Genomic DNA, 112674 nt, shown 5'->3' on the forward strand with positions numbered 1-112674 from the left:
CACGGCGTGCCGGGCATCTATCGCACACAGAAAGCGTGGGGCATGCATCGCACGCGCATGCAGACCTATCCGGCGCCGCACGAGGGCCTGGGCGTGGCGCAGTATGCGTGGAGCACCTCGCCGCTGCGCCGCTACGTCGATCTGGTCAATCAATGGCAGATCCTGGCGGTGGCCCAGCACGGCGTCACGGCCAAGCTGGTTGCGCCGTTCAAGCCCAAGGACGCCGACCTGCTGGCCGCCGTGGCCGACTTCGAAGGCACCTATGCGGCCTATGCGGACCACCAGTCCACCATGGAACGCTACTGGTGCCTGCGCTGGATCAAGCAGGAAAACCGCAACAAGCTCATGGCCACGGTGCTCAAGGACGGCGCGGTGCGTTTTGCGGAGATTCCGCTGGTGACGCGTGTGCCGGAACTGGCGCAAGCTTCGCGCGGGACGCAGGTGTTGCTGGAGCTGGGCGCCACCGACGAGATTTCGCTCGAAGTGTCGTGCCGGGTGCTCGAAATCTTTGCCGGTGAAGGCGAATTGCCGGAAGAAGAACTCGAAGGCGACGCCGGCGACGAGGAAATGGCCGAAGTTTCCGCCGAGGCGGCCGCCGAAGCCGCGGCCGAGGACGTGGCAGAGCAAGCCGCCGAAGACGGGGCCGAAGGAGCGCCGCAAGCGCCATCCGCGGACGCCGTGGCGCCGTCCGGCGACGACGCGCCGGCCGATGCGTCGGCAGCGCGCGACACCGGGCCGGGCACCGCGCCCTGAAGCTTCGCCCAGGCTTCGGTAAACGGGGCGGCTCACTTACAATCGAACCCTGTTCCGGCCATCCCTCGCCCGAGGGGGCCGGTTTTCGATCGAGTTTCCCCGCCGACTTCCCTGGCCCGTCCATTCCATCGTGAACGCCGTACTTTCTGCTCCGCGCCACCCCCGTGACTGGTGGCAATCCAGCAGTACGCTGGCCAAGGCTTTGGTCCTGTCCGTGGTCGTTCACGCGGTGCTGCTGATGGTGCGGATCGCCGCGCCTGAAGTGTTCGAGATCAAGCGGTCCGATCCGCAACTCGATGTGGTGCTGGTGAACTCGAAGTCGGCTGAAAAGCCGCGCAATCCCACGGTGCTGGCGCAAGCCAATCTCGACGGCGGCGGCGACCACGACGCCCAGCGCGCCACCACGCCGCTGCCCGCGCAGACCGAGTCCAAGGATGGCGACCTGATTAAGCTGACACAGCGTCGCCTCGAACAGCTCGAAGAAGAGCAGCGCCGCCTGATGACGCAGTCGCGCGAGGCCGCGCAGTCGGTGCGCAGCCAGCCGCTCAAGCCGGGCGAGCAGCGCGCCGACGCGCCCACGCGCGGCCAGGACGAGCGCACTTCCACCGACGAGATGGCGCGGCTCGAAGCCGAGATCGGCCGGAACCTCGAACACTACGCCAAGCGTCCCAAGCGAATGCAACTGACGGCGACCAGCGCACAGGGCGTCGATTACGCGCAGTACTACGATCGCCTGCGCCGCAAGATCGAAGCGCGCGGCACCAGCGATTTCCCGCAGAAGAATGGCAAGCCGATCTACGGCCAGTTGATCCTGGTGATCAACGTGAATCGCCTGGGCAAGCTCGGTTACAACCGCGACGGCTACAACATCGAGAGCATCGACGTGGCAAAGAGTTCGGGTGACCCGGCGCTGGATCGCCAGGCCGTTGCCATCGTCCGCGCCGCCGCACCATTCGGCGTGTTCACGCCGGAGATGCAGTCCCGGCAGGACATCCTCGAAGTCATTTCCACTTTCAAGTTCACCCGCAGCGGGCTCGACGTCCGCCTGCAAGGCCGCTGATGACCGCAGAACAGAATTCCACGCCCGACACCACCATCGATCGCTACGTGGTGGTGGGCAATCCCGTGTCGCACAGCCGCTCGCCGGCCATCCACGCGGCGTTTTCGCGCCAGACCGGCGAGGCTGTCCAGTACGAGCGCCTGGAAGCGCCGCTCGACGCGTTCGCCGATACCGTGCGCCGTTTTCTGGCCGAGGGCGGCCATGGCTTCAATGTGACCACGCCGTTCAAGCTGGAAGCCTACGATCTGGCCGATCGGCTGACGCCGCGCGCCGAAGCGGCGGGCGCGGTCAATACGATGTGGATCGAGGATGGCCTGATCCACGGCGACAACACCGACGGCATCGGCCTGGTGCGCGATATCCAGGACAACCTCGACGTGCTGCTCGAAGGTAGGCGCATCCTGTTGCTTGGCGCGGGCGGCGCGGCGATGGGCGCGATGCTGCCGTTGATCGAATGTCGCCCGGCGCGCATCGTTGTAGCCAACCGCACCGCGCAAAAGGCCAGCGACATGGTCGAGCAGTTTGTCGAGGCGGCGGACCAGTACAACGTCGAGCTGTGGGCGGGCGGACTGGACGCGCTCGGTGCGCTATCCGACGACGAAGGCTGCGACGTCATCATCAATGCATCGGCCAGCAGCCTGCAGGGCGAACTTCCCCCTGTGCCGGACCATCTGCTGGGCGAGGGCGTGCTGGCGTACGACATGATGTACGGCGCGAAACCCACCGTGTTCCTGGCCTACGCGGCGAAGTGCGGCGCAACGACGTCCGACGGCCTGGGCATGCTGGTCGAACAGGCCGCCGAGGCGTTCTACAACTGGCGGGGCGTGCGACCGAACACGACGCCGGTGCTGGCCGAGCTGCGCGCGGCGCTGCAGGCCGAAGCGGCGCGCTGAGCGGCAGACCGCCTTGGCCCGTCAGCGCTCAGCGGCCGCCCGGGTGCCGGCCAGATCCTCGGGTGCAGCCAATCCGCTGCGCTGGATCGGCTATTTCGGCGAATGCCTGATCGTTGGCGTGCTGGCGATGCAGGTCTATTTCTTCCTGCAGATTGCAGCCTGGCAGTATCTGAATCCGTCTTCCACCTCGTTCCTGCGCGCCGAGCGCTGGCGGCTGTGCGGCTTCAATTTCTGGAGCTGTACGGTCGACCACAAGTGGGTGAGCTACGACGAGATGTCGCGCAATATCAAGCGCGCGGTCATTGCCAGCGAGGATGCCGATTTCGTCAATCACCCCGGCTACGAACTCGACGCGATGCTCGATGCCTGGGAGCGCAACAAGCAGCGCGGGCGCATCGTGCGCGGCGGGTCGACCATCACTCAGCAACTGGCCAAGAACCTGTTTCTTGCCTCGGAGCAATACTACGTGCGCAAGGGCCAGGAACTGGCCATCACATGGATGCTGGAATTCTGGCTCGACAAGCAGCGGATCTTCGAGATCTACCTGAATTCGGTGGAATGGGGAGAAGGCGTGTTTGGCGTCGAAGCCGCCGCGCAGCACTATTTCCACACGTCGGCCTCAAAGCTCACCGTTGGGCAGGCCGCGCGGCTGGCGGCGGCGCTGCCGGCGCCGAAGTGCTTCGACAAGAAACAGTACTGCGCCAACGTCCACGTCAACTTCCGGGCCAAGGCGTCGATCATCGCGCGGCGGATGGGCGCGGCGACGTTGCCCGACTGATTGCGCTCGCCCTGCCTGGGCAATCCCGTGTCCCGCGGCATGCGCAACCGTCGCGACGGGTTTGCCGACGCGCGCCACTAGCTGAGCCAGCCCTTCCTCTTGAAATACACCAGCGGGATCGCCGCCGAGACGGCCATCAGCGCGATGGCCCACGGGTAGCCGATGGCCCAGTCCAGTTCCGGCATCAGCTTGAAGTTCATGCCGTAGATGCTGGCGATCAGCGTAGGCGGCATCAGCGCCACCGACACCACCGAGAACAGCTTGATGATCTTGTTCTGGTTGATGTTGATAAAGCCGACCGTGGCGTCCATCAGGAAGTTGATCTTGTCGAACAGGAACGCAGTGTGGTTCTCGATCGAATCGATATCGCGCAAGATCTGCCGGGCTTCGTCCTGCTGCTCGGCGGACAGTAACTGGCTGCGCATCAGGAATGACACCGCGCGGCGCGTGTCCATGACGTTGCGACGGATGCGCCCGTTCAAGTCTTCCTCGCGCGCGATGGTTTCCAGCACGTCGGCCGCGGCGGCATCGGTCACGTTTTCGGCCAGCACCCGGCGGCTCGCTTCTTCCAGACGCTCGTAGATTTCCTCGATCGAATCGGCCGAGTATTCGGCGTCGGTCGCGTACAGATCCATCAGCACGTCCTTGGCGTTGCGCACCGATCCCGGACGCATCCGCGCGCGCAGCCGCACCAGGCGGAACACCGGCAGGTCTTCGTCGTGAATCGAAAACAGGACGTCGCGCGTGAGCACGAACGCCACGCGCACGTTGCGCGAGGCCTCGTCTTCGGCCAGCAGAAAATCCGTGCGGATGTGGATGTTCTCGTCTTCGCCTTCAAAATAACGCGCCGACGCTTCGAGGTCGCCAAGGTCCTCCAGCTCGGGCAGTACCACGTTGTACGCTTCCTTGATCCACGCGAGCTCCTCGTCATCGGGGCTTACCACGTCGATCCAGATGGGCTTGTGCTGCAGCAGCTCGTTGCGCTCGTCGACCTGCTCCTGGGCAAGCCGACCTTTCTGCAGGACGAACAGATTGATCATCCCTTGGATTCCTTGTTACTGATTGCGCGTTGTCGATGCATCGGAGACAGGCGCAGGCAAGGCTCGCCAGCGATGCGACCATGAGGCGGCCGGCAAGCGTGATCGCGCTGCGTACGGACGGCGCAAGTGCGCATCCGTTGCAAGACGATGACGTTTGCCTGTTGCCGATATCTGGCTGGCAAGCCGGGAGAGGGAAGATCCGAAGCGCGACACGGAGGCCGGACGGCCGCCGCAAGGGGAAACGGAAAGACACTCACCCGCAGTTGTCTGCGGGCAAGCACGGCGACGTGCGGGGCGATGGCCCCACGCGGATCGACGTTACGCAGCCCGCAGTGACATGGCATCCGACGATGTCGCGAATCTTTCGCGGCAACTCGAACACCCGATGCTACTGCCCACGTAATTTCTCCGGGATTCTGATGGCCGCGAGTGTAATCCAACGCGGGGGGGCTTGTTAAGCGAAATCTCTGCGCCGCTGTTGCTCACAGGCGCCGGCGCAGCAGCGGCGCCAGCATGACCGACGACAGCGCCGCGAACATCAGCACGATGGCTGCGTAATCCTGCCAATGCGGCGTTTCGCCAAGCAGCCACATGCCCGAAAACACGCCCACAACGGGGATGAACATGATCGACAGGCTCGACACCACCGGCGGCAGGCTGCGCGCCAGCGCGAACCACACGAGATGGCAGTACGCGAACACCACCACGGCGTTATAGGCGATCGCGCCCCATTCGACAGCGGTGGGCATGCGCCAGCCGGTTTCGAACAGCAGCGTGCCGAGCGCCAGAAACGGCAGCGTGATGGCCAGCATCCAGAACGTCAGCGCGCCAATCGAAACGTCGACCTGCGTACGCTTCATCAGTTGTGTGCCGAAGCCCCAGCCCGCCGCCGCCACCAGCATCAGCAGGGTGCCCGCCGGGCTGCCCGTCAGCGCGGCGATCTCGCCCGACAGCAGCAGTACGGTGCCGGTCAGCGCGCAGGCGATGCCGATCCATGCCGACAGCGCGATGCGCTCGCGAAAGATGACAAGGCCCCAGACCACGGCCCAGATCGGCATCGTGTAGCCAAGGATGGCGGCGCGGCCCGATGACAGCATCTTGACCGCGCAGATGGCGAACAGATGCCAGATCACCATGTTCGGAATCGCCAGCTTCACCACCGTCGGCCAAGCCTCGCGCGGCACGTGCAGGGAGTCGCCGCGCAGCTTCAGCGCCAGGCCCAGCGCCACCAGCCCGCCGGCCATGCAGAGCAGCCGGAAGCCCATCGCGGGAAAATGCGCGACGCCGATTTTCATGATCGGCCAGTTCAGGCCCCAGGCGACGGTCAGGATGACAAGCAGGATGAGACCGCGGCGGTCGAGTGTCATGGGACGGGCGACGTGGATGTCGCTCTTTTAAGCGGAAGCTGCAAACAATATCACGCCAACAGGTAGAATTGCCGCCAACGCCATATGCTGTACTGCAGGAATGTGCCTTCGCAGTCAGCCAACCAGCCGGCGTGCGCCCGCGTTATGCTGTCCATACACTCGTCGACAGCCGGGCCTCCGGCTCCCATCCGATACCGAGCATCCCATGACCTTCACCGAGCAGCTGTCCGCCGCGTGGCAGCGTAACGATTCCCTGCTATGCGTCGGGCTCGATCCGGACCCGGCCAAGCTGCCGTTGTCCATGACCGGCACGGGCGGCGCGATTTTCTCGTTCTGCCGCGAAATCGTCGACGCCACGGCCGATCTGGTCTGCGCGTTCAAGCCGCAGATCGCCTATTTCCATTCGCAGCGCGCCGAGGATCAGCTAGAGCAGCTGATCGAATATATCCACGACGCCCATCCCGGGATTCCCGTGATCCTGGACGCCAAGCGCGGCGATATCGGTTCCACCGCCGAACACTACGCCATCGAGGCGTTCGACCGGTACAAGGCCGACGCCGTCACCGTCAGTCCGTACATGGGTTTCGATTCGATGTCGCCGTATCTGGCGCATCCGGGCAAGGGCGTGATCGTGTTGTGCCGCACCTCGAATCCGGGCGGCTCGGACGTCCAGTTCCTGCAGGTCGACGGCAAGCCGTTGTACCAGGTGGTGGCCGAAGCGGCGCGTGAGCGCTGGAATACCAATGGCCAGATGGGCCTGGTGGTCGGCGCGACTTTCCCCAACGAGATCGCCAAGGTGCGCCAGATCGTCGGCGATATGCCGCTGCTGATTCCTGGCATCGGTGCGCAGGGCGGCGACATCGAGGCCACCGTGCGGGCCGGGCGCACCGCCGACGGCACCGGCATGATGATCAATTCGTCGCGCGCGATCCTGTACGCGAGCCGCGAGAAGGATTTCGCCACTGCGGCGCGCAATGTGGCGCTGCAGACGCGCGAGACGATCAACCGCTATCGCCACGGCTGAGCGGCCTTCAGGCGCTGCGGGCAACGGTCCGCGAGGACGGCCTGGCCGAATGGCCGGGCGAGCCTGTGGTCCGCTGAAGCGGGCTAGGCTTACTCCTCGTTGCGGATCAGCTCGATCAGTCCGCGCATCGCGTGTTCGGCCGCCTGGCGGCGGATTTGCGCGCGGTCGCCCTTGAAGCGCTGGGTCTCGGTGCGGGTGGTGATGCGGTTGCTCCAGCCAAAGCAGACCGTGCCGACCGGTTTTTCCGGTGTGCCGCCATTCGGTCCGGCAATGCCGGTAATCGACAGCGCCACCTGCGCGCGGCTGTTCAGCAGCGCGCCTTCCGCCATGGCATGTGCCACTTCCTCGCTGACCGCGCCGTGATCGCGTATCAGCTTGGCCGGTACGCCGATCATGGTCGTCTTGGCTTCGTTCGAATAGGTGACGAAGCCGCGCTCGAACCATCCCGACGATCCGGACACATCGGTGATCGCCGCGGCAACCAGTCCGCCGGTACACGATTCCGCGGTGGCGAGCATGAGCGAGCGCTCCGCGAGCACGGTTCCGGCCTGGATGGCAAGCTGGTCAAGCAGGCGGCTGACGGACATGGCGGCGTTTTCCTGAGTCTTGGGTGCGTGTTGGGCGTTCGGTCCGCTGTGCGCTCAGATCGAGCGCCACAGCGCGAAGACGAGCAGCGTGTAGAACGCCGCAAAGATATCGTCGAACATCACGCCGAAGGCACCCGTGACGCCGGGCCCCTTGAGCGTGCGGTCGTAATAGCGGATCGGCGCGGGTTTGACGATATCGAAGAAGCGGAACCACAGGAAGGCGGCGAGCTGGCCCCAGAAGCCGGTCGGCATGACAAACACCAGCACCAGCCAGAAGGCGACGATCTCATCCCACACCATGCCGCCGTGGTCGTCCACACCCATGTCGCGCGCGGTACGGCGACAGGCCCAGATGCCGGCCACGAACGCCGCGGCAATGATCCACAGCCAGGTGGTTGGCTCGATCCACATCGAGATCACGATGAACGACAGCCATCCATACAGCGTGCCGACGGTGCCGGGACTGACGGGCGAAAGCCCGGAGCCGAAGCCCAGTGCGACGAGGCGTGCGGGATGCCCGAACATGAAACGGGCGGTTGGCCGTGTGACCTTGACGGTCTGGCCGGCTTCCAGCGTGACGGGATTGACGGGGTCGCGCGGTGCGGCCCCGGGAGGGTAGGCGGACATCAAGGACTTGGCTCTGTCTATGTAGTTATGTCTGGCGCGCAAAGTGCGGCTCTCCCTGTTGCGCGCATGGCGGCATCATGACACGGGTAGGGCGCCGCGTGTCACGTTGCCGCGAAATGGTCGAACGACGTGCCGGTGAAGGTGACCGGGCTGCCGCTGGCATCGACCAGCCGCAGTCCGGCTTCCGCCGTGATCGCGCCGACACGAGTCAGCGGCAGGTCCAGCTGCCGGCTGATGGCGGCGATCGCTTCGCGCGCGCCAGCCGGCGCGGTAAAACACAGCTCGTAATCGTCGCCGCCGGCCAGCACGCACTGGCGCTGAAGATCGAGCGGCTGCGCTGACAGCACCGCGGAACGGGGCAGGGAGTCCACATCGACGATGGCGCCGACCGACGAGCGTGCGAGGATGTGTCCCAGATCCCCCACCAGTCCGTCGGACACATCGAGCGCCGCATGGGCCACGCCGCGCAAGGCCAGTCCCAATGCCACGCGCGGCGTCGGGGAATCCATGCGCGGCCGGATCAGCGTGAAATCGGGCTCGGGCAGCAGCCATTCGCCGCGGCAGTCGCCAAGCGCCAGGCGCGCGTCGCCGAGCGTGCCCGACACCCACAGGTCGTCGCCGGGCCGGGCCGCGTCGCGACGCAAGGCCTGACGCGGCGGTACGTCGCCGAACACGGTGATCGACAGCGTCAACGGGCCTTTGGTGGTATCTCCGCCGATCAGCTCGCATCCGTGGTCGTCGGCCAGCGCCAGCAGACCGGCGGCAAACGGTTCGAGCCACGCCGGGTCGGCTTCCGGCAGCGCCAGCGCCAGCGTGAAGGCGCGCGGTTCGGCGCCCATCGCAGCCAGGTCCGACAGGTTGACCGCCAACGCCTTGTGCCCCAGCGCCCGTGGCGCAACGTCCGGGAAGAAATGTCGACCGCTCACCAGCATGTCGGTGCTGATGGCCAACTGGTGACCGGGACGCGCGTCGATCAGCGCGCAGTCGTCGCCCACGCCGAGGGCGGCCTTGCGGACCGGGCGCGTGAAAAATCGGCGAATCAGGTCGAATTCGGAAAGCGATGCGGGCGAGGGATCTGGCATTGGGCGTTGAGTAACCCGGGAGGCAAGCGCTGATGAAGGCCAGCGCGGATTCAGTGGACATACCGGCTGGTCAAGCCCATCGGCATGCGGCATATTGTACCGAAACGCAAAGGTGCCCCGCGCAAAACGCTTATTGTGAAATAGTATTTCACAATATAAAATGCGCAATTCCAAAGCGCCTACAAGCGGAGACAGCGGGTTCGTGGAGCCGGCCCGTACTCGTCGCAAAGCGTTATTCAGTGCGGCTCCACCGATCGGAAGATGCGCAGATGACAAGCCCTCAGCAGTCCCCGTCCCAAGACGATCTGAAACAACAGCAGCGTGAGGCGCTGCGCAAGGCCGCACTCGAATATCACGAGTTTCCGACCCCCGGCAAGATTTCCGTCACTCCCACCAAGCCGCTGTCCAACCAGCGCGATCTGGCGCTGGCCTATTCGCCGGGCGTGGCCGCCGCGTGCGAGGAAATCGTTGCCGACCAGGCCAATTCGTTCCGCTACACCGCGCGCGGCAACCTGGTTGGCGTGATCACCAACGGCACGGCCGTGCTGGGCCTGGGCGACATCGGCGCCGCGGCGTCCAAGCCGGTGATGGAAGGCAAGGCCGGCCTGTTCAAGAAATTTGCCGGTATCGACGTCTTCGACATCGAAATCGACGAGAAAGACCCGGAAAAGCTGGTCGAAATCATCGCGTCGCTGGAACCCACCTTCGGCGGCATCAACCTGGAAGACATCAAGGCGCCGGAATGCTTCTACGTGGAGCGCAAGCTGCGCGAGCGCATGAAGATCCCCGTCTTCCACGATGACCAGCACGGCACCGCGATCGTTGTCGGCGCCGCCGTGATCAATGGCCTGAAAGTGGTTGGCAAGGACATCTCCAAGGTCAAGCTGGTGGCCTCGGGCGCTGGCGCCGCCGCGCTGGCCTGCCTGGACCTGCTGGTCGACATGGGCCTGCCGATCGAAAACATCTGGGTGACCGACCTGGCCGGCGTGGTCTACGAGGGCCGTACCGAGCTGATGGACCCGGAAAAGGCGCGCTTCTCGCAAAAGACCGACAAGCGCAAGCTGGCCGAAGTCATCGACAACGCCGACATCTTCCTGGGCCTGTCCGCCGCCGGCGTGCTCAAGCCTGAGATGGTGCAGAAGATGGCCGACAAGCCGCTGGTGCTGGCGCTGGCCAATCCCAACCCGGAAATCATGCCGGAACTGGTCAAGGAAATCCGCCCGGATGCCGTGATGGCGACCGGTCGTACCGACTACCCGAACCAGGTCAACAACGTCCTCTGCTTCCCGTTCATTTTCCGTGGCGCACTCGATTGCGGCGCCACCACGATCACGCGTGAAATGGAAATCGCCGCCGCCAATGCGGTAGCGGAACTGGCGCGCCAGGAACAGAGCGATATCGTGGCGTCGGCCTACGGCATCCAGGACCTGTCTTTCGGACCGGAATACCTGATCCCGAAGCCGTTCGATCCGCGCCTGATCGTCAAGATCGCGCCGGCCGTGGCAGAGGCCGCCGCGAAGTCGGGCGTGGCTTCGCGTCCGATCGAGGACATGGACGCCTATCGCCTGCAACTGCAGCAGTTCGTCTACCACTCGGGCACGCTGATGAAGCCGATCTACGCGGCTGCGCGCAAGGTGGAGATGGAAAAGAAGCGCATCGTCTTCGCCGAAGGCGAGGAAGAGCGCGTGTTGCGCGCGGTACAGGTGATCGTCGACGAAAAGCTGGCCAACCCGATCCTGATCGGCCGTCCGGCTGTGCTCTCGCACCGCATCGAGCGCTTCGGCCTGCGCCTGCGCATGGGCGTCGATTTCACGGTGGTCAATCCCGAGCACGACGAGCGTTTCCGCGACTATTCGGATGCCTACTACCGCATGATGGCTCGCGAAGGCATCACGCAGCAGTACGCCAAGCTGGAAATGCGCCGCCGCACCACGCTGATCGGCGCGATGCTGCTCAAGAAGGGCGAGGCGGACGGCATGATCTGCGGTACGGTCAGCACCACCGCGGCGCATCTGCGCTACATCGACCAGGTGCTGGGCGGCACCAACAAGGTCTATGCGGCGATGAACGGCCTGGTGTTGCCAGGTCGCCAGATCTTCCTGGTCGATACGCACGTCAATGTCGATCCGACTGCCGATGAACTGGCCGAGATCACGATCATGGCCGCCGAGGAACTGAAGCGTTTCGGCATCGAGCCCAAGGTTGGCCTGCTGTCGCATTCGAACTTCGGCACGTCCGAGGCGCCGTCGGCGCGCAAGATGCGCGACACGCTGAAGATCCTGCGCGAGCGCGCGCCTGACCTCGAAGTCGACGGCGAAATGCATGGCGACAGCGCGCTCGATGAAAAGCTGCGCGATTCGCTGGTGCCCGATGGCGCGCTCAAGGGCGAAGCCAACCTGCTGGTGTGCCCGAACATCGACGCGGCCAATATCTCGTACAACCTGCTCAAGGTGGCGGCGGGCAACAACGTCGCGATCGGCCCGATCCTGCTCGGCGTGAAGGCGCCGGTGCACATTCTGACGCCGTCCGCGACGGTGCGCCGTATCGTCAACATGACCGCTTTGGTCGTGGTGGACGCCGCGGCCAAGTGTTGAGTGCAGGGATTCGGACGCCTCTTTAGGTTTTCCGGGACAAGTGCCGTAAAAGCCGGGTTCGCCCGGCTTTTTTCATACCCGCGTCAGCGTGGCGCATGCGAGGTTAGTATGCGCACACATATCAATAACATATTGAAACAATTGAGAAAATCGCGCTGGCAAAAGTGCGGGGATTGATTAATGGTGGACATGCGCGTAACCTTACGCCCTTGAATGCAGACGCTCGCATCCGCGGGAGTCTGAGCCCGCAGAGGGTTGCGAGCACAGTCGCCAACGGGCCGGAATGGCTTGCCAATTACTTCTTAGCCAGTCTTTTTCGATAACGTGGGTCCCCGGTATTTCCCGAGCCAGCCGCAGCGGCAGTCAATTTGGCAGTCCCTGAGCCTGGCGCGAAGCCTGGGCCATGTGTTCGCGGGCGCCGCATTGTCGCTGGCGCTGGCGATGACGCCGCAGGGCGCGATCGCGCGGCAGTCCGCTGCGCAATCGGATGTACAGGGGGTGGTGGGAACCATCGCCGCCCAGCAGTTGCCAAACGAGGCGCGGCAAACACTGGATCTGATCCAGTCCGGTGGGCCGTTCCCGTATGACAAGGATGGTTCGCGGTTTGGCAATTACGAGCGAAGCCTGCCGCAGCAGCCCCGCGGGTTTTACCGCGAATACACCGTCAAGAACAGCAAAAGCCGGAATCGGGGCGCCAAGCGTATTGTTTGCGGTGGTGATCAACGCGCCGCCAACGACTGCTATTACACGGAAGACCACTACAACAGTTTCAAACGGATAACCAAATGATGACTGACATTTTCGGATTGGGCGACGCCCTTGCCGCCCGCGAGGAGCGCGGCGCCGGAGATGGCTGGCAAAGGGCCCACCATCAGGCCCAGAACCTTTACGACAACGTGCTGATGATGCCACGCCAGGATCTGACGCAACGACTTCCGCCTGCTTGCGCGCCTGCCATGGCCACGTGGGCTGATGACGGCACCAACGAGGGAGCCATGAATCTGTTCAAGTCGGTGCGCCCTAATATTGTCCAGTCGATCCGCGCGTTCCGCGTGCCCGAACTGGCGCAGGCTGCCGCCGTGCTGAACCAGCATTTCCTGTATGCCAACTGCGCCGATTGCGCCAGCAAGGCGGAAATCCTGGAGCGCATCGCCACGGAATTCACGTTCCCGAAGCATTTCGGAAAGAATTTCGATGCGCTGTCCGACTGCCTGACCGACATGATTCACAAGGCCGGCCCGCAGCCCGGTTTCGTGATCGTGCTGGAAGGCTTGCCGATCGCGCAGAAGTTCGACAAGGAAGCGCGCGAGGTGCTGCTGGACGTGTTCCGCGATGCCGCGGAATTCTGGGCCGAGCGCAAGGTGCAGTTCCGCGTGTTCTACTCGTTCGCCTGACGGTTCGAGTCCAACCGCAAACAAAAGCCCGCTGGTTTTGCAGCGGGCTTTTTGCTTTCCGGGCCATTGGCGTTATGCCGCGGGGGGAAGATGCCCGTCAGGCGTGAGTCGGTCGATCAGCTCGGGCAGCCCCTCGCTCAAACTGGCGGCGACGTCGTCCGATGACATGCCAGTGGTTTCCGCCAGCGATTGCAGCGCGCCGGTGTTGCCGAGCGCGCTGGACAGATCGGTTGCGCTGATCGCTTGATTAGCGCCGGTGCCGATCCAGGAATCGACCTGCTGCCCCAGGCCAGCTTGCGCCAGCACGTCGCGCAGCGCGCCGATGCCGCCGGCCGCCGCGCCGACTGCCTGGGCCGAGCCAGCGGCTTCGCCGTGGCCACCCAGCAGGCCGCCCAGCAGCGAGCCAAGGTCGAGACCGCCCGGCGCGGGGGCGCTGCCGCCGCCCAGCATGCCACCGAGCATGCCGCCCAGTCCGCCGAGTCCTCCCAGACCGCCGAGCCCGCTTTCGCCGGCTTCGGTCGGGGCCACGCTGCCATCGGCGCCCTGGCTCTTGTGTCGCATGGCCAGCATCGCAAGCAGCCCAAGCGCCATCATCAGCTTCGGATTCATGCCGGTGGATTGGCCTTCGGATGGCTGGCCGCCCATCTGGCCCAGCACACCGCCCAGTACGCTATCGAGTAGTCCCATCACAGGCTCCTTTAAAATCCGCCAAGAATGGCGTTCAGCGTCGCCAGGCAAGCCAGCCCGGCGGTTTCGGTACGCAGGATGCGCGGCCCAAGTGACACGCCGATAAAGCCGGCCGAACGCGCGGCCTGTTCTTCGTCGGGCGAAAGCCCGCCCTCGGGCCCGATCAACAGTGTCACGCCCGCGTCGCGCCACGCGTCACCGTGCGTGCGCGCCAGATCTGGCAGCGACCCCGTCGCGCGCGGCGACAGCAGCAGCTTCGCGCCGGGCGAGGAAGCGGCACCAGCCAGCCACGCCTCAACCGTAGCCACCGGCGTGAGCGTCGGCAAGCGATTGCGACCGCATTGCTCGCACGCCGCCTGAATAAGCGCCTGCCAGTGCGCCTGGCGCTTCTCCGCGCGTTCGCCTGAGAGCCGTACCACAGATCGGCTCGCCTGCAACGGCTGGATTGCCAACACGCCCAGCTCGACGGCTTTCTCGATCAGCCAATCCATCTTGTCGCCGCCGGCAAGCCCCTGCGCCAACGTAACGCCTATCGGCGATTCCGCCTCGCGCGTGTCATGTGCGACGATGCGTGCGCTGGCGTGGCGTTTGCCGATATCGGCAAGCGTTGCTTCGAAACTGCCGCCAGCCCCGTTGAACAACGTGATCGCATCCCCTGGCGACAGACGCAGCACGTGGATGTGGCGAACAACGGCTTCCGGTAAATCGAGTACCGCATCGGCGGCCAACGCCGCATCGACAAAAAATCTTGGCATCAGGGGTTGTTTCCGGTTTCCGGTGACTGGGCAAGCGGCGAGCCAAAGCCCCAGCGGTAACCGTCGGGATCTTCGACCATGCAATACCGGTCGCCCCAGAACTGATCCGCGGGCGGCATCACGCTGAGTGCACCCGCGCCAATCGCCTGCGCGTAGATGGCGTCGACATCATTGCAGTACACGTAAAACGTTTGCGGAGCTTCCACGCCGAGCGAACGCGGCGTGCGGGCCGTGCTGCCCCAGGCGCCTTCGGGCGCGAACATGACAACGAGCTGGCCCTGGTAATGCATTTCCGCGTGGGTGGGCACGCCGTTTTCGTCGACAACGTGCCCGATCGTGAAGCCGAACGCGCGGGTATAAAAATCAATGGCTGAGCGACCGCTGGCGACCGTCAGGTAAGGCGTCAGCCAGGGCGTGTTGGGCGGTCTGGACATGATGGTCTCCCGGATGGACGGATGAGCCCGGCGTCCGTGACCGGGCGCGGGGCGTCCGTGCATGTTACGCGGGACGGCCAGCGCTGTCGAAGATCGCCTGAAGATGAAGCGGATGCGTGAACAGCGCGGCGTGACATTCGGGACGATAGGCGCGCAGCGCCGTGTCGAGCTTCCACTGATGCAGGCGCGCCGCGATGCGTGGCGCTGGGAAGGCGGCGATGTCGAGCGCGTCGCTGGCCAGCGCGATGGCCCATAGCGCGCCATACGCCGGCACGTAGGTGGTCAGCGGCGCCACATGCTGAAACGTCTGGCGCACGCGCGCGAGCAATCGTCGCACGGCATCGGGCCGATGCAGCGGCGGGCCCAGATGCAGCGAGATGGCGCCGCCCGGCGCCAGGCACCGACGCGCCGTTTGCAGCCCGTGCGGCGAAAACAGGCCGGCGGCAGGGCTGCCGTCGTCGGCGTCGGTCAGGTCGTAGACGATCAGGTCGAATTGCCTACCAGCCCGGGCGGATGCCTCCATCAGACCAAGCCCGTCGCCGATCACCAGATGCAGGCGCGGATCCAGCGGCTCGTCCAGCGCGCCCTGGTGAATGCCGCCGAGCCACTCGCGCGCCAGCCGGACGACTTCGCCGTCGAGCTCGGCCACCACGACTTCCCGCATGGTGGGAATACGCAGCAGCTCGAACGCCGACCCGCCGTCGCCACCGCCCACCACCAACGCCGAACGTGGCGTTCCGTGCACTGCCGCCATCGGCGCGGTCATCAGTTCATGTTGGATGTAGGCATCGGCCTCGGTGCTCATGATGCGGCCATCGAGCCGGAAAATTCGCCCAAAATGCGCGTTCTCGCCGATTTCCACCTGCTGGTGGCGCGTCCGGGACGCCGCCAGCACGCTCACTTCCCCAAGCGTGGTGCCTGCCCCCGGCGCCAGCCATTCCGTCCACGATTGACCACCCCTTCGGGAAGTGCCCGCGCGCCCGGAATTGCCGCCTGCTTCTGCTAAAATTGCGGTTTTCCCGCCGTCAGGTTCTCGCATGTCTGCCCTCGCCCATCCCGCCACAAGCCCTTACGCCAACCAACCCGTCAAGCTGATGGCCGATGCCATCCGCGTGCTTGCCATGGACGCTGTCCAGCAGGCCAATTCCGGCCACCCCGGTGCGCCGATGGGCATGGCGGACATCGCCGTGGCGCTGTGGGGCCGGCATCTGAAGCATAACCCGGTCAATCCCCAGTGGGCCGACCGCGATCGCTTCGTGCTGTCCAACGGCCACGGATCGATGCTTATTTACGCCTTGCTGCACCTGACCGGCTACGACCTGCCGATCGCGGAACTGAAGAATTTCCGACAGTTGCACAGCAAGACCGCCGGCCACCCCGAATATGGCATCACGCCGGGCGTGGAAACCACCACCGGTCCGCTGGGCCAGGGCATCACCAACGCCGTGGGCATGGCGCTGGCCGAGCGCTTGCTGGGCGAAGAGTTCAATCGCCCCGGCTTCGACATCGTCAATCACCACACGTACGTCTTCCTGGGCGACGGCTGCCTGATGGAAGGCATCAGCCACGAGGCGTGCTCGCTGGCTGGCACGCTCAAGCTCAACAAGCTGATTGCATTGTGGGACGACAACGGCATCTCGATCGACGGCGACGTGGTGCACTGGTTTGCCGACGATACCCCGAAGCGTTTCGAAGCCTACGGCTGGAACGTGATCCGCGGCGTGGACGGTCATGACGTGGTGGCCGTGGATAACGCCATCGCGCAGGCCAAGGCCAGCGACAAGCCGACGCTGATCTGCTGCCGCACCCTGATCGGCAAGGGCGCGCCGAACAAGGAAGGCGGTCACGACGTGCACGGCGCACCGCTGGGCGGCGCCGAAGTGCTGGCCACGCGCGAGGCGCTGGGCTGGGTGCACGCGCCGTTCGAACTGCCCGAGGCCGTGTATGAAGCCTGGAACGCGAAGGCAACCGGCCAGGCGCTGGAATCGGCCTGGAACGCGCTGTTCGACGCCTACGCACAGGTGCATCCGTACGAAGCCGGCGAATTCCAGCGCCGCATGCGCGGCGAACTGCCGGCCGCGTTCGACGAGACCGTGGACGCTTTCATCGCCAAGTGCGAAGAAAAAGCCGAGACCATCGCCACTCGCAAGGCCAGCCAGAACACGATCGAAGCGTTCGGCCCGGTGCTGCCGGAATTCCTCGGCGGTTCGGCCGACCTGACCGGCTCCAACCTGACCAACTGGTCCGGCAGCAAGGCCGTGCGCGCCGACGCCTGGGGCAACCACATCAACTACGGTGTGCGCGAATTCGGCATGAGCGCCATCTTGAACGGCATCACGCTGCATGGCGGCTACATTCCTTACGGCGGCACGTTCCTGACGTTCTCGGACTACAGCCGCAATGCGCTGCGCATGGCGGCGCTGATGAAGATCCGCTCGCTGTTCGTGTTCACGCACGATTCGATCGGCCTTGGCGAAGACGGTCCGACGCACCAGTCGATCGAGCATGTTGCCAGCCTGCGCCTGATCCCGAACATGGATGTCTGGCGTACCGCCGACACCACCGAGACCGCCGTGGCCTGGGCCGAGGCGATCCGCCGCGAGAACGGTCCGAGCTGCCTGATTTTCAGCCGCCAGAACCTGCCGTTCCAGAAACGCGACGACGCCACGCGCGCCAACATCGCGCGCGGCGGCTATGTGCTGCGCGACGCGAAGAATCCGCGCACCAAGCGTCCGGACGCCGTGATCGTCGCCACCGGTTCGGAAGTGGGCTTGGCGGTGGGTGCCGCCGATGCGCTGGCTGCCGAAGGCGTGCACGTGCGCGTGGTTTCCGTGCCGGCGACGACCGTGTTCGACAAGCAGGATGCCGCCTACAAGGCCAGCGTGCTGCCGGCCGGCGTGCCGCGCATTGCAGTGGAAGCTGGCGTGACGGATTTCTGGTGGAAGTATCAGGTGCAGGCCGTGGTCGGCATCGATACGTTTGGCGAATCGGCGCCGGCCGGCGTGCTGTTCAAGCACTTCGGCTTCACGGTCGAGAACGTGGCCGACACCGTGCGCGCAACGCTCGCCCAATAAATTCGCCCGCGCGGCAGGCCGGTGCGACGCGCCGGCTGCTGGCGCAGGCCACTGGCTTTATCGATTGCACTCTAGGAGATAGACATGACCATCAAGATCGGCATCAACGGTTTCGGCCGTATCGGGCGCATGGTGTTCCGCGCGGCCGCCGCAAACTTCAAGGACATTGAAGTCGTCGCCATCAATGACCTGCTGGAGCCGGACTATCTGGCGTACATGCTGAAGTACGACTCGGTGCACGGTCGCTTCGACGGCGAAGTGTCGGTCGATGGCAACACGCTGGTCGTCAACGGCAAGAAGATCCGCCTGACCGCCGTCAAGGACCCGGCCGAACTGAAGTGGGGCGAAGTTGGCGCGGACGTGGTCATCGAATCGACCGGTATTTTCCTGACCAAGGAAGGCGCACAGAAGCACATCGACGCGGGCGCCAAGAAGGTGATCATGTCGGCGCCGTCCAAGGACGATACCCCAATGTTCGTCTTTGGCGTGAACCACGACACGTACAAGGGCGAGGCGATCATCTCGAACGCCAGCTGCACGACCAACTGCCTGGCGCCGGTTGCGAAGGTGCTGAACGACAAGTGGGGCATCAAGCGCGGCCTGATGACCACCGTGCACGCCGCCACGGCCACGCAGAAGACCGTTGACGGCCCGTCGAACAAGGACTGGCGCGGTGGCCGCGGCATCCTGGAAAACATCATCCCGTCGTCGACCGGCGCAGCAAAGGCCGTGGGCGTGGTGATTCCGCAACTGAACAAGAAGCTGACCGGCATGTCGTTCCGCGTGCCGACCTCCGATGTGTCGGTGGTCGATCTGACTGTCGAGCTGGAAAATCCGGCCAAGTACGAGGAAATCTGCGCCGAGATGAAGGCGCAAAGCGAAGGCGCGTTGAAGGGCGTGCTGGGCTACACGGAAGACAAGGTCGTGGCCACCGATTTCCGCGGCGACGCACGCACCTCGATTTTCGACGCCGAAGCCGGTATCGCACTGGACGGCACGTTCATCAAGGTGGTGAGCTGGTACGACAACGAATGGGGTTACTCGAACAAGTGCCTGGAAATGGCACGTGTCGTTGCCAAGTAATTGGCATTTGCAGCCTCATGGAAACGCGCCTTCGGGCGCGTTTTTTATTGCCCGGTCGCTGCGCATCAGGGGCCGATCGGCTTTGCGTCGATGCTGGCGCCATCGACTAGGAAATGCCCGCCCGCCACGTGGTGGATGGTCCGCAGCGCATCGTGGCCTTCGAAGTGCCAGCGTCCTGCGCTGAATACCCGCGCATCGGCGTGGGCCGCCACCACCTCGCCAAGGAACAGGTCGTAGCCTTGCTGAATCGCCGGTTCCGGCAATATCCGGCACTCCAGCCACGCCGCGCAGCCTTCCAGCAACGGCGCGCCGATCACACTGCCGGCAAACGTCTGGAGGCCGTACGCGGCGAACTTGTCGATGCCTTGTTGCTCGGCGATCTCGCGGCCCGAACTCGAGCCAAGCGCCTGCGTGATGTCGACCTGGCTGACGGTGGGCACCTGCAGCGCAAATTCGCCGCTCGCTTCGAGTAACTGCCGCGTCCAGGTGGCCTTGTCCAGCACCACGGCGACCTTTGGCGGGGCAAAGTCCAACGGCATGGCCCAGGCGGCGGCCATGATGTTGCGTTGGCCGCCGTGTGCCGCGCTGACCAGAACGGTCGGGCCGTGATTGAGCAGGCGATAGGCCTTGGCGAGATCGACGGGGAGACGGTGGGAATTCATATTCGGAATCCGAAAAATCTGATGCAATCTGCGCAGGCTCAAGGCACGAACTAGCACATGTGGGCCAATATAACGGCACTCTCGAACGCCATCAGCTCGATTTTTGACATTATCTGTCTCAATGCTGTCAAAAATACGGCGGATATTGACAAGCGTAGTGCGAGAAGTGCCGAATTTGCTTTTCCCTGCCGTTTTTTTCTCTTACACTCGGAAGATATGTTGATATCTGATGTGCAGCCAGTGAAAGTGGTGGGGCCATCCAGAAGCGTGAGATATAACAACCGGGCCTGATCATGGTAAATGTGGATACCAAGCTGCTGGTGATTTTTACCGAGCTGCTGAGCAAGCGAAACGCCACTTATGTGGCGGAAAAAATGCACATGACGGCCCCCGCGGTGTCCCATTCGCTGGGCCGGCTGCGTGAGATCTTCGACGATCCGCTCTTCATCCGCGTGCCGCACGGCCTGACGCCCACGCCGCGCGCGCTGGAGCTCGGTCCGAAGATCCGCGACATGCTCGATCTCTGGTCGTCGATCAATGAAGGCGATGCCGACAACTTCGATCCCGCCATCGCGACCGGCACGTTGAGCATCGGCTTTGCCGCGGAGCTTGGCGATACGGTTTTCAACCGTTTTGTCCTGCGTATCAAGCAGTTGGCGCCCGATCTGCATATTCGCCTGATCGAATCGCACTCGTGGGAAAGCGACGTCGCGTCGATGCGCGCCAATGAACTCGATCTCGCCTTTTCGCCATTCCCCACGCGCCATCCCGAGATTGTCGAGGAAATGGTGACGTCGCTGAACCTGTGGGTTTGCGCGCGCAAGAATCTCCGGTATTGAGGAATGAATGGACGCTGGAGCAATATCTTGAATGCAGCCATATCTTCATGGCGCATTCGGGTGGTGCTGGCCGTCCGGCCGCGGCGCTGATTCCGCTGGACTATGCCTTGCAACAGCGCGGTCTCAAGCGCAACGCCACGCTGACGGTCCATTCATGGCGCGCGCAGGCAGAGCTGGCCGCGCAGACCGACATGATTTTCACAGTCAACGCGCTTACCAAGGACATGGCTTGCGAGACTTATGGGCTGAAGGCGTTTCCGCTACCCGCCGAGCTCAATACCACGCTGGGCCTCAATATGTTCTGGCACCGCAGCCGCAACACCCATCCGATGCTGGTTTGGGCGCGCGCGTTGTTTCGTCAGGTAGTCGGAGAATTCGTAGGACCGCCGCAAACCACGACGACGCGAAATCTGCGTGTGGTGGCCGAGCAGGATGTGCACGAGTGAGCGACAAAAATAAGCGACAAAATGGAATGAAAAAAAACCGGCGCGAGCCGGTTTTTTCATGTCCGCGTTCGCATGCGCCGCGCCGCTTAGCGCTTGGGCCGGTGGGGGCAGTTGTCCTTCGTGCAATTGCCATACAGCGACAAGGCGTGTTCCTGCAGCGCAAAGCCGCGTTCGCGCGCAATGCTCTGCTGGCGCTGCTCGATGTCCGCGTCGAAAAATTCCTCGACTCGGCCGCAATCCAGGCACACCAGATGGTCATGGTGCTTGCCTTCATTCAACTCGAAAATCGCCTTGCCCGATTCAAAGTTGTTGCGTGACAGGAGGCCGGCTTGTTCAAACTGAGTCAGCACACGATAAACCGTGGCCAGCCCGATATCCATATGCTCGTTGAGCAGAATGCGGTAAACGTCTTCCGCGCTCAGATGGCGTTGTTCGCTGGTTTGGAAAATCTCAAGGATCTTCAGGCGGGGGACAGTCGCCTTCAGGCCGATATTTTTGAGGTCCGCCGGACTCGGCATGGGCGTGACTCCCTAGAGTACAATGTCTGGATAGTTGAATCATAAGGGTTTTGGCGACAAAAGTCGCCCCGGTGCCATGGCGCCCGGACGCCGCCTGCGCGGTGGCGTACCCGTTGCGCCGTGGCCGTGCCGGAGCCACCGCTATCATGCGGTGCGCCGGTTCCGGCACAGATCATTCCCGTCTGGAAGCGAGATACATGCGTTCATTCCGTTCGTCCGCCATGCGCCCGGCGCTGGTGTCTTCCCTGCTGGCAGCCGCGCTGCTCGCTGGCGCCTGCTCGGCTTACGACAGCACGTCGCGCAAGGTGGCTTCCGCCATCACGCCGTACCGCATCAATATCGTTCAGGGCAACTTCGTGTCGCGGGAAGCGGTTTCCCAGCTGCGCGAAGGCATGACGCGCGACCAGGTTCGCTTCCTGCTGGGCACGCCGCTGCTGCAGGACGTGTTCCACGGCAATCGCTGGGACTATTACTTTTCGTTCCGCCGCGGCAGCACGCCAGTCGTGCAATCGCGCCACTTCACGGTGTTCTTCGACGCCGACAAGCTGGTCAAGTGGGAGGGCAGCGAGCTGCCGTCCGAATATGAGCTGATTGCCGAAATCGACGGCATGAAGGCTGCGCTGAAGAATCAGACGCCGGGCAAGATCACATCGCCCAGCGCCGCGCCTGCCGATTCGGCCCCGGCTCCGATGCCCACGCCGGCTGGCGCGTCCGCGCCTGAAGCCGCGCCGGCGACGCCCGCATCGCCGGATGCTGCGCCGGCACCGGCCGCTTCGCCCGCTCCGGCCGCCAGCGCCGTGCAGGACAAACCGGCCAGCTGAGCCGGCGCGCGGCTGGTCCCGGACCGCCACTTCAGCCCTTTCAACCCCTCCCGCTGCCCGCGCCGTTTGCGGGGCGCGGGCATCAGAATCGTCGCATCATGAAAATCGCCATTGCAGGCGCATCCGGCCGCATGGGCCGCATGCTCATCGAGACCGTGCTGGAAACCGACGGCGTCACGCTGGCTGGAGCACTGGAAGTGCCGGGCTCGCCCGCGCTGGGTCAGGACGCCGGCATGTTCCTCGGTCGCGATACGGGCGTGAGAATTTCCGCCGACATCGACGCAGTGCTGGGTAACAGCGACTGCCTGATCGATTTCACGCGCCCCGAGGGCACGCTTGCACATCTGGCCGTCGCGAAGCGCCTGGGCAAGAAGATCGTGGTTGGCACGACCGGCTTCGATGCGGCCGGCAAACAGTCGCTGGCCGACGCGGCCGAATCGATCGGCGTGGTGTTCGCCTCCAACTTCAGCGTTGGCGTGAATGCTACGTTCAAGCTGCTCGAAGTGGCGGCAAGGCTGCTTTCCACGGGCTACGACATCGAGATCATCGAGGCCCATCATCGTCATAAGGTCGACGCTCCGTCCGGCACCGCGCTGACGATGGGCGAAGTGATTGCCAAGTCGATCGGCCGCGATCTCGACAGCTGCGCCGTGTACGCGCGTGAGGGCCACACCGGTCCGCGCGATCCGAATTCGATCGGCTTTGCCACCATCCGCGGCGGCGATATCGTCGGCGATCACACGGTGATGTTCGCCGGCATCGGCGAACGTATCGAGATCAGCCACAAGTCGTCAAGCCGCCAGTCCTATGCCGATGGCGCCGTGCGCGCTGCCCGGTTCCTGGCCGACAAGCCCAGCGGCATGTTCGACATGCAGGATGTGCTGGGCCTGAAGTAAGTCCAACGGCTCGCCCAGGCGGGCCGTTTTTACCTTTGCAGGGCGCCGTGGCGGCCGGGTTTGGTGGTCGGCCACGGTTATAATCGCCTCTTTCGCAATCCAATCCCCCCCGGCCGCCCGACGCGCCAGTCGCCGCGCGCGGACCGTTGTCCAGACCGTCGTCCTGACCATGCAAGACAAATATCTTCCGTCCGCCGTAGAACAAGCCGCCCAGCAGCACTGGCAAGCCATCGACGCCTACAAGGTATCGGAGCACGCGGTCGGACCCGACGGCAAGGAAAAGCAGAAGTTCTACGCCTGCTCGATGCTGCCGTATCCGTCGGGCAAGCTCCACATGGGGCATGTGCGCAACTACACCATCAACGATGTGATGGCGCGCTACCTGCGCATGAACGGCCGCAATGTGCTGATGCCGATGGGCTGGGACGCGTTCGGCATGCCCGCCGAGAACGCCGCGCTCAACAACGGCGTGGCGCCTGCCGCGTGGACCTACGACAACATCGCTTACATGAAGAAGCAGATGCAGTCGATGGGTCTGGCGATCGACTGGTCGCGCGAAGTGGCCACCTGCAGCCCCGACTACTATCGCTGGAACCAGTGGCTGTTCCTGAAGATGCTCGAACGCGGCATCGCCTATCGCAAGACCGGCACCGTGAACTGGGATCCGGTGGACCAGACCGTGCTGGCCAACGAGCAGGTGATCGACGGCCGCGGCTGGCGCTCGGGCGCAGTCGTGGAAAAGCGCGAAATCCCGATGTACTACCTGCGCATCACCGATTACGCGCAGGAACTGCTGGGCGATCTGGACGACCTGGGCTGGCCGGAGCGCGTCAAGATCATGCAGCAGAACTGGATCGGGCGCAGCGAAGGCGTGCGCTTCGCCTTCCCGCACGACATCCGCGGCGCCGACGGCGCGCCGATCAACGACGGCAAGCTCTATGTCTTCACCACGCGCGCCGACACGATCATGGGCGTGACGTTCTGCGCGGTTGCTGCCGAGCATCCGCTGGCCACGCACGCTGCCGCCAACAATCCCGAACTGGCCGCATTCATCGAGGAATGCAAGCACGGCTCGGTCATGGAAGCCGATATGGCGACCATGGAAAAGAAGGGCATGCCCACCGGGCTGCAGGTTACGCATCCGCTGACCGGCGAACAGGTGGACGTGTGGGTCGGCAACTATGTGTTGATGACCTATGGCGACGGCGCCGTGATGGGCGTGCCCGCGCATGACGAGCGCGACTTCGCCTTCGCAAACAAGTACAAGCTGCCGATCAAGCAGGTCATCGACGTCAAGGGCCAGGCCTATTCCACCGACGCGTGGCAGGAATGGTATGGCGACAAGGAAGCGGGCCGGTGCATCCACAGCGGCAAATATGACGGCCTCGGCTACAAGGCCGCGGTCGACGCCATCGCCGCCGACCTGGCCGCCAAGGGCCTCGGCGAAAAAAAGGTGACGTGGCGCCTGCGCGACTGGGGCATTTCGCGTCAGCGCTACTGGGGCACGCCGATCCCGCTGATCCATTGCGACAGCTGCGGCGTGGTGCCGGTGCCGGAGAAGGACCTGCCCGTGGTGCTGCCCGAGGACCTCGTGCCGGACGGCACGGGCAATCCGCTCGCCAAGGATCCGCGTTTCCTGCATTGCACGTGCCCGTCGTGCGGCAAGCCCGCGCGCCGCGAGACCGACACGATGGATACGTTCATCGATTCGTGCTGGTACTACATGCGCTACACCTGCCCGGACGCCGACACGATGGTCGATGCGCGTAACGACTACTGGATGCCGATGGACCAGTACATCGGCGGTATCGAGCACGCGATTCTCCATTTGCTGTATGCGCGTTTCTGGACCAAGGTCATGCGCGACATGGGCCTGCTCAAGTTCGACGAGCCGTTCACGAACCTGCTCACGCAGGGCATGGTGCTGAACGAGACGTTCTACCGCGAGGACGCGGCGGGCAAGAAGACCTGGTACAACCCGGCCGACGTCGACCTGAAGACCGACGAGCGTGGCCGTCCCGTGGGCGCCACGCTGAAGGCCGACGGCCAGCCGGTGGTGATCGGCGGCGTGGAAAAGATGTCGAAGTCCAAGAACAACGGCATCGACCCGCAGGCGCTGATCGATCAGCACGGCGCCGATACGGCGCGCCTGTTCGTGATGTTCGCGGCCCCGCCCGAGCAGCAACTCGAGTGGAGTGGGTCGGGCGTGGAGGGCGCGTCGCGTTTCCTGCGCCGCGTGTGGAACTACGGCTATGCCAACGCGCAAGCGATCCGCGACGGTGCGGGCACTGCGCCGACCGCCGATGACGCCGCACTGCGCCGCGAGGTCCACAGCGTGCTCAAGCAGGCCAACTACGACTACGAGCGCATCCAGTACAACACCGTGGTATCGGCCACGATGAAAATGCTCAATGCGCTGGAAGATGCCAAGTCCGCGTCGCCGGCTGCCCGCCGCGAGGGCTTCAGCATCCTGCTGCGCGTGCTGTACCCGGTGGTGCCCCATATCGCGCATGGACTGTGGGCGGAACTGGGCTACGCCGACGAGTTCGGCGACATCCTCGACGCCGCATGGCCGCAGGTCGACGAAGCCGCGCTGGTGCGCAGCGAGATCGAACTGGTGCTGCAGGTCAACGGCAAGGTGCGCGGGAGCCTCACGGTGCCGGCCGATGCAGACCGCGCCGCGATCGAGGCCGCGGCAGCCGCCAACGAGATCGTCGCCAAGTTTGCCAACGGCGCGGCGCCCAAGAAGATCGTCGTGGTCCCGGGCCGCCTCGTCAACGTCGTGCTGTAAGGCACATAGTCAGGAACAGACATGGATCGACCGGACATGGGACGCCGCGGATTTCTCGCCATCGGCGTCGCAATGGCGGCGGCTGGCCTGCTGGCCGGCTGCGGCTTTCACATGCGCGGTAATGCCGATTTCGCGTTCAAGCGGCTTTACATCGGCTTGCCGTCGAATACCCTGATGGGCGCGGACTTGCGGCGCAATATCCGCAACGGGTCGGACACCCAGATCGTCGAAGACCCGAAGGAAGCCGACGCGATGCTCGACGTGCTGGCCGACACGCGCGCCAAGACGATCCTGTCGATCACCGCCGAGGGCGTGGTGCGCGAGTATCGGCTGACCCAGCGATTCAGCTTCCGCCTGCGCGATGCCACGGGCAAGGAGCTGATCGGGCCGTCCACGCTGGTGCTCACGCGCGACCTGACGTACAACGAAGCCAACACGCTGGCCAAGGACTACGAAGAACAACAGCTCTATCGCGACATGCAGCGCGACGTGGTGCAGCAACTGATGCGCCGGCTTGCGGCAGTCAAGACGATCTAGGCGGAGATCCGCCAGGACACGATGCAGCTGAAGCTCGACGGACTCGACGCCCATCTCCGGCAGGCCCAGACCAAGGGCCTGGCGCCGTTGTACGTGGTGCATGGCGACGAACACCTGCTGGTGCTCGAGGCGGTGGACCGCCTGCGGCGGGCCGCGCGCGAATCCGGCTTTACCGAGCGCGAGGTGCTGGTGGCCGAACGCGGTTTTCACTGGAGCCAGCTCACCGAGGCGCAGCAATCGATGTCGCTGTTCGGCGACCGCAAGATCGTCGAGTTGCGCGTGCCGACGGGCAAGCCCGGCAAGGACGGCGGCGAGGCGCTGCGGGCCGTCGCGGCCCAGCCGTCGCAGGATGTCGTGATGCTGGTCACGCTGCCGCGGCTCGATTTTGCGGCATCGAAATCCGCGTGGTTTCAGGCGCTGGAATCAGCCGGCGTGTCGATCAAGGTCGATGCGGTCGATCGCACGCGCTTGCCGGCATGGGTGGGCGACCGCCTTGCCCTGCAGCAGCAGCGCGTGGAACCGGGCGAAGCCGGCCGGCGCGCGCTGCAGTTCATCGCCGACAAGGTCGAAGGCAATCTGCTTGCCGCGCATCAGGAAATTCAGAAGCTCGGTTTGCTCTATCCGCCCGGCGTGCTGACGTTCGATCAAGTGCACGATGCGGTGCTCAACGTGGCCCGCTACGACGTGTTCAAGGTGTCCGAGGCGATGCTCGCGGCAGACGTTCCGCGCCTGGTGCGGATGCTGGAAGGATTGCGCGGCGAAGGCGAGGCCACCGTGCTGGTGCTGTGGGCGCTGACCGAGGAAATTCGCGTATTATCCAAGGTCCGGCAAGGGCTGGCGGCCGGCAAGCCGGCGGGCGTGCTGATGCGTGAACTGCGTGTCTGGGGCCCGCGCGAGCGCTTGGTGCCACAGGCGGCCCAGCGGCTGTCGATGCCGCAACTCGAAGCCGCCCTGGCGATGGCTGCGCGGCTCGACCGGCAAGTCAAGGGGCTGTCGGATCTGCCCGGCGCAGGCGGTCCGGGCGGCGGTTTGCCGGCAGAGCCCTGGGATGGCCTGCTGGAACTGGCGCTGATGGTCGCGCGGCCGGCCTGAGCACGGCACGGCGAGCGCCAGACCGGACGGAATCAGAATATCGCTGGCAGCCGCGCCGGCACATCGACATCGCGGCACCCACAGCAAACCGGGCATCGCCCGGGACATCATCATGACCGAGTTCGATCTCCACGCTTACATGCACCGCGTCGGCCAGCAGGCCCGCGCGGCGTCGCGCGCCATGGCGCGCGCCTCCACGGCCGACAAGAACCGCGCGTTGCTGACGATTGCCGCAGCCATCCGGCGCGATGCCGACCAGCTCAAGGCCGTCAACGCGCGCGATGTGGAGCGTGCCCGCGCCAATGGCCAGGACGCCGCGTTCATCGATCGCCTGACGCTGTCGGACAAGGCCATTGCGACGATGGCCGCCGGCCTCGAACAGATCGCCGCGCTGGCAGATCCGATCGGCGAAATCACCAACATGAAGTTCCGGCCCACCGGGATCCAGGTGGGGCAGATGCGCGTGCCGCTGGGCGTGATCGGCATCATTTACGAATCGCGTCCGAATGTGACCATCGATGCCGCAGCGTTGTGCCTGAAATCGGGCAACGCCACGATCCTGCGCGGCGGCTCCGAAGCGATCGAATCGAACACCGCGCTGGCAGCGCTGGTGGCCGAAGGGCTGTCCGCGGCCGGATTGCCGGCCGAAGCGGTGCAGGTGATCGAGACCACCGATCGCGCGGCAGTCGGTCGCCTCATCACCATGACCGAATACGTCGACGTGATCGTGCCGCGCGGCGGCAAAAGCCTGATCGCGCGCCTGATGGAAGAGGCGCGGGTGCCGATGATCAAGCATCTGGACGGCATCTGCCATGTCTATATCGACGACGATGCCGATGCCGAAAAGGCGGTGCGCATCTGCGACAACGCCAAGACCCAGCGCTACGCGCCGTGCAACACGATGGAAACGTTGCTGGTGTCGCGCAAGGTGGCGGCCGCGATCCTGCCGCCGTTGTGCCGTATCTACCAGGAAAAAGGCGTCGAGTTGCGTGTCTGCGCCGATACACGTACCACGCTTGAAGCCGCCGGATTCTCTGGCCTGGTCGACGCCACGGAAGAAGACTGGCGCCTGGAGTATCTGGCGCCCGTGCTGGCGATCCGCACCGTGGATGGCCTCGACGCCGCCATCGCGCACATCAACACCTATGGCTCGGCGCACACCGACTCGATCGTCACGGAAAACTACACGACCGGCATGCGCTTCCTGCGGGAAGTCGATTCGGCCAGCGTGATGATCAACGCATCGACGCGCTTTGCCGATGGCTTTGAGTACGGACTCGGCGCGGAGATCGGCATCTCGAATGACAAGCTGCACGCACGCGGTCCGGTCGGACTGGAAGGGCTGACGTCCCTGAAGTACGTCGTGTTCGGTCACGGCGAGATTCGCACCTGAAAGGACGGACAAGTCGATGCTTTGGGTCAAGGCCTTTCATATCCTGTTCGTCATCTCGTGGTTTGCGGGGCTGTTCTATTTGCCGCGCATCTTCGTCAATCTGGCGATGGAGACCGATCCGGCAAGCGTCAAACGCCTGCTGCTCATGGCGCGCAAGTTATTCCGCTTCATGACGATCCTCGCAGTGCCGGCACTGGTGTTTGGCCTGTGGCTGTTCCTGGGCTACGGCATCGGGCGCGGCGCCGGGCAGGGCTGGATGCACGCCAAGCTGGCGCTGGTACTGGTATTGATCGGCTATCACCATGGTTGCGGCGTGTTGCTGCGCAAGTTCGAGCGGGGCGTCAATACGCGCTCGCATACGTTCTATCGCTGGTTCAACGAGTTGCCGGTGCTGGTGTTGCTGGCCATCGTGATTTTGGTTGTCGTAAAGCCGTTCTAGGCTATTGGGTTTCCACTGTTTTTCGATGAGGTCGTGATGAGCAAGCAGGTCGAATATTTCCTGGCGCCACAGTCTCCGTTCGTCTACCTGGGCCATGCGCGTTTCGTGGCGATCGCCAACCGGCACAATGCGCAGGTGCTGCTCAAGCCGGCCGATCTGGGCAAGGTGTTTGCGGTCTCCGGCGGCTTGCCGCTGGCGCAGCGCCCGCCGCAGCGTCAGGCGTATCGGCTGATCGAGCTCGAGCGCTGGAGCAAGTTTCTCGATATCCCGATGAACCTGCATCCGACCTACTTCCCGGTCTCCGGCGACGCCGCGGCCCGGCTGATCATCGCCGCGCAGCTGGCGCATGGCACCGCCCGCGCGCTGGAATTGACCGGCGCAATCTCGCGCGCAATCTGGGCCGAGCAGCGCAATATTGCCGACGCGGCCACGCTGGCGCAGATCGCCGACGAGAACGATTTCGACGGCGCGGGACTGCTCAAGGCCAGCGAGGCGCAAGCGGTGCAGGCGGCCTATGCGCAGAATACGCAGGACGCGATTTCGGCCAATGTGTTCGGCGCGCCGTGGTTTATCCATGACGGTCAGCCCTACTGGGGCCAGGACCGGCTCGATTTTCTCGATCGCGCGCTCGCGGCGGGCTGATCGACGCGCCGGGCCAAATTTGTTCCGTCCGCCGTTGCGGACGTTTTTGTTTTCAGGAATCTCACGCCATGACCCAAGCCTTTTTTGCTCCTTGCCCGCGCGGCCTTGAATCGGCGCTGGCCGACGAGCTGCGCGAGATTGCGCAATATCCGGCCGTGGCGGCCACGGCGCCGTTCGAGGTGCATCGCGAGATGCCGGGCGGCGTGTCGTTCTCCGGCGAGATGGCTGCCGCGTATGCGGTGAACCTGCATTCGCGCATTGCCAGCCGCGTGCTGTTGCGCGTGGCGCAGCGTGGCTATCGGCACGAAGACGATATCTACACGCTGGCGCGCCAGCAGCGCTGGGAGCAGTGGTTCTCGCCGGACGAGACGCTGCGGGTCGATATCACGTCGCACAAGTCCGCGCTGCGCAGTCTCAATTTCACGGCATTGCGCGTGAAGGACGGCGTGTGCGATGCGATGCGCGAGCGGCTTGGCGCACGGCCCAGCGTGGACACGGTGAGCCCCGACGTCCGGATCTACGCGCACCTGAGCGAGACCGATTGCACGCTCTATCTGGATACTACGGGCGAACCCTTGTTCAAGCGCGGCTGGCGCATGGAAAAGGGCGAAGCACCGCTGAAGGAAAATCTCGCCGCCGGCATTCTGCGTCTGGCCGGCTGGACGCAAGGACAGACGGACCGTCCGTTTTTCGATCCGATGTGTGGCAGCGGCACGTTCCTGGTGGAAGCCGCGCAAGTGGCGCTCGGCATCGCGCCGGGCGTGGGGCGCACCTTCGCGTTCGAATGGCTCAAAGGCGCCGATACCCGGGCCTGGCAGGCATTGCGGTCCGATGCGCAGCGCGCGCGTGAAGAGGCGGCAGGCTGTGCTGCCACGCTGCAGATTGCGGGTTCCGATATTTCGACCGACATGCTGTCGATGGCGCATGCCAACTGGCAGCGCGCCGGCTTGCCCGGAGAGGTGCCGCTCAAGCAGGTCGATGCGCGCTTCGTGCAGCCGCCGTTTGCGCAAGCCGGTGTGCTGATCATGAATCCGCCTTACGGCGAGCGCATCGCGGTGCGCGGGGATCGCCGCAACGCGCTGCAGGACGCGCCGCGCGACGAAGCGGAGGAGGCGGCCGCAAACCAGTTCGCCACGGCCTTCGCCACGACCCTGAAGCAGAATTTTTCAGGCTGGCAGGCGTGGGTATTTACCGGCGATCTGTCGATGCCGAAACGTCTGCGTCTCAAGGAATCGCGCCGGACGCCGCTGTTCAACGGCAATATCGAATGCCGGCTGTTCCGTTTCGATATGGTGCGCGGCGCAAATCGCGAACCGCAGAAGAAGGACTGACTACGTTGCGCTGCATCCCTGCGATCTTCAGGCCGCTGCGGCCCGGGGATCGCGCAGGAACGTGCGCATCACGCTTCACGCGTGCCGGTTGCGCCCCGTCAGCGCGTCTGCATTGCGCGCGAACTCTGCAAGGAAGCTCTGCAGGCTGACCACCGGTTCCTGCAACATATGCCGCGGCAGGTCGAACAGCGCGTAGAAATATTCCTCGTTGCCCTCGCAGCGTTCCGCCGGCAGGCAGTATTGCTCCCAATCGACACAGGCCGGCGTGTACATGCCGTTGCCCGGCCAGAAGAACGGCACGATGCGGCCTTCGCGCAGGCCCTCGATCAGCGCGGCCGGCGCCTCATAGGCTTCGGCCGATTCCACCTGGCTCATCAGTCCCGCGCGCGTCTCGATCACCATCAGCGTGGCATGGCCCTGAGCCGTCAGCAGCAGCATGCCGACCGGATTCGGAAACAGGTAGTACTCGACGAAACCGTAGCGCGCGGCGGTCTGGCGCACGCGCTCGGCCATCGCCGGATCGGACAGGAACGAGTAGGAATGGCGTGTCAGCAGGTCGCGCAGCGTGCGCGAGATCGAGGCGAAGTATTGCTGCTGCAGCGCGTCGATTTCCTCGTTCAGGCGCGCCACCATGTTCGGGTCGTGCTTCTTGACGTAGCGATCGATCAGGCCGTGATTGAAACCTTGCACCGCGATGCTTTCGTCCGCCGTGCCGGTCAGCAGGATGGTCTTGCAGGGCAGGTCTTCCAGCGACTGGCAGAATTCCAGGCCGTCCATCTGCGGCATCGAGTAATCCACCACGATCACGCCCGGCTGCAGGAAGCGGTGCACGTCATGGATCTGGCGATGAATGCGGTCGACGTCGAGCTGCACGGTGCGGCGCTCGGAAAGAAAGGTCAGGTCGTCGTGCGTGACGCGCACCGGCAGGAAGGCGGGGTGGCGCGTGGCATAGGCTTCGCGGATCCAGCCCAGGGCCTCGCGCGGATCGGTGAAGCTGACCACGGCGCGCGATGCATCCATCTGGAACGCCAGGCTGTCGATAAACGATTTGCTATCGTCGACCAGCACCGTCAGGACGGGGTGATGGAAGACCGACAGGTTCCTGTCATGCGCAGTGAATGTCATGGTGCGATCAAATCTGGCGGCCGGCCGCAAAGGGAAAACAGTGGGGCAAGCCAGTATAGCGCCTGCGATTGGGCGTGCAACCGGACCACGCAAAAGGAAACGGCCAGCGTTGGTTGCTGGCCGCAGTAGTTCGATTTTATTGATGACAGGTCTGCGCGCTGCTTTATTCACACGCCGGACGAGCGGCCTGTCAGTATTAACGGCAGATTAGTCGACCGACTTGAACATGTCCTCCACCACCTTCTTGGCGTCGCCGAACACCATCATGGTCTTGTCCATGTAAAACAGCTCGTTGTCCAGGCCCGCGTAGCCGGCCGCCATCGAGCGCTTGTTCACGATGATGGTCTTGGCCTTGTACGCTTCCAGGATCGGCATGCCCGCAATCGGCGATTTCGGATCGGTCTTGGCCGCCGGGTTGACCACGTCGTTGGCGCCGAGCACCAGCACCACGTCGGCCTGGCCGAACTCACTGTTGATGTCCTCCATCTCGAAGACCTGGTCGTACGGCACCTCGGCCTCGGCCAGCAGCACGTTCATATGGCCCGGCATGCGCCCCGCCACGGGGTGGATCGCATACTTCACGGTCACGCCGTGCTCGGTCAGCTTTTCGGTCAATTCCTTGAGCGCATGCTGCGCCCGCGCGACCGCCAGGCCGTAGCCGGGCACGATGATCACGGTTTCCGCGTTGCTCATCAGGAATGCCGCGTCGTCGGCGGAGCCCGATTTCACATTGCGCTGCGCCTGCGCGCCTCCCGCGGCCGCCGCCGAAGTGTCGCCGCCAAAGCCGCCCAGGATCACGTTGAAGAACGAGCGGTTCATCGCGCGGCACATGATGTACGACAGAATCGCGCCCGACGAGCCGACCAGCGAGCCGGCGATGATGAGCATCGGATTGTTCAGCGAGAAGCCAATGCCCGCCGCCGCCCAGCCCGAGTACGAATTCAGCATCGACACCACCACCGGCATGTCCGCGCCGCCGATCGGGATGATGATCAGCACGCCCAGCACGAACGCGATGGCCAGCATGATCAGGAACGGGAGCCATGCCTGCGACATGAAGAAAATCACGCCGAAGCCGATCATCGCGACGGCCAGCAGCAGGTTCAGCCAGTGCTGCCCGGCGAACACCACCGGCGCACCCTGGAACAGGCGGAACTTGTAGCGGCCCGACAGCTTGCCGAACGCGATGACCGAACCTGAGAACGTGATCGCGCCCACGAAGCAGCCGATGAACAACTCGATACGGTTGCCCAGCGGAATCGCATGCGAGCCGGCCGGCGTGATGCCGAACGCTGCCGGCTCGGCCACCGCGGCCACCGCGATGAACACCGCCGCAAGACCGATCAGCGAGTGCATCGCCGCCACCAGTTCCGGCATCTTGGTCATTTCGACCTTGCGCGCCACATAGGCGCCGATGCCGCCGCCCACCACCAGTGCGCCGAAGATCAACGCCAGGCCGGTGCCGATCGACGATTGCGCCGCGCCTGCGGCGATGAATTCGTTCTTGAGCTTGACGATCAGCGCCAGCGTGGTCACTACGGCAATCGCCATGCCGATCATGCCGAAGGTGTTGCCCTTGCGCGCCGAGGCGGGGTGGGACAGGCCCTTGAGCGCCTGGATAAAGCAGATCGACGCCACCAGGTACAACAGCGTCACAAGGTTCATGCTGATGAGTTCCATCACGCCGCCTCCTTGCCTGCGCCCGATCCCGCCTTCGCTTTCGGTTCCTTTTTCTTGAACATCTCCAGCATGCGCTGGGTCACCAGAAAGCCGCCAAACACGTTCACGGCGGCCAGCGCCACGGCCAGCGTGCCCATGATGCGGCCCACGCCGCCTTCGGTCAGGCCGGCCGCCAGCATCGCGCCGACGATGATGATGGCCGAGATCGCATTGGTCACGGCCATTAGCGGGGTGTGCAGCGCCGGTGTGACCGTCCACACCACGTGGTAACCCACGTAGATCGCCAGCACAAAGATGATCAGGTTGATCACCGTGTGGTTCACCATCTCCATCGACTTCTCCTCCGTTGCTTTCGAATACGTGCTGCCGTGCGTCACGTCGATCGGGACTGCAAGGATCGCCACTGCAAGATCAAGGTGCGCCGACGCCGCGGCAGCGATGGCGGCGCGGACGGTCCGGTCCGCGCCAGCGTGTCATCGCGGAAATCAGGCGGCCTGCCTAACGACCTGGCCGTCCTTGCACATCAGGCAGGCGGCGACGATGTCGTCTTCGAGGTTGAGGGTGTAGCGGCCGTCCTTGTCGACGATCAGCTTGAGGAAGTCGAGCACGTTGCGCGCGTAGAGCGCCGACGCATCGGCCGCCACCATGCTGGCCAGGTTGGTATGGCCGATCAGGACGACGCCGTGGCGCTCCACGACTTCATCGGGCACGGTCAGCGGGCAGTTGCCGCCCTGCGCGGCTGCCAGATCGACGACCACGGAGCCCGGCTTCATCTGCTTGACCGTGTCTTCGGCCAGCAGAACCGGCGCCTTGCGGCCCGGGATCAGCGCGGTGGTGATCACGATGTCGGCCTGGGTGGCGCGCTGGTGGACGAGTTCGGCCTGGCGGCGCATCCAGTCCGCAGGCATCGGACGCGCGTAGCCGCCCACGCCCTGGGCGATCTCGCGTTCCTCGTCGGTCAGAAATGGCACATCGAGAAACTTGGCGCCGAGCGATTCGATCTGTTCCTTGACGGCGGGGCGCACGTCCGATGCCTCGATCACCGCGCCGAGGCGTTTCGCCGTGGCGATCGCCTGCAGCCCGGCCACGCCCGCGCCCAGGATCAGCACCCGCGCGGCCTTGACGGTCCCGGCCGCGGTCATCAGCATCGGCATGAAGCGCTGGTAGTGGTGCGCGGCCACCAGCACGGCCTTGTAGCCGGCGATGTTGGCCTGCGACGACAGCACGTCCATGCTCTGCGCGCGCGTCGTGCGCGGCGCGGCTTCCAGCGCAAATGCGGTGATCGCGGCGCTGGCCATGCGCGCGTTGTTCTCGACATCGAACGGATTGAGCATGCCGACCAATACGGCGCCAGGCTTGATCTGCGCGCGCTCGGCGTCGTCCGGTGCGCGCACCTTCAGCACCAGCTCCGCGCCCAGTGCGTCGGCGACGGACCCGATGCGAGCGCCGGCGGCTTCGAAGGCGGCGTCGGGAATGCTGGCGCGTACGCCTGCGCCCGACTGCACCGTGACCTGATGGCCCTGCGCGACGTATTTCTTGACGGTCTCAGGGGTGGCGGCGACACGCGTCTCACCTGCCCGCGTCTCGAGCGGGATGCCGATATGCATCGTCAATTTCTCCTGTCTGGCGTTTTTATGTATTGGTCGGGCCAACGTCCTCGCCCGTTGGTGCAGCGCGGAACGCAGCATCAATTTTTGCGCAGCTTACCCGAAACTTACGTCCGGTGGTGACTGGGTGGTCAGCGATTTGTGCTTTCGTCGAGACTCATTTTTTCGCGGAATGAAATGGCTCGTTTCATTCGGGCCCGATTGCCTCTAATTACGCTTTTACCAAATGACATCGACATCACAGTATTTCTTGACGCCGATTTGATGCGCGGATCGATATCGTGGCGCTTGCGTCGCTTTCGCGATGTTCATTCAAACGCCTTCACGCCTTCACGTTATCGCTCCCTCATGATTGCAACTCGACTGTTCACTTCCGCGCCCGCCGCGCTGGCCGCCTGCGTGCTGCTTGCAGCGCCGTTTTCCTCGGTATTGGCACAGGAAGTCCCGGCCCCAGCGCAGGACGCCGCCAATACCTCGCCGCATGCGTTCACCGCCAATGTGTCGCTGGTTTCGGATTATCGATATCGCGGTATCAGCCAGACTGACCGGCGCCCGGCCGTGCAGGGCGGCTTCGATTATGCGCACGCCAGCGGTTTTTATCTCGGAAACTGGAATTCCAGCATCAGCTGGCTCGGCGACGCCGACGCATCGGTGTCGGCGCCGGTCGAAATGGATTTCTACGGCGGCTTCCGGAATACGTTCAAGCTGGCGGAGCAGGACATAAATTACGACGTTGGCGTGCTCGAGTACTACTATCCGGGCGGCTATACCGCGACGCGTCCGTACACCACGGAAATTTACGCCGGTGTCGGCTGGGGGCCCGTGTTTCTCAAGTATTCACACGCCGTGACCAACCTGTTCGGTTTTGCCGACAGCAAGAACAGTTACTACATCGACCTCACGGCCAACGTTCCGCTCAACGTGTGGGATCTCACGCTCAATGCGCATGTGGGATACCAGGGCGTGCAGCATTTCAGCGATGCGTCGTACACGGACTGGAAAATCGGCTTGACCCGTGACCTCGGCCACGGCTTCGCGCTGGCCGTCGCGTATATCGGCAGCAATGCCGACAAGAGTGTCTACACCAATTCGCGCGGCCGCTATCTGGGCAAGGCGACGGCGTTTGCTTCGATTACCAAGACGTTCTGACGCTACGGGCTTTACGCGATCTTGATGCGCGTCCCGGCAATCGATGCACAAGCTTGACGCGCGCATCCCTAGCATAAAGCCATGTTCAACAGAAGGTCCGCGCAACGTGGACCACGCCTTATGCGACAGTCATCGAGTCTCGCCGTAGCGTTTGCTTCGATTCCGCGACGCCGCGCCCCTTCGCACGATCAGTGGATTCGCCTGCGGCTGGCGGTGTCGTCGGCGCAGGTGTTTGCGCTGCGCCAGACATTGCATCGCGCGATTGGCAGCATGGCGCGGATCTACGTCGTGCAGGTCGATCATCGCCACGGCGAAACCTCGCTGCATGTGGAGGTGGAACGTGCCGATCGCGATGCGGCAATGCACGCGATCATGACCGCGCTGCCGGCGGCGGAATTCGGCGCAGCGTCGGTGCTGGGAGACGATCATGGCGCGCAGTGAGGCGCCGCGCGGCGCGCTGGCCGAGGGTTTGTGGCTGCCGATGATCACGCCGCTGCAACATGATCGCGTGGCACTCGATACGGCCCAGCGTCTGGCCGCGCACTACGCCGCGGCTGGCGTCGACGGCCTGATCGTGCTTGGCACGACCGGCGAGGGCGGCCTGCTGACCGATGCCGAGCGTTCGATGCTGGCTGCCGCCGTGCTCGAAGCCGTCGATGGCGCGGTGCCGGTGATCGCAGGCGTCGGCGGCGTGGCCACGCATGCCGTGTGCGATCAGGTGCGCAAGCTCGATCGTCTGGCGCTGGCCGGATATCTCGTGCCGCCGCCGTACTATCTGCGCGTATCCGATGAAGGCATCGCCTGGCACATGCGCAGTGTGGCCGGCCAGACCGGCAAGCCGCTGATGCTCTACAACGTGCCCAAACGCACGGGCTGCACGATGTCGCCAGAGCTTGTCTGGCGGTTGGCGACGCATCCGCAGATCGTCGCCATCAAGGAGTGCGATGCGGCCGGATTGCGCACGCTGGCGATGCAGGACCGCATCGGTGCATTTTGCGGCGACGATGCGTCGATGCTCGAGCATCTGCTGCGCGGCGGTACGGGCATCGTGCCGGCCGCCGCGCATATACGCCCAGAGCTGTTTGTGCGGCTGCTGCAACTGGCGCGCACCGGGCGCGAAGAGGCCGCCCGCGCGCTGTTCCGGCAATTGTCGCCGTTGATCGGCCTGTTGTTCGCCGAACCCAATCCCGCGCCGGTCAAGGCGGCTCTGGCGCTGTGCGGTGTGGCCACCGCGGAAGTGCGTCGACCCTTGATGCCGGCATCGAAAACGCTGGCGGCACAGCTGGACGCAGCGATGGCGTTGCTGCCGCCAGCAACCGTCGCGCGGGCTGCGTGACGGGGTAGAACGATGCACGTTTCGACGGCAACCGGTAAAATGCCCGATTGCTTAAAAAATGTGCATCATGTCACGAGAATGGAATGCCAGCGTCACAGTTGCCGCCGTTATCGAACGCGGCGGCCGTTTCCTGATGGTGGAAGAGGAAACCCCGGACGGCTTGCGCCTGAATCAGCCCGCGGGCCATCTCGAGCCCGGTGAAAGCCTGATCCGCGCCGTGGTGCGCGAAACGCTGGAAGAAACCGCGCACACGTTCGAACCGCGCGCGCTGCTCGGTTGCTACATGAGCCGCGGCCGCTCGTCGCGCGACCAGGGCGATACCACCTATATCCGCTTCGCCTTCACGGGCGACCTCGGCGCGCTGGACGCAGGCCGCCAGCTCGATGCCGGCATCGTGCGCACCGTATGGATGACCGCTGAGGAACTGCGCGCGTGCACGGAGCGCCATCGCTCGCCGCTGCTGATGGCTTGCGTCGACGACTATCTGGCAGGCAAACGGTTTGCACTCGATATGCTGCACACCCATCCGACCGCCGTCGCCGACCCGATCGCCGCGGCCGCCGCCACCGCCTCGGGAGCCGCATCGTGAGCGGCAAGCGTGTGGTGGTGGGCATGTCGGGCGGCGTCGATTCGTCGGTGACTGCCTGGCTGCTCAAGCAGCAAGGGTATGAAGTGATCGGCCTGTTCATGAAGAACTGGGAAGACGATGACGACAGCGAATACTGCTCGACGCGGCAGGACTGGCTCGATGTCGCATCGGTGGCCGATGTGATCGGTGTGGATGTGGAGGCGGTCAATTTTGCCGCCGAATACAAGGACCGCGTGTTCGCTGATTTCCTGCGCGAATATTCGGCGGGCCGCACCCCGAATCCCGACGTGCTGTGCAATGCCGAAATCAAGTTCAAGGCGTTTCTGGACCACGCCATGTCGCTTGGCGCGGACACCATCGCCACCGGCCACTATGCGCGTGTGCGCCAGGCCGCGAACGGACGCTTCGAGCTGCTCAAGGCCTTCGACCACACCAAGGACCAGAGCTATTTCCTGCATCGGCTGAACCAGGCGCAACTGTCGCGCACGCTGTTTCCGCTCGGCGAAATTCCCAAATCGCGCGTGCGCGAAATCGCCGCGGAAATCGGCCTGCCCAATGCGAAGAAAAAGGACTCGACCGGCATTTGCTTTATCGGCGAAAGGCCTTTCCGCGATTTTCTCAATCGCTACCTGCCGACCAAGCCGGGCCCGATGAAGACCGACGACGGCAAGGTGGTGGGCGAGCACATCGGCCTGGCGTTCTACACGCTGGGCCAGCGCAAGGGCATCGGGCTGGGCGGCAGCCGTGATGGCACCGGCGACGCATGGTACGTGGCACGCAAGGACATGGCGACCAACACGCTGTATGTGGTGCAGGGTCACGATCATCCGTGGCTGCTGACGCCCGCGCTGCATGCCGAGGATTTGTCGTGGGTGGCGGGCGAGCCCCCGGCCGCCGGCGCTGCGATGGCGGCCAAGACGCGCTACCGTCAGAGCGATGCGGCATGCACCGTGGTGGCAGCCGATGCGAGCGCGCTGGACTTGTCGTTCGCCGAGGCGCAATGGGCGGTCACGCCGGGACAGTCGGCCGTGCTTTACGACGGCGATGTCTGCCTCGGCGGCGGAATCATCCAGTAATCCAGTAGTCCGGTAAGCAAAACGGCCGCATGCGCGGCCGTTGTCGTATGGATTGCCGAAGGCGGCATCAGGCTGCCGGTGGGGCGGTATCGATGAACGACTGGCGTTTCTCGATCTTTTCCTGGAAAGCCAGCAGATTCGGATACTGCGCGCGCCAGGCGATGTCCGGAAAGCGGAAATCGAGATACGCCAGCGCGCAGCCCACGGCCACATCGGCCAGCGTGTAGTGGATGCCGGTGCACCACGGCTTGTCGGCCAGGCCGGCCGACATGGCGGCCAGTGCCGCGTCGATCTTGCCGCGTTGGCGTGCCACCCAGCTTTCGCTGCGTTCCTGCGGCTGGCGTTGCGTGCCTTCCAGCCGCACCAGCAACGCGGCGTCCAGCAGGCCGTCGGCCAGCGCTTCCCAGCAGCGCACTTCCAGGCGCTCGCGGCCGCCTTGCGGAATCAGGCGGCTGACCGGCGACAGGGTGTCAGCGTATTCGGCAATCACGCGTGAATCGAATACCGCGCCGCCATCTTCCATGACGAGGCACGGCACCTTGCCGAGCGGATTGAACTGACCAATCGTCGTATCGGGCGACCAGACGTTCTCCTCGATCATCTGGTACTCGATCTTCTTTTCCGCCAGCACGATGCGCACCTTGCGCGCGTATGGACTGGACTGCGACGCGTACAGCTTCATGTTCTCCCCTTGATCGATAAGCGAGGCGGAGTATACCTGCGGCGCGATGCGACTGCGGGGCCAATGGAGCGTGGCGCGCCGATCGTTGTGGCTGCCGGATCTCAAGCCGCACAGCGCCATGGCCCGATGGTAAAATCCCGCGTTGCGCGTTTGGCGGCTGCGCTCCTTCGCTGGCCGTCCTGGCCCTTGCTTTGCAAGGACGAGCGGCGAAATCGCCGCTTATGGTCGCTTCCCATGGTTCCAGCGCCTCCTGCGCGAGCCCCCTGTACCCCCATTTCTCCCGGTTGCCAGCATGTCCACCTCATCCCTTTCGCCGCTCACCGCCCTGTCTCCCATCGATGGCCGTTATGCCGCAAAGGCCGATGCGCTGCGCGAATGGCTGTCCGAGGCGGCCTTCATGCGCAATCGCGTCAAGGTGGAGGTCAACTGGCTGATCGCGCTGGCGCAGGCCGGCCTGCCCAATGTGCCGAAGTTCTCGGCGCAGTCCGAGGCCGCACTGCAGGCGCTGGTGGACAACTTCACCGAGGCCGACGCCGCGCGCATCAAGGAAATCGAAGCTGTCACGAACCACGACGTGAAGGCCGTCGAATACTGGCTCAAGGAACAGGTCAAGGGTAACGCCGAGCTTGAGGCAGCGAGCGAGTTCATCCATTTCGCCTGCACCTCGGAAGACATCAACAACACGTCGCACGGCATGATGCTCAAGGGCGCCCGCGACGGCGTCATCGTACCGACGCTCAAGCGCGTGCAGGCCCGCCTGGTGGAACTGGCCAAGCTCAACGCCAACCAGCCGATGCTGTCGCGCACGCACGGCCAGCCCGCCAGCCCGACCACGCTGGGCAAGGAGCTCGCCAACGTGGCCGCGCGCCTGGCGCGCGCCATCGACCGTATCGAGCGCGTGGAGCTGCTCGGCAAGATGAACGGCGCCGTCGGCAACTACAACGCGCACCTGTCGGCCTATCCGTCGTTCGACTGGGAGTCGTTCTCGCGCCAGGTGATCGAGCAGCGCCTGGGCCTGACGTTCAACCCGTACACGATCCAGATCGAACCACACGACTACATGGCCGAGCTGTTCGACGCCGTGGCGCGCGCCAACACGATCCTGCTGGATCTGAACCGCGACGTGTGGGGCTACATCTCGCTGGGCTACTTCAAGCAGAAGACCAAGGCCGGCGAGATCGGCTCGTCGACGATGCCGCACAAGGTCAATCCGATCGATTTCGAGAATTCGGAAGGCAACGTGGGCCTGGCCAATGCCGTACTGCGCCATCTGTCGGAAAAGCTGCCCGTGTCGCGCTGGCAGCGCGATCTCACCGATTCGACGGTGCTGCGCAATATGGGCGTGGCATTCGGCTACAGCCTGCTGGCGTACGAGGCATGCCTGCGCGGCCTGGGCAAGCTGGAAACCAATCCGGAACGTCTGAACGAAGACCTGGACAACTGCTGGGAAGTGCTGGCCGAGCCGGTGCAGACCGTGATGCGTCGTTTTGGCGTTCCCAATCCGTACGAGCAGCTCAAGGAACTGACGCGCGGCAAGGGAATTTCGCGCGAGGCGTTGCAGACGTTCGTGCAGGGTCTGGCGATCCCCGACGACGCCAAGCAGCTGCTGCTGGACATGACGCCAGCTAGCTATATCGGCAAGGCCGTGGAACTGGCAAACCGCATCTGACACTCGCCGGGCGCGGGGTTTCCGCGCACCTCAGCGGGGCATGCTGAACAAGGGCTGACCTTCGGGTCGGCCTTTTTTGTTTGTGCCGCGCATCGACAGACCTTGCCGCCCTGCGACCAATCGCCGCTGCCGTTTTGCCCTGCGGCGCGCTAGGATCGTCGTCCGAGCGACGGGTGCGGCCTTCCGTCACATCAAACGATTTGAACAACTTAATGAAGTTCGTACTTTCTCTGGCCATGCGGACGCCATAATAATGCGAGAATTCGCTGCGACGGCGGGCACGTCCTGAGGCAGCAGACCGTCGGAACAGGTGGCATCAGCTGTTGACCATAACGAAAGCAACAATCGAAGGGATTGACTGACATGGGTTCCAATGGAGCGTGGCCGCGCGGCGAAGCGCGCTACACCGCAACGGCCATCGGCCTGCACTGGCTGATCGCATTTGGCATCTTTGCCGCCTTCGGTCTCGGTCTCTACATGACCGGCATTCCGGGGCTGACGCCTACCAAGCTGAAGCTGTATTCCTGGCACAAGTGGCTGGGCGTGACGATTTTCGTGGTGGCCGTGCTGCGCGTGCTGTGGCGCGCCACCCATGCAGCGCCCGCGGTGGCGCCCGGCACGCCTGCCTGGCAGGCCCGCGCCGCCGCGGCCGCACATCATTTGCTGTACGTACTGATCCTGGTGGTGCCGATCACCGGCTATCTCTATAGCTCGTCGGCGGGCGTGCCCGTGGTGTATCTGGGCCTGTGGAAACTGCCGCCGCTGATCGAAGCCAGCGACACGCTCAAGCCGATCCTCAAGTTTGCGCACGTCTGGCTGAACTACCTGATGGCCGGCATCGTCGTGGTGCACGCGGCCGCAGCCATCAAGCACCAGATCATCGATCGCGATGGCACGCTTGGCCGCATGATTCCGTTCCTGCGCTGACCGCGCGGGATTGCAGGCGCATTGCCCTGTATCCGATCAACGGCCCGCACGGGCCAGTCACCAGTGGAGTCTCTCAGATGAAACGCATGTCCCGTCCCGGCACGATGTTCGTGGCGGCCGCAGTGGCCACGGCCGGTCTGGCCGCCAATCTCGCCTGGGCCCAGATCGATGCTGCGAAGAGCTCGGTCACTGCCACCGCCAAGCAGATCGGCGTGCCGATGGAAGGCAAGTTCAAAAAGTTCGACGCCACGGTCGACTTCGACCCGGCCAAGCTGGCAACGTCGTCCGCCAAGGTCGAGATCGATGTGTCGACCTTCGAGATCGGCGATGCCGAGACCACCAAGGAGGTCAAGGGCAAGGACTGGTTCGACGCCGGCAAGTACCCGAAGGCCGTGTTCCAGTCCACCAGCATCAAGGCCGGCGCGGCTGGCAAGTTCGACGTGGCCGGCAAGCTGACCATCAAGGGCAAGACCGTTGACGTCACCGTGCCCGCCACCTATCGGCAGGAGGGCGGCGCCCAGGTATTCGACGGTGTGCTGCCGATCAAGCGCACCGTCTTCAATATCGGCGACGGAGAATGGAAGGACACCTCGGTCGTAGCCGATGACGTACAGATCAAGTTTCACATCGTGACACCGGCAAAGAAGGGTTGATGCGGGATTTCCTGCCGACGCCGCCTTGCCGATTTTTTTCGCTTTGACTCTCCAACTTTTTGACGGGAGATTTTCCATGAAGATGCGCACCCTGATCGCCGCCGCCGCGGCTGCTTCCGCCACGTTTGCCGCCGGCGCCGCCATGGCCAATGCCGCGACGTACAACATCGACCCGACCCACACGTATCCGAGCTTCGAGGCCGACCACATGGGCGGCCTGTCGAAGTGGCGCGGCAAGTTCGACAAGTCCACCGGCGTGGTCACGCTCGATCGCGCTGCCAAGGCCGGCACCGTCGACATCAAGATCGACGCCGCATCGATCGACTTCGGCAACGGCAAGCTCAACGAACACGCCAAGAGCGCCGAGATGTTCGACGTGCAGCAATTCCCCGATGCCACGTACAAGGGCAAGTTCTCGAAGTTCAACGGCGATGTGCCGACCGAAGTGGACGGCGTGCTGACGCTGCGCGGCGTGTCGAAGCCGGTGAAGCTCGAGATCAAGGAATTCAAGTGCATCCAGCATCCGATGCTCAAGCGTGAAGCGTGTGGCGCCGATGCGGTGGCCTCGTTCAATCGCGCCGACTTCGGCCTCGACTACGGTGTCAAGTACGGCTTCAAGCAGGACGTGAAGCTGGCGATCCAGGTGGAAGCCATCAAGGCCGACTGATCGCGTATCGCTTCAATCCGGCGTATTAGCGCCGGTTGGGAGGTTGTCACTTCCCTAAGACATGGTCCGGCATGGTTGCCGGGCCATTTTTTTTGACCGCGGCATACCCCACTTCTGGCCGCGAGTGCACGGTTGTGCGGTTTAGAACTGCCACAGTACAATGGTTCGCCGCAGTCCCACCCTCTGGGGCCGCGCCCGTACCGGTGCCGCCGGTCGCGCGCGCTCCCGCAACAGGTCACGCGCATCAATATGAGCATCGGCTGCATTCCCTGATTTTCGGTAGTTGGCCGCAAGATTTTGCCTAGCTGTACCTGGCCGACGCCCGAAGGCGTAGCGGCTTACAGCGTTTCTTGGATTTCCCCTGGCGCGATACCGTGTACTCCAAAACGCAAATCGATCCGGTAGTTAGCTTCCTCAACTCGCAGGGCGAGCAGGTGCGGGGCACGATCATCAATCTCCAGCGCAAGTCGCTGGTGATGGAAATCTACAATCCCTATTCGATTGTCCAGGTCAGCGAGGTCTTGAGCGAACTGACCGTGCGAATGGGCGCGAAAAACGCTTATCTGGGCAAAGCTGTCGTCATGAGCCTGGTAAACACCGGCCTGACCGCAGTGGTTTCCCTGACGCTGATCGACGAATGGCGCGAGCTGACGGACGTCAACGACGCCCCGAAATCGGTCGCGCGCGAAGCCGAGACATTCGTGCAGGACTGGGATACGCGCTTCAATATCAGGCGCGATTACCAGATCGTGGTCAACGAAATGCGGGCGTTCCTGTCGGAAGTGTCGCGCTGGGTGGAGCAGGTCGACCTGACCGAATCGCTGCCCAAGAAGGAAGGGCGGCTGCGCGAGGACGTGTTCTACGAACTGGCGTCGCCGCTGATGGGCAAGGTCAAGACCTACCTGGACTGGCTCGAAGGCGAGGCGCAGCGCGTCGATCCCGAACTGGCGCCCGTGCACCGCACTTACGCACAGGCCGCGCTACATCCGTTGCTGCTGCGTGCGCCCTTCGTCTATCGCACTTTCACCAAGCCGCTCGGCTATGCCGGCGACTACGAGATGGTGAACCAGATCCTCAGCGATCCGCAGCAAGGCCCGACCACGTATTTCCAGATCGTCAACACGGCGTTCCTGAAGGCGGCGGTGGCCACGGCGCACCGCAACCGCATCGATCTGCTGATCGATTTCCTGACGCGCCAGGCCGAGCGCGCACGCGCGGAAGGCCGCACGTTCCGCATCCTGAACGTCGGATGCGGGCCGGCTTTCGAAATCCAGCGCTTCGTGCGCGAATATCCGAATCCCGAACTGCTGTCGTTCCAGCTCGTCGACTTCAGCGAGGAAACCCTCGAATACACGCGCAACTCCGTCGAACGTTCCGCGGCGGCGGCCGGGCACAAGGCATCGGTGGAGATGCTGCACCAATCCGTGCACGAACTGCTCAAGCGCCGCATATCGGCCGACGATCCCAGCGTGCGTGAATTCGATGCGGTCTACTGCGCGGGGCTATTCGACTACCTGTCCGACAAGGTCTGCGCGCGCCTGCTGTCGTACTTTGCATCGCGCTCCAAGCCCGGCGGCCAGTTGCTGGTCACCAACGTCCACTCCGACAACCCCGAGAAATTCGGGATGGAGCATTTGCTGGAGTGGTACCTGATCTATCGCGACGAGGCGGGAATGTCCTCGCTTTTGCCGGAGAACTCGCATGCCCACCGACTCTATGTCGATGAAACCGGCGTCAATGTCTTCGCCGAAGCCACTATCCGCTGAGGACGAGGCCGCGCCGCCTGCCAAGGTCGTGAGCTCGAACCAGCTCTACGCCGGCTACCAGTCGGAACTCGCCGATTTTCGTCTGGCTTTCAGCCGCGGCGGCGCCTACACGGCCATCGCGCTGGTGATGCTCGGCGTCGGGCTCGACTACGGCCAGTATCCGCATTTCCAGCTGCCGTTTGCGGTGGCGCGCGTGGTGGTGTCGCTGATGATCGCCGCGGTGGTGGTAGCGCTCTACAGCCAGGCCGGGCGACGCTTCGCCCCGTGGCTGACCATGACGTGGCTGCTGCTGCCGCAGATCATGATTGCGTGGATGATCTCGCGCACCGAGGGCGTCGAATCTCCGTACTACGTGGGCCTGAACCTGGCGATCTTCGCCTCGGGCATCGCGCTGCCGTTCGGGCTGTGGCAGAACCTGGTATTCGGCATCCTTTCGTACCTGCTTTACGCCGCCGCGTGCCTGCTGCACCCGGGCGGCATCGAGCCGGTCGGCACGTTCATCGTCAACTCGCTGTTCCTGTTGTTTGCCGCGGCGGCCAGCGGCGTCTACACGTTCTTCAACGAACGTGCGCGCTTTATGCTGTTCCGGCTCAAGGCCGAGGTTGCCGACAAGAATACCGAGCTCGAGGTCATCAACCGGAAGCTGGTCGATATCAAGGGCCAGATGCTGCAGCAGGAAAAGATGGCGGCGATCGGCACGCTGGCCGCGGGGCTGCTGCACGAAGTCAACAACCCGGTGAATTTCTGCCTGATGGCCATCGAGGTGGCGATGGAAGAGCCGGCGGCGAAGGCCGAGCCCGGGCTGCAGGAATGCTTGGTCGACGCCAAGCAGGGCATGCAGCGCATCCAGCATATCGTTTCGGACCTGAAAACCTTTGCCTACCGCAAGCCCGGTGCGGAGGTGGAAGGCACGCCGTTCCTGTTCGAAAAGGCGCTCGATTCCTCGCAGCGCCTGACCGCGCACGAGCTGCGCGGTGTCAAGATGACTCGCGAAATGCCCGTGGATACGCTGGTGCTCGGCGACGAAGCCGCCATCATCGGCGTGCTCATCAACCTGTTCTCCAATGCCGCGCTGGCCATGCGCAAGGCGGGCACCAAGGATCCCGCCATCCACACCACGGTGCGCTGGCAGGAAAAGCGGCTTCATGTCACGGTCAGGGACAACGGTCCCGGCATCGCGCCGGAACATCTGGCGCGCGTGTTCGAGCCGTTCTTCACCACGCGCGAAGTGGGGCAGGGCCTGGGGCTTGGCCTGTCGATCAGCTATGCGGTGATCGAGCGCCATGGCGGCACGCTGTTCGCGGAGAGCGAAGTCGGCCAATGGGCCGCCTTCAGCTTCGATTTGCCGCGCGCGGAGTAATGCCGTGATGACCGCTATCGCGCAGGTGCGCCCCACGGTTCTCTACGTCGATGACGAGGAAATGGCGTGCAAGTATTTCGCGCGCGCTGTCGGCAGCGAGTACGAGGTCCTGTTGGCCAGCGGCGCCGAGGAAGCCGTCGGCATCCTGCGCGCGAACCACGCGAAAATTTCCGTGCTGGTCACCGATTTCCGCATGCCCGGACGGGACGGCGGCGACCTGTTACGCCAGGTGGCGCTCGACTATCCGCATATCGTGCGGATCCTGGTCACGGCCTATGCGGACAAGGACATGCTGCTGGAGACCGTGAACACCGGCGAGGTGTTTCGCATTCTCGAAAAGCCGATTGCCGTGGCCGACGTGCGCGAGCTATTGCGCCTGGCCGGCGAACGCTATCGCGAGCGCACGATGCGCCAGCAACGGCTGATGGCGATCGACGAAACGCTGGCGTTTCTTGCGCACGAACTGAACACGCCGCTGGCGGCCATCGCCAACTTCGCGCATGGCATCCAGTCGCGCGTGGCCACCGAGGTGACGCCGTTGCGCAACGCGGAGATCGGCCAGGCCGCGGCCGCCATGCACGACAACGCGCAATATTGCCTGGCCGTGCTGTCGTCGTTTCTCCAGTCGGTGCGAAGCAGCGCGGGCGGCGCGGCGCCACGCCCGGGCGCCGGCAACGAAGTCAGCGCCGGCGCGCTGGTGGCATCCCTGCTCGATAGCTATCCATTTGCCGATAACCAACGTAGCTGGGTACAGGTCGAGCTGAAAGGCGATTTTGTGGTTCCGGTGCTGCCCAACTGCGTCGCATTGGTGCTGTCATCCGTGATGAGCAATGCGCTGCGGGCGCTGGGCGGTACGGCGGACCCATCGCTGCGTTTTGTCGTGGCCGCCGGCGAACGTCCCGAAATACGCATTGCCGACAACGGTCCCGGCATTCCGCCTGAGGTCATGGACCGGCTGCTGGTGGATCCCGTCACCACCCATGCATCGGCCGGCGGAAACGGCATGGGCATGATTTTTTGCAACCGCGTGATGCAGTCGTTCGGCGGCGGCATCCGGATCGCTTCGGCGCCCGGCGCCGGAACGACCGTTACCCTCGATTTCCCCAATTTCAAGAATCGTATGCACAGGAGTGATCGATGAGCGAACTGAATACTACGCAGGCACCCCCGGCGATTCTGTTCGTCGATGACGAGGCAACTGCCGTCAAATATTTCCAGCGCGCCATTGGCCAGTTGGCGCCAGTGGTGACCGGCCAGTCTGTCGAGGAAGGCAAGGCCCTGCTCGATGCGCACGCCGACAGCCTGGCCGTGCTGGTATCGGACCAGCGTATGCCGGGCGAATACGGCAACGAACTGCTGCGATATGCGCGCGAGCGCTATCCGCATATCGTGCGGATCCTGACCACGGCCTACTCGGAACTCGACCAGACCGTCGAAGCGGTCAACCAGGGCCAGATCCATCGCTATATCAAGAAGCCGTGGGACATCACCGCGCTGCGCATGGAACTGAAGCAGGCGCTGGAGCTGTCCGGCCTGCGCAGGGAGCGCGACCAACTGGTGCGCGAAAAGCTGATGGTGTTGCAGACGCAGACCGTGGCCACGCGCGTGGGCATGGTGCATGCGCTGTGCGCGAGCCTGATCGGCCCGGGCCGCTTCCAGCCGGTGGAGACCTATCTGTCGGGCGCAAAGCTGTCCGGCGCGCAGAACGCGGAGCCCGATTGGCAGCGCCTGGACTACGCCGATCTGGTCGGCGCGGAAAGCCAGCGCAGCGGATCATTCGGCCATGCGGTGGGCAGCAAGCTGGCGCAGTTGCGTGCGTCGGGCCGAAGCGCCGCGGACGTGGCCGCGGTGCTTGCCGAGGCGCTCGGTGCGTCGGTGCGACGCGACGCTGACGCTATCACCTGGACCTCGCTGAGCGCGTTGAACGAGTTCGTGTCGAAGCCGGTTGGCGAGGCGGTTTCCGCCGATCATGCCGCCTGGCTGGCTGTCCTGTTGTGGCTCGATGAGGCCGGCGGCGCGCTGCAGCTTGCGCGCGAGGGCGAATCGATCACTGCCCGCCCCGGCCCGCGCACCGAATCGTTCGCATCAGACCGCCTGGCCGTATGGATCGAACAACTGGTCGAGGCTTGAGCGGCGCCGACACCGCGTCGTCACCGCTCCCTTCAGCACGATGTCCAGACCCCGCCGCGGCGGGGTTTTTTCTTGCCTTTGCCGATGCCGCCGCGCATCGGACGGCAATGACGGCCACAAAAAAGGCGCCCGTAGGCGCCTTTCGCGTGTGTCAGGTGCTGCGGGCCGTCAGGCCTGCGCGCCGTAGTTCGGATCGTTGCGATCAGTGACGTCGCCGCCTTTCTTCTCGCCCTTCACCAGGTCTTCGCGCTTCACGCCCAGCCACATCGCCAGCGCCGCGGCCACGAACACCGACGAATAGATACCGAACAGAATACCCACCGTCAGCGCCAGCGCAAAGTAATGGAGCGTCGGACCGCCGAAGAAGAACATCGACAGCACCATCATTTCGGTCGAACCGTGCGTGATGATGGTCCGCGACATCGTGCTCGTGATCGCGTTGTCGATGATCTCGTGCGTGGACATCTTGCGGTACTTGCGGAAATTCTCGCGGATCCGGTCAAAGATCACGACCGATTCGTTCACAGAGTAGCCGAGCACCGCCAGAATGGCCGCCAGCACTGACAGCGAGAATTCCCACTGGAAGAACGCGAAGAAGCCCAGGATGATCACCACGTCGTGCAGGTTCGCGATGATGCCGGCCACCGCGAACTTCCATTCGAAGCGGAACGACAGGTAGATCACGATGCCCGCGACCACACACAGCAATGCCAGCAGGCCGTCCGTGGCGAGTTCCTTGCCCACCTGCGGCCCGACGAACTCGACGCGCTGCAGCTTCACATCCGGCGCGGCGGCGCTCAGCGCGCCCAGCACCTGTTCGCTTTGCTGGGCCGAGGTCACTGGCTTGCCGTCCGGACCCTTCTGCAGGGGCAGGCGGATCATCACGTCGCGCGAGGTGCCGAAGTTTTGCACCTGCACGTCGGAGTAGCCGAGCTTGCTGACCTGGCCGCGGATCTTTTCGAGGTCGGCGGACTGCTGGTAGTTGACCTCCATCACCGTGCCGCCGGTGAACTCGATCGACAGGTGCAGGCCCTTGTGCCAGAGGAAGAAGACAGCGGCGGCAAACGTCAGGAAGGAGATCACGTTGAAGACCAACGCGTGCTTCATGAACGGAATGTCGCGCTTGATGCGGAAAAATTCCATGATGTATTCCTGATGTGTCCTGGCTTACTTGACCGCCGGCGTGGTGTCGGTGCCCGGCTTCCAGATCTGGCCGATCGCCACGCTCTGAAGCTTCTTCTTGCGGCCGTACCAGAGGTTGACCAGGCCGCGATTGAAGAACACCGCCGAGAACATCGAAGTCAGAATGCCCAGGCAATGCACCACGGCAAAGCCGCGCACCGGGCCGGAGCCGAACGCCAGCAGAGCCAGGCCGGCGATCAGCGTGGTCACGTTGGAGTCCAGGATCGTGGCCCATGCGCGGTCGAAGCCGACAGCGATGGCCATCTGCGGCGAGGCGCCCGCCCGCAATTCCTCGCGGATCCGCTCATTGATCAGCACGTTCGCATCGATCGCCATGCCCAGCACCAGCGCGATAGCGGCAATGCCCGGCAGCGTCAGCGTCGCTTGCAACATCGACAGCACCGCAACCAGCAACAGCAGGTTGATGCCGAGCGCCAGCACCGAGAACACGCCGAACAGCATGTAGTACAGCACCATGAAGACCGCAATCGCGCCGAAGCCATAGGCCACCGAGTCGAAGCCCTTCTTGATGTTGTCCGCGCCGAGCGACGGGCCGATCGTGCGTTCCTCGATGATTTCCATCGGTGCGGCAAGCGAACCGGCGCGCAGCAGCAGCGCCAGGTCATTGGCGGCTTCGGTCGAATACGAGCCGGTGATCTGGAAGCTGGAACCGAGCTCGGACTGGATCGTCGCCACGGTCAGAACTTCGCCCTTGCCCTTTTCGAACAGCACGATGCCCATCGGCTTGCCGATGTTTTCGCGCGATACGTCGCGCAGCACGCGACCGCCCTGGGCGTCGAGCTTGATGTTCACGGACGGACGCTGGTTCTGGTCGAAGCCGGCCGACGCGCTTTCGATGCGGTCGCCGGTGAAGATCACCTGCTTGCGCAGAATCACCGGCGCGCCGTTGCCTTGCGTGAACAGTTCGTCGCCAAACGGCACGGGGTCGCCCGGACGCGGATTGCGCGGCGCGTCGGGATCGGCCAGCCGCGCTTCGAGCGTGGCGGTGCGGCCGATGATGTCCTTGGCCTTGGCGGTGTCCTGCACGCCCGGCAGTTGCACGACGATACGGTCGGCGCCTTGCTGCTGGATAACCGGCTCGGCCACGCCGAGCTCGTTCACGCGGTTATGCAGGGTGGTGATGTTCTGCTTGACCGCGGCGTCCTGCACCGCCTTGCGGGCGGCGTCGGTGAACACGCCGACGATATTGTTGCCGTCCGCGGAAAACGCCAGCTCGCGCAGGTTGTCGGCCAGCAAGGCGCGCGCGCGGTTGGCGTCGTCGGCATTGTTGAAACGCACGGTCAGACGGTCGCCGTCGCGGTCGATGCCGGCATGACGGATGTTCTTGTCACGCAGCAGCGTGCGGGCGTCGCCGGAAAGGCTGTCGAGTTTTTTATCGACGGCGCCTTTCATGTCCACCTGGAGCAGGAAATGCACGCCGCCGCGCAAGTCGAGACCCAGATACATCGGCAACGCATGCAGCGCGGTCAGCCAGCGCGGCGAGCCCGAGAGCAGGTTCAGCGCCACCACGTAGGTGGGGTCGCTGGCATCGGGATTGAGCGAACGCGACAGCACGTCCTTGGCCCGGAGCTGCTCGTCCGTGGTGCGGAAGCGCGCCTTGACCGAACCCGATTGGCCGGCGACGTCGTAGAACATGCCGTCCGGCTGCAACTGGTTCTGCGCCAGGATCTCCTCCACTTGCTTTTGCATGGAGAGGTCGACCTTGACCGTGGCCTTGGCCGACGAGACCTGGACGGCGGGTGCCTCGCCGAAGAAATTCGGCAGGGTATAGATGATGCCGATGGCCAGGGCCACCAGGATCACGATGTATTTCCAAAGCGGGTAACGATTCATCTTTGGCCAGTCATTGCGGTTGGCATGGCCGATAGTCGTGCGACAAGCACGCCGGATCGGCCGGACCGGTTGGCAAACAGCCGCCTGGCCGCCCGGAATCGGATCCCGGAGGATCCGCGGGCTGGTCCAGGCGGCTGCGCAGGGCATGGTCGCGGGGCATCGGATGCCACATGACGCATGCCGGGGTCAGGCTTGCAGGAAAGACCCGGTCAGAGCGACTTCAGCGAGCCTTTCGGCAGCACGGTGGTCACGGCGTTCTTCTGCACGGTGATTTCCGTGCCTTCGGCCACTTCCAGCGTCACGTAGTTCTCATTGACCTTGGTGACACGGCCCAGGATGCCGCCGGCGGTGACGACTTCATCGTTCTTGGCCAGCGCTTCCAGCATAGCTTTCGATTCCTTCTGGCGCTTCATCTGCGGGCGGATCATGATGAACCACAGCACGGCGAACATCAGGATGATCGGCAGGAAGCTCATAAGGCCACCAGCCGCGCCGCCGGCACCGGCAGTCTGGGCAAAAGCGTTGGAAATCAGCACGTTACTTCTCCGTCACAAAGGTCTATCAGGGAATCGGGCATTCTATCACCCGGTTGTTGTCCCGCCTTGGCATTCTAGGGCGGATTGCGGGTTTGTTCGGGGTGCGTTTGGCGTACTTTGCGGACGTTGCCGAAACGCGCCGGACAGATGCCTGCGGGGCAGGTATTCGACCATCAGGCCGCGAAAAGTTCGCGTGCCTGTCTGGTCTTCAACACATTAGCGCGCGCCGCGGGCGCGGTTCTCGGCAAACTGGCGCCGGAACGCCTCAAAGCGATGCGCCTCGATGGCGGCGCGCATCTCGCTCATCAGTTCCAGGTAGTAATAGAGATTGTGGATCGTGTTCAGGCGCGCGCCGAGGATTTCGCCCACGCGATGCAGGTGATGCAGGTAGGCCCGCGAGAAATTGCGGCAGGTGTAGCAGCCGCATTGTTCGTCCAGCGGGCGCGCGTCGTTGCGGTGCGCGGCGTTGCGGATCTTGACGTCGCCAAAGCGCGTGAACAGCCAGCCGTTGCGCGCGTTGCGGGTTGGCATCACGCAATCGAACATGTCCACGCCATGCGCGACGCCGGCAACCAGGTCTTCCGGCGTGCCCACGCCCATCAGATAGTGCGGTTTGTGCGCGGGCAGGCGCGGGCCGACGTGTTCCAGCACGCGCATCATGTCTTCCTTGGGCTCGCCCACCGACAGCCCGCCGATCGCGTAGCCGTGGAAATCCAGTTCGGAAAGCCCCGCCAGCGATTCGTCGCGCAGATCCTCGAACATGCCGCCTTGCACGATGCCGAACAACGCATTCGGATTGGCAAGGCTGTCGAATTCATCGCGCGAACGCTTGGCCCAGCGCAGGCTCATGCGCATCGACTTCGCCGCTTCGTCGTGCGTGGCGGGCCGGCCGTCGATCTCGTAGGGCGTGCACTCGTCGAACTGCATCACGATGTCAGAATTGAGCGTGCGCTGGATCTGCATCGAGATCTCGGGCGACAGGAACAGCTTGTCGCCGTTGACCGGCGATGCGAACGTCACGCCTTCTTCGGTGATCTTGCGCAGTTCGCCAAGCGAAAACACCTGAAAGCCGCCGGAATCGGTCAGGATCGGCTTGTCCCAGCCGATGAACTTGTGCAGACCGCCGTGCGTCTGCACCACGTCCAGCCCGGGGCGCAGCCACAGGTGGAACGTGTTGCCGAGGATGATCTGCGCGCCGATCTCGTTCAGTTCGAGCGGCGACATGGCCTTGACCGACCCATAGGTGCCGACCGGCATGAAGACTGGCGTTTCGACAACGCCGTGGTTGAGCGTGACGCGGCCGCGACGCGCGTTGCCATCGGTGGTCAGCAGTTCGAAATTGAGCATGATGTGTTCTCGGTCCAGTCAGTCGCGGCGGGTCAGCAGCATGGCATCGCCATAGCTGAAGAAACGATAGCGCTCGGCCACGGCGTGCCGGTAGGCGGCGCGAATCGCTTCGACGCCCGCCAGCGCGGACACCAGCATGAGCAGCGTGGACTTGGGCAGATGGAAGTTTGTAATAAGTGCGTCGACCACGCGGAAACGGTAGCCGGGCGTGATGAAGATATCGGTGTCGCCCTGGCCGGCGCGCAACACGCCGTCCTCGCCGGCGGCCGATTCCAGCGCCCGCAGCGACGTCGTGCCGACCGCAATGACCCGGCCGCCCCGCGCGCGAGTCTCGCGCACCGCATCGGCCAGTTCGGGCGTGATGGCAAACCACTCCGAATGCATCTTGTGTTCGGCCAGATTCTCGGTGCGAACCGGCTGAAATGTGCCGGCACCTACGTGCAGGGTCAGAAAAGCGCGGCGGATGCCGGCCATATCGAGCCGCGCGAACAGCGCGTCGTCAAAGTGCAGGCCGGCCGTCGGCGCGGCCACCGCGCCGGGGTTGCGCGCGTAGACGGTCTGATAGCGCGTTTCGTCGTAGGCGTCGGGGTCGTGCGTGATGTACGGCGGCAGCGGCAGCCGGCCATAACGTTCGATCAGGTCGAGCGCCGGTTCCGGAAAGCGCAGCGTGAAGAACTGGTCTACGCGCGGGCCCACCGTGACCGAAAAGGCGTCGTCGGCCAGATGCAGCGCGCTGCCTTCGGCCGGGGTTTTCGACGCGCGCACCTGCGCCAGCACGGTATGGCTGTCGAGTACGCGCTCGACCAGCACCTCCACGCGGCCGCCGCTGGGCTTCTGGCCGAAGAAGCGCGCCTTGATCACACGGGTGTCGTTGAACACCAGCAGATCGTTCGGCGTCAGATAGTCGAGGATGTCGCTGAATGCGCGGTCGATCAGCCGCACGGCGTCGGCGGTGTCCTCCGGCGCGGTCCGTTCCACCACCAGCAGGCGGCTGGCGCTGCGGTCGGGCAGGGCGGACTGGGCAATCAGCTCGGGCGGCAGCGGAAAATCGAAATCGGACAGGGTCAGCATGGTTCAGCAGCAAGACAAAACAACGCTGGGCGGCATTCCGGCTGGAGTGCCGCCGCAGTCATCGGCATAGCGTGGGTACAATCGGCGAATCCGACATTGTAAGGCTTGGGCGCCTGGCTTCGCCCATCGGCCTCGTTTACCGTCCATATTCGCGCTCTGATGCCCGGCACCGCCACCGACCCGAACGACCCATCCGCCGCCGCTCCGGAAAGGCCGACGCGCACCCGTGCCGCCGCGGGTGGCAGCCCGGCGGGGTCGAAATCGGACAAATCCGATAAACCGGGAAAAGCGGACAACGTGGACAAGCCGGCCAACGCCGGCAAGCCGAACGCGTCTTCGGCGGCCGCCCGGCTGGCCAAGCTTGGGCTGCGCCGGCCTGTCGACCTGGTGCTGCATCTGCCGCTGCGCTACGAGGACGAAACCACGCTCGAACCGATCCGGGAGGCCGTGCGCCGTGCCGGAATGGGCCTGGCGGTCCAGGTCGAAGGCGAAGTGGTCTCGAACGAGGTCACATTCCGGCCGCGCCGCCAACTGGTGGTCAAGATCGCCGACGAAACCGACGAATTGACGCTGCGTTTCCTCAATTTCTATGGCAGCCAGACCAAGCAGATGGCCGAGGGCGCGCGCCTGCGCGTGCGCGGCGAAATCCGCGGTGGGTTCTTCGGCGCCGAAATGGTCCATCCGACGGTTCGCACCGTCACCCCGGACGATCCGCTGCCGGACCGTTTGACCCCGGTATATCCGGCAACTGCGGGGATCTCGCAGGCATATCTACGCAAGGCGATTGGCGGCGCGATGTTGCGCACGGCCCTGCCTGAAACCTTGCCGCAGGCGGTCCTGCGCGGCCCGCTGGCGCAACTGAAGCTGCCGCCGCTGATCGATTGCCTGCGCTTGCTGCACAACCCGCCGCCGCAGGAAAGCGAGGCCGCGCTGGCCGATCGGTCGCACCCGGCATGGGTCCGCATCAAATTCGACGAGCTATTGGCGCAGCAGATATCGTTGCGACGTTCGCAGGCCGCGCGGCGCGAAAAGAACGCGCCTTCGATGCCGCGTCGCGACGATGGACTGCTCAGCCGTTTTCTGACGGCGCTGCCATTCCAGTTGACCGGCGCGCAGCAGCGCGTGGTGGAAGAGATCGCGGCCGACATGGCGCGTCCGCATCCGATGCACCGTTTGCTGCAGGGCGACGTGGGCAGCGGCAAGACCATCGTCGCCGCGCTGGCCGCCTGCCAGGCGATCGACGCCGGCTACCAAGCCGCGCTGATGGCGCCGACCGAAATTCTCGCCGAACAACACTTTCGCAAGCTGTCGGGGTGGCTCGAGCCGCTTGGCGTGCCGGTGGTCTGGCTGGCCGGCAGCCTGAAGAGCAAGGCCAAGCGGGAAGCCGTGGCGCGCGCCGAATCGGGCGAGGCCAGGCTCGTGATCGGCACGCACGCGCTGATCCAGGACGGCGTCCGCTTTGCCAACCTGGGCCTTGCGGTAGTCGACGAACAGCACCGTTTTGGCGTGGCGCAGCGGCTGGCGCTGCGCGGCAAGGCGGGCGAGGGCGACCGGCACCGGCCCGTCGACGAAAAGGTGCCCCATCAGCTGATGATGTCGGCGACGCCGATCCCGCGCACGCTGGCGATGACCTATTACGCCGATCTCGACGTATCGGTGATCGACGAACTGCCGCCCGGGCGCACGCCGATCGTCACGCGGCTGGTCAACGATGCGCGCCGCGATGAGGTTATCGAGCGCGTGCATCATGCTGCGGCCGATGGTCGGCAGGTTTACTGGGTGTGTCCGCTGATCGAGGAAAGCGAGGCGCTGCAGCTTCAGACCGCGGTGGAAACCTATGAGACGCTGGTGGCTGCGCTGCCCGATCTGCGCGTCGGACTTGTCCATGGTCGCCTGCCGCCGGCCGAAAAGGCCGCGGTGATGGACGATTTCAGCGCCAACCGGCTCCAGGTGCTGGTGGCGACCACGGTGATCGAAGTGGGCGTCGATGTGCCCAACGCGTCGCTAATGGTGATCGAGCATGCCGAGCGCTTCGGTCTGGCACAGCTGCATCAGTTGCGGGGGCGGGTGGGGCGCGGCAGCGCGGAATCGGTTTGCCTGCTGATGTATCAGGCGCCCTTGTCGCCGACTGCGCGCGAACGGCTGGCCACGATGCGCGAAACCACCGACGGCTTTGAAATTGCGCGGCGCGATTTGCAGATCCGGGGCCCCGGCGAGTTTCTGGGCGCGCGCCAGTCGGGCGAGGCCATGCTGCGCTTTGCCGATCTGGAAACCGACGCCTGGCTGGTCGATTACGCCCAGGCCGCCGCCGAAATGATGCTGGAAAGGTTTCCCGAAGCGGTCGAGGCGCATCTTTCGCGCTGGCTGGGCGGCCGCGAGCATTTCCTCAAGGCCTGAGGGCGCAAGGGCGCTTCGGAGGCATCTGATCTGTCAGAAAAGTGATCGATAGACTGCATTGTTCGGCCGATCTGACAGACGCCGGATTCGAAGCTAAAATCTATCGCCTAACCGAACCTGATTGATCATGACGCTCACCGAACTCAAGTACATCGTCGCCGTTGCGCGCGAGCGGCATTTCGGCCGGGCGGCCGAAGCATGCTTCGTCTCGCAGCCGACGCTGTCGGTCGCCATCAAGAAGTTGGAAGACGAGCTGACCGTGCAGATTTTCGAGCGCGGCACGTCGGAGGTTTCGGTGACGGCGATCGGCGAGCAGATCGTGGCGCAGGCCCAGCGCGTGCTGGAGCAGACCATGGCCATCCGCGAAATTGCCAAGCAGGGCAAGGATCCCCTGGCGGGGCCGCTGCGCGTGGGCGTGATCTATACGATCGGACCGTACCTGCTGCCTGCACTGGTCAAGCGAATGATCGAGACCGTGCCGCAGATGCCGCTGATGCTGCAGGAAAACTACACGAACAAGCTGATCGAACTGCTCAAGCAGGGCGAGATCGATTGCGCCATCATGGCCGAGCCGTTTGCCGATTCGGGCCTGATGGTGCGTCCGCTTTACGACGAGCCATTCGTGGTGGCCGTGCCGCGCGGCCATCGGCTGGCGCAGCAGTCAAAGGTCGATCCGGACGAACTGAAGCAGCAGACCATGCTGCTGCTTGGCAGCGGCCACTGTTTCCGCGATCACGTGCTGAACGTGTGTCCGGAATTGTCGCGTTTCTCGCAGGCTGCAGACGGCATCCAGAAGACCTTCGAAGGCTCGTCGCTGGAAACCATTCGCCACATGGTCGCCAGCGGCGTCGGTATCACGGTGCTGCCGCGCACCTCGGTGCCCGATCTCAAGCCGCGCAACGATATGCTGGCGTATGTGCCGTTTGCCGATCCGGTGCCTGATCGTCGCGTGGTGCTGGCGTGGCGCAAGAGCTTTACGCGGCTGCCCGCGATGGACGCGCTGGCCAATGCGGTCGCGGCATGCGAGCTGCCCGGCATCCGCAAGATCAGCGATACGCCGGCCGCGGAGGCCGTGGCGGCCTGATTGGCAGCGTTGGGTATCGGTTCAAGCGGAACGGCAGGCATGTCCTGCCGTTTTTGTTGGTCGCTCGGGTCTTCGTAAATATAGTTTTTTGCTATCGAATTGAATTCAATAATTAAATTGAATTATAGAAAGCCGATCGATAGACTTTCTCCATCGGATCCGGTGCCTCGCGGAGCGCGCGTGGATCACGCAACAAACGTGGAGAAACATCATGGCAATGCTCGACCTTTTCGTCAGCGAATTCCAGCAGCTTCGCGCCGCAGCGGCGGACGCCGGCCATCGCACCGCGCCCGACGACGTCGCCCGGCTGCGCCGCAAGGTGGTCCGCAAGGAGATTGGCATGGCCGTGGTGGCGCTTGGCGCGATGGTCATGTTCGTCGATGCGGCGCGGGGGCTGTCCTTCCTTGCGGCATAGTCATAGTGCGATAATGCGCACTGCTCGCCCGCGTGGTCCGCGGGCGCCGAACCTCGTGGCTTGACCAGAATGGAGCTGAACGACCATGGCAAAGAAAAATGAGATGAGCGTGAACATCGGTATTTCGGACAAGGACCGCAAAAAGATTGCGGAAGGCCTGTGCAAGCTGCTGGCCGACACGTACACCCTCTATCTCAAGACCCATAACTTCCACTGGAACGTCACGGGTCCGATGTTCAATACCTTGCACCTGATGTTCGAGACGCAGTACAACGAACTGGCCCTGGCAGTGGACGCCATCGCCGAGCGCATTCGTGCGCTGGGCTATCCGGCGCCGGGCACGTACAAGGAATACGCCAAGCTGTCGTCGATCGCCGAGGAAGAGGGCGTGCCCGAAGCCACGGACATGATCCGCAAGCTCGTGGAAGGCCAGGAAGCCGTGGTGCGCACCGCGCGCTCGCTGTTCCCCGTGATCGACGCCGCAGGCGACGAGCCGTCGGCCGACCTGCTGACCCAGCGCATGCAGACGCACGAAAAGACCGCGTGGATGCTGCGCTCGATGCTGGCCTGATTCGCGCCATGCCGGCCACCGGTTGAACCGGCACGACGCGCCGCTGCTCATCACGCAGCGGCGCGTTTTTACTTTGCATCGCCTGGAATTGCCTAGAAGTCTGCTCGCGCCATGTCCCATCCTTCCGCCGCCCCCCAACATCCAGGTCGCCTCGCGCTGTACGCGCGGCTGGTTCGCATCGACAAGCCGATCGGCACGCTGCTGCTGCTGTGGCCCACGCTGTGGGCGCTGTGGATGGCCGCCGAAGGCCCGCCGTCGTGGCAGATCTTCTGGATCTTCTTCGTCGGCACCTTCCTGATGCGCTCGGCAGGCTGCGCCATCAACGACTGGGCCGACCGGGATTTCGACAAGCACGTCAAACGCACGCGCGAGCGGCCGCTGACCGCCGGCCTGATCGCAAGCTGGGAAGCGCTGGCGCTGGCCGCCGTGCTGGCGCTGATCGCGTTTGCGTTGATCCTGCCGCTCAACGGGCTGACCAAATGGCTGGCCGTGGCCGCCGCCGTGCTGGCGGGCACCTATCCGTTTTTCAAGCGATTCTTTGCCATTCCCCAGGCGTATCTGGGCATTGCCTTCGGGTTTGGGATTCCGATGGCGTTCGCCGCCATCCAGGACCAAGTGCCGTTCGTGGCGTGGCTGATGCTGCTGGCGAACGTGTTCTGGGCGGTGGCCTACGACACCGCCTACGCGATGGTCGACCGCGACGACGACCTGCTGATCGGCATGAAGACGTCAGCAATCACGTTCGGGCGCTTCGATGTGGCGGCGATCATGATCTGCTACACCGCGTTTCTGGGCCTGATGGCGTGGGCTGGCGTGCTGCTGGGGCTCGGCTGGCCGTACTTTGCCGGCCTGGCCGCGGCCGCAGTGCTGGCCGGCTATCACTACACGCTGATCCGCGGGCGCGACCGGATGAAATGCTTCGCGGCGTTCCGGCATAACAACTGGCTTGGCGCCTGCGTCTTTGTTGGGACGCTTGCAGCCTACGCGCTGCAATAAAAAACCGGGGCCGGCGGATGCGCGGCCCCGATTTCTTTCTATGGGCTTGTGAGCCCAGCGGATTGTGAGCCCCCGATGGCTGCGCGGCTCTTGCCGCTCAGTCCTTGCCGAACTCGGCGCCCATTTCGCGGCCGCGGGCCGCGGCGGCGTGCATGGCCTTGACGAAGGCGTCCTGGATGCCGCTGGCGTCCATGGCGGTCAACGCGGCGTAGGTCGTGCCGCCCTTCGACGTGACGCGCTCGCGCAGTGTGGCCACCGGTTCCGGCGATTGCGCCGCCAGCGCCGCCGCACCGCGGAACGTCTCGACGGCCAGTTCGCGACCCTGTTCCGCGGAGAGCCCCATTTCAGTCGCCGCGCGCTCCATCGCTTCCACGAAATAGAACACGTACGCCGGCCCGCTGCCGGAAATCGCCGTCACTGCGTCGATCTGATCGTCGTTCTCGACCCAGACGCATTGGCCGACCGCCTGCGCCACGGCCGTGGCGATATCGCGATCGGCGGCCGACAATCCCGGCGCAGCGGCCAGGCCGGTCATGCCCATGCCGGCCAGCGCCGGCGTGTTGGGCATGGCGCGCACCAGCCGCGAACGGCCAACCCAGCGCGCCATGTCCTGCAAACGGATCCCGGCCGCCACGCTGATGATCAGGTTGTCGGTCAGCAGCGGCGCCAGCGAGGCGATGGCGTCGCGAAACTGTTGTGGCTTGACGGCCAGCACGATCACATCGCTGGCGCCGAAAGCGGCGTCCGGTGCGGCCAGCGCGTGAACGCCGGTGCGGGCCAGGCGCTGGCGCGCATCTTCGGAAGGATCGACCACGCGGATCGCGCCGGCAGGCACGCCGCGGGCGACCAGGCCGCCAATCAGCGCGGAGGCCATGTTGCCGCCGCCAAGGAAGGCGAAGGTGAGGGAATCGAGCATCAAGTTTCCTGGTTTGCCGAAGCGATACGTGTCGTCGGCTTTATTGTCTTTGTGGGGTTGCGAAGAAGTGGTGCGGACCTGACGGAGCGATCAGCTCCGCGCACCGAAGATCGCGGTACCGATGCGCACCAGCGTGGCGCCCTCGGCGATGGCCGCGCCCATGTCGGCGGACATCCCCATCGACAGGGTGTCCACCTTTAGCCCGGATTGGCGTAGTTGATCAAGCAACGCGCGAAGGGCGGCAAACGGTTGACGCTGCGCGATCGGATCGGACGCCGGCGCGGGGATCGCCATCAGTCCGCGCAGTTGCAGATTCGGCAGCGCCGCCATGGCGTGCGCCAGCGCGGGAACTTCCTCAGGCGCGACGCCGCTCTTGCTGGCCTCGCCGCTGATATTGACCTGGATGCAGACCTGCAGCGGCGCCATGCCGGCCGGGCGCTGCTCGGACAGGCGTTCGGCAATCTTCAGGCGGTCGATCGCGTGCACCCAGTCGAAATGCCCGGCTACCGCGCGCGTCTTGTTGCTCTGCAGCGGCCCAATGAAATGCCATTGAATGCGGCTTCGCAAATCCTCCAGCGCGGCGATTTTCTCGATGCCTTCCTGGACATAGTTTTCGCCGAATGCGTGCTGTCCGGCATCGAATGCCTCGCGCACGCGGCTTGCCGAAACGGTCTTGGAAACTGCCAGCAGCGCGACGTCGGAAGCGGCCCTGCCGGCCTGTTGTGCAGCCGCCGCGATGTCATTTTTCACGGCTTGCAAGTTGGCGGCGATTACAGACATAATCCGGCGAGCATATTCTAAGAAGTAAAACAATAAGCGGGTTTTTAGGGTGGGGTCATTATAGATGGACATCGCACAGCTATTGGCCTTTGCGGTCAAGAACAAGGCCTCCGATCTTCACCTGTCGGCCGACATGCCGCCGATGGTGCGTATCCACGGGGATATGCGGCGCATCAACGTCGCGGCCATGACGCACAAGGACGTGCACGCCATGGTGTACGACATCATGACCGACGTGCAGCGCAAGAGTTACGAAGAGCGGCTGGAAATCGATTTCTCGTTCGAGATTTCCGGGCTCTCCCGCTTCCGCGTCAATGCGTACACCACGCAGCGCGGCGCGGCCGCGGTGTTCCGGACGATTCCTTCCAAGGTGCTGACGCTGGACGACCTCCACGCGCCGGCCGTGTTCGCCGACCTGTGCATGAAGCCGCGCGGGTTGGTGCTGGTGACGGGCCCGACAGGCTCGGGCAAGTCCACCACGCTGGCGGCGATGGTCGACCATCGCAACGACAACGATATGGGCCACATCCTCACGGTTGAAGACCCAATCGAATTCGTGCACACCTCGAAGAAAAGCCTGATCAACCAGCGCGAGCTGGGCCCGCATACACATTCGTTTGCCAACGCGCTGCGCTCGGCGTTGCGTGAGGATCCAGACGTGGTGCTGGTCGGCGAATTGCGCGACCTTGAAACGATCCGCCTCGCGCTGACTGCGGCCGAAACCGGCCACCTGGTGTTTGCCACGCTGCACACCAGTTCCGCGGCCAAGACCATCGACCGTGTGGTCGACGTGTTTCCGCCCGAAGAAAAGGATATGGTGCGCACCATGTTGTCCGAATCGCTCGAAGCGGTGATCTCGCAGACGCTGCTCAAGACGCGCGACGGCAACGGACGCACCGCTGCGCACGAGATCATGATCGCCACGCCCGCGATCCGGCATCTGATCCGCGAGAACAAGATTGCGCAGATGTATTCGATGATGCAGACGTCGAGCGGCCTTGGCATGCAGACGCTCGATCAGTGCCTGAGCGATCTGATCAAGCGCGGCGTGATCAACTTCAACGATGCCCGGGCAATTGCCAAGAACCCCGACGCCTTCATGGGTTAGCGGAACCGCGTCAGGCAAACAAGGAACGATCATGCTCGACCGTGAGTCCGCATCGAAGTACATCAACGACCTGCTCGAACTGATGGTGAACAACCGCGGTTCGGACCTGTTCATCACGTCGGAATTTCCGCCGGCCATCAAGGTCGACGGCAAGATTACGCCGGTCTCGCAGCAGCCGCTCAATCCCACGCAGGCGCTTGGCCTGGTGCGTTCGATCATGAATGAGCGCCAGGTGAAGGAGTTCGACGACACGCGCGAATGCAACTTCGCCATCACCGCGCCCAATGCGGGACGCTTCCGCGTGTCGGCGTTCATCCAGCAGGGCCGCGCCGGCATGGTGGTGCGCACCATCAACACGCGCATTCCGTCCGTCGAGGATCTCGATCTGCCCAGCTCGCTGCATGAGATCGTGATGTCCAAGCGCGGTCTGGTGATCGTCACCGGCGCGACGGGCTCGGGCAAGTCCACCTCGCTCGCGGCGATGCTCGATCACCGCAACGCGCATTCGTACGGCCACATCATCACGATCGAGGATCCGATCGAATACGTCCACGCGCATCAGAACTGCATCGTGACGCAGCGCGAAGTCGGCATCGACACCGATTCCTGGCACGTCGCGCTCAAGAACACGCTGCGCCAGGCGCCCGACGTGATCCTGATCGGCGAAATCCGCGACCGCGAAACCATGGAGTACGCGATGCAATACGCGGAGACCGGACACCTCTGCCTGGCCACGCTGCACGCGAACAACGCCAACCAGGCGATCGATCGCATCGTCAACTTCTTCCCCGAGGAGAAGCGCCAGCAATTGCTGATCGATCTGTCGCTAAACCTGAAGGCAATGATTTCGCAGCGGCTGCTGCCGCGCGCTGGCCGCAAGGGCCGCGTGCCGGCCGTGGAAATCATGATCGGCACGCCGCTGGTGGCCGATCTGATTTTCAAGGGCGAGATCCACGAGCTCAAGGAAGTCATCAAGAAATCGCGCGAGCAGGGCATGATTTCGTTCGACCAGGCGCTGTTCGAACTTTATGAATCGGAAAAGATCACCTACGAGGATGCGCTCAAGAATGCCGATTCGCTCAACGATTTGCGCCTGATGATCAAGCTGCATAGCGTGCGGCACCGCGATACCGATCTAGGCGCCGGCACCGAGCACCTGAACGTCATCTGAAGCGGCGCGACCTGACCAGAGCGGGCGCGCAACGCGGGGCGCGCCACCACCAGCGCGCGATGTGGTTTGCGCTATGCTTGCTGCCTGTTACCGACCACAGATTCCAGGAGCGTGACGATGAGCAACGTGTACCAGTTCGAAGCCAATTCGCTGTCGGGCCAGCCCGTGTCGCTGACCGACTTTCGCGGCAAGGTGCTGCTGATCGTCAATACGGCCAGCGAATGCGGCTTCACGCCGCAGTATGCGGGCCTGCAGGCGCTGCAGGATGCGTATCAGACGCGCGGTTTCGACGTGCTTGGCTTTCCGTGCAACCAGTTTGGCAAGCAGGAGCCGGGCGATGCGGATGAGATCGGCGCATTCTGCGAATCGCGCTTCCATGTCACGTTTCCGATGTTCGAGAAGATTGACGTGAATGGCGCCAATGCGCATCCGCTGTACCGCTGGCTGACTGCGGAAAAGCCAGGACTGCTCGGCACGCAGGCCATCAAGTGGAATTTCACGAAATTCCTGCTGCGCCGCGACGGCACCATCTACAAGCGCTATGCGCCGACCACCAAGCCCGAGGAAATTCGCAGCGATATCGAAACGCTGCTGACCGACCCCGGTTCCTGAGAGAGCAGGCGCGGCGTCAGCCGTGTGAATCGGTCCGCACCGCACGCAGGAAACCATTGAGCGAGCGTTCGGAGGTTTCCTGAAAACGCTCGTCGAGCATCGTCAGCGTTCGGCAGCGGTCCAGCCGGAAGCTCCGATAGTCTTCGCGCGCGGTGCACCACGCGGCCAGCAGCCATACGTTGCCCCAGAAAAACAGGCCGAGCGGCTGCACCACGCGCACCGTGTCGCGCTGTTGCGCGTCGCTGTAGTTGATTTGCAGCAGCCGTTGCGCGCCAATCGCGGTATGTACGATGTCGAACGCTTCGCGCACGGCCGGGTGGTTGGCGTATTCCGGTGCAAAGATGCGGCTCTGCTGCGCGGCCAGGCGACGTGGCGGCGGCAGGGCTGCCATCAGTTTTTCCAGCGACGGATCGGCCGCGGCAGCCAGCGCGCCGCCGCCCCAGGCCTTGAGCAGGCGCAGGCCCGCCACCATCGCTTCCACTTCCATCGCGGTGAACATCAGCGGCGGGACATCGTAATCGGGCCGCAGCCGATAGCCGATGCCGGCCTCGCCTTCCACCGGCACGCCCGACAGCGACAGCGCCTGGATATCGCGATAGACCGTGCGTTCGGAGACGCCGAGCCGCTGCGCCAGCAGTGACGCCGTGGTCAGGCGACGTCCGCGCAGCACCTGCACGATCTGGAAGAGGCGGTCGGCGCGTCGGCTCATCGGCAATGTCGTCCTGTGTTTTCCGATGCGCGATCAGTGCGCGGCCGGCTCGTGCAGGCCGATCCGGTTACCTTCGCTGTCGGTGATATGGGCGAAGCGCCCCATGTTGTCCGGCAACTGCACCGGACCGCGCACCGTGCGGCCGCCGGCGTAAGTTACGCGCGCCAGTACGTCGTCCAGCTGCGGCGCATTGAAGTACGGCACGGGGCCATAGAACGCGCTGGACCGGTACTGTTCGCCCTGCACCAGTGCGCCGGCCGATTCGGCATGCGTGAAGACGGCCAGGTCGACTTCGCCGATGGTTTCGCGGCGCAGCGGATGTTCGAACACCGACTCGTAGAAACGCATCGCGCGCTGCATGTCTGTCACCGGGATTTCCAGCCAGTTGACCAGCGCGTTGGACGGATTGGACATGGTGGCTCTCCTCTTCGCAATGTTGGGAGACCGGATGATGCGCGGGCGCTCCTGACAGCGTCGTGTCAGGAGCCTGTCAGGGTATCAGCGCGGCATCCACGCCGCCAGGAGCGGAACCATGATGGCCGTGAGCACGCCATTCAGCCCCATGCCCAGCGCCGAGAAAGCGCCGGCTTCCTGGCTGACCTGGAACGCGCGCGCGGTGCCGATGCCGTGCGCAGCGACGCCGGTGGCGAAGCCGCGCACCGTGTAGTCACGGATACGCAGCAGGTTCAGCAGGAAGGTGGCGCTGACCGCGCCGATGATCCCGGTGGCCATGACTAGCACGGCAGTCAGCGAAGGCAGTCCGCCGATCTTGTCGGAGACGCCCATGGCGATCGGAATCGTGACCGACTTCGGCGCGAGCGAGCGCACCACTTCCGGCGATGCGCCGAGCGCGTAGGCGATTCCCACCGCCGACACCACGGCGGCCAGCGAACCGGCCACGAGGCCGCACAGCAGTGGCAGCAGGTTGGTGCGCAGCTTGGGCAGTTGCATGTACAGCGGCACCGCCAGCGCGACCGTGGCCGGCCCCAGCAGGAAGTGCACGAACTGCGCGCCATCGAAATACGTCTTGTACGGCGTGCCGGTGACCGTCAGCACGGTGACGAGGATCGCCACCGAAATCATCACGGGATTGGCCAGCGGCGAAAATTTTGCGCGTTCATAGATGCGGAACGCGAACACATAGGCGAGCAGCGTTGCGGTCAGCCCGATCAGCGGACTGGCAGCCAGATACACCCAGATTTCGTTCAGGCGCGGTGACATCATGGCTGCATCTCCGGACCTGCGGGTGCTGGCGTCTGCGCTGGCGGCTTGCGCATCAGCGCGCGCGTGACCAGCGCCGTCACGGCGATCGCCACCCAGGTGGAGATCACCAGCGCAATCACGATCGGCATCCATTCGCTGCCGATACGGCTTGCGTGCACCATGATGCCGACACCGGCCGGCACGAACAGCAGCGACAGGTGCTTGAGCAGTTCGCTGGCCGGGCCCTGGATCACCGGCAACAGCCGGTTGTCGAAGGCCAGCCAGCCGAACAGCAGCAGCATGCCGATGACGGGGCCGGGAACGGGCAGGTGCAACGCATAGCTGATGACCTCGCCCACGGTCTGGAAGACCAGCAGGATGGCAAACGTGTGGAGCATGGGGGCAGCTTGGGGAGCAAATGTGCCGACATGGTACTCCCGTACAAGATGCGTGCAACCGGACGCTTCGGGTCGTCAGGCGGTCAGGCGGCCTGCGCGGCGACCGCCGGCGCGAGCATCCGGTCGACCAGCTCCACCCAGTGCATCACCGGCGTCTGCGTGCCGCTCTGCAGATGCGTGATGCAGCCGATGTTGGCCGACACGATTGAATCGGGCGACGTGGCCTGCAGCTTGTCGAGCTTGTCGTCGCGCAGGCGGTACGACAATTCCGGCTGCAACACTGAATATGTTCCCGCCGATCCGCAGCACAGGTGGCTATCCGCGCAGAGGCGCACGTCCACGCCCAGCCGTGTCAGCAGCGACTCCACCTTGCCGCGGATCTGCTGGCCGTGCTGCAGCGTGCAGGGCGGATGCCACGCCACGCGGCGGCCGTCGCGCGGCACCGCGCCGGCCAGCCGCTGCAGGTCGTCGGCGAAGTCTGGCAACAGTTCGGACAGGTCGCGCGTCAGCGCCGATATGCGCGCGGCGCGTTCGGTGTAATTTGGATCGTTGCGCAACAAATGGCCGTAGTCCTTCACCATCGCACCGCAGCCCGATGCCGTCATGACGATGGCCTGCGCGCCGGCTTCGACATGGGGCCACCACGCGTCGATATTGGCCCGCATGTTGTCGAGCCCGCCCGCATGGTCGCCGGTATGGAAGCGGATCGCGCCGCAGCAGCCTGCCTCGCGCGCCACCACCAGCTGCACGCCGAGCCGGTCGAACACGCGCGCCGTGGCGGCATTGATGTTCGGCGACATCGCCGGCTGCACGCAGCCATCGAGCAGCAGCATCTTGCGTGGATGTTCGTTGCGCGGCCAGACGCCCTCTGGCGACCGATGCGCGGGCACCTTGTTGCGCAGCGTTTGCGGCAGCAGCGGGCGCACGGCCTGGCCCAGCTTCAGCGCCGGACCGAACAGCGCGGGGCGCGTCAGCCCTTCGCGCAGCAACCAGCGCGTGAAGCGCTGTCCGGCGGGGCGCTGCACGCCTTGCGCGGCCAGCCTGTCGTCGACGATCTGCCGGCCGATGTCGACCAACCGGCCATAGCTGACGCCGGACGGGCAGGTCGATTCGCAGTTGCGGCAGGTCAGGCAGCGGTCCAGATGCAGGCGCGTGCTTTCGGTCACCGGATTGCCTTCCAGCACCTGTTTCATCAGATAGATGCGCCCGCGCGGACCATCGAGCTCGTCGCCGAGCAGCTGATAGGTGGGACAGGTGGCGGTGCAGAAGCCGCAGTGCACGCAGTTGCCGACGATCGACTTTGCCTCTTCGCCTTCGGGCGTGTCACGCAGGAATTCGGCCAGGGTGGTTTGCATGGTGGGGTCGTTATATTGGCGAGGTTTCAGAGCCCGCTGTACATGCGCTGCGGATTGAAGATGCCGGCAGGATCGAAAGTGGCCTTCAGCCGCTTGTGGATCGCGGCCAGTGGTGCGGAGAGCGGCGTGAACACGCCGACCGACTTGTCGCCATTGCGGAACAACGTGGCGTGCCCGCCTGCGGCCTGGGCGATCGCACGCACCTGATCGGCGCTGGCGGCGCTGTCGTCCGGGGCGATCCACCAGCGCTGGCCGCCGCCCCATTCCACCAGTTGCGCGCCCGGCAGATCGAGCGGCTTGGTCACGGGCGGCACCGCGATGCGCCACAGCGCGCGCGCGGCGTCGTGCGCCGGGGCGAAGAACGGATGTGTCTGTTCGCGCAGCGCCGACCACAACTGCAGTGCGTGACTGCCGTCGACGTTCGTCCCGCCCAGCGCATCGCGCGCCGCGCATACGGCCGCCGTGGCGCCGCAAAGCCGCACGTGCAGCGCGCCGTCGTGCCACGCCGAGGCGGCGATCGGCAGCGGCTTGCCGCCCCATTTGTTGAGCTGGTCGATGGCATCGGCCTGCGACATCGCAAAGTGCAGCGTGGCGTCGTCGAACGGTGTCGGCAGCACCTTGAGCGACACCTCGGTGATCAGCCCGAGCGTGCCGAGCGATCCGGCCAGCAGGCGCGATACGTCATAGCCGGCGACGTTCTTCATGACCTGACCGCCGAAATTTAGGATTTCGCCCTTGCCGTCCATCAGTTGCGCCCCCAGCACGAAATCGCGCAACGCGCCCACCGACTGGCGGCGCGGCCCGGACAATCCGGCCGCCACCGCGCCGCCCAGCGTGGCGGCACTGGCCTGTCCGCGCGCAGCGAAATGCGGCGGCTCGAAGGCCAGCATCTGACGACGCGCCGCGAGCGCGTCCTCGATCTCCGCCAGCGGCGTGCCGCAGCGCGCCGTGATCACCAGCTCCGCCGGGTCGTAATCGACGATCCCGCGATAGGCACGCGTGTCGAGCACGTCGCCTGCCAGCGCCTGACCATAGAAATCCTTGCTGCCGCCGCCGCGCAGGCGCAACGGCGTGCGGCTGTCGCCGGCTTGGCGGATCGCATCGCGAAAACTCGCGAGTGTGGCGTCGAGGTTGGCTTGCATGAGGACGTATGGTTATCGGTATTGGTATCAGTTGTCTTTCGGCGGCGTGCGGGGGCCGGGCGCGTTGTCGGGCATCGCCTCCACGTGATAGTCCGGCAACGCGCTGCCGCAATGCTTGCAGTAATGCGCGTCGGGCTCGTGGCCCTCGGTCAGGCAGTGTTCGCACGAGCGCGTGGTCAGCGGCCGCTTGATGATGCTGGCGGCCAGTTCCGCGCCGACGATGCCGGTCGGGAATGCGATGATTCCGTAGCCCAGCAGGATCGTCAGCGACGTGATGAACTGGCCTACCGGCGTCTTGGGCACGATGTCGCCAAAGCCCGTGGTGGTCAGCGTCACGATGGCCCAGTACATGCTGTGCGGAATGCTGGTGAAGCCGTTCTGCGGGCCTTCCACCACGTACATCACGGTGCCGAGGATCACGGTGATGATGAACACCGTGCCGAGAAAAACGAAGATCTTGCGGCGGCTGTTGGCCAGTGCGCGCGCCAGGATCTCGGCTTCCTCGAAGTACACCGTCAGCTTGAGAATCCGAAAGACACGCATCAGACGCAGCAGGCGCACGTCGATCAGGAACGCAAGTTCGGGCACGAAGAACGACGCCCACGTCGGCATGATCGAAATGAAATCGATCACGCCGTAGAAGCTCAGCGCGTAGCGCAGCGGCCGTTTCACCACGGACAGGCGCATGATGTACTCGGCCGTGAACAGCAGCGTGAAGAGCCATTCGAGCACGGTGAACAATCCGCCAAGCCGCGCGTGGATTGATGGAATGCTGTCGAGCATTACCACGCCCACGCTGGCGACGATGGCGATCAGCAAAAGCACGTCGAACAGCCGGCCCTGACGTGTGTCGGCTTCGAAGATGATGGTGTACCAGCGCTGGCGCCAGCCCGATTCGGGCAGGCCCAGCCGTTGGCGGTTGAGCGCGGTCTGGTTGCGGTGCGGCATCTGGGAAATCAACGGTTTGCGCAGAGTCGACATGCTGCCTGTGCCCACCGGTGTGTGTGGATCAGGAACGGGTCAGAAACGTGGCAGATCGGGATGCGGCAGCAGTCCGCGGCTCACGTGCATCCTGCCGTATTCGGCGCAGCGTGCCAGCGTGGGAATGGCCTTGTCCGGATTCAGCAGCCGCGCCGGATCGAACGCCGCCTTCACGCCGAAGAACGCCTCGCATTCGGCGCGCGAGAACTGCACGCACATCGAATTGAGTTTTTCTACGCCGACGCCGTGTTCGCCGGTCACCGTGCCGCCCAGTTCCACACAGGTTTCCAAAATGTCGGCGCCGAATAGTTCGGCGCGGTGCCATTGGTCGGCGTCAGCGCCGTCGAACAGGATCAGCGGGTGCATGTTGCCATCGCCGGCGTGAAACACGTTGATGCACCGCAACGCGTACTTCTGCTCCATCTGTTCGATGCGCTTGAGCAGCGTGCCGATATGCTTGCGCGGAATCGTGCCGTCCATGCAGTAGTAGTCGGGCGAGATGCGGCCCGCCGCGGGGAAGGCATTCTTGCGGCCGCTCCAGAAGCGCAGGCGTTCGGCTTCGCTTTGCGACACGGTGATGCGCGTGGCGCCCGACGCGCGCAGCACTTCGCTCATGCGGCCGATTTCCTCGGCCACTTCCTCGGGCGTGCCGTCGGATTCGCACAACAGGATCGCCGCTGCGTCGAGGTCGTAGCCGGCCTTGACGAATTCCTCGACGGCGGCCGTGGCGGGCTTGTCCATCATCTCGAGTCCGGCAGGAATGATGCCGGCGGCGATCACGTCAGCCACGGCATTGCCGCCTTTTTCGACGTCGTCGAAGCTGGCCATGATGACTTGCGCCAGTTGCGGCTTGGGAATGAGCCGCACGGTGACTTCGGTTACCACGGCCAGCATGCCTTCGGAGCCGATGAGCGCGGCCAGCAGATCGAGCCCGGGCGCGTCGGGCGCTTCGGACCCGAATACCACCACATCGCCCTCCATCGTCACCGCGCGCACGCGCAGCACGTTGTGCACGGTCAGGCCGTATTTCAGGCAATGCACGCCGCCCGAATTCTCCGCCACATTGCCGCCGATCGAGCAGGCGATTTGCGATGATGGATCGGGCGCGTAGTAGAGGTTGTGCGACGCCGCGGCCTCGGAGATCGCCAGGTTGCGCACGCCGGGCTGGACCACGGCCGTGCGCGAATAGGGATCGACCGACAGGATGCGCTTGAACTTGGCCAGCGACAGCACCAGGCCGCCGGCAATCGGCATGGCGCCGCCCGACAGACTGGTTCCCGATCCGCGCGGCACCACTGGTACGCCAAGTTCATGGCACAGACGCAGCACCGCGCAGACCTGCTCTTCGGTGCTGGGCAGGACCACGGCGTCGGGCACTTGCCGATACGCGGCCAGTCCGTCGCACTCATAGGGCACGGTGTCTTCGGCCTTCCACAGCACGGCCGATTCGGGAAGGATGTCGGCCAGCCGCGCCAGCAGCGCGGTGCGGCGGGTTTCGGTGGATGCACCGGCAACGGTGTGGGCGTCTTGCGGGGCGTTCATGGCAGCTACTCCTGTGACGGACCGGGCGCCGCGCGTCGCCTTCACGCACGGCCGGGACGGCAGACTATAGCGCAGGCAATTGGCCACGCGCGTGCCAGGGCGCGTGAATTCGGCATGGCAACCCGATCAAAATGGTTCATGCCGGGCGCGGACGGCCAGTTCCAGCGTAGTGGCTGCGGCGCTACCAGTCCAGCCCGAGCAGCCAGTCAATGAAATAGCGCGCTTCGGGCATCAGCGGCGCCTGTTCGCGTTCGACGATGTAGTAGCCGTGCGGCGAGACCGATTCGATATCGAGCAGCTTGATCATCTGTCCCGCGGCCAGCCACTGCCGCGCCATGCGCTGGCGCACCAGCCCCACGCCCTGGTTCGATACGATGGCTTCGAGCATCAGGCCGATATCGTTGAACTGCGCGCCGGTCTGCGGTTCGGGCCAGTCCAGCCCGGCGGTTTCGAACCAGGGCCGCCACGGCTCCAGCGGGCTGCGCAGCAGCGTCAGGTTGTGCAGGTCGTCGGGCCGCTTGATCGCGAAACCGTTCACGCGCTCGTAGTATTCGCGGCCGCATGCCGGAAACACGGGCTCGACCAGCAGCCGGGTCGTCTTCAGGTCCGGATACCGGCCGGTGCCATAGCGGATTTCCAGATCGGTGTCTTCCGCCTTCACATCGAGAAACGGCACGGCCAGGTGCAGTTCCAGGTCGATATGCGGATACAGCGCCGTGAACTCGGGCAGGCGCGGCACCAGGTGCTGGCGGCCGAACGTGGGCGGAATGGCCACGCGCAGGCGCGCGCGCAGCTTGTTGTATTCAGGACGCGCCAGTTCGTTGAGCGATTTGAGCGCGTCCTCCACATTGCGCTGGTAGCGCATGCCGGCCGAGGTCAGCCGCAGCGCTGCGTTCGAGCGCACGAACAGGTCTTCGCCCCACAGTTCCTCAAGGTTCTTGATCCGGTGCGAGACCGCGCTGGGCGTGACCGAAAGTTCCTCGGCGGCGCGCGCGAAGCTGCCGAGCCGCGCCGCCGATTCGAATGCAATCAGCAGGTGCAGCGGCGGGACGCGATGAAAGGCCGATGCCATGACCGGTGCCTCAGCGCGTGGCGTTGAAGATCTTGCCCGGGTTCAGGATATGGTTCGGATCGAGCGCATCCTTGATGGCGCGCATCAGGTCCAGCGCGTCCTCGCCATGTTCCTGCGCCAGAAAGCCCATCTTGTGCAGCCCCACGCCGTGTTCTCCGGTGCATGTGCCGCCCATCGCCAGCGCGCGCTGCACGATGCGGCGGTTGATGTCCTCGGCTTCGGCCATTTCGGCGGGCTGGTCCGGGTCGACCAGAATCGCCACGTGGAAATTGCCGTCGCCGACGTGTCCGACGATCGGGCAGGGCAGCGACGATGCGTTAAGGTCCTTTTCCGTTTCCGTCACGCAGTCGGCCAGTCTCGAAATCGGCACGCATACGTCGGTAGTGACGGACTTGCATCCGGGCTTGAGCTGCAGCATCGCAAAGTACGCCGTGTGGCGCGCATTCCAGAGCCGCGAGCGGTCTTCGGGACGGGTGGCCCATTCGAAGCCCTGGCCGCCATGTTCCGCAGCGATTTGCTGCACGGTCTCGGCCTGCTCGCGTACGCCGGCCTCGGTGCCGTGGAATTCGAAGAACAAATGCGGCATTTCCGGCAGCGTGAGATTGTCGTGCCGATTGATGGCGCGGATCGCCAGCGCGTCGACAAATTCGACCCGCGCCACGGGCACGCCAAGCTGGATGGTCTGGATCGTCGCGCGCACCGCATCGCCCATGCTGGGGAACGCGCAAACCGCCGCCGAAATCGCCTCGGGCTGGGGGTACAGGCGCACCGTCACCTCGGTGATGATGCCGAGCGTGCCTTCGCTGCCCACGAACAGGCGCGTCAGGTCGTAGCCGGCCGACGACTTGCGGGCGTTGGTGCCGGTGCGGATGACGCGGCCGTCGGCGGTCACCACGGTCAGCGCCAGCACGTTCTCGCGCATCGTGCCGTAGCGCACGGCGTTGGTGCCCGACGCGCGTGTGGCGCACATGCCGCCCAGCGACGCGTCGGCGCCCGGATCGATCGGGAAGAACAGGCCGGTGTCCTTGATTTCCTGGTTCAACTGCTTGCGTGTGACACCCGGCTGGACTGTCACAGTCAGGTCTTCGGGGTGGACCGCCAGTACGCGGTTCATTTGCGACAGGTCCAGGCTCACGCCGCCGGCCACGGCCAGGAGATGGCCTTCCAGCGAGGATCCGGCGCCATACGGAATCAGCGGCACGCGGTGGGCGTTGCACAAGCGGGCCAGTTCGGCCACTTCTTCGGTGCTGTGGGCAAACACCACGGCGTCTGGCAGCGCGGGTGGAAATGGCGATTCGTCGCGCCCATGGTGCTCGCGCACGCCGTGCGAGGTGGAATACCGCTCGCCGAAGCGGGCCGCGAGGGCGTCGGCCAGTTGGGTGGGAAACGGACGGCGCGCCAGCGCTGATGCGGGGGTGGGGTGGTTCATGCGGGTCTCCGGCGGGCCGTATGGCTCTGTATGCAGTGGAATGCCGCTATTCTACGGCCGGCTTGGGCGCCCGCGTCACAGGACTGGCGCGCCACCGCGGATCGCGCGCCGATTAACGGCCATGGCACGCCCGAAGCGGTCCATAATTGCGCCACTTCGCAGTCGATCAACAAAATGAGGAGACCGGCATGGGCAACCGCCTGTCCAAGATTGCCACGCGCACCGGCGACGCCGGCACCACCGGGCTCGGCGACGGCAGCCGCGTCGGCAAGAACAGCCTGCGTATCGCCGCCATCGGCGATGTGGACGAACTGAATTGCCATATCGGCCTGCTGCTGACCGAGCCGGACCTGCCGGCGGACGTGCGCGGCGCCTTGCTAGACATCCAGCACGATCTGTTCGATCTGGGCGGCGAGTTGTCGATCCCCGGCTTCACACTGCTCAAGACGCCTCAGGTAGCGCAGCTCGACGCCTGGCTGGAACATTACAACGCCAGCCTGCCGCGCCTGGCCGAGTTCATTCTGCCAGGCGGCAGCCGCGCGGCCGCCCAGGCGCATGTGTGCCGCACCGTATGCCGGCGCGCCGAACGCGCGCTGGTCGAACTGGGCGCCGCCGAGGCGCTCAACGAGGCGCCGCGCCAGTACCTGAACCGGCTGTCCGATCTGCTTTTCGTGCTGGCCCGGGTGCTCAATCGCGCGAGCGGCGGCACCGACGTGCTATGGCAGCGCGAACGCACATGATTGAAGTGATTTATCGGTAACTTTTTGGCTGGATCGCGCGCGCAGGCGATAAACCGAGAAAATTACTCGGAAAAGCGTGATTCGCCCTTGAAATGGCCCGGTCCGGCCACATTTCGCACTCAGGTTGAAATTGCAGTCCCTGACAGAGAGACAGGGCTCAATAGGAGAGAACACTATGGGTAAGATCATCGGTATCGACCTCGGTACCACCAACAGCTGCGTGTCGGTCCTCGAAGGCAACACGCCGAAAGTCATTGAAAACTCGGAAGGCACGCGTACCACGCCGTCGATCATCGCCTACATGGAAGATGGCGAGATCCTGGTCGGCGCCCCGGCCAAGCGCCAGGCGGTGACCAATCCGCGCAACACCCTGTACGCGGTGAAGCGCCTGATCGGCCGCAAGTTCGAGGAAAAGGAAGTCCAGAAGGACATCGGCCTGATGCCGTATGCGATCGTCAAGGCCGACAACGGCGACGCCTGGGTTGGCGTGCGCGACCAGAAGCTTGCCCCGCCGCAGGTTTCCGCTGAAGTGCTGCGCAAGATGAAGAAGACCGCCGAGGACTACCTGGGCGAGCCCGTGACCGAAGCCGTGATCACGGTGCCGGCCTACTTCAACGATTCGCAGCGCCAGGCCACCAAGGATGCCGGCCGCATCGCCGGACTGGACGTCAAGCGCATCATCAACGAACCGACCGCAGCCGCGCTCGCGTTCGGCATGGACAAGAACGAGAAGGGCGACCGCAAGATTGCCGTGTATGACCTCGGCGGCGGCACGTTCGATATCTCGATCATCGAAATTGCCGACGTGGACGGCGAAAAGCAGTTCGAAGTGCTGTCGACAAACGGCGACACCTTCCTGGGCGGCGAAGATTTCGACCAGCGCATCATCGACTACATCATTGCCGAGTTCAAAAAGGAACAGGGCGTCGATCTGTCGAAGGACGTCCTGGCCCTGCAGCGCCTGAAGGAAGCGGCCGAAAAGGCCAAGATCGAACTGTCGAGCTCGCAGCAGACCGAAATCAATCTGCCGTACATCACGGCGGACGCCTCGGGTCCGAAGCACTTGAACCTGAAGATCACGCGCGCCAAGCTGGAAGCGCTGGTCGAAGACCTGATCACGCGCACCATCGAGCCGTGCCGCACCGCCATCAAGGATGCGGGCGTCAAGGTCAGCGACATCGACGACGTGATCCTGGTGGGCGGCATGACCCGCATGCCCAAGGTGCAGGAACAGGTGCGCGAGTTCTTCGGCAAGGAAGCCCGCAAGGACGTGAACCCGGACGAAGCCGTGGCCGTGGGCGCCGCGATCCAGGGTTCGGTGCTGTCGGGCGATCGTACCGACGTGCTGCTGCTGGACGTGACGCCGCTGTCGCTGGGTATCGAAACCCTGGGCGGCGTGATGACCAAGATGATCACCAAGAACACGACCATCCCGACCAAGCACGCCCAGGTCTTCTCGACCGCCGACGACAACCAGCCGGCCGTGACGATCAAGGTGTTCCAGGGCGAGCGCGAGATGGCCAGCGGCAACAAGCTGCTGGGCGAGTTCAACCTGGAAGGCATTCCGCCGTCGCCGCGTGGCACGCCGCAGATCGAGGTGTCGTTCGACATCGACGCCAACGGCATCCTGCACGTCGGCGCGAAGGACAAGGCCACCGGCAAGGAAAACCGCATCACGATCAAGGCGAATTCGGGTCTGTCGGAAGACGAGATCCAGCGCATGGTCAAGGACGCCGAGGCCAACGCCGAGGAAGACAAGAAGGCCCGCGAGCTGGCTGACGCCCGCAACCAGGCCGATGCGCTGATCCACTCGACGCGCAAGGCGCTGACCGAGCATGGCGACAAGCTCGAGGCCGGCGAGAAGGACAAGATCGAATCGGCGATCAAGGAACTGGAAGACGCCGCACGCGGCGGCGACAAGGCCGAGATCGACGCCAAGGTCACTGCGCTGTCCGAAGTCAGCCAGAAGCTGGGCGAGAAGGTCTACGCCGAGATGCAGGCCAAGGCTGGCGAGGGCGCCGCACCTGGCGCCGGCGCCGCGGGCGGCCAGCAGCAGGCCCAGCCGCAGGACGACAACGTCGTGGATGCCGAATTCAAGGAAGTCAACGACAAGAAGTAAGCGGGAAGGGGGCGGCGGCGCCGGGATAGCCGGCGCCGCCGCCCGTTCCCGACGCCGGGCGACGGTGGTCTGACTCAAGGTGAAAACCACGGTCGGACACCGCGCTCGGCTTTTTTGCTTATCGCGCGGCGGGTATTCCGTGACCCGCCGGGCCAATCAGGTATGAGCCACCATGGCAAAACGTGACTACTACGAAGTGCTCGGGGTAGGCAAGAACGCGAGCGACGACGAGATCAAGAAGGCGTATCGCAAGCTTGCGATGAAGTTTCACCCGGACCGCAATCCGGACAACAAGGAAGCCGAAGAGAAGTTCAAGGAGGTCAAGGAAGCCTACGAGATGCTTTCCGACCCCGAGAAAAAGGCTGCCTACGACCAGTACGGCCACGCGGGCGTGGATCCGAACATGGCTGGCGGCTTTGGCGCCGGCGGATTCGGCGGCGGCGGCTTTGCTGAAGCATTCGGCGACATCTTTGGCGATATCTTCGGCCAGGCGGCTGGCGGCGGACGCCGCGGCAATGGTCCGCAGGCGTACCGCGGCGCCGATCTGCGCTACAGCATGGAAATCACGCTGGAGCAGGCCGCGCATGGCCACGAGGCGCAGATCCGCGTGCCGCACTGGGACGATTGCGACCATTGCCACGGCAACGGCGCGGAGCCCGGTTCGTCGGTGGAAACCTGCCCAACCTGCAATGGCGTGGGCCAGGTGCGGGTGTCGCAGGGTTTCTTCACGATGCAGCAGACGTGTCCGAAGTGCCACGGCAGCGGCAAGTTCATTCCGAAGCCTTGCACCAAGTGCCACGGCCAGGGAAAGCTGAAATCGCAGAAGACGCTTGAGGTAAAGATTCCGGCCGGTATCGACGAAGGCATGCGGATCCGTTCGTCGGGCAACGGCGAGCCCGGCATCAACGGCGGGCCGCCCGGAGACCTGTACGTCGAGGTTCACATCAAGCCGCACGAGGTGTTCGAACGAGACGGCGACGACCTGCATTGCCAGATGCCGATTTCGTTTGCCACGGCGGCGCTCGGCGGCGAGCTGGAAGTGCCCACGCTGGGCGGCAAGGCGTCTTTCCCGGTGCCCGAAGGCACGCAGGGTGGCAAGACGTTCCGCCTGCGCGGCAAGGGCATCAAGGGTGTGCGCTCGGGCTATCCCGGCGACCTCTACGTGCACGTGAATGTGGAAACGCCGGTCAAGCTGACCGATGCGCAGAAGGAAATCCTGCGCCAGTTCGATCGCTCGGTGCACGAGGGCGGATCGCGCCATAGCCCGCAGGAGCAATCCTGGCTCGACAAGGTGAAGAGCTTCTTCAGTTAAGCGAGCGCTCCATTGCGCAAGGTTCCCGAGCGGGACAATGAAAACGGCCACGTGAAAGCAACGTGGCCGTTTTTTTATGGGCGACGCGGCGATAATGCGGGCTTGATGTATCCAGTCTGCCTCTGCCGATCGTGGTCCTGCCGTCCCGTACCAATTCCCCTTTTGTCCTGCTCGACGACGCGCACGCGCCGGGCGTTGCCGCATCGCGCCTGTATAGCGATTTCGTGCGCCAGGACGTGGTGCCAGCCGGCACCGAGCCGGCCGCGCTCGACGCGTTGCTGGCCGACGGCTGGCGCGACGGCCTGCACGTCACGCTGTTCGCACCGTACGAATTTGGCGGCCCGCTGGTGGGCGCGCCGATGCATGCCGACGAGCGCCTGCCTTTCCATGACGGCGCGCTGCGCCTGTTCTGGTTCCGCTCGCTGACCATGCTCGATGCCGCGCAGGCGCGCCAGTGGATAGACGCGCAGGCGTCGACGGGGCCGGCCGGCGTGCTCGATATCGCGGCAAACCTGTCGCGCCAGCAGTACACCGATGCCATCGCTCGGATCCGCGACTACATTGCCGCTGGCGACACCTATCAGGTCAACTTCACGCAGCGGCTGCGCTTCGATGCGTTCGGCGATCCGGTGACGTTCTATGCGGCATTGCGCGCGGCGCAACCGGTGCCGTTCGGCGCGCTGGCGCAATTGCCGGGCGATCACTGGGTGTTGTCGCTGTCGCCGGAACTGTTCGTGGCACACGACGGCCACGGGCGCATGGTGGCGCGCCCGATGAAAGGCACCGCGCCGCGTAGCGGCGACCCGCAGGCCGATGCGCGGGCGGCCAAGCTGCTGGCGGCCGACGCCAAGAATCGCGCCGAAAACGTGATGATCGTCGACCTGCTGCGCAACGATCTTGGACGTATCGCGACGCCCGGCAGCGTGGCCGTGCCCGACCGCTTCGTCGTCGAGCCGTTCGGGCGCGTGTTGCAGATGACGTCGACGGTGGTGGCCACGGCGCGTCCCGAGACCTCGTTTGCAGACGTGATGCGGGCCCTCTATCCGTGCGGGTCGATCACGGGCGCACCCAAGCGTCGCACGATGCAGATCATCGCCGAGCTGGAAACATCTGCGCGCGGCCTCTACACCGGATCGATCGGCTGGCTCGATGCACCGCGCGACGGCGCACGGCTTGGCCCGTTTGGCATGTCCGTGGCGATTCGCACGCTGGTGCTCGCCCCGCCGGGCGCCGACGGCCTGCGGCGTGGCGAAATGGGCGTCGGCGGCGGTATCGTCTACGACAGCATCGCCGACGACGAATTCGCCGAGTGCGGATGGAAGGCGCGGTTTCTTACCGGGCATGATCCGGGCTTCGCATTGTTCGAGACCATGCATGCGCGCGACGGGGCAGTCTTGCACCGGGAACGGCATCTGCGGCGCATCGCGCAATCGTGCCGCAGTTTTGGTTTTGCGCTCGACCTGCCCGCGGCGCGCGCCGCGTTACAGGCCGAAGCCGCGCGCCTGGGCGACGGCGATTGGCGCCTGCGCATGAATGTCGACAAACGCGGCGCGCTGGCGTTTGCCTCGGGCGCGCTCGTGCGGTTGCAAGATGCGCCAGTCGCGCTGGAACTGGCGCCGATACGGCTGGCCGTGGTCGATCCGTTGCGCCGCCACAAGATCAGCGTGCGCGCGGTGTTCGATCACGGCTGGCAGGCGGCTGAACGCAATGGCGCGTTCGATTGCCTGTTCTTCAATACGCGCGATGAATTGCTCGAAGGCGGGCGCAGTTCGGTGTTCGTCAAGCTAGAGGGTCAGTGGCTGACGCCGCCGCTGTCGGCCGACATCCTGCCGGGCGTGATGCGCGCCGTGGTGATCGAGGAGGGCGATGCGCTGGTCGACGGTCCCGTTGTCGAGGCGACGATCACGCGCGAAATGTTGTTGCGAGCGCAGGCGATTGTGATTGCGAATGCGTTGCGCGGCACGTTGCGCGCGCAATTGCGCATCGATCGCTGAGGCCGCGCGCCCCTGCCGCTGCGGCAGAGGCGGTCCGCATATCGCGCCGGGGATCGGTCCCGGATCGGCGCGGCCCGGTCAGGCTGCGAAGGTGTGTTCGATGGCTGGGAAGCTGCCGTCCTTGACTGCCGCGACATAGGCGCGCACGGCCGCTTCGATCGACGGCTGGCCGTCCATGAAATTGCGCACGAACTTCGCCTTGCGGCCCGGGTAGATGTTCAGCATGTCCTGCAGCACCAGCACCTGACCCGAGCAGTCCACGCCAGCACCAATGCCGATGGTCGGCACCGTCAGCAGCGCGGTGACTTCGCCCGCCACCTTGGCCGGCACGGCTTCCATCAGCACGACCTGCGCGCCGGCCTGCTGCAGCGCATGCGCATCGCGCTTGAGCTGCGCCGCACCGGCCTCGGTCTTGCCCTGTACCTTGAATCCACCAAATGCATGCACCGATTGCGGCGTCAGGCCAATATGCGCGCACACCGGGATGCTGCGCTCGACCAGGAATTTCACGATCGGCGCCAGCCATTCGCCGCCTTCGAGCTTGACCATCTGCGCACCGGCGCGCATGACCGTCGCCGCGCTTTCGAACGCCTTCTCGGGCGTCGGATAGGTGCCGAACGGCAGGTCCGTCACCAGCAACGCGGTCTGGTTGCCGCGCGCCACGCATTCGGTGTGATACGCCATGTGTTCCAGCGTCACGGGCAGCGTGGTTTGCTGGCCCTGCATCACGTTGCCGAGCGAATCGCCAACCAGGATCATTTCGACGCCGCAATAGTCGAGCAGCGCGGCAAAGCTGGAATCGTACGCGGTCAGCATGGCGATCTTTTCGCCGGCGTCGCGCATGGCTTGCAGCTTCGGGATGGTGACGGTCTTGCGGGAGGGATCGAGAAGGTAGCTCATGGCAGTGCCCGTAGGAGTAGCGACCGTGGCTCGCACGAAAAAGCTTCGGCGGCCGGCCGTTGTCGTTATCGTGTGTTGTGCTGCCGTGAGACCTTCGGCGTGTCTTCGGGGCAGTTCAGGATGCGGCGAGATTCAGGAATGCCTTGCGGCCTCGCATGTTCTCGATGCGCGACAGTAGTGTACGGAAATCGCCGTCGTTGTCCACCGGATTGAAATGCGCGGTATCGACGATCAGCACCGGGGCTTCGTCGTAGCGATGAAACAGTTCGCCGTAGGCGTCAGTCAGCCTTTGCAGATACTGTTCGTCGATGCTGGTTTCGCCAGGCAGTGCTCGCCGCGCAATGCGCTCGCGCAACAGCGACGGCGTGGCTTGCAGCATGATCACCAGATCGACGCGCTGCTGCGGCGCCTGCAGGTGCGCGGCCAGCGCGTCGTAGAGCGCCAGCTCGTCGGCCTCGAGCGTCAGCGACGCATAGAGTCGGTCGCGGGCATGCAGGAAATTGGCGATCATGCGCTGGCCGGCCAGCATCGCCGCGTGCCATTGCTGCAGCTGCGTGGCGCGCTGGTGCAGGCAGGCCAGCTGCATCGGCAACGCATAGCGTTGCGGATCGCGATAGAAACGTTCGAGAAATGGATTGTGGCGGGCGCCGTCGGGGAGTTCGCCAGCGCGCAGATGCTGCGCCAGGCGTTGGGCCAGCGCCGCCTTGCCGGACCCGATCGGGCCTTCCACGACGATGCGGCGCAGGTGATCGAGCATGGCTCAGATGGGCCGCGTGCTCACGCCGGCGTGCCGCCTTCCTGCAGGCGTGTGCATTTGCATGAGGAAATCTTCTCGATACGCTGATTCTGCACGCCGGCGAGATAATCGGCGGCGCGGCCTGCGCCGGGAATCTCGATAGCCGGGGAAAGCTCCAGCAGTGGCACCAGCACGAACGCGCGCTCGGTCATGCGCGGATGCGGCACGGTCAGAATCTCGGTGTTGATCGACGCGTCGCCATACAGCAGCAGGTCCAGGTCCAGCGTGCGCGGCGCGTTGCGAAACGGCCGCTCGCGTCCGAACTGGTCTTCGATGTGATGGCAGATGCGTAGCAGTTGCGGCGCCGAAAACGTCGTCTGCAGCTTGACCACCGCATTGAAGTAGTCGTCGCCCGTGGCGTCCACTGGCGCCGTGCGATAGAACGAAGATTTGGCGAGCACCGTGATGCCGGCATGCTGTGCCAGGCATACGATCGCGTCTTTCAAGGCTTGGCGCCCATCACCCAGATTGGCGCCGATGCCGATGAAGGCTAGCGTCATGTTATTCCTCCGGCTTGGCGCGGCGCGGTCCTGGCTGCGGCTGACCCTCTGCCGCTGATTCCGCCGAACCCGCCTCGCTGCGGGAAGACACTGTATCCGATTTCCGCGGACCGCGTCGGCGACGGCGCTTGCGTGCCGGCGCATCCCCTTCGTGGGTCTCGGCATCTTCCTGGCTGCCGCTGTCGGGGTCGCCCGCCGCCTTGCTGCCGCTCTTGCCACCACCCTTGCCGCGCGGCCCGCGGGCCGCTTCGATCAGCGCTTCGCGCTGGTCCGGCGGACAGTTCTGGAAGTCGGTCCACCACTGGCCCAGTTCGGCCGGCTGCTCGCCGGCTTCGCAGCGCAGTTGCAGGAAATCGTAGCCGGCGCGGAAGCGCGGCGATTCCAGCAGCCGGAACGGCATGCGGCCGACACGCTTTTCGAAACGCGGCTGCATGCCCCAGATGTCGCGCATATCGGTGACGAAGCGGCGCTGGATTGCCAGCTGGCCGGTCTGTCTTTCCAGCACGATGTCCATCGCCGTGTTCAGCGCGGCAATCGGGTGCTCGCCGGCCTCGCGCAGCTTCGTCCAGTGCTGCAGCACGTGGTGCCACAGCAGCGAGGCGAACAGGAAGCCCGGCGACACCGGCTTGCCGGCCTGCACGCGGCGGTCGGTGTTGTCCAGCGCCAGTTGCACGAAGCGCTGGCCCATGGGCTGTTCGATGGCCACGTCGAGCAGCGGCAGCAGGCCCTTGTGCAGCCCGGCCTTGCGCAGTTCCTGCAGCGACGCCCAGGCGTGGCCCGACATCAGCAGCTTGAGCATTTCGTCGAACAGCCGCGCGCTCGGCACGTTATGGATCAGCGGCGCCAGTTCGTGAATCGGTTCGCGGGTCTGCTCGTCGATGCCGAAGCCGGTTTTGGCGGCAAAGCGCACCACGCGCAGCATGCGCACCGGATCTTCGCGATAGCGCGTGACCGGATCGCCGATCATGCGCAGCGTGCGAGCCCGGATGTCCTCCATGCCGTGATGGTAGTCATGCACGGTTTGCGCGGCCGGATCGTAGTACATCGCGTTGATCGTGAAATCGCGGCGCTCTGCGTCCTCGGCTTGCGATCCCCAGACGTTGTCGCGCAGCACGCGGCCGCTGGCGTCGATCGCATGGGTCTTGCTGTCGAGTTCGGCGCGTTTCAGGCGACGGCCTTCGGGCAGCGTTTCGCTGGCGATGGCGTCCACCAGCGCACGGAACGTCGAGACTTCGATGATTTCCTGCTCGCGGCCACCGTAGAACGTGACGTGCACGATCTGAAAGCGACGGCCGATGATGCGCGAGCGGCGGAACAACGCCTGCACCTGTTCTGGCGTGGCGTTGGTGGCCACGTCGAAATCCTTGGGCTTGATGCCAAGCAGCAGGTCGCGCACCGCGCCGCCGACGATGAACGCCTGATAGCCGGCCTGTTGCAGCGTGGAAGTGACCTTGACCGCGTTGCGGGAAATCAGGCTCGGGTCGATCCGGTGTTCGTCCACGGCGACGATGCGCGGCATGTGGGCGCGGCCGGCGCGGCGTTGCTTGGGCCCGGGCTTGCCCAGCAGCCGATTGATGAGCTTCTTGATCACGTCAGAACAGGTCCATGATGCGCCAGCCGGCCGCGGCCGCATGGTTGCGCAGGCGGTCGTCGGGATTGGCGGCGATTGGCTCGCTGACCTTTTCCAGCAGCGGCAGGTCGTTGGCCGAGTCGCTGTAGAACGTGGTGCTGCCGAAGTCGTCCCACTTCGCACCCATGCTCTTGAGCCAGCTGTCCACGCGCGTGATCTTGCCTTCGCGGAAGCTCGGCACGCCGGCCACTTCGCCGGTGAACGCGCTTTCGGGCTTGCCGTCGATGGTTTCCGGCTCGGTGGCGATCAGATGCTTGATGCCGAAGGCCTGGGCGATCGGCGACGTCACGAAGCTGTTGGTGGCGGTCACCACGGCGCACAGGTCGCCTGCTTCGAGGTGCTTGTACACCAGCGCGCGGGCCTGTGGCGTGATTACGGGTTCGATCACTTCATGCATGAAGCGCACGCGCCATTGGTCCAGCCGGTCGCGCGGATTGGCCGCCAGCGGGGCCAGCGCGAAGCGCAGGAACGCCTGGATATCGAGCGTGCCGGCCTTGTATTGGGTATAGAACTCGTCGTTTTTGCGACGGTACGATTCCTCGTCGACGACGCCAAGGCGGACCAGGAAGCGGCCCCATTCGTGGTCGCTATCGGTCGGGATCAGGGTGTGGTCGAGGTCAAACAGTGCCAGATTCATGGGGCGCGATTTTACATTAAGGTGCCGGGGGCGGTCGTGGGCGCCCGGCGTGAGCGGAGCGGCATGCATGCCAGCTCCCGGTTGCGGTGCCGCGCTACTCGCGGAATTCGGCAAACATTTCGCGCAGCAGCGGCAGCGTCACGGCCCGTTTGCGCTCGAGCGAGTACATGTCCAGTGCATCGAGCAAGGCCATTAGGCTCGGCATGTCGCGGTAGTGGCGCGTCACCAGCCAGTGTGGAATTTCGGGCGACAGCTGCAGGCCGCGTTCGCGGGCGGCCTGCAGCAGTGCCGCCATCTTGTCTTCGTCGGATAACGATTCAAGCTGGTAGACCAGGCCCCAGCCGAGCCGGGTGCGCAGGTCTTCACGCACCGGCATGGCGCGCGGAGCGAGCCCGCCGGCCACCACGATGGCGCATCGCACGTGCGCGCGCACCTCGTTATACAGCGAGAACACCGCGATCTGACGCGCTTCGTCCAGCAGTTCGACATCGTCGACGGTATAGACCTGGCACGACGGGTCGAAGATGAAATCGGACAGCGCATGGTGCGGGCTCAGATAGCGGCAGTTCAGTCCCAGGTGCAGCGCAGCGTCGCACACCGCGTGCAACAGGTGCGTGCGCCCCGAGCCGACTTCGCCCCACAGGTAGATCAACCGGTCGTTGGCCTGCTCGCGCGCCAGCGCCACGGGCAGTTCGCGCAGCCGCTGCACGGGCTCGCGGTTGGCGGCCACGAAGAAGTTCTCGAACGTGGATGGCGGCGGGCTGCCCAGTTCGAGCGACAGCTGCTTCTGACTTTGACGCGATGACATGACGAATCCGTTACTTGCGCGAAACGTGCCTGCTGAAGACGCACCCGATCTGGTGACGATACAAGTCGCTGGCCAGGTAAACGCGTCGCAGCTGACGCGCGCCGACCAGCAGCACCGCACAAGTCGGCAATGCCAGCAGCACGCCGAAAAAGCCGAACAGCTGCCCGAACGCGAGCAGCGCAAAGATCACAACCAGCGGATGCAGGCCAATACGCTCGCCCACCAGGCGCGGCGTCAGGTAGAAGCTTTCCACAAATTGGCCGATGCCATATACCACCGCCACCGCGCCAAGCCCGTACCAGTTACCAAACTGCAACAGCGCCGCCACCACGGCCAGCGCCAGGATCAGGGCGATCAGCGCGATGGCCACGGCTATCCATAACAGGATGCATTTGGAGTCTTGCGAAAGCAGCGGAGCGGTCATCGGAGGGGCCGGCGGGTCACGGGTTGGCAGTGGGGCAGATGGATTCGTCCGCCGATCACTGGTCGCCGGGAGCCTGTATCCGTTAAAATCGCGATTTTACTGGAGTCGCGTCCGCTCTCCGCGCCCGATTGGCCTCACCGCCCCGGGAAGCGTTGTTCAAATGCGCCGATTTCCACACTTCACCTCCTCAAAGACAAGCAGGTTCTCATGAGCGCATCCCCGACCGCCGGCCAGGCAGGCCTTTCCTACCGCGATGCCGGTGTTGACATCGATGCCGGCGACGCACTGGTCGACCGCATCAAGCCGTTTGCCAAGCGCACCATGCGCGAAGGCGTGATGGCCGGCATCGGCGGGTTCGGCGCCTTGTTCGAACTTTCCAAGAAGTTCCAGGAGCCGGTGCTGGTCTCTGGCACCGACGGCGTGGGCACCAAGCTGAAGCTGGCCTTCCAGCTGAACCGCCACGACACCGTGGGCCAGGATCTGGTCGCCATGAGCGTGAACGACATTCTGGTGCAGGGTGCCGAGCCGCTGTTCTTCCTCGACTACTTCGCCTGCGGCAAGCTCGACGTGGACACCGCCGCCACCGTGATCCAGGGCATCGCCCATGGTTGCGAGTTGGCCGGCTGCGCGCTGATCGGCGGCGAAACCGCCGAAATGCCGAGCATGTACCCCGATGGCGAATACGATCTGGCCGGCTTTGCGGTCGGCGCGGTGGAAAAGAAGAAGATCATCGACGGCACTACGATCCAGCCGGGCGACGTGGTGCTGGGCTTGGCCTCGTCGGGCGCGCACTCCAATGGTTACTCGCTGGTGCGCAAGATCATCGACGTGGCCAAGCCGGACCTGAACGCCGATTTCCACGGCCAGCGCCTGCAGGACGCCATCATGGCGCCGACCCGCATCTACGTGAAGCCGCTGCTGTCGCTGATCGAAACGCTTCCGGTCAAGGGCATGGCGCACATTACCGGCGGCGGCCTGACCGAGAACGTGCCGCGCGTGCTGGGCGACACCCTCACGGCCGTGATCCAGAAGGACGCCTGGACGCTGCCGCCGCTGTTCCAGTGGCTCCAGTCGCAGGGCCGCGTGGCCGACGCCGAAATGCATCGCGTATTCAACTGCGGCATCGGCATGGTCGTGATCGTGGCGAAGGAAGACGCCGAACGCGCGATCCGTCACCTGCAGGCCGCCGGTGAAGCCGTGTGGCAAATCGGTGAGATCCAGCAACGTCAGGAAGGCCAGGCGCAGACCGTGGTGATTTGAGCGCCATCGCCTAACTGCCGCAAGCAAAAGCCCGATCGTCGAGATCGGGCTTTTTGTTTTTGCGAGCGGCGGATTTGCGCCGTTACGGCTGGCTGCCGAGCCGGCTCAGCGCGTCGCCGGTCACGCGGCAGATCCGCCAGTCCGGCATGACGTCGGCGCCCATCGCGCGATAGAAGTCGATCGACGGCTGGTTCCAGTCGAGCACCGACCACTCGAAGCGGCCGCAGCCGCGTTCCACTGCAATCGCAGCCAGATGCTGCAGCAGCGCCTTGCCCAGGCCGTGACCGCGCCAGGCCGGCTCGACGAACAGGTCTTCGAGATACAGGCCCGGTTTGGCCAGGAACGTCGAAAAATTGTGGAAGAACAGCGCGAAGCCGACGGCATGCCTGGCGCCATCCTGTTCGACTTCCACGATCACGGCCTCGGCATGCGGCGTGGCGCCAAACAGCGCGTCGCGGATCTTCTGCGGCGTGGCTTCCACCAGGTGCGTGAGTTTTTCGTATTCGGCCAGATCCGAGATCAGGCGAAACAGCGTGGCGCTGTCGTCGGGCGTGGCGGGGCGGATCGAGAAGGCAGTCATCGCGGTGTGCATCGGAAAATGTGAGCGACGATTATCGTTCACATGTCGTGCGATCACCAGCCCGCGGCGCGGGCCACCTGCGCCACGTAGTCGGGCGCCAGGCAATCGACGGCGATGCGTTCCGGCGTGCTGCGCAGCCATGTCAGCTGGCGCTTGCAGAGCTGGCGCGTGGCCGCCACGCCGCGCTCGCGCATGTCGACGACGTTGCAGGCGCCGTCAAGGAATTCCCAGACCTGGCGGTAGCCAACACAGCGCATCGACGGCAGCCCAAGGTGCAGGTCGCCGCGCGCGCGCAGTGCCTGGACTTCCTCGATCAGGCCGCCGTTGAGCATCGCGTCGAAACGTTCGGCAATGCGGGCATGCAGCACGGCGCGATCGGAGGGCTCCAGCGCGATCACGCGAAAGCGCGCGTCGGCGGCGCCCGTAAACGTGCGCGAATCCGCCTGCCGGGCCAGCAGCGTCGACATCGGCTGCCCGCTGAGGCGATGGATTTCCAGCGCGCGCTGAATGCGCTGGGCGTCGTTGGGCGCCAGGCGCGCGGCCGTGACGGGATCGACTTCGGCCAGCATCGCGTGCAGGGTCGGCCAGCCGCGCTCGGCGGCCAGCGCATCGAGTTCGGCCCGCACCGACGCATTGGCTTGCGGCAAATCGTTCAGGCCCTGCGTCAGCGCCTTGTAATAGAGCATTGTGCCGCCGACGATCAGCGGCGTGCATTGCCGCGCGCGGATCTCGTCGATCAGTCGCTCGGCATCGGCCACGAACTGCGCGGCGGAGTAACTCTCGGCCGGATCGATGATGTCGATCAGGTGATGCGGCACGCTGGCCAGTTCGGCGCGCGTCGGCTTGGCCGTGCCGATATCCATGTCGCGATAGACCAGCGCGGAGTCCAGGCTGATGATCTCCACCGGTTTGCGCGCGGCCAGCTCCAGCGCGGCAGCGGTCTTGCCGGAGGCCGTGGGGCCGAGCAGGCAGACGACGGGCGGGAAGGCGGGGGTTTGCGGCGACATCGTCGGAGCAGTGCGCAGCGCGCTTATTGGCCGCGCAGGAACAGGCGATCGAGTTCGGTCACCGTCAGCTGGACCCAAGTCGGGCGTCCATGGTTGCATTGGTCGGCGCGTTCGGTCTGTTCCATCTGGCGCAGCAGCGCATTCATTTCTTCGAGCGTGAGCTTGCGATTGGCGCGCACCGCGCTGTGACAGGCCAGCGTGGCGAGCAGTTCGTTCTGGCGCTCGGCCAGCACGCGCGAGCCGCCAAAAGACTGCAGGTCGCGCAGCACGTCGCGCGCCAGCGCTTCGGCATCGGCCTGCTTGAGCAGCGCCGGAATGGCGCGTACCGCGAGCGTGGTTGGGGACACCGGGGCGATGTCGAAACCCAGCAACTGCAGCGTTTCCTGATGTTCCTCGGCCGCACCGACTTCCACCGGGCTGGCCGGCAGTGTGACCGGAATCAGCAGCGGCTGCACGGCGAGTTCGCGCGCGTCCAGACCGGCCTTGATCTGCTCGTACAGAATGCGCTCGTGCGCGGCGTGCATGTCGACCAGTACGAGTCCGCGCGCGTTTTGCGCCAGCACGTAGATGCCGTGCAACTGGGCGATCGCGTAGCCAAGCGGATGGTCGTCATCGCTCGCCTCTTCGCTTGCGTCGGGCAGCGCGGAGACGCGCGCCGGCAAGCGGTCGAGCAGGCTGGGCGGTTCGTCGGCACGCGCGGCCGCCGCGTCGGCCAGCCACGCCGGCGGTTGCGACGATGGCTGCCAGGTGCGTGGCGCATTCGACGACGGGCCGCCCGTGGCGTCGCGCACCATGCCAAGGTAAGCCTGGCGCGGCTGGGCGATGCCAAGTTCGGACTGGCGTCCGGCGGAATAGTTGATCCATTGCGGCGCGGCATTGGCGACGCCGGACGACGCACTGGCTCCAGGCCGCGGCGCGATGCCCGCGCCGTCGCCGGTATCTGAATGCAGGCTGTCGCCTTGCTCGCCGGCCTGCCGCGCCAGGCATCGCTGCACCGCGTGGTAGACGAACTGATGCACGGCGCGCGACTCGCGGAAGCGCACTTCGATCTTCGACGGATGGACGTTCACATCGACCAGCTCGGGCGGCAGGTCCAGGCACAGCACGTAGGATGGGAAACGATCGCCGTGCAGCACGTCCTGGTAGGCGCTGCGCACCGCATGGGTGAGCAGTTTGTCGCGCACGAAGCGGCCATTGACGAAGAAATACTGCTGGTCCGGACGACCGCGCGACGCGGTGGGCAGTCCGGCAAAGCCGTACAGGTGCAGCGCGTCGGCCTGCTCGTCCAGCGCCAGTCGCGCGCGCGCGAAGTCGCTGCCCAGCACTTGCGCCGTGCGCGCCGACACATCGCCGGCATTCCAGTGTTCCAGCGGCTTGCCGTTATGGTGAACGGAGATCGTCACGTCGGGCCGCGCCAGCGCCACGCGGCGGATCATTTCGAGGCAGTGGCCCAGTTCGGTCTGCTCGGACTTCAGGAATTTTCGGCGGGCCGGCGTGTTGAAGTACAGGTGCTGCACGTCGATCATCGTGCCCACGCCGCCCGACGCCGGCTGCAGGTGTCCGGTATCCGCGCTGATCTGCGTCGCGTGAGGCGCATCGGCGGTGCGGCTGGTCAGGACGAGGTGCGACACCGATGCAATCGACGCCAACGCCTCGCCGCGAAATCCGAGCGTCAGCACCGACTCGAGTTCGTCCAGCGACGCGATCTTGCTAGTGGCGTGGCGCATCAGTGCGACGGGCAGCTCGTCGGCGGGGATGCCGCAGCCGTTATCGGTGACGACAATACGTCGCACGCCACCTTCTTCAAGACGCACGCCGAGTTGCGTGGTCCCCGCATCGAGCGCATTTTCGAGCAGTTCCTTCACGACCGACGCCGGCCGTTCCACCACTTCGCCAGCGGCAATCTGGCTGATCAGTTGGTCGGGCAGAGGGCGGATTGGGCGCCCGGGCTGGGCGGTGCGGAGGCTGGCAGGTTTGGCGTCGGCAGGCATGCGGCGATTATACGTGCGGCCAGACACGTTTCCGTCACAAGGATTGCAGGAACGTAACGAGTTTCCACGAATGGCTCTTGTATGATGTGGACCTTCATCACGTGGGGACAATCTTGGATACCGCTTTGCAGCTTATCGACATGGTTCTGCATGTCGACAAATTCCTGGGTCAGTTCGTCCTGGACTACGGCGTCTGGGTCTACGGCATCCTGTTTGCGATCGTTTTCGCCGAAACCGGCCTGGTAGTGGTGCCATTCCTGCCCGGCGATTCGCTGTTGTTCATTGCGGGCGCCATGTGCGCGACAGGCGCGATGAACGAATGGGTGCTGTGTGGCCTGCTGTTCGCGGCCGCGGTGACCGGCAACACGGTGAATTACTTCGTCGGAAGTTGGGTGGGCCCCAAGGTGTTTGAACAGCATTGGCGTTTTCTGGATCAGAACGCACTGCGCAAAACCCATGACTTCTATGAGCGTCACGGCGGCAAGACGCTGGTGATGGCGCGTTTTGTCCCGATCGTGCGGACGTTTGCGCCCTTTGTGGCGGGCGTCTCGCAGATGACGTTTGCGCGCTTCCAGATGTTCAACGTGATCGGCGCCGCTGCGTGGGTGTTCGGACTGGTGTTCGCGGGCTATTTCTTCGGCAACCTGCCGTTCATCAAGCAGTACCTGAACCTGATCGTGCTAGCCGGGATCGGCGCGGCCGTGGTGCCGCTGGTGCTGGGCGGGCTGTGGAAACTGGTGCGCGGCAAAAGCCGCACGCCGCGCGCGCCGGCGGACCGCTGAGCGGCCCATTTGCGGTCGCGCGCGAAGGCGCGTGAATGCGGTGAAAGCGCCTGAGAAAGGCGGTGAGAAGGCCGACGTTCCGATGAACGTCGGCGGCTTCAGCCGGGACTGCGGCTCATCATCCGCAGGGCTGGCATCCGGTCGCGGATCTGCGTAGTGTCCGCGGCATCGGGACGCGCCTGGACGTAGGCCTCCAGGTCTTCCAGCGCGGGGCGGAAACATTCCAGATTGGCGTAGGCCAGCCCACGATCACGCACTTCCTCGATGGAATCGGGCAGCAGGATCACGAGCCGGTTCTGCACCGCGAGCAGCCGCTGCCAGCGCGATTCCTGCAGGTAGATCGCCTTCAGGTTGCGCAACATGCGCGCAATGATTTCGCGATGGCTGGCCACATGCAGGAACAGGCCCAGCGGCACCTCGTTGGAATCGGTCACGCCCTCCCGTTCCAGGTAGGGGTCGAGGATCTCCTGCAACTGCTCCCGCGACAAGGTTTCTCCGGTCAGCGGATCGAGCACGACCTCACCGGCCGGGATCGTCATGCGCACCAGAAAATGGCTCGGGAACGATACGCCCTTGAGGGGCAGGCCGATCTGCTGGCCCAGTTCCATATACAGCACAGCGAGCGAGATCGGAATGCCGCGGCGCTGCTTGAGCACCACGTTCAAATACGAATTGTCCGGATCGTAATAGTCGTTGGCGTTGGGTCCGAAGCCAAGGTCGCGGTAGAAGAAATGGTTGAGCAGGCGCAGGCGCTGGATGGCCGGCGTGCCTTCGGCGATGCGCCGCTTGAGGCGGACGGCCAGCACATCCATGGCGGCCAGTTCCGCTTGCAAGTCGAGATCGGGAAAGGCGTCCTGGGCGATTGCGAGCGCGGTTTCCGTCAGCGGAATGGCTTCGTCGTCGGCCACGAGGCTGGCAAAGTAATCCAGGACTTTCGTGGAGGTCATGGGGGCGATGTTCCTGACTAGCCGGCGCGGCGCCGGAAGGCCGCATAGCGCAGGCCCATGAGCCACAGTGTACCGAAGTAGACCGCCGCCGCAAGTACCAGGCATGCCGCCATCAAGGCGATCCGCAGGCCCGGCGTGGCGCCCATGGCGACCCAGTCGAAATTGCGCGCCAGCCAGAGCAGCATGCCGGACAGAATCAGCACTGCCGCCACCAGCCGGAGCAGGAACAGCGTCCAGCCCGGCGCCGGCTGATAGAAGCCGCGGCGGCGCAGGCCGAAGAACAGCAGCAGCGCATTAACCGTTGCGCCGAAGCTGATCGACAGCGCTAGGCCGGCATGACCCAGCATCGGCACGAAGACGAAGTTCGACGCCTGCGTGATGGCCAGCACGAGCAGCGCGATCTTGACCGGCGTACGGATATCCTGGCGCGCGTAGAAACCCGGCGTCAGGATCTTGATGAGGATGAGCCCGAGCAGCCCGACACCGTAGGAAACCAGCGCCTGGCGGGTCATCTCGACGGCGTGTGCATCGAACTTGCCGTAATTGAACAGCACCGAGGTCAGCGGCGTGCCGAATACGAACAGCCCCACGGCGCAGGGCACGGCCAGCAGGAACGTCAGCCGCAGGCCCCAGTCGAGCAGTCCCGAGTATTCCTCTCGATCGTCGTTGGCGCTGGCGCGCGACAGGCTTGGCAACAGGATGGTGCCCAGCGCCACGCCCAGCAGCGCGGTGGGGAATTCCATCAGGCGATCCGCGTAGGTCAGGTACGACACGCTGCCGGCCGCCAGGCGCGACGCGATATTGGTATTGATGATGAGGCTGATCTGCGCGACCGACACAGCCAGCAGCGCCGGCGCCATCTGGCGGATCACGCGCCGCACGCCGGGATTCGCCCACGCTTGGCGCAGGTTGAACGAAATGCGCGGCAGCACGCCAAGCCTGCGCATGGCGGGGACCTGGATCGCCAGTTGCAGCACGCCGCCGGCGAGCACGCCCCAGGCCTGGGCGTAGATCGGCTGGCTCATATGCGGGCCGACGAACAGCGCCGCGACGATCAGGCAAACGTTCAGCAGCACCGGCGTAAATGCGGGCACCGCGAAATTGCGCCAAGTGTTCAGGATGCCCGAGGCCAGCGCGACCATCGAGATCAAGCCGATATACGGGAACATCACGCGCGTCATGAACACCGCGGCGTTGTAGGTTTCGGCGTCGCCGCGAAAGCCGGTGGCCACGACGGTCATCACGATCGGCGCCCCGATCACGCCCAGCAGCGAGACCGCCGCGAGCACCCACGCCATGATCGTGGCCACTGCATCGATCAACTGGTGGGTTTCCGCTTCGCCGCGCTTGCCGTGGTATTCGTTGAGAATCGGTACGAACGCCTGAGAAAACGCGCCTTCGCCGAACACGCGGCGCAGCAGGTTGGGAATGCGGAACGCCACATTGAAGGCGTCTGTCATGTCCGACGCGCCGAACGCGCGGGCGATCAGGATTTCACGCATCAGCCCGGTGATGCGTGAAAGCATCGTCAGACTGCTGATGGTGGCAAGCGCTTTGAGCAGGTTCAAGATGAGAAATCGGGGGAAGCGTCGGAAGCCGGAGTGGCCTGCACGGTTGACGAACGCCATTCAGACGCCCGCCGGATCATAAAGTTGCCGCTGCGCCACGCCCGGTGCGGCCACGCGTCGCAAGATGTGGCGCGTATTATACGGATCGGCTGGCGTCCGACGACCGTGGTGCGGGGTATACGAATCGGCCTTGCCTGCGGCGTCGGCATGTGTGTATAATCGCCGATTCGCAAGGACAGTCGCGTCCAGGATTCGTTTGTCGAAACATCCCGGGTCGCAAGATGTGACTTAATTGTTGCGTCCCAAATTATTTGCGTCGCCCCGGGCGCGCACTCTGAATTCAGGAAGAGATACATGGCAAATTCCGCACAAGCTCGCAAGCGCGCGCGCCAAGCCGTCGCCGCGAACGCCCACAACTCCAGCCTGCGCTCGCGCCTGCGCACCGCCGTCAAGGCTGTCCGCAAGGCCATCGACGCCGGTGACAAGGCCGCTGCCGCTGAAATCTTCAAGCAGTCGCAAACCGTGATCGACAGCATTGCCGACAAGAAGATCGTGCACAAGAACAAGGCTGCACGTCACAAGTCGCGCCTGTCGGCTGCCATCAAGGCCATGGCTGCCTGATAGTTGCAGTTGCCGCGGCCACTCCGGTGGCCCTGCACTAAAAAGCTCGTCTTCGGACGGGCTTTTTTGTTTCTGGCTGGTTCCTGGCGCGCGCGGTGGATCGGGGCGAGCGCGGTATTTGACGATTGCCGCGGCCGTGTCGGTGGACATGGTGTCCTTCCGTCGCCTGCGATCCGGCTGATCGCTGCGCTCGGGCGATAAAAAACCCGGCGCCACGGCCGGGTCTGCATTGGTTGCCAGCTGGGGCGGCTGGAAAGCCGGCTCCGCAGGCGGCGGGCGGCAGATGCTCACTCGCCCAGCGAGCAGGCTTCCACCACTTGCAGGTCGTTGTCGCGCGCAAAGTTCAGCACGAAATCGAGCGCTTTCGGCTCGATTTCGCGCAGCCGCGTATCGACCACCACGTTCTTGACGCCCGCGACGATCACCGGCCGTACATACGGCGAATAGGTCAGTCGGGGATCCCCAGTGTCGCCAGCAGGGCGGAATTGCGCCATCACGCCACACAACCGTTCAGCCCAGTCGCTTGGGCGGAAGGTCTTGCCTTCCTTGGTAACGCCTTGGATGAAGTATTCGCGAACTTGGGGGGTGGTCATGGGACTGCGGGGATCTGCTTGGTGACTCGACGGTAAACCCGCCTTGAACGGGCGCCCGTTTGACGCATCCGTTGAGCGATTGGTTCGCGTGCATCCGGAATTTGCAGCGGGGCGATGGTCTCGGCGGGGGCACTTTTGATGCCGGCGGCGGGCGGTCGGCAAGGGTATGCCGGGCCCCGCGTGAATCAGCCAGTATTATATCTTATATAAGACTTGCGCATAGGAGGAAATCCTGTCGGGAACCTGTCAGCCGGGCGCGCGCGGCGCCTGTCCGGGTTAACGGAGCGGGCTCGCCAAAGCTGGAATAATCCCTTATGATTCTTGCAATTACATTGCGTAAGCGACGCGCAAGGCGGCTCCGCGACACGCTCTGGTCCCAGGCGATTGCCGTTCCCGGCGCGCCGGCCACGAGTCCCCAGCGAGCCGCCTTCTTTGTTTTATGAGCCCATCCCCGATCAAGCATTACCTCCAGTTCAGCGACCTCGGTGCCGAGGAATATGAGTACCTGCTGGACCGCGCGAGGATTCTGAAGGCGAAGTTCAAGAACTACGAAACCTGGCATCCGCTGCACGATCGCACGCTGGCCATGATCTTCGAGAAGAATTCCACGCGTACCCGCCTGTCGTTCGAAGCGGGCATCCACCAGTTGGGCGGCCATGCGGTGTTCCTGAATACGCGCGATTCGCAACTGGGTCGTGGCGAGCCGATCGAGGATGCGGCGCAGGTGATTTCGCGCATGGTCGACATCATCATGATCCGCACGTTCGGGCAGGAGATCATCGACCGCTTTGCCGCGCACTCGCGCGTACCGGTGATCAACGGCCTGACCAACGAATACCACCCCTGCCAGGTGCTGGCCGATATCTTTACGTACATCGAGCAGCGCGGCAGCATCGCCGGCAAGACCGTGGCGTGGATTGGCGACGCCAACAATATGGCGTACACGTGGATCCAGGCTGCCGAACGGCTGGACTTCACGTTCCATTTCTCCGCGCCGCCGGGATATCAGCTCGACCCTGCCATGGTGCCGGCCAGCGCCGCGTCGCGCGTGAAGGTGTTTGCCGATCCGCTCGAGGCTTGCGCCGGCGCGCACCTGGTGACCACCGACGTGTGGACCAGCATGGGTTTCGAAGCCGAGAACGAAGCCCGCAAGCGCGCCTTCAAGGACTGGATGGTTACCACGCCGATGATGGACCGCGCCAGCGCCGACGCGCTGTTCATGCATTGCCTGCCCGCCCACCGCGGCGAGGAAGTGGAGGCCGCGGTGATCGATGGCCCGCGCAGCGTCGTGTGGGAAGAGGCCGAGAACCGCCTGCACGTCCAGAAGGCGCTGATGGAATACCTGCTCTGCGGCCGCTATTGAGGCGGTGCCAGCATCAATGGAAGGGGGCCGCGCAGGCTCCCTTTTTTACGTCTTACGAAACCTGAACCGATCGATTCGAGGAGATTGAAATGAGCCAGTTCGACAATGTGTCCGTCGTCAAGAAGGCCAACCTGTACTTTGATGGCAAGTGCGTGAGCCACACCGTGCTGTTTGCCGACGGCACCCGCAAGACGCTGGGCGTGATCTTTCCGTCATCGCTGACCTTCAACACCGGCGCGCCCGAGATCATGGAAGTCAACGCGGGCAGCTGCCGCGTGCGTCTGGCCGGTTCGGAAGAATGGAAGACCTACGGCGCTGGCCAGCAGTTCGACGTACCGGGCAACAGCAGCTTCGACATCGAGGTGACCGACACGCTCGACTACGTCTGCCATTTCGCCTGATTTTCGCGCCGCTTGCGCCGGAACTCAGAGAATGACGGGTTCCGGCTCGATCCGCACACCGAAACGCCCCTGCACCGCATCGGCGATGCGGTGGGCAAGATTCAGCAGCGCGGCCCCGCTGCCGCCGCCACGGTGCACCAGCACCAGCGCCTGCTTGTCATAGACGCCCACCGGACCGTCGTCGAATCCCTTGAATCCGCACTGGTCGATCAGCCAGCCCGCCGCGAGCTTGTAACTGCCGTCGGGCTGCGCATAGCTCACCAGCGCCGGATACTCGTCGAGCAAGGCGTTGCGCTTGACCGCATCGACGACCGGATTCTTGAAGAACGATCCGGCGTTGCCGATCTGGCTGGGATCGGGCAGTTTGCGCGAGCGGATGGCGATCACGGCATCCCGTACCTGCGCGGCGCTAGGCGATCCATGGGCCGCGAGTTCGCGCGCCAGTTCACCGTAGTTGAGCACCGGGCGCCACGCCTTGGGCAGACGCAGGGTCACCGCGGTAATGATGTAGCGGTCCTTGCCTTCGTGCTTGAACAGGCTGTCCCGATATCCAAAAGCGCACGCGTCCAGATCGAGTGTGACAAACTCGCCCGACTGACGATCGAACGCGCGCAGGCGCTCAAAGCGCTCGCGCAGTTCCACGCCATAGGCGCCGATGTTCTGAATCGGGGCCGCGCCGGCCGTGCCTGGGATCAGCGCCAGGTTTTCCAGCCCCGGCATGCCATCGGCAACGGTGCGGCCGACCAGCGCGTGCCAGTTTTCGCCCGCGCCGGCCGTGACGAGCCACGCTTCGTCGTCCTGCGTGACGTCATAGCCGGGGATTTCCATCAGCAACACGCAGGCATCGAGGTCGCCGGTCAATACCACGTTGCTGCCGCCGCCCAGCACCACCACGGGCATGCCGGCGATGCGAGCGTCGCGCAGGGCGTCCACCAGATCTGATTCACTGCGGATGTGGGCTGCCAGACGCGCTTGGGCATCGAACCCGAATGTATTGTGGGTGCGCAGGGGATAAAATTCGTGGAAATCTGCCATGCAAGGACGGGAGGAGAACCCCGGACCGGGGCAGCCCCCGATTATACGTAACCGATCCGGATCGCCGCCGCTTGCCGGCTGCGCCATCGCAACACCAGGAGAATCGATATGCCGTCGTTTGACGTAGTTTGCGAAGCCAACATGGTCGAAGTGAAGAACGCCGTGGAACAGGCCAATAAGGAAATTTCCACGCGGTTCGACTTCAAGGGTTCCGACGCCCGTGTCGAGCAAAAGGAAGGCGAACTGACCGCGTTCGCCGATGACGACTTCAAACTCGGCCAGGTCAAGGATGTCATGATCAACAAGATGGCCAAGCGCAATGTCGATGTGCGCTTCCTGGACTACGGCAAGGTCGAGAAGATCAGCGGCGACAAGGTCAAGCAGGTCATCACGATCAAGAAGGGCGTGACCGGAGATTTGTCCAAGAAGATCGTACGCATGATCAAGGACAGCAAGATCAAGGTTCAGGCCAGCATCCAGGGCGATGCGGTGCGCGTGACGGGCACCAAGCGCGACGATCTGCAGTCGGTGATTGCGTTGCTGCGCAAGGACGTTGCCGAAGCGCCGCTCGATTTCAACAACTTCCGCGATTGATCGCGCGGCGCGCTGCGCCGCCGCGTCTCACTGCGCCTGTCGCGGCTGCGGCAGGCCGCCGATCTTTGCGCCGGGCTTGATGCCCTTCTGCGCGAACCATCCCTTGTTCATCTCCAGCGCATAACGGACCGCTGCGCGCGGGCAGTGGTTGTCCTCCGTTTGCGGCGCCATGTCCTCGATATTGACGATGCTGCCGTCGTCGGCCAGAAAGGCGATCGACAGCGGAAGGTTCGTGTTCTTCATCCAGAAGCAGTGGCCGGCCTTTTCGTCGAACAGGAACAGCATGCCGGCGTTGGCGGGCATGCTCTTGCGGTACATCAGCCCGCGTTCACGCTGTTCCGGGGTCGCCGCCACTTCGGCCTGGATCGCGTACATTCCGGCAGTCAAGGGAATCACGGGCATTGCCGCCTGCGCGTGGGCCAGGCCGGTGAGCGCCGTGGCGCCGATGGCAAGCAGAGACTTGAGCACGATGTGCATGGGTTGATTCTGGTCGTTGAGAGTCCGCAGCAGGCCAAAGCATAGCGCAGCCGATCAGGTGTGTGTCGGCGGCAGCGGGTGCGCGGACATGAAAAAAGGCAGGACGTGTCGAACGTGCCTGCCTTTCACATCCACGCGGGTCGCGGCTTGCGCCGCCGCCCGCGCGCGTGCCGCCTTTACTGAGCGGCCGGTGCCGAAGCTTCCGCCTTCTTGGCGTGCTTCTTCTTGGTGGACTTCTTCTTGGTGGTCTTCGCCGGCTTCGCGGCTTCCTTGGCGGCCGGCGCTGCAGTGTCAGCAGCGGGTGCCGAAGCTTGGGCGAAGGCGCCAGTAGCGAACAGGCCAACAACCAGGGCAGCGATCAGTTTTTTCATTGCGAGTACCTCGAAGAATTTGTATCCAGTATTTGGAAGGTTTGACGCGCAGTAGACGTGTCACTCGCAAAAACGACGCGCTTGCGTTGTGCGTTGACGTCATGTCGGCCGGGATTTGTAACCATGTTTTACCTGCATCACCCGCGCCGTCTGTGCAGGTTTTGTCTTGCGCACAGGCGAAACGTTGTGTGTAAGTCCTAATGTGCGCACATCCAGTTCGCACCATTGGCCGGGCCTCAGATGCAATGCGGGCAGCGACACATCGCCGATCGATGCGCGGATCAGTCGCAGCGTTGGATAACCCGCGGCCGCGGTCATGCGACGCACCTGACGATTCTTGCCTTCGCGAATCGCGAGTTGAATCCAGGCGGTAGGAATGGCGGCGCGAAACCGGATTGGCGGATCCCGATCCCACAACCATGCAGGCGCGTCAACGATCGACACTTTCGCGGGCAGCGTCTTGAAATCGCCAAGATCCACCCCGCTGCGTAACAGCCGCAGCGCCGCCTCGTCCGGCACGCCTTCCACCTGCGCGAAATAGGTCTTGGTGAGTTTGTGTTGGGGATCGGCAATGCGCGCCTGCAACGCGCCGTCATCGGTCAGCAGCAGCAAGCCTTCGCTGTCCGCATCGAGCCGGCCCGCCGGGTACACGCCGGGCACATCGACGCAATCGGCCAGCGTCGCGCGCGTGGGGTGCGCCGAAAACTGGCTCATCATCTGGAAGGGCTTGTTGAGGGCGATCAGGGTCATGGGCGCGCATTATCTCCCAAGGCCGCGCGCGCCAGTATTCCGCGTCCGCAAGTTGGCGCGCGCCATCGCTTTATGCATAATATTGAGAATAGTCTTATGTCTTATATAAGACATGTGCGAGATACTTGGCGGTGCACGGCCTGCAGGTCCGCCGCCATGTGACGAGGCTGAAACGCCCGCTACAATGCCTCGCACAACACAATCGCGTGGCCCGGCGGCAAGCCCGGGCAGTCATCACCCCATCCGCAGTTGGAGACGATTATGTATCAGCACATCAAGGTGCCGGCAGGCGAAAAAATCACGGTCAACGCCGATTTCTCGCTGAACGTGCCCGACAACCCGATCATCCCGTACATCGAAGGCGACGGAACGGGCGTGGATATCACGCCGGTGATGCTGAAGGTGGTGGATGCAGCGGTCGCCAAGGCCTACGGCGGCAAGCGCAAGATCGCCTGGATGGAAGTCTACGCCGGGGAGAAGTCGACCCGCATCTACGGCCCGGACGTTTGGCTGCCGGACGAAACGCTCGACGTCGTCAAGGAATATGTGGTGTCGATCAAGGGTCCGCTCACCACGCCCGTCGGCGGTGGCATCCGATCGCTGAACGTGGCGCTGCGCCAGCAGCTTGACCTTTACGTCTGCCTGCGCCCGGTTCGCTATTTCAAGGGCGTGCCTTCGCCCGTGCGCGAGCCCGAAAAGACCGACATGGTGATTTTCCGCGAGAACTCCGAAGACATCTACGCGGGTATCGAATGGGAGGCCGGCAGCGAGGGCGCGCGAAAGCTGATCGCCTTCCTGCGCAACGAAATGGGTGTGACGAAGATCCGTTTCCCGGACACGTCCGGCATCGGCGTCAAGCCCGTGTCGAAGCAGGGCACGCAGCGCCTGGTGCGAAAGGCCATCCAGTACGCCATCGACAACGACAAGCCGTCCGTGACGCTGGTGCACAAGGGCAACATCATGAAATTCACGGAAGGCGGCTTCCGCGATTGGGGCTATGAACTCGCGCAGCAGGAATTCGGCGCCCAGCTGGTGGATGGCGGCCCGTGGTGCAAGTTCAAGAATCCGAAGACCGGACGCGACATCGTCGTCAAGGACGCCATCGCCGACGCTTTCCTGCAGCAGATCCTGCTGCGGCCGGCCGAATATTCGGTGATCGCCACCCTGAACCTGAACGGCGACTACATTTCGGACGCGCTTGCGGCGCAGGTCGGCGGGATCGGGATTGCGCCCGGCGCGAACATGTCGGATTCCGTGGCGATGTTCGAAGCCACCCACGGCACCGCGCCGAAGTACGCGGGCAAGGACTATGTGAATCCGGGCTCTGAAATCCTGTCCGCGGAAATGATGCTGCGTCACATGGGATGGACGGAGGCTGCGGACCTGATCATCGACGCGATGGAGAAGTCGATCCAGTCGAAGAAGGTCACGTACGATTTTGCGCGACTTCTGGAAGGTGCCACGCAGGTATCGTGCTCCGGGTTCGGGCAGGTAATGATCGACAACATGTGACGCCGGATGGCCCGGTCCGGATGGCGCGCGAACATCGCGGCCCGGTCGGGTGTGGCATCGAAGGGCGGCCCAAGCAGCCGCTTTTCCATCCTTCCGCCAATGCGGAAACAAAAGCAGAAACGCCCGGCGCATGGATGACATGCGCCGGGCGTCTTGTCGGATGCTGGCGTACCGCTATTGCAGCGTGCTGCGGCAGGACGTGGTCCACCGTCGCACAGGATCCCGTTCCGAAGGGAAGAACATTCCCTTCACATCCGCATGGACCGACACCGCTCTATGGCGCGTTCGGTCGCGGCGCACTTTACTGGTTGGCGTCCTGGATGTTCGTCGCTTGCTTGCCCTTCGGGCCTTGCACGACTTCGAACACAACGCGCTGGCCTTCCTTCAGCGTCTTGAAACCCGCCATCTGAATGGCCGAAAAGTGCGCAAACAGTTCTTCCTCGCCGTCGTCCGGCTTGATAAAGCCAAAACCCTTGGCGTCATTGAACCATTTGACGATACCGCTTGCCATAAACTCCCCCAACGAAAAAGCTGATTTCAAGCGGGGAAACCAATGGCCAGCCGAACACCACCTCGACGGGCTTGTGCATGCAATCCCCGGAGGGGCTGCAACAACAGCGCCGCGCAAATGAAATTCGCGTGGTCAGTCGCTCGGCGCCCGCCTGGATGCGGGCCGGTAACAACTGGCCAACGCCGGTCGTGGGCCTCCCTGCTCACGGAAACATCCGATCCGGCCTGTATGCTTGGCTCGCTGGCCGGGAGCAGATGTGCGATCGATTTTTCTGGCAAACCTACACACTGTCAAGTTGGCAGATTCCCCACTCGGCGTGGGGTGTGGCGGGATTGAAACGGCCGCAGATGGTACCTTAGCTGCCGTGGTGCGCGGATTCGTCCGTCCCGTTGCGGCGCAGGCATTTCCGGTCCGGTACGGTGCGCGGCGGCAACCGGATGCACCGCAAACGTGCGCTGGGCGGCTTCTGTACGGTGGCCCACCTCCGGAATTTTCCAATGAGCGGGACTTGAATACGGGTCCAGTTCCCCAAATTGCAGACTTGTGAGTAAGGGTTAGAATAAAAGCCATGGCGACACGGCTGGCGAACACCCCCCAACGCGATGCAGGCACGGTAATCGAGCGGAAAGAGCAGCAGCTCAAGCCGCCGGCGATGTACAAGGTGCTCCTGCTCAACGACGACTACACTCCCATGGAGTTTGTCGTGATGATCCTGCAGCAGTATTTCAGCAGGGACCGGGAAACGGCGACGCAGATCATGCTGACCGTTCACCGGGAAGGCAAGGGCGTTTGCGGTATCTACACGCGGGATATCGCGGCGACCAAGGTCGAGCTTGTATCAACCCATGCGCGGCAGGCGGGCCACCCGCTGCAGTGCGTGATGGAGGAAGCATGATTGCGCAAGAATTGGAAGTAAGCCTGCACATGGCCTTTGTCGAGGCACGCCAGGCTCGCCACGAGTTCATTACCGTGGAACACCTTCTGCTGGCGTTGCTCGACAACCCGACGGCGGCCGAAGTGCTGCGCGCGTGCGCGGCAAATATCGAGGACTTGCGCACCAGTCTGAAGAACTTCATTGCCGATAACACGCCCGTCGTGCCCGGCACGGACGAGGTGGACACGCAGCCCACGCTGGGATTCCAGCGTGTGATCCAGCGCGCCATCATGCACGTGCAATCGACGTCGAACGGCAAGAAGGAAGTCACCGGCGCGAACGTGCTGGTGGCGATCTTCGGCGAGAAGGACTCCCACGCGGTGTACTACCTGCAGCAGCAGGGCGTGACGCGCCTGGACGTGGTCAACTTCATCAGCCACGGTATCCGCAAGGATCAGGCGGAGCCCGCCAAGCACGGCGAAGGCAATGCCGAGGGCGAGGGCGGCGACGGCAAGGAAAGCCCGCTCGAGCAATACACGCAGAACCTGAACGCGCTGGCCAAGGCCGGCAAGATCGACCCGTTGATCGGCCGGGACAGCGAGGTCGAGCGCGTGGTGCAGGTGCTGTGCCGCCGGCGCAAGAACAATCCGCTGCTGGTGGGCGAGGCCGGCGTAGGCAAGACCGCGATCGCCGAAGGCCTGGCATGGCGCATCACCAAGAACGAAGTGCCCGATATCCTTGAAAAGGCCACGGTGTACTCGCTCGACATGGGCGCGTTGCTGGCCGGCACGAAGTATCGCGGCGATTTCGAACAGCGCCTGAAGGGTGTGCTGAAGTCGCTCAAGGACAATCCGAACGCGATCCTGTTTATCGACGAGATCCACACGCTGATCGGTGCGGGCGCCGCGTCGGGCGGCACGCTGGACGCCAGCAACCTGCTCAAGCCGGCGCTGTCGTCGGGGCAGCTCAAGTGCGTCGGCGCGACCACGTTCACCGAATATCGCGGCATTTTCGAAAAAGACGCCGCACTGTCGCGCCGTTTCCAGAAAATCGACGTGGTCGAACCGTCGGTCGACCAGACCGTGCAGATCCTGCGCGGCCTGAAATCGCGCTTCGAGGAACACCATGGCGTGAAGTACGCGGCGTCGGCGCTGACTGCCGCCGCCGAACTGTCAGCGCGCTTCATTACCGACCGCCATCTGCCGGACAAGGCTATCGATGTGATCGATGAGGCGGGCGCCGCGCAGCGGATCCTGCCGAAGTCGAAGCAGAAGAAGACGATCGGCAAGGGCGAGATCGAGGACATCGTGTCGCGCATCGCGCGCATTCCGCCGCAGAGCGTCAACCAGGACGATCGCAGCAAGCTGCAGACGCTGGAACGCGACCTGAAATCGGTGGTGTTCGGTCAGGATCCCGCGATCGAGGCGCTGTCCGCGGCGATCAAGATGTCGCGTGCGGGGCTGGGCAAGACCGACAAGCCTATCGGCTCGTTCCTGTTCTCCGGCCCGACCGGCGTGGGCAAGACCGAAGTGGCCAAGCAACTGGCGTTCATCATGGGCATCGAGTTGCTGCGCTTCGACATGTCCGAATACATGGAGCGCCATGCGGTCAGCCGGTTGATCGGCGCGCCGCCGGGCTATGTCGGATTCGACCAGGGTGGCTTGCTGACCGAGGCCGTCACCAAGAAGCCGCATTGCGTGCTGCTGCTCGACGAGATCGAGAAGGCGCATCCGGATATTTTCAATATCCTGCTGCAGGTGATGGACCATGGCTCGCTGACCGATAACAACGGCCGTCGCGCCGACTTCCGCAACGTGATCATCATCATGACCACCAATGCGGGAGCCGAAACGATGAACCGGGCGACGATCGGTTTCACCACGGCGCGCGAGCAGGGCGACGAGATGGCCGACATCAAGCGGATGTTCACGCCCGAGTTCCGCAACCGGCTCGATGCCACCATCAGCTTCCGTGCGCTCGATGAGGAGATCATCCTGCGTGTGGTGGACAAGTTCCTGATGCAGCTGGAAGAGCAGCTGCACGAGAAGAAGGTGGAAGCCAGTTTCTCGGAAAAGCTGCGCAAGTATCTGGCCCAGAAGGGTTTCGACCCGCTGATGGGTGCACGGCCAATGCAGCGCCTGATCCAGGACATGATCCGCAAGGCGCTCGCCGACGAACTGCTGTTTGGCAGGCTGCTGACCGGAGGCAAGGTGGCGGTCGATCTGGACGACAACGACCAGATCCTGCTGAGCTTTTCGGAAGCCGATCCGGAGCCCCCCGAGGCGCCGGAGAGCGAACAGCGCGCAGAAGCCTGAGCACGCTCCGAGGGCGCCGCACCGGGTGCGGCATCGACACAACGGCCGGGCAATGTCCCGGCCGTTTTCTTGCCCGATTGTTCCAGTTTTGGGCGATCAGCGACGGTCATTCTGCAAGTTGACCGATCATCGGGCAAAATACGGGACGGCGCTTACCGCCTTTCCTTTTGTCCGGTGGCCGTTTGGCCACCCAGCCTGAGTCCCCGATGTCCTCTCCAGACCGCACGCGGCTGCGCCGCCTGCTGCTCAAGTCGTTGCCGATGGGCGCCATGCCCGTGGCGTCGCTGGCCAGTCTCGTTCAAGCCGCCCATGCCGCGGAGCCCGCCGCCGCCAGCCGGCCGATCTCGATGGTGTTGCCGTTCCCGCCGGGCGGCAGCGTGGATATCGTCGCTCGTCAGCTTCAGCCCGGACTCAAGACCAGCCTTGGGCAGACCGTGGTGGTCGACAACAAGCCCGGCGCAGGCGGCCTGATCGCCAGCAGCACCGTGGCGCGCGCCAAGCCTGACGGCAATACGCTGCTGATGGCGTTCGACACCCATGCCATCAATCCGTTTGCGTACAAGAACCTGCCCTACGACACCTTCAAGGACTTCACGCCGATCACGCAGCTCGTGCGGTTTCCGCTGGTGATTGCCGCAAACCCGGCGCTATCCGCATCGAACGTCCGCGAACTCATTGCCTTGGCCAAGTCCAATCCGGGCGCCGTGCGTTATGCATCGTCTGGCATTGGCAGCCTGAACCAGCTCGCGGCGGAAGCGCTGGCAACCGATGCCGGCGTACATTTCCTGCATGTGCCGTACAAGGGCGGCGGCCCGGCCGTGCAGGCGGTGCTGGCCGGAGAGGTCGACCTGTTTTTCAGCAGCTATGCCGCTGTCCAGGCGCATATTGCCGCCAAGACGATCAAGGTGCTTGGCGTGACCGGCACCAGCCGCATCAAGCAAATGCCGCAAGTGCCCACCGTGGCCGAGCAGGGTTTCAAGGGCTTCGAGGCCTATTCCTGGATCGGCGTATTCGGCCCGGCCAATATGCAACCGGACACCGTCACGCGACTGCACGATGCACTCGGCGCGGCGATCAAGCAGCCCAAGGTGGTGGAGGCGCTGACCGCGCAGGGTTTCGAAATCGCAGTCGGCTCGCCCGCCGATCTCGGCAACCTGGTTCGCCACGAGCATGACAAGTGGCAGGCCGTGGCCCGCAAGGCCAATATCCAGTTCGAATAACCGATGCCCGCACTGCCCGAACCGTTCGATCATGCCGTGGTCGTTTGCAACGATCTCGATGCGGCTGCTGCCAACTGGCGCGCGCTCGGCTTCACGCTGACGCCGCGCGGCTATCACACGCTGGGCTCGCAAAACCACTGCATCATGCTGGGGCGCGACTACCTCGAACTGCTGCACGTCACGGCGCCGAGCCCCAGCCGCCAGTATTACTGGGATGCCCAGCAGCGCGGCGACGGTTGTGCGGCGATGTCGTGCAAGAGCAGCGACGCCTTTGCGACGGCCGCCAGGTTGCGCGCCGCGGGTTTCGAAGTGTCGGATCCGATTGAGTTTTCGCGGCCCGTCCGGCTTGACGACGGCAGCGAGCACCCGGCGACGTTCCGCGTGACCGCACTGGATCAGGCCCCCGGGGCGCGGTATTTCGTCTGCGAACATCGCACGCCCGAATTGCTCTGGCGTCCGGAATGGATGGGCCACGCCAACGGCGCACAGGCGATTAGCGCGACGTATCTGGTCGTGGAGGCCGCCGATCTGGCGCGCACGGCGCAGGCTTATGCCACGCTGACCGGCGCCCCGATCACGCACGCGACGGGCGAGATCGCGGTGTTGGCCGTCGATGGCGCCTCGTTCGTCATCACCGCGCCGCAAGCGCTGGGCGATGCCACGGACGCGCCGCAGGTTGAGCGCGCCACGCCCGGCTATGCGGCAATCCGGCTCGCAACGGCCGATCTGGCACTGGCGCGCGCGCACTGGCGCACGAACGGCGTGCGGGCCATCGATCTGTCGCCAAGCATCACGCTGATCCCCGCTGCGCAGGCCAACGGCGTGGCGCTGATCTTCGAACAGCGCGCGTAGTCGGTCGGAGCGATCCCGCGGTGGTGGATCGACGCGCTCAGCCTGCCTTGGCGTGGGCCACGCCGGTCGATCCAAATCCACCCGCTCCGCGCGCGGAATCTTCCGAGAACGTTTCCACCGTCGTGAAAACCGGGCGCAATACCGGCACGAACATCATTTGCGCAATGCGCTCGCCGGGCTGGATGACGATCGGCTCGGTGCCGGGCGCATTGCGGTTCCACACGCTGACCATGATCTGACCCTGGTAGTCGGCATCGATCACGCCGATGGAATTGCCCAGCACCAATCCCTTCTTGTGGCCAAGCCCGGAGCGCGGCACGATCGTCGCGCACATGTACGGATTGGCCATGTGTACGGCGATCCCGGCAGGCACCAGCTGCGCGGCCGTGCCCGGCTCGATAGTCACGGGGCCATCCACGCAGGCATGCAGGTCGATGGCTGCCGCCATGTCGCTTTGGTAGGCTGGCAGGCCCCAGTCGTTCAGGCGGGCGTCGAGTACCTTGATTTCGACGGTCGGGTTCACGGCTACGGTCATGGATATGTTTCCTGCAATGCGCTGGCGCGTTAATCGGACAAAGGCGGCATGATACCGTGGCGCCCCTGCCGATTCAGCACTTCGGCGCTGCGCTGTGGCGCCCGAATCGCCGGCGCCTATGCCGCCAGGTCGAAGGCGTCGGCCAGCAGTTCGTAGGTGCGCATACGCGCCTGGTACGACGCTGTCACGCTCAGCACAATCAACTCGTCGGCGGCGAACCGATCACGCAGGCTCAGCATGCGTTCGGCCACCTGGGCCGGGGTGCCGCAAATGGTGCGCGGCCGCTCGCGTTCGATGATCAGACGGTCGCGCTCGCTGGGCGTAAAGTCCGCCGCCTGCGCCAGCGACGGAATCGGCGCGTTCACGCCGTAGGCCATCTGCAGGCGACGGATGTCCACCGCGCTTTCCAGCATCGCGGCTTGCGCTTCGGTGTCGGCGCAGATCACGAAGACCGCGGCGGCGCTATACGGCGCATCGTGGTAGCCGGCGTTGAAATCGTCGCGATACTGCCGCGCCACGGCGTGGCCGCCATGCGCGTTGATAAAGTGCGCAAAGGCGAAGCGCAGACCTAGCCGCGCGGCCAGCGCACCGCCGAAATTGCTGGATCCCAGCACCCACAGCTCGGGCCGCGTGTCGATTGCCGGTTGCAGCAGCACGCCTTCGGCCAGATGGTCGGGCGGCACATCGCCGCGCAACAGGAACGACAGGTCCTGCACCTGCTGCGGAAACTGATCGCCGCGATTGTATTGCCCCATTGCCACCGCCTGCGCCGTGCGCATGTCGCCGCCGGGTGCGCGGCCCACGCCCAGGTCGATGCGGTTCGGAAACAGTGCTTCGAGCATGCGGAACTGCTCGGCAACCTTGAACGGGCTGTAGTACGGCAGCATCACGCCGCCGGAGCCCAGGCGGATGCGCTGCGTAACGCTGCCCAGGCGCGCCAGCATGACTTCCGGCGCGGGATTGCATACGCCGTGCAGGCCGTGGTGCTCGGCGCACCAGTAGCGCGTATAGCCGAGCGCGTCGGCCATCTGGGCGAGGTCGACAGTGGCCGCCAGCGCGTCGCGCGCGCTATGGCCGTGGATGACGGGGCTCTGGTCGAGGACCGACAGTCGCAACTTGGGACGAGTTTGGCTCATGGCAGCAGACACGGCACGCAATAAGGACGTTATGTGGACTTGCGCGGCAGCCGCTGGCCGATGGCGTTGATGAGCTGGCGCGCCAGGGAAAGCTTGTCGGCGCGAGGCAGGCGCGTCATGCCGTGGCTATCGAAAAGCACGATCTCGTTGTCATCGAGACCGAACGTATGGTGTCCGATATTGCCGACCAGCAGCGGCACGCCCTTGCGTTGGCGTTTCTGTTCGCCGTACTGCTCCAGGTTCTCGCTCTCGGCAGCAAAGCCAACGCAGTAGGGCGCGTCAGCACGCGCGGCCACGGCCGCCAGGATGTCTGGGTTCTGTACGAACTGCAGCGTGGGCGTGTCGCTGTCGTTGGCTTTCTTGAGCTTTTGCTGCGCGACTGCGGCGGGCCGCCAGTCGGCCACGGCAGCCACGGCGATGAACACGTCGACCTCGCGCAACTGGGCCATCACCGCATCGTGCATCTGCTGGGCGCTGCGCACATCGGTCCGCACCACGCCGCGAGGTGTGCCGAGCGCGGTCGGCCCGGCCACCAGCAGCACCTCGGCGCCGGCCTCGCGCGCGGCGCGGGCAATCGAGAACCCCATCTTGCCCGACGACAGATTGGTGATGCCGCGCACCGGATCGATTGCCTCGAAGGTCGGGCCCGCCGTGATTAGTACGCGCTTGCCGGCAAGCGGCTTCGGCTGGAAGAACGCAATGAGATCCTCAACGATTTCTTCCGGTTCGAGCATCCGGCCGTCGCCGATTTCGCCGCAGGCCTGGTCGCCGGTTCCCGGCCCCAGAATCGCCACGCCGTCAGCGCGCAGTTGCGCGGCATTGCGCTGGGTGGGCGCGGCGGCCCACATCTGGCGATTCATCGCGGGCGCGACCAGCAGCGGGCATTCGCGCGCGATGCACAGCGTGGTGAGCAGGTCGTCGCACAGCCCGTTGGCGACCTTGGCCAGAAAGTCGGTGGAAGCCGGCGCGATCAGGATGGCGTCGGCCTCGCGCGAGAGGTCGATATGCGCCATGTTGTTGTCCACGCGCGCATCCCATTGCGAAAGGAATACCGGTCGGCCGGACAGCGCCTGCATCGTGACGGGCGTGATGAAATGCGTCGCCGCCTCGGTCATCGCCACCTGTACGGTGGCGCCGGCCTTGGTCAGAAGCCGGACCAGTTCGGCCGACTTGTAGCAGGCAATGCCGCCGGTGAGGCCAAGAACGATGTGCTTGCCGCGCAAATCCATGGGGAACGCTCTCGAGGAAACTTGAGTTCCGCATGATACCGCTGGCGCGATGGATGTGCCGGGCAGGCGTGGGCCGCCGGAGCGCGCCAGAGGTGGACCGGGAAAGTTGCTGCCGGAAGAAACGAAAAAGGGGAGAACGGGAAGGCGGAGATTGCCGGCGGCAAGAATTTGCCGTCAATCACCGCCGTCAATCAACGCCGACGATGTCGCCGTCAGTGCCGGCGAACGCGCCGTAACTCGTCGACGATCAGCAGGACCGCGCCTACCGTGATCGCGCAATCGGCGACATTGAACGCCGGAAAATGCATGTTGCGCAGGTGGAAATCGAGAAAGTCGATCACGTGACCGTAGATGACACGGTCGA

At 64.4% G+C, this 112674-nt stretch carries 109 protein-coding genes and 2 pseudogenes (2 of these 111 only partly in view); 56 read left to right on the top strand and 55 right to left on the bottom strand.

The genetic code is table 11. The annotated features are described in order from the left end of the window. From F7R19_RS05000 to mtgA, 4 genes are all read left to right on the top strand, one after another. Positions 1–753: the end of a ribonuclease catalytic domain-containing protein gene (locus F7R19_RS05000; RefSeq protein WP_150979544.1), read on the top strand. The gene continues 1395 nt to the left of window position 1, outside the view; 753 of the gene's 2148 nt are visible here — the last part of the coding sequence; its start codon lies beyond the left edge, outside the window; it ends in the stop codon at positions 751–753. A gap of 130 nt (positions 754–883) precedes the next feature. Next, positions 884–1813 carry an energy transducer TonB family protein gene (locus F7R19_RS05005; protein WP_150979545.1) on the top strand — a complete coding sequence of 310 codons (930 nt, stop codon included), beginning with the start codon at positions 884–886 and terminating at the stop codon, positions 1811–1813. Further along, positions 1813–2706, top strand: coding sequence for a shikimate dehydrogenase (aroE, locus tag F7R19_RS05010; protein ID WP_150979546.1), 894 nt, complete (start codon positions 1813–1815; stop codon positions 2704–2706). The genes F7R19_RS05005 and aroE overlap by 1 nt, the downstream gene beginning before the upstream one ends. Positions 2707–2782: 76 nt before the next feature. Further along, complete coding sequence (gene mtgA / locus F7R19_RS05015) at positions 2783–3484, top strand: monofunctional biosynthetic peptidoglycan transglycosylase (protein WP_150979671.1); 702 nt, start codon at positions 2783–2785, stop codon at positions 3482–3484. A 77-nt stretch (positions 3485–3561) separates the two neighbouring features. Here the strand turns inward: mtgA and corA are convergent, their stop codons facing one another. After that, positions 3562–4524: a magnesium/cobalt transporter CorA gene (corA, locus tag F7R19_RS05020; protein ID WP_061955410.1), complete on the bottom strand. Its 963-nt coding sequence runs from the start codon at positions 4522–4524 to the stop codon at positions 3562–3564. A 482-nt stretch (positions 4525–5006) separates the two neighbouring features. After that, a complete protein-coding gene (locus tag F7R19_RS05025) occupies positions 5007–5891 on the bottom strand; it encodes a DMT family transporter (protein ID WP_150979547.1) in 885 nt (294 codons plus the stop codon). A gap of 205 nt (positions 5892–6096) precedes the next feature. On the opposite strand from F7R19_RS05025, the gene pyrF reads away from it, so the two are divergent. After that, positions 6097–6915 (top strand): orotidine-5'-phosphate decarboxylase, encoded by an 819-nt coding sequence (pyrF, locus tag F7R19_RS05030; protein WP_061955414.1) that lies wholly within the window; start codon positions 6097–6099, stop codon positions 6913–6915. 89 nt (positions 6916–7004) lie between these two features. On the opposite strand, the gene F7R19_RS05035 is transcribed toward pyrF, so the two are convergent. The 3 genes from F7R19_RS05035 to thiL all read right to left on the bottom strand — a co-directional run bounded on the left by F7R19_RS05035 (position 7005) and on the right by thiL (position 9211). Next, on the bottom strand, positions 7005–7502 hold the full coding sequence (locus F7R19_RS05035; RefSeq protein WP_061955416.1) for a CinA family protein: 498 nt from the start codon (positions 7500–7502) through the stop codon (positions 7005–7007). A 54-nt stretch (positions 7503–7556) separates the two neighbouring features. Next, positions 7557–8129: a phosphatidylglycerophosphatase A family protein gene (locus F7R19_RS05040; RefSeq protein ID WP_061955418.1), complete on the bottom strand. Its 573-nt coding sequence runs from the start codon at positions 8127–8129 to the stop codon at positions 7557–7559. A 101-nt stretch (positions 8130–8230) separates the two neighbouring features. Then, the gene (thiL, locus tag F7R19_RS05045) at positions 8231–9211 is read right to left on the bottom strand and encodes a thiamine-phosphate kinase (RefSeq protein ID WP_150979548.1); all 981 of its coding nucleotides are present in this window, start codon (positions 9209–9211) and stop codon (positions 8231–8233) included. A 269-nt stretch (positions 9212–9480) separates the two neighbouring features. Here thiL and F7R19_RS05050 point away from each other — a divergent pair, with 269 nt between their 5' ends. The 3 genes from F7R19_RS05050 to F7R19_RS05060 all read left to right on the top strand — a co-directional run bounded on the left by F7R19_RS05050 (position 9481) and on the right by F7R19_RS05060 (position 13199). After that, positions 9481–11805, top strand: coding sequence for an NADP-dependent malic enzyme (locus F7R19_RS05050; protein ID WP_061955422.1), 2325 nt, complete (start codon positions 9481–9483; stop codon positions 11803–11805). 441 nt (positions 11806–12246) lie between these two features. Beyond that, the gene (locus F7R19_RS05055; protein WP_061955548.1) at positions 12247–12594 is read left to right on the top strand and encodes a guanyl-specific ribonuclease; all 348 of its coding nucleotides are present in this window, start codon (positions 12247–12249) and stop codon (positions 12592–12594) included. Beyond that, positions 12591–13199 (top strand): barstar family protein, encoded by a 609-nt coding sequence (locus F7R19_RS05060; protein WP_061955424.1) that lies wholly within the window; start codon positions 12591–12593, stop codon positions 13197–13199. Before F7R19_RS05055 ends, F7R19_RS05060 begins: the two co-directional genes overlap by 4 nt. Positions 13200–13271: 72 nt before the next feature. On the opposite strand, the gene F7R19_RS05065 is transcribed toward F7R19_RS05060, so the two are convergent. The 4 genes from F7R19_RS05065 to F7R19_RS05080 all read right to left on the bottom strand — a co-directional run bounded on the left by F7R19_RS05065 (position 13272) and on the right by F7R19_RS05080 (position 15976). Beyond that, positions 13272–13886, bottom strand: coding sequence for a YidB family protein (locus F7R19_RS05065; protein ID WP_061955426.1), 615 nt, complete (start codon positions 13884–13886; stop codon positions 13272–13274). A gap of 11 nt (positions 13887–13897) precedes the next feature. Continuing rightward, positions 13898–14641 (bottom strand): 16S rRNA (uracil(1498)-N(3))-methyltransferase, encoded by a 744-nt coding sequence (locus F7R19_RS05070; protein ID WP_211922712.1) that lies wholly within the window; start codon positions 14639–14641, stop codon positions 13898–13900. Further along, positions 14641–15075, bottom strand: a complete 435-nt coding sequence (locus F7R19_RS05075) for a VOC family protein (RefSeq protein ID WP_150979549.1) — start codon at positions 15073–15075, stop codon at positions 14641–14643. Before F7R19_RS05075 ends, F7R19_RS05070 begins: the two co-directional genes overlap by 1 nt. Before the next feature lie 64 nt (positions 15076–15139). After that, positions 15140–15976 (bottom strand): spermine/spermidine synthase domain-containing protein, encoded by an 837-nt coding sequence (locus tag F7R19_RS05080; protein ID WP_249043143.1) that lies wholly within the window; start codon positions 15974–15976, stop codon positions 15140–15142. A 136-nt stretch (positions 15977–16112) separates the two neighbouring features. Between F7R19_RS05080 and tkt the strand changes: the two genes are divergently transcribed. Both tkt and gap read left to right on the top strand, forming a co-directional pair. Beyond that, positions 16113–18149 (top strand): transketolase, encoded by a 2037-nt coding sequence (gene tkt, locus F7R19_RS05085; protein WP_150979551.1) that lies wholly within the window; start codon positions 16113–16115, stop codon positions 18147–18149. An 84-nt stretch (positions 18150–18233) separates the two neighbouring features. Beyond that, positions 18234–19232, top strand: coding sequence for a type I glyceraldehyde-3-phosphate dehydrogenase (gene gap / locus F7R19_RS05090; protein ID WP_061955440.1), 999 nt, complete (start codon positions 18234–18236; stop codon positions 19230–19232). Between the two features lie 65 nt (positions 19233–19297). On the opposite strand, the gene F7R19_RS05095 is transcribed toward gap, so the two are convergent. Beyond that, positions 19298–19894 carry a flavin reductase family protein gene (locus tag F7R19_RS05095; protein WP_150979552.1) on the bottom strand — a complete coding sequence of 199 codons (597 nt, stop codon included), beginning with the start codon at positions 19892–19894 and terminating at the stop codon, positions 19298–19300. 293 nt (positions 19895–20187) lie between these two features. Between F7R19_RS05095 and F7R19_RS05100 the strand changes: the two are divergent. Next, positions 20188–21179 (top strand): annotated as a pseudogene (locus F7R19_RS05100) (LysR family transcriptional regulator). A gap of 86 nt (positions 21180–21265) precedes the next feature. Here F7R19_RS05100 and fur read toward each other — a convergent pair. Next, positions 21266–21697, bottom strand: coding sequence for a ferric iron uptake transcriptional regulator (gene fur, locus F7R19_RS05105; RefSeq protein WP_061955446.1), 432 nt, complete (start codon positions 21695–21697; stop codon positions 21266–21268). Positions 21698–21894: 197 nt separating this feature from the next. Here fur and F7R19_RS05110 point away from each other — a divergent pair, with 197 nt between their 5' ends. From F7R19_RS05110 to F7R19_RS05150, 9 genes are all read left to right on the top strand, one after another. Next, complete coding sequence (locus tag F7R19_RS05110) at positions 21895–22518, top strand: outer membrane protein assembly factor BamE (protein ID WP_150979553.1); 624 nt, start codon at positions 21895–21897, stop codon at positions 22516–22518. A gap of 98 nt (positions 22519–22616) precedes the next feature. Next, positions 22617–23414, top strand: coding sequence for a 4-hydroxy-tetrahydrodipicolinate reductase (gene dapB / locus F7R19_RS05115; RefSeq protein WP_150979554.1), 798 nt, complete (start codon positions 22617–22619; stop codon positions 23412–23414). Positions 23415–23583: 169 nt separating this feature from the next. Next, positions 23584–26205 (top strand): leucine--tRNA ligase, encoded by a 2622-nt coding sequence (gene leuS / locus F7R19_RS05120; RefSeq protein ID WP_150979555.1) that lies wholly within the window; start codon positions 23584–23586, stop codon positions 26203–26205. Between the two features lie 21 nt (positions 26206–26226). After that, a complete protein-coding gene (locus F7R19_RS05125) occupies positions 26227–26742 on the top strand; it encodes an LPS-assembly lipoprotein LptE (protein WP_150979556.1) in 516 nt (171 codons plus the stop codon). Between the two features lie 21 nt (positions 26743–26763). After that, entirely contained in the window at positions 26764–27834 is a 1071-nt protein-coding gene (gene holA, locus F7R19_RS05130; RefSeq protein WP_061955454.1) for a DNA polymerase III subunit delta, read from the top strand. A 112-nt stretch (positions 27835–27946) separates the two neighbouring features. Beyond that, the gene (locus F7R19_RS05135) at positions 27947–29227 is read left to right on the top strand and encodes a glutamate-5-semialdehyde dehydrogenase (RefSeq protein ID WP_150979557.1); all 1281 of its coding nucleotides are present in this window, start codon (positions 27947–27949) and stop codon (positions 29225–29227) included. Between the two features lie 16 nt (positions 29228–29243). Further along, positions 29244–29666, top strand: coding sequence for a CopD family protein (locus F7R19_RS05140; RefSeq protein WP_150979558.1), 423 nt, complete (start codon positions 29244–29246; stop codon positions 29664–29666). Positions 29667–29702: 36 nt separating this feature from the next. Further along, positions 29703–30308, top strand: a complete 606-nt coding sequence (locus F7R19_RS05145) for a 2-hydroxychromene-2-carboxylate isomerase (protein ID WP_061955460.1) — start codon at positions 29703–29705, stop codon at positions 30306–30308. Between the two features lie 68 nt (positions 30309–30376). Further along, positions 30377–31639, top strand: a complete 1263-nt coding sequence (locus F7R19_RS05150; protein ID WP_150979559.1) for a THUMP domain-containing class I SAM-dependent RNA methyltransferase — start codon at positions 30377–30379, stop codon at positions 31637–31639. Positions 31640–31714: 75 nt separating this feature from the next. Here the strand turns inward: F7R19_RS05150 and F7R19_RS05155 are convergent, their stop codons facing one another. The 4 genes from F7R19_RS05155 to F7R19_RS05170 form a co-directional block, all read right to left on the bottom strand. After that, entirely contained in the window at positions 31715–32764 is a 1050-nt protein-coding gene (locus F7R19_RS05155; RefSeq protein ID WP_061955464.1) for a response regulator, read from the bottom strand. A gap of 207 nt (positions 32765–32971) precedes the next feature. Then, a complete protein-coding gene (locus F7R19_RS05160) occupies positions 32972–34444 on the bottom strand; it encodes an NAD(P)(+) transhydrogenase (Re/Si-specific) subunit beta (RefSeq protein WP_061955466.1) in 1473 nt (490 codons plus the stop codon). Continuing rightward, complete coding sequence (locus F7R19_RS05165) at positions 34444–34776, bottom strand: NAD(P) transhydrogenase subunit alpha part 2 (protein WP_061955554.1); 333 nt, start codon at positions 34774–34776, stop codon at positions 34444–34446. Before F7R19_RS05165 ends, F7R19_RS05160 begins: the two co-directional genes overlap by 1 nt. A 153-nt stretch (positions 34777–34929) precedes the next feature. Beyond that, positions 34930–36051, bottom strand: coding sequence for a Re/Si-specific NAD(P)(+) transhydrogenase subunit alpha (locus F7R19_RS05170; protein WP_150979560.1), 1122 nt, complete (start codon positions 36049–36051; stop codon positions 34930–34932). A gap of 348 nt (positions 36052–36399) precedes the next feature. Between F7R19_RS05170 and F7R19_RS05175 the strand changes: the two genes are divergently transcribed. The 5 genes from F7R19_RS05175 to mnmA all read left to right on the top strand — a co-directional run bounded on the left by F7R19_RS05175 (position 36400) and on the right by mnmA (position 40201). After that, complete coding sequence (locus tag F7R19_RS05175) at positions 36400–37200, top strand: TorF family putative porin (protein ID WP_061955471.1); 801 nt, start codon at positions 36400–36402, stop codon at positions 37198–37200. Positions 37201–37320: 120 nt separating this feature from the next. Next, on the top strand, positions 37321–37641 hold the full coding sequence (locus F7R19_RS05180; protein ID WP_150979561.1) for a hypothetical protein: 321 nt from the start codon (positions 37321–37323) through the stop codon (positions 37639–37641). After that, positions 37628–38536, top strand: coding sequence for a 4-hydroxy-tetrahydrodipicolinate synthase (gene dapA / locus F7R19_RS05185; protein ID WP_150979562.1), 909 nt, complete (start codon positions 37628–37630; stop codon positions 38534–38536). The genes F7R19_RS05180 and dapA overlap by 14 nt, the downstream gene beginning before the upstream one ends. Before the next feature lie 58 nt (positions 38537–38594). After that, positions 38595–39125, top strand: coding sequence for an NUDIX hydrolase (locus F7R19_RS05190; RefSeq protein ID WP_150979563.1), 531 nt, complete (start codon positions 38595–38597; stop codon positions 39123–39125). Further along, complete coding sequence (gene mnmA / locus F7R19_RS05195; RefSeq protein WP_150979564.1) at positions 39122–40201, top strand: tRNA 2-thiouridine(34) synthase MnmA; 1080 nt, start codon at positions 39122–39124, stop codon at positions 40199–40201. Before F7R19_RS05190 ends, mnmA begins: the two co-directional genes overlap by 4 nt. 67 nt (positions 40202–40268) lie before the next feature. On the opposite strand, the gene F7R19_RS05200 is transcribed toward mnmA, so the two are convergent. After that, positions 40269–40883: a glutathione S-transferase C-terminal domain-containing protein gene (locus F7R19_RS05200; RefSeq protein ID WP_061955556.1), complete on the bottom strand. Its 615-nt coding sequence runs from the start codon at positions 40881–40883 to the stop codon at positions 40269–40271. Positions 40884–41175: 292 nt separating this feature from the next. Here F7R19_RS05200 and purB point away from each other — a divergent pair, with 292 nt between their 5' ends. The 8 genes from purB to F7R19_RS05240 all read left to right on the top strand — a co-directional run bounded on the left by purB (position 41176) and on the right by F7R19_RS05240 (position 50055). Further along, complete coding sequence (gene purB, locus F7R19_RS05205; RefSeq protein ID WP_150979565.1) at positions 41176–42552, top strand: adenylosuccinate lyase; 1377 nt, start codon at positions 41176–41178, stop codon at positions 42550–42552. A 363-nt stretch (positions 42553–42915) separates the two neighbouring features. Next, positions 42916–43479, top strand: coding sequence for a cytochrome b (locus F7R19_RS05210; RefSeq protein ID WP_150979566.1), 564 nt, complete (start codon positions 42916–42918; stop codon positions 43477–43479). 77 nt (positions 43480–43556) lie between these two features. Further along, positions 43557–44132, top strand: a complete 576-nt coding sequence (locus tag F7R19_RS05215; RefSeq protein WP_061955486.1) for a YceI family protein — start codon at positions 43557–43559, stop codon at positions 44130–44132. Between the two features lie 76 nt (positions 44133–44208). Beyond that, positions 44209–44799, top strand: coding sequence for a YceI family protein (locus F7R19_RS05220; protein ID WP_061955488.1), 591 nt, complete (start codon positions 44209–44211; stop codon positions 44797–44799). Positions 44800–45173: 374 nt separating this feature from the next. Further along, positions 45174–46565 (top strand): class I SAM-dependent methyltransferase, encoded by a 1392-nt coding sequence (locus F7R19_RS05225; protein WP_150979567.1) that lies wholly within the window; start codon positions 45174–45176, stop codon positions 46563–46565. Positions 46566–46593: 28 nt separating this feature from the next. Further along, positions 46594–47925, top strand: coding sequence for a sensor histidine kinase (locus F7R19_RS05230; RefSeq protein WP_061955558.1), 1332 nt, complete (start codon positions 46594–46596; stop codon positions 47923–47925). Between the two features lie 7 nt (positions 47926–47932). After that, positions 47933–49066 carry a hybrid sensor histidine kinase/response regulator gene (locus tag F7R19_RS05235; RefSeq protein WP_170292559.1) on the top strand — a complete coding sequence of 378 codons (1134 nt, stop codon included), beginning with the start codon at positions 47933–47935 and terminating at the stop codon, positions 49064–49066. Beyond that, positions 49063–50055, top strand: a complete 993-nt coding sequence (locus F7R19_RS05240) for a response regulator (RefSeq protein ID WP_061955492.1) — start codon at positions 49063–49065, stop codon at positions 50053–50055. Before F7R19_RS05235 ends, F7R19_RS05240 begins: the two co-directional genes overlap by 4 nt. 168 nt (positions 50056–50223) lie before the next feature. On the opposite strand, the gene secF is transcribed toward F7R19_RS05240, so the two are convergent. From secF to queA, 5 genes are all read right to left on the bottom strand, one after another. Then, positions 50224–51198, bottom strand: coding sequence for a protein translocase subunit SecF (gene secF, locus F7R19_RS05245; protein WP_061955494.1), 975 nt, complete (start codon positions 51196–51198; stop codon positions 50224–50226). Between the two features lie 24 nt (positions 51199–51222). Next, on the bottom strand, positions 51223–53091 hold the full coding sequence (secD, locus tag F7R19_RS05250; protein ID WP_061955496.1) for a protein translocase subunit SecD: 1869 nt from the start codon (positions 53089–53091) through the stop codon (positions 51223–51225). 209 nt (positions 53092–53300) lie between these two features. Next, entirely contained in the window at positions 53301–53627 is a 327-nt protein-coding gene (gene yajC / locus F7R19_RS05255; protein ID WP_061955498.1) for a preprotein translocase subunit YajC, read from the bottom strand. Positions 53628–53843: 216 nt separating this feature from the next. Further along, entirely contained in the window at positions 53844–54974 is a 1131-nt protein-coding gene (gene tgt / locus F7R19_RS05260) for a tRNA guanosine(34) transglycosylase Tgt (RefSeq protein ID WP_150979569.1), read from the bottom strand. Between the two features lie 18 nt (positions 54975–54992). Next, positions 54993–56045: a tRNA preQ1(34) S-adenosylmethionine ribosyltransferase-isomerase QueA gene (gene queA / locus F7R19_RS05265; protein WP_150979570.1), complete on the bottom strand. Its 1053-nt coding sequence runs from the start codon at positions 56043–56045 to the stop codon at positions 54993–54995. A 159-nt stretch (positions 56046–56204) separates the two neighbouring features. Here queA and recG point away from each other — a divergent pair, with 159 nt between their 5' ends. The 5 genes from recG to ubiA all read left to right on the top strand — a co-directional run bounded on the left by recG (position 56205) and on the right by ubiA (position 61508). Next, on the top strand, positions 56205–58442 hold the full coding sequence (recG, locus tag F7R19_RS05270; RefSeq protein ID WP_150979571.1) for an ATP-dependent DNA helicase RecG: 2238 nt from the start codon (positions 56205–56207) through the stop codon (positions 58440–58442). Positions 58443–58569: 127 nt separating this feature from the next. Further along, entirely contained in the window at positions 58570–59526 is a 957-nt protein-coding gene (locus tag F7R19_RS05275; RefSeq protein ID WP_061955506.1) for a LysR substrate-binding domain-containing protein, read from the top strand. A 211-nt stretch (positions 59527–59737) separates the two neighbouring features. Next, on the top strand, positions 59738–59941 hold the full coding sequence (locus F7R19_RS05280) for a hypothetical protein (protein WP_150979572.1): 204 nt from the start codon (positions 59738–59740) through the stop codon (positions 59939–59941). A gap of 85 nt (positions 59942–60026) precedes the next feature. Next, on the top strand, positions 60027–60512 hold the full coding sequence (locus tag F7R19_RS05285; protein WP_061955510.1) for a Dps family protein: 486 nt from the start codon (positions 60027–60029) through the stop codon (positions 60510–60512). Positions 60513–60623: 111 nt separating this feature from the next. Beyond that, positions 60624–61508, top strand: a complete 885-nt coding sequence (ubiA, locus tag F7R19_RS05290; RefSeq protein ID WP_150979573.1) for a 4-hydroxybenzoate octaprenyltransferase — start codon at positions 60624–60626, stop codon at positions 61506–61508. Positions 61509–61605: 97 nt separating this feature from the next. Here ubiA and proC read toward each other — a convergent pair whose 3' ends face one another. Together proC and F7R19_RS05300 are read right to left on the bottom strand one after the other, a co-directional pair. Next, complete coding sequence (proC, locus tag F7R19_RS05295; RefSeq protein WP_150979574.1) at positions 61606–62424, bottom strand: pyrroline-5-carboxylate reductase; 819 nt, start codon at positions 62422–62424, stop codon at positions 61606–61608. Positions 62425–62514: 90 nt separating this feature from the next. Then, the gene (locus F7R19_RS05300) at positions 62515–63204 is read right to left on the bottom strand and encodes a YggS family pyridoxal phosphate-dependent enzyme (RefSeq protein WP_150979673.1); all 690 of its coding nucleotides are present in this window, start codon (positions 63202–63204) and stop codon (positions 62515–62517) included. 64 nt (positions 63205–63268) lie between these two features. Between F7R19_RS05300 and F7R19_RS05305 the strand changes: the two genes are divergently transcribed. The 3 genes from F7R19_RS05305 (at position 63269) to F7R19_RS05315 (ending at position 66095) form a co-directional block, all read left to right on the top strand. Continuing rightward, positions 63269–64312, top strand: a complete 1044-nt coding sequence (locus F7R19_RS05305) for a type IV pilus twitching motility protein PilT (protein WP_061955519.1) — start codon at positions 63269–63271, stop codon at positions 64310–64312. A gap of 31 nt (positions 64313–64343) precedes the next feature. After that, positions 64344–65483, top strand: coding sequence for a PilT/PilU family type 4a pilus ATPase (locus tag F7R19_RS05310; RefSeq protein ID WP_061955521.1), 1140 nt, complete (start codon positions 64344–64346; stop codon positions 65481–65483). A gap of 117 nt (positions 65484–65600) precedes the next feature. Further along, positions 65601–66095, top strand: coding sequence for a glutathione peroxidase (locus F7R19_RS05315; protein WP_150979575.1), 495 nt, complete (start codon positions 65601–65603; stop codon positions 66093–66095). 16 nt (positions 66096–66111) lie between these two features. Here F7R19_RS05315 and F7R19_RS05320 read toward each other — a convergent pair whose 3' ends face one another. The 10 genes from F7R19_RS05320 to F7R19_RS05365 all read right to left on the bottom strand — a co-directional run bounded on the left by F7R19_RS05320 (position 66112) and on the right by F7R19_RS05365 (position 75926). Beyond that, positions 66112–66804: a helix-turn-helix transcriptional regulator gene (locus F7R19_RS05320; protein WP_150979576.1), complete on the bottom strand. Its 693-nt coding sequence runs from the start codon at positions 66802–66804 to the stop codon at positions 66112–66114. Positions 66805–66837: 33 nt separating this feature from the next. Next, positions 66838–67218: a VOC family protein gene (locus tag F7R19_RS05325; protein WP_061960251.1), complete on the bottom strand. Its 381-nt coding sequence runs from the start codon at positions 67216–67218 to the stop codon at positions 66838–66840. A gap of 84 nt (positions 67219–67302) precedes the next feature. Next, entirely contained in the window at positions 67303–68028 is a 726-nt protein-coding gene (locus tag F7R19_RS05330; protein ID WP_150979577.1) for an LrgB family protein, read from the bottom strand. Beyond that, positions 68025–68405 (bottom strand): CidA/LrgA family protein, encoded by a 381-nt coding sequence (locus F7R19_RS05335; protein WP_150979578.1) that lies wholly within the window; start codon positions 68403–68405, stop codon positions 68025–68027. The genes F7R19_RS05330 and F7R19_RS05335 overlap by 4 nt, the downstream gene beginning before the upstream one ends. A gap of 83 nt (positions 68406–68488) precedes the next feature. Then, entirely contained in the window at positions 68489–69760 is a 1272-nt protein-coding gene (gene glcF / locus F7R19_RS05340; protein WP_150979579.1) for a glycolate oxidase subunit GlcF, read from the bottom strand. Between the two features lie 26 nt (positions 69761–69786). Beyond that, complete coding sequence (gene glcE, locus F7R19_RS05345; protein ID WP_150979580.1) at positions 69787–70902, bottom strand: glycolate oxidase subunit GlcE; 1116 nt, start codon at positions 70900–70902, stop codon at positions 69787–69789. Positions 70903–70929: 27 nt separating this feature from the next. Continuing rightward, a complete protein-coding gene (locus tag F7R19_RS05350) occupies positions 70930–71850 on the bottom strand; it encodes an ion transporter (RefSeq protein ID WP_150979674.1) in 921 nt (306 codons plus the stop codon). Between the two features lie 72 nt (positions 71851–71922). Continuing rightward, complete coding sequence (locus tag F7R19_RS05355) at positions 71923–73425, bottom strand: FAD-linked oxidase C-terminal domain-containing protein (protein ID WP_150979581.1); 1503 nt, start codon at positions 73423–73425, stop codon at positions 71923–71925. A 181-nt stretch (positions 73426–73606) separates the two neighbouring features. Continuing rightward, on the bottom strand, positions 73607–74497 hold the full coding sequence (locus F7R19_RS05360; RefSeq protein ID WP_061952947.1) for a LysR substrate-binding domain-containing protein: 891 nt from the start codon (positions 74495–74497) through the stop codon (positions 73607–73609). A gap of 10 nt (positions 74498–74507) precedes the next feature. Continuing rightward, positions 74508–75926, bottom strand: coding sequence for an FAD-binding oxidoreductase (locus tag F7R19_RS05365; protein ID WP_150979582.1), 1419 nt, complete (start codon positions 75924–75926; stop codon positions 74508–74510). 188 nt (positions 75927–76114) lie between these two features. On the opposite strand from F7R19_RS05365, the gene F7R19_RS05370 reads away from it, so the two are divergent. From F7R19_RS05370 to pabB, 4 genes are all read left to right on the top strand, one after another. Continuing rightward, on the top strand, positions 76115–76666 hold the full coding sequence (locus F7R19_RS05370; RefSeq protein WP_061952943.1) for a cob(I)yrinic acid a,c-diamide adenosyltransferase: 552 nt from the start codon (positions 76115–76117) through the stop codon (positions 76664–76666). A gap of 175 nt (positions 76667–76841) precedes the next feature. Next, a complete protein-coding gene (gene dnaK / locus F7R19_RS05375) occupies positions 76842–78785 on the top strand; it encodes a molecular chaperone DnaK (RefSeq protein ID WP_061952940.1) in 1944 nt (647 codons plus the stop codon). A gap of 172 nt (positions 78786–78957) precedes the next feature. Continuing rightward, entirely contained in the window at positions 78958–80097 is a 1140-nt protein-coding gene (dnaJ, locus tag F7R19_RS05380) for a molecular chaperone DnaJ (RefSeq protein ID WP_061952938.1), read from the top strand. Between the two features lie 131 nt (positions 80098–80228). After that, positions 80229–82091, top strand: a complete 1863-nt coding sequence (gene pabB / locus F7R19_RS05385; protein WP_407648837.1) for an aminodeoxychorismate synthase component I — start codon at positions 80229–80231, stop codon at positions 82089–82091. Between the two features lie 78 nt (positions 82092–82169). Here the strand turns inward: pabB and panB are convergent, their stop codons facing one another. The 7 genes and pseudogenes from panB to F7R19_RS05420 form a co-directional block, all read right to left on the bottom strand. Then, complete coding sequence (panB, locus tag F7R19_RS05390) at positions 82170–82991, bottom strand: 3-methyl-2-oxobutanoate hydroxymethyltransferase (RefSeq protein ID WP_061952936.1); 822 nt, start codon at positions 82989–82991, stop codon at positions 82170–82172. Positions 82992–83106: 115 nt separating this feature from the next. Further along, positions 83107–83748 carry a deoxynucleoside kinase gene (locus tag F7R19_RS05395; protein ID WP_061952934.1) on the bottom strand — a complete coding sequence of 214 codons (642 nt, stop codon included), beginning with the start codon at positions 83746–83748 and terminating at the stop codon, positions 83107–83109. A 20-nt stretch (positions 83749–83768) separates the two neighbouring features. Further along, positions 83769–84287: a 2-amino-4-hydroxy-6-hydroxymethyldihydropteridine diphosphokinase gene (gene folK, locus F7R19_RS05400; protein WP_061952932.1), complete on the bottom strand. Its 519-nt coding sequence runs from the start codon at positions 84285–84287 to the stop codon at positions 83769–83771. A 1-nt stretch (position 84288) separates the two neighbouring features. Continuing rightward, positions 84289–85878, bottom strand: a complete 1590-nt coding sequence (gene pcnB, locus F7R19_RS05405; RefSeq protein WP_150979583.1) for a polynucleotide adenylyltransferase PcnB — start codon at positions 85876–85878, stop codon at positions 84289–84291. Between the two features lies 1 nt (position 85879). Continuing rightward, a complete protein-coding gene (locus F7R19_RS05410) occupies positions 85880–86554 on the bottom strand; it encodes a histidinol-phosphatase (RefSeq protein WP_061952928.1) in 675 nt (224 codons plus the stop codon). A gap of 94 nt (positions 86555–86648) precedes the next feature. After that, on the bottom strand, positions 86649–87362 hold the full coding sequence (gene hda, locus F7R19_RS05415; protein ID WP_150979584.1) for a DnaA regulatory inactivator Hda: 714 nt from the start codon (positions 87360–87362) through the stop codon (positions 86649–86651). 10 nt (positions 87363–87372) lie between these two features. Next, a pseudogene (locus F7R19_RS05420) lies at positions 87373–87738 on the bottom strand (AI-2E family transporter); the annotation flags it as partial. A gap of 255 nt (positions 87739–87993) precedes the next feature. Between F7R19_RS05420 and purM the strand changes: the two are divergent. Next, positions 87994–89046 (top strand): phosphoribosylformylglycinamidine cyclo-ligase, encoded by a 1053-nt coding sequence (purM, locus tag F7R19_RS05425; protein ID WP_150979585.1) that lies wholly within the window; start codon positions 87994–87996, stop codon positions 89044–89046. Positions 89047–89128: 82 nt separating this feature from the next. Here purM and F7R19_RS05430 read toward each other — a convergent pair whose 3' ends face one another. Genes F7R19_RS05430 through mutL form a run of 3 tightly spaced genes read right to left on the bottom strand, consistent with a single transcriptional unit; the run spans position 89129 to position 92624 of the window. After that, complete coding sequence (locus F7R19_RS05430; protein WP_150979586.1) at positions 89129–89626, bottom strand: GNAT family N-acetyltransferase; 498 nt, start codon at positions 89624–89626, stop codon at positions 89129–89131. 53 nt (positions 89627–89679) lie between these two features. Beyond that, positions 89680–90633, bottom strand: a complete 954-nt coding sequence (miaA, locus tag F7R19_RS05435; RefSeq protein ID WP_150979587.1) for a tRNA (adenosine(37)-N6)-dimethylallyltransferase MiaA — start codon at positions 90631–90633, stop codon at positions 89680–89682. Between the two features lie 23 nt (positions 90634–90656). Further along, a complete protein-coding gene (mutL, locus tag F7R19_RS05440) occupies positions 90657–92624 on the bottom strand; it encodes a DNA mismatch repair endonuclease MutL (RefSeq protein ID WP_150979588.1) in 1968 nt (655 codons plus the stop codon). Between the two features lie 125 nt (positions 92625–92749). On the opposite strand from mutL, the gene F7R19_RS05445 reads away from it, so the two are divergent. Beyond that, the gene (locus F7R19_RS05445; RefSeq protein ID WP_200898970.1) at positions 92750–93406 is read left to right on the top strand and encodes a VTT domain-containing protein; all 657 of its coding nucleotides are present in this window, start codon (positions 92750–92752) and stop codon (positions 93404–93406) included. Between the two features lie 98 nt (positions 93407–93504). Here the strand turns inward: F7R19_RS05445 and F7R19_RS05450 are convergent, their stop codons facing one another. Both F7R19_RS05450 and murJ read right to left on the bottom strand, forming a co-directional pair. Further along, positions 93505–94353, bottom strand: a complete 849-nt coding sequence (locus F7R19_RS05450) for a SirB1 family protein (protein ID WP_150979589.1) — start codon at positions 94351–94353, stop codon at positions 93505–93507. 17 nt (positions 94354–94370) lie between these two features. Beyond that, a complete protein-coding gene (gene murJ, locus F7R19_RS05455) occupies positions 94371–95921 on the bottom strand; it encodes a murein biosynthesis integral membrane protein MurJ (RefSeq protein WP_061952962.1) in 1551 nt (516 codons plus the stop codon). Between the two features lie 354 nt (positions 95922–96275). Here murJ and rpsT point away from each other — a divergent pair, with 354 nt between their 5' ends. Further along, entirely contained in the window at positions 96276–96542 is a 267-nt protein-coding gene (gene rpsT / locus F7R19_RS05460) for a 30S ribosomal protein S20 (RefSeq protein ID WP_061952912.1), read from the top strand. A 287-nt stretch (positions 96543–96829) separates the two neighbouring features. On the opposite strand, the gene F7R19_RS05465 is transcribed toward rpsT, so the two are convergent. Further along, the gene (locus tag F7R19_RS05465) at positions 96830–97135 is read right to left on the bottom strand and encodes a DUF3579 domain-containing protein (RefSeq protein ID WP_061952910.1); all 306 of its coding nucleotides are present in this window, start codon (positions 97133–97135) and stop codon (positions 96830–96832) included. A gap of 439 nt (positions 97136–97574) precedes the next feature. On the opposite strand from F7R19_RS05465, the gene argF reads away from it, so the two are divergent. After that, the gene (gene argF / locus F7R19_RS05470) at positions 97575–98498 is read left to right on the top strand and encodes an ornithine carbamoyltransferase (protein WP_061952908.1); all 924 of its coding nucleotides are present in this window, start codon (positions 97575–97577) and stop codon (positions 98496–98498) included. 89 nt (positions 98499–98587) lie between these two features. Next, positions 98588–98899, top strand: coding sequence for a pyrimidine/purine nucleoside phosphorylase (gene ppnP, locus F7R19_RS05475; RefSeq protein WP_061952906.1), 312 nt, complete (start codon positions 98588–98590; stop codon positions 98897–98899). 24 nt (positions 98900–98923) lie between these two features. Here ppnP and murB read toward each other — a convergent pair whose 3' ends face one another. Further along, complete coding sequence (gene murB, locus F7R19_RS05480; RefSeq protein ID WP_150979590.1) at positions 98924–99934, bottom strand: UDP-N-acetylmuramate dehydrogenase; 1011 nt, start codon at positions 99932–99934, stop codon at positions 98924–98926. A gap of 108 nt (positions 99935–100042) precedes the next feature. Between murB and F7R19_RS05485 the strand changes: the two genes are divergently transcribed. Continuing rightward, the gene (locus F7R19_RS05485) at positions 100043–100528 is read left to right on the top strand and encodes a YajQ family cyclic di-GMP-binding protein (protein ID WP_061952902.1); all 486 of its coding nucleotides are present in this window, start codon (positions 100043–100045) and stop codon (positions 100526–100528) included. Between the two features lie 27 nt (positions 100529–100555). On the opposite strand, the gene F7R19_RS05490 is transcribed toward F7R19_RS05485, so the two are convergent. The 3 genes from F7R19_RS05490 to F7R19_RS05500 form a co-directional block, all read right to left on the bottom strand. Further along, on the bottom strand, positions 100556–101005 hold the full coding sequence (locus F7R19_RS05490) for a DUF192 domain-containing protein (protein WP_061952901.1): 450 nt from the start codon (positions 101003–101005) through the stop codon (positions 100556–100558). Between the two features lie 176 nt (positions 101006–101181). Next, the gene (locus tag F7R19_RS05495) at positions 101182–101376 is read right to left on the bottom strand and encodes a hypothetical protein (RefSeq protein ID WP_150979591.1); all 195 of its coding nucleotides are present in this window, start codon (positions 101374–101376) and stop codon (positions 101182–101184) included. A gap of 99 nt (positions 101377–101475) precedes the next feature. Then, on the bottom strand, positions 101476–102126 hold the full coding sequence (locus tag F7R19_RS05500; RefSeq protein ID WP_061952897.1) for a pseudouridine synthase: 651 nt from the start codon (positions 102124–102126) through the stop codon (positions 101476–101478). Positions 102127–102387: 261 nt separating this feature from the next. Here F7R19_RS05500 and icd point away from each other — a divergent pair, with 261 nt between their 5' ends. Continuing rightward, positions 102388–103638, top strand: coding sequence for an NADP-dependent isocitrate dehydrogenase (gene icd, locus F7R19_RS05505; protein WP_150979592.1), 1251 nt, complete (start codon positions 102388–102390; stop codon positions 103636–103638). Between the two features lie 301 nt (positions 103639–103939). Here the strand turns inward: icd and F7R19_RS05510 are convergent, their stop codons facing one another. Further along, entirely contained in the window at positions 103940–104149 is a 210-nt protein-coding gene (locus tag F7R19_RS05510; RefSeq protein WP_061952892.1) for a cold-shock protein, read from the bottom strand. A 568-nt stretch (positions 104150–104717) separates the two neighbouring features. Between F7R19_RS05510 and clpS the strand changes: the two genes are divergently transcribed. The 4 genes from clpS to F7R19_RS05530 all read left to right on the top strand — a co-directional run bounded on the left by clpS (position 104718) and on the right by F7R19_RS05530 (position 109410). After that, complete coding sequence (gene clpS / locus F7R19_RS05515; protein WP_061952890.1) at positions 104718–105044, top strand: ATP-dependent Clp protease adapter ClpS; 327 nt, start codon at positions 104718–104720, stop codon at positions 105042–105044. Then, a complete protein-coding gene (clpA, locus tag F7R19_RS05520) occupies positions 105041–107338 on the top strand; it encodes an ATP-dependent Clp protease ATP-binding subunit ClpA (protein ID WP_150979593.1) in 2298 nt (765 codons plus the stop codon). Before clpS ends, clpA begins: the two co-directional genes overlap by 4 nt. Before the next feature lie 206 nt (positions 107339–107544). Further along, positions 107545–108558 carry a tripartite tricarboxylate transporter substrate binding protein gene (locus F7R19_RS05525; protein ID WP_150979594.1) on the top strand — a complete coding sequence of 338 codons (1014 nt, stop codon included), beginning with the start codon at positions 107545–107547 and terminating at the stop codon, positions 108556–108558. A 3-nt stretch (positions 108559–108561) separates the two neighbouring features. Continuing rightward, a complete protein-coding gene (locus F7R19_RS05530) occupies positions 108562–109410 on the top strand; it encodes a VOC family protein (protein ID WP_150979595.1) in 849 nt (282 codons plus the stop codon). A 37-nt stretch (positions 109411–109447) separates the two neighbouring features. Here F7R19_RS05530 and dut read toward each other — a convergent pair whose 3' ends face one another. The 4 genes from dut to lspA all read right to left on the bottom strand — a co-directional run. Further along, the gene (gene dut / locus F7R19_RS05535) at positions 109448–109945 is read right to left on the bottom strand and encodes a dUTP diphosphatase (protein ID WP_150979596.1); all 498 of its coding nucleotides are present in this window, start codon (positions 109943–109945) and stop codon (positions 109448–109450) included. Positions 109946–110061: 116 nt separating this feature from the next. Continuing rightward, positions 110062–111081 (bottom strand): LLM class flavin-dependent oxidoreductase, encoded by a 1020-nt coding sequence (locus F7R19_RS05540; RefSeq protein WP_150979597.1) that lies wholly within the window; start codon positions 111079–111081, stop codon positions 110062–110064. Between the two features lie 29 nt (positions 111082–111110). Further along, a complete protein-coding gene (gene coaBC / locus F7R19_RS05545) occupies positions 111111–112310 on the bottom strand; it encodes a bifunctional phosphopantothenoylcysteine decarboxylase/phosphopantothenate--cysteine ligase CoaBC (RefSeq protein WP_150979598.1) in 1200 nt (399 codons plus the stop codon). Between the two features lie 212 nt (positions 112311–112522). Continuing rightward, a protein-coding gene (gene lspA, locus F7R19_RS05550; RefSeq protein ID WP_150979599.1) for a signal peptidase II crosses the window boundary here: on the bottom strand, positions 112523–112674 show its final stretch. It continues 385 nt past the right edge of the window; 152 of the gene's 537 nt are visible here — the last part of the coding sequence; its start codon lies off the right edge, out of view; its stop codon occupies positions 112523–112525.

Source organism: Cupriavidus pauculus, assembly GCF_008801835.1.
Taxonomy (GTDB): Bacteria; Pseudomonadota; Gammaproteobacteria; order Burkholderiales; family Burkholderiaceae; genus Cupriavidus; species Cupriavidus pauculus.

What these genes read in the sequence shown, in the direction of transcription:
- F7R19_RS05065 (WP_061955426.1), bottom strand. Translation starts at nt 13,886, where the DNA reads ATGGGACTACTCGATAGCGTACTGGGCGGTGTGCTGGGCCAGATGGGC.
- F7R19_RS05355 (WP_150979581.1), bottom strand. Translation starts at nt 73,425, where the DNA reads ATGAACGCCCCGCAAGACGCCCACACCGTTGCCGGTGCATCCACCGAA.
- F7R19_RS05490 (WP_061952901.1), bottom strand. Translation starts at nt 101,005, where the DNA reads ATGCACATCGTGCTCAAGTCTCTGCTTGCCATCGGCGCCACGGCGCTC.
- F7R19_RS05370 (WP_061952943.1), top strand. Translation starts at nt 76,115, where the DNA reads ATGGGCAACCGCCTGTCCAAGATTGCCACGCGCACCGGCGACGCCGGC.
- F7R19_RS05075 (WP_150979549.1), bottom strand. Translation starts at nt 15,075, where the DNA reads ATGTCCAGACCGCCCAACACGCCCTGGCTGACGCCTTACCTGACGGTC.
- F7R19_RS05335 (WP_150979578.1), bottom strand. Translation starts at nt 68,405, where the DNA reads ATGCTCCACACGTTTGCCATCCTGCTGGTCTTCCAGACCGTGGGCGAG.
- icd (WP_150979592.1), top strand. Translation starts at nt 102,388, where the DNA reads ATGTATCAGCACATCAAGGTGCCGGCAGGCGAAAAAATCACGGTCAAC.
- F7R19_RS05135 (WP_150979557.1), top strand. Translation starts at nt 27,947, where the DNA reads ATGACCGAGTTCGATCTCCACGCTTACATGCACCGCGTCGGCCAGCAG.
- argF (WP_061952908.1), top strand. Translation starts at nt 97,575, where the DNA reads ATGAGCCCATCCCCGATCAAGCATTACCTCCAGTTCAGCGACCTCGGT.
- dnaK (WP_061952940.1), top strand. Translation starts at nt 76,842, where the DNA reads ATGGGTAAGATCATCGGTATCGACCTCGGTACCACCAACAGCTGCGTG.
- F7R19_RS05530 (WP_150979595.1), top strand. Translation starts at nt 108,562, where the DNA reads ATGCCCGCACTGCCCGAACCGTTCGATCATGCCGTGGTCGTTTGCAAC.
- F7R19_RS05500 (WP_061952897.1), bottom strand. Translation starts at nt 102,126, where the DNA reads ATGACCCTGATCGCCCTCAACAAGCCCTTCCAGATGATGAGCCAGTTT.
- F7R19_RS05430 (WP_150979586.1), bottom strand. Translation starts at nt 89,626, where the DNA reads ATGACTGCCTTCTCGATCCGCCCCGCCACGCCCGACGACAGCGCCACG.
- F7R19_RS05025 (WP_150979547.1), bottom strand. Translation starts at nt 5,891, where the DNA reads ATGACACTCGACCGCCGCGGTCTCATCCTGCTTGTCATCCTGACCGTC.
- ppnP (WP_061952906.1), top strand. Translation starts at nt 98,588, where the DNA reads ATGAGCCAGTTCGACAATGTGTCCGTCGTCAAGAAGGCCAACCTGTAC.
- F7R19_RS05395 (WP_061952934.1), bottom strand. Translation starts at nt 83,748, where the DNA reads ATGCTCGATCACCTGCGCCGCATCGTCGTGGAAGGCCCGATCGGGTCC.
- F7R19_RS05170 (WP_150979560.1), bottom strand. Translation starts at nt 36,051, where the DNA reads ATGCATATCGGCATCCCGCTCGAGACGCGGGCAGGTGAGACGCGTGTC.
- mutL (WP_150979588.1), bottom strand. Translation starts at nt 92,624, where the DNA reads ATGCCTGCCGACGCCAAACCTGCCAGCCTCCGCACCGCCCAGCCCGGG.
- panB (WP_061952936.1), bottom strand. Translation starts at nt 82,991, where the DNA reads ATGAGCTACCTTCTCGATCCCTCCCGCAAGACCGTCACCATCCCGAAG.
- purB (WP_150979565.1), top strand. Translation starts at nt 41,176, where the DNA reads ATGTCCACCTCATCCCTTTCGCCGCTCACCGCCCTGTCTCCCATCGAT.
- F7R19_RS05365 (WP_150979582.1), bottom strand. Translation starts at nt 75,926, where the DNA reads ATGAACCACCCCACCCCCGCATCAGCGCTGGCGCGCCGTCCGTTTCCC.
- F7R19_RS05180 (WP_150979561.1), top strand. Translation starts at nt 37,321, where the DNA reads ATGCGACAGTCATCGAGTCTCGCCGTAGCGTTTGCTTCGATTCCGCGA.
- F7R19_RS05200 (WP_061955556.1), bottom strand. Translation starts at nt 40,883, where the DNA reads ATGAAGCTGTACGCGTCGCAGTCCAGTCCATACGCGCGCAAGGTGCGC.
- tgt (WP_150979569.1), bottom strand. Translation starts at nt 54,974, where the DNA reads ATGCTCAATTTCGAACTGCTGACCACCGATGGCAACGCGCGTCGCGGC.
- F7R19_RS05070 (WP_211922712.1), bottom strand. Translation starts at nt 14,641, where the DNA reads ATGCCAAGATTTTTTGTCGATGCGGCGTTGGCCGCCGATGCGGTACTC.
- F7R19_RS05035 (WP_061955416.1), bottom strand. Translation starts at nt 7,502, where the DNA reads ATGTCCGTCAGCCGCCTGCTTGACCAGCTTGCCATCCAGGCCGGAACC.
- F7R19_RS05325 (WP_061960251.1), bottom strand. Translation starts at nt 67,218, where the DNA reads ATGTCCAATCCGTCCAACGCGCTGGTCAACTGGCTGGAAATCCCGGTG.
- F7R19_RS05465 (WP_061952910.1), bottom strand. Translation starts at nt 97,135, where the DNA reads ATGACCACCCCCCAAGTTCGCGAATACTTCATCCAAGGCGTTACCAAG.
- F7R19_RS05280 (WP_150979572.1), top strand. Translation starts at nt 59,738, where the DNA reads ATGGCAATGCTCGACCTTTTCGTCAGCGAATTCCAGCAGCTTCGCGCC.
- secF (WP_061955494.1), bottom strand. Translation starts at nt 51,198, where the DNA reads ATGGAATTTTTCCGCATCAAGCGCGACATTCCGTTCATGAAGCACGCG.
- miaA (WP_150979587.1), bottom strand. Translation starts at nt 90,633, where the DNA reads ATGTCGCCGCAAACCCCCGCCTTCCCGCCCGTCGTCTGCCTGCTCGGC.
- F7R19_RS05095 (WP_150979552.1), bottom strand. Translation starts at nt 19,894, where the DNA reads ATGAATTCCCACCGTCTCCCCGTCGATCTCGCCAAGGCCTATCGCCTG.
- folK (WP_061952932.1), bottom strand. Translation starts at nt 84,287, where the DNA reads ATGACGCTAGCCTTCATCGGCATCGGCGCCAATCTGGGTGATGGGCGC.
- leuS (WP_150979555.1), top strand. Translation starts at nt 23,584, where the DNA reads ATGCAAGACAAATATCTTCCGTCCGCCGTAGAACAAGCCGCCCAGCAG.
- F7R19_RS05215 (WP_061955486.1), top strand. Translation starts at nt 43,557, where the DNA reads ATGAAACGCATGTCCCGTCCCGGCACGATGTTCGTGGCGGCCGCAGTG.
- F7R19_RS05060 (WP_061955424.1), top strand. Translation starts at nt 12,591, where the DNA reads ATGATGACTGACATTTTCGGATTGGGCGACGCCCTTGCCGCCCGCGAG.
- F7R19_RS05330 (WP_150979577.1), bottom strand. Translation starts at nt 68,028, where the DNA reads ATGATGTCACCGCGCCTGAACGAAATCTGGGTGTATCTGGCTGCCAGT.
- F7R19_RS05305 (WP_061955519.1), top strand. Translation starts at nt 63,269, where the DNA reads ATGGACATCGCACAGCTATTGGCCTTTGCGGTCAAGAACAAGGCCTCC.
- F7R19_RS05510 (WP_061952892.1), bottom strand. Translation starts at nt 104,149, where the DNA reads ATGGCAAGCGGTATCGTCAAATGGTTCAATGACGCCAAGGGTTTTGGC.
- recG (WP_150979571.1), top strand. Translation starts at nt 56,205, where the DNA reads ATGCCCGGCACCGCCACCGACCCGAACGACCCATCCGCCGCCGCTCCG.
- F7R19_RS05485 (WP_061952902.1), top strand. Translation starts at nt 100,043, where the DNA reads ATGCCGTCGTTTGACGTAGTTTGCGAAGCCAACATGGTCGAAGTGAAG.
- murB (WP_150979590.1), bottom strand. Translation starts at nt 99,934, where the DNA reads ATGGCAGATTTCCACGAATTTTATCCCCTGCGCACCCACAATACATTC.
- F7R19_RS05160 (WP_061955466.1), bottom strand. Translation starts at nt 34,444, where the DNA reads ATGGAACTCATCAGCATGAACCTTGTGACGCTGTTGTACCTGGTGGCG.
- F7R19_RS05125 (WP_150979556.1), top strand. Translation starts at nt 26,227, where the DNA reads ATGGATCGACCGGACATGGGACGCCGCGGATTTCTCGCCATCGGCGTC.
- hda (WP_150979584.1), bottom strand. Translation starts at nt 87,362, where the DNA reads ATGTCATCGCGTCAAAGTCAGAAGCAGCTGTCGCTCGAACTGGGCAGC.
- F7R19_RS05140 (WP_150979558.1), top strand. Translation starts at nt 29,244, where the DNA reads ATGCTTTGGGTCAAGGCCTTTCATATCCTGTTCGTCATCTCGTGGTTT.
- dapA (WP_150979562.1), top strand. Translation starts at nt 37,628, where the DNA reads ATGGCGCGCAGTGAGGCGCCGCGCGGCGCGCTGGCCGAGGGTTTGTGG.
- thiL (WP_150979548.1), bottom strand. Translation starts at nt 9,211, where the DNA reads ATGCCAGATCCCTCGCCCGCATCGCTTTCCGAATTCGACCTGATTCGC.
- F7R19_RS05145 (WP_061955460.1), top strand. Translation starts at nt 29,703, where the DNA reads ATGAGCAAGCAGGTCGAATATTTCCTGGCGCCACAGTCTCCGTTCGTC.
- F7R19_RS05275 (WP_061955506.1), top strand. Translation starts at nt 58,570, where the DNA reads ATGACGCTCACCGAACTCAAGTACATCGTCGCCGTTGCGCGCGAGCGG.
- F7R19_RS05450 (WP_150979589.1), bottom strand. Translation starts at nt 94,353, where the DNA reads ATGACCTCCACGAAAGTCCTGGATTACTTTGCCAGCCTCGTGGCCGAC.
- purM (WP_150979585.1), top strand. Translation starts at nt 87,994, where the DNA reads ATGAGCGCATCCCCGACCGCCGGCCAGGCAGGCCTTTCCTACCGCGAT.
- F7R19_RS05410 (WP_061952928.1), bottom strand. Translation starts at nt 86,554, where the DNA reads ATGAATCTGGCACTGTTTGACCTCGACCACACCCTGATCCCGACCGAT.
- dnaJ (WP_061952938.1), top strand. Translation starts at nt 78,958, where the DNA reads ATGGCAAAACGTGACTACTACGAAGTGCTCGGGGTAGGCAAGAACGCG.
- aroE (WP_150979546.1), top strand. Translation starts at nt 1,813, where the DNA reads ATGACCGCAGAACAGAATTCCACGCCCGACACCACCATCGATCGCTAC.
- F7R19_RS05210 (WP_150979566.1), top strand. Translation starts at nt 42,916, where the DNA reads ATGGGTTCCAATGGAGCGTGGCCGCGCGGCGAAGCGCGCTACACCGCA.
- F7R19_RS05050 (WP_061955422.1), top strand. Translation starts at nt 9,481, where the DNA reads ATGACAAGCCCTCAGCAGTCCCCGTCCCAAGACGATCTGAAACAACAG.
- fur (WP_061955446.1), bottom strand. Translation starts at nt 21,697, where the DNA reads ATGCCGAGTCCGGCGGACCTCAAAAATATCGGCCTGAAGGCGACTGTC.
- F7R19_RS05300 (WP_150979673.1), bottom strand. Translation starts at nt 63,204, where the DNA reads ATGTCTGTAATCGCCGCCAACTTGCAAGCCGTGAAAAATGACATCGCG.
- coaBC (WP_150979598.1), bottom strand. Translation starts at nt 112,310, where the DNA reads ATGGATTTGCGCGGCAAGCACATCGTTCTTGGCCTCACCGGCGGCATT.
- F7R19_RS05190 (WP_150979563.1), top strand. Translation starts at nt 38,595, where the DNA reads ATGTGCATCATGTCACGAGAATGGAATGCCAGCGTCACAGTTGCCGCC.
- F7R19_RS05220 (WP_061955488.1), top strand. Translation starts at nt 44,209, where the DNA reads ATGAAGATGCGCACCCTGATCGCCGCCGCCGCGGCTGCTTCCGCCACG.
- F7R19_RS05235 (WP_170292559.1), top strand. Translation starts at nt 47,933, where the DNA reads ATGACCGCTATCGCGCAGGTGCGCCCCACGGTTCTCTACGTCGATGAC.
- secD (WP_061955496.1), bottom strand. Translation starts at nt 53,091, where the DNA reads ATGAATCGTTACCCGCTTTGGAAATACATCGTGATCCTGGTGGCCCTG.
- clpA (WP_150979593.1), top strand. Translation starts at nt 105,041, where the DNA reads ATGATTGCGCAAGAATTGGAAGTAAGCCTGCACATGGCCTTTGTCGAG.
- queA (WP_150979570.1), bottom strand. Translation starts at nt 56,045, where the DNA reads ATGCTGACCCTGTCCGATTTCGATTTTCCGCTGCCGCCCGAGCTGATT.
- F7R19_RS05150 (WP_150979559.1), top strand. Translation starts at nt 30,377, where the DNA reads ATGACCCAAGCCTTTTTTGCTCCTTGCCCGCGCGGCCTTGAATCGGCG.
- F7R19_RS05310 (WP_061955521.1), top strand. Translation starts at nt 64,344, where the DNA reads ATGCTCGACCGTGAGTCCGCATCGAAGTACATCAACGACCTGCTCGAA.
- corA (WP_061955410.1), bottom strand. Translation starts at nt 4,524, where the DNA reads ATGATCAATCTGTTCGTCCTGCAGAAAGGTCGGCTTGCCCAGGAGCAG.
- F7R19_RS05165 (WP_061955554.1), bottom strand. Translation starts at nt 34,776, where the DNA reads ATGGAGATGGTGAACCACACGGTGATCAACCTGATCATCTTTGTGCTG.
- clpS (WP_061952890.1), top strand. Translation starts at nt 104,718, where the DNA reads ATGGCGACACGGCTGGCGAACACCCCCCAACGCGATGCAGGCACGGTA.
- F7R19_RS05240 (WP_061955492.1), top strand. Translation starts at nt 49,063, where the DNA reads ATGAGCGAACTGAATACTACGCAGGCACCCCCGGCGATTCTGTTCGTC.
- glcF (WP_150979579.1), bottom strand. Translation starts at nt 69,760, where the DNA reads ATGCAAACCACCCTGGCCGAATTCCTGCGTGACACGCCCGAAGGCGAA.
- F7R19_RS05155 (WP_061955464.1), bottom strand. Translation starts at nt 32,764, where the DNA reads ATGACATTCACTGCGCATGACAGGAACCTGTCGGTCTTCCATCACCCC.
- F7R19_RS05055 (WP_061955548.1), top strand. Translation starts at nt 12,247, where the DNA reads ATGACGCCGCAGGGCGCGATCGCGCGGCAGTCCGCTGCGCAATCGGAT.
- dapB (WP_150979554.1), top strand. Translation starts at nt 22,617, where the DNA reads ATGAAAATCGCCATTGCAGGCGCATCCGGCCGCATGGGCCGCATGCTC.
- F7R19_RS05320 (WP_150979576.1), bottom strand. Translation starts at nt 66,804, where the DNA reads ATGAGCCGACGCGCCGACCGCCTCTTCCAGATCGTGCAGGTGCTGCGC.
- ubiA (WP_150979573.1), top strand. Translation starts at nt 60,624, where the DNA reads ATGTCCCATCCTTCCGCCGCCCCCCAACATCCAGGTCGCCTCGCGCTG.
- glcE (WP_150979580.1), bottom strand. Translation starts at nt 70,902, where the DNA reads ATGCAAGCCAACCTCGACGCCACACTCGCGAGTTTTCGCGATGCGATC.
- dut (WP_150979596.1), bottom strand. Translation starts at nt 109,945, where the DNA reads ATGACCGTAGCCGTGAACCCGACCGTCGAAATCAAGGTACTCGACGCC.
- F7R19_RS05525 (WP_150979594.1), top strand. Translation starts at nt 107,545, where the DNA reads ATGTCCTCTCCAGACCGCACGCGGCTGCGCCGCCTGCTGCTCAAGTCG.
- F7R19_RS05285 (WP_061955510.1), top strand. Translation starts at nt 60,027, where the DNA reads ATGGCAAAGAAAAATGAGATGAGCGTGAACATCGGTATTTCGGACAAG.
- rpsT (WP_061952912.1), top strand. Translation starts at nt 96,276, where the DNA reads ATGGCAAATTCCGCACAAGCTCGCAAGCGCGCGCGCCAAGCCGTCGCC.
- tkt (WP_150979551.1), top strand. Translation starts at nt 16,113, where the DNA reads ATGTCTGCCCTCGCCCATCCCGCCACAAGCCCTTACGCCAACCAACCC.
- F7R19_RS05175 (WP_061955471.1), top strand. Translation starts at nt 36,400, where the DNA reads ATGATTGCAACTCGACTGTTCACTTCCGCGCCCGCCGCGCTGGCCGCC.
- F7R19_RS05315 (WP_150979575.1), top strand. Translation starts at nt 65,601, where the DNA reads ATGAGCAACGTGTACCAGTTCGAAGCCAATTCGCTGTCGGGCCAGCCC.
- F7R19_RS05495 (WP_150979591.1), bottom strand. Translation starts at nt 101,376, where the DNA reads ATGAAAAAACTGATCGCTGCCCTGGTTGTTGGCCTGTTCGCTACTGGC.
- pyrF (WP_061955414.1), top strand. Translation starts at nt 6,097, where the DNA reads ATGACCTTCACCGAGCAGCTGTCCGCCGCGTGGCAGCGTAACGATTCC.
- F7R19_RS05040 (WP_061955418.1), bottom strand. Translation starts at nt 8,129, where the DNA reads ATGTCCGCCTACCCTCCCGGGGCCGCACCGCGCGACCCCGTCAATCCC.
- F7R19_RS05360 (WP_061952947.1), bottom strand. Translation starts at nt 74,497, where the DNA reads ATGGCATCGGCCTTTCATCGCGTCCCGCCGCTGCACCTGCTGATTGCA.
- gap (WP_061955440.1), top strand. Translation starts at nt 18,234, where the DNA reads ATGACCATCAAGATCGGCATCAACGGTTTCGGCCGTATCGGGCGCATG.
- F7R19_RS05110 (WP_150979553.1), top strand. Translation starts at nt 21,895, where the DNA reads ATGCGTTCATTCCGTTCGTCCGCCATGCGCCCGGCGCTGGTGTCTTCC.
- F7R19_RS05540 (WP_150979597.1), bottom strand. Translation starts at nt 111,081, where the DNA reads ATGAGCCAAACTCGTCCCAAGTTGCGACTGTCGGTCCTCGACCAGAGC.
- holA (WP_061955454.1), top strand. Translation starts at nt 26,764, where the DNA reads ATGCAGCTGAAGCTCGACGGACTCGACGCCCATCTCCGGCAGGCCCAG.
- F7R19_RS05350 (WP_150979674.1), bottom strand. Translation starts at nt 71,850, where the DNA reads ATGCCGCACCGCAACCAGACCGCGCTCAACCGCCAACGGCTGGGCCTG.
- proC (WP_150979574.1), bottom strand. Translation starts at nt 62,424, where the DNA reads ATGCTCGATTCCCTCACCTTCGCCTTCCTTGGCGGCGGCAACATGGCC.